This is a genomic window from Roseococcus sp. YIM B11640 (assembly GCF_049727625.1).
Taxonomy (GTDB): domain Bacteria; phylum Pseudomonadota; class Alphaproteobacteria; order Acetobacterales; family Acetobacteraceae; genus Roseococcus.
In genome coordinates this window covers 163,170-274,870 of sequence record NZ_JBBJOZ010000006.1, presented here as the reverse complement: position 1 = coordinate 274,870, position 111,701 = coordinate 163,170, and the positions used below count along the sequence as shown (strand labels likewise).

The window sequence follows — 111,701 nt, the reverse complement described above, 5'->3', positions numbered from 1 at the left end:
ATGATGGTGAGGATCGGCAGCAATCTGAACGCCGATTTCGGCCCGCCCCGCGCGCGCCCCGCGCAATCGGGCTCCGCCTTCTTCCAGCCCACCGGCGATGGCTTTGGCTGGTACGCATTCGCAGGCGTCGAGGGCCGCGCGGTGGCGCACAACATCTTCCTCGACGGCAATACCTGGCGCGACGGTCCCCGGGTGGACCGCGAGCCGCTGGTGGGCGATGCGAGCCTCGGCTTCGCCATCATGTATCGCCGCGCGCGCCTGACCGCGACCTACACGATCCGCAGCCGCGAGTTCGAAGGGCAGCGCGGCAACTCGCAATACGGATCGATCGCCGTGGCGTTCAGATTTTAGTTTCTTCGCCCTCAGACGGCAGGCGGCGGCTCCGCCGCCTCACCTTCACGCCAAGCACCGCAGCCCAATAGAACTGCCTGTCTTGGCGCGCTCGCGGCCTGAGGGAGAGCCTTAGGCCGGGGGCGCCTACACCAACACGCACCGCGCCGCCCGCCCCGGGATGGGCGACCGCAGGTCCGGCACCCGCGCCAAGCACTCGTCCCGCACCTGGGGACAGCGGGGGCTGAAGGCGCAGTTGGTGGGCGCCACATCCAGCATGGGCGGCGCACCGGGAATGGTCGTCAGCCGCTGGCCGCGCATGCCCGAATGCACCGTCGCGCCGAGCAGGCCCTGCGTGTAGGGATGCAGCGGCCCTGAGAGCAGGCCGCCGACCGGCCCCTCCTCCACCACGCGCCCCGCATACATCACCGCCACCTTGTCCGCGATCTCGCCCGCGACGCCGAGGTCGTGCGTGACGAAGATCACGCCCATGTTCAGCTTCTCCTGCAGCTCGCGCAGCAGCAGCAGGACCTGGATCTGCACGGTGGCGTCGAGCGCGGTTGTCGGCTCGTCGGCCAGCAGCAGCTTGGGACGGCAGGCCAGCGCCACTGCGATCATCGCACGCTGCCGCAAGCCGCCGGAAAGCTCGTGCGGATAGGCCGCGAGCCGCCGCTTGGCCGAGGGGATCTGCACAAGCTCCAGCAGCTCCAGCGCCCGCGCATCCGCTACGGTGCGCGAGACCTTCTCGTGCCGCTGCACCGTCTCCGCGATCTGCCGGCCGATGGTGAAGACCGGGTCCATCGCCGTCATCGGCTCCTGGAAGATCATCGCGACGTCGGTGCCGCGGAAGGCCGTGAGCTGCCCCTCGGACATCTTCGTGACGTCCTTGCCCGCCACCTCGATGCCACCGGAGACACGCGCGAATTTCGGCAAAAGCTTCATCAGCGCGCGCAGCGTGACCGACTTGCCCGAACCCGACTCACCCAGGATGCACATGACCTCGCCCGGCATGAGGTCCAGGCTCACGCCGTTCACCGCATGAACGGTCCGGTCGCGCGTGACGAAGGTGACGCCGAGGTCGCGCAGACGCACGAGGGGCGCCGACGCCTCAGGCTTCAGCATCGCGCTCATGCCGGCACCTCCAGCACCTTCGCGGGCGCTTCGTAGAGCCGGCCGGCGAGGCTGTGACCGCTCGCGGGCTCCGCCATGTGGCAGGCGACGACATGCCCGCCGCCGAGCTCCGACATCACAGGCTTCCGCTCGGCACAGACCCCTTCCGCATAGGGGCAACGCGTGCGAAAGCGGCAGCCAGAGGGCGGGTTCACCGGGTTCGGCGGGTCGCCGGTCAGGGGCGGCTTGGTGCGGCGCCTGGCCGGGTCCATCGAGGGCCGGCTGTCCAGCAGCGCGCGGGTATAGGGGTGGCCGGGCTTCTCGTAGATCGAGCCGACGGGCCCCATCTCCACCACCTCGCCCAGATACATCACCAGCACACGGTCGCTGATGTACTGCACGACGTTGAGGTCGTGGCTGATGAAGACGTAGGTCAGGCCGAACTCGGCCTTGAGGTCCACCAGCAGGTTCAGCACCTGCGCCTCGACCGACTTGTCGAGCGCGGAGACAGGCTCGTCCAGGATCACCAGCTTCGGCCGCAGCGCCAGCGCGCGGGCGATGTTGATGCGCTGCCGCTGGCCACCCGAAAGCTCGTGCGGATAGCGCCGGGCGAAATTGGCAGGGGCGAGGCCCACGGCCGCCAGCAACTCCCGCGCGCGGGTCACCGCCTCGTCGTTGGAGAGGCCATGCACCTTGGGCGCAAAGGCGATGGAATCCTCGATAGGCAGGCGGGGGTTCAGCGAGGCATAACTGTCCTGGAAGACCATCTGCACCTGGCGCCGGTAATCGCGCAGGCTGAGGCCGCTGGCCTGCTCGTTCTCGCCCACCGCCTCGCCGTCGAAGACCATGGTGCCGGCATTGGGATCCATCAGGCGCATCAGCAGGCGCGCGGTGGTGGACTTGCCGCAGCCGCTCTCGCCCACGATGCCGAGGGTCTCGCCCTTCAGCACGTCGAATTCCACGCCGTCCACGGCGCGCACCACGGCCTGCGTGCGGCCGAGCAGCCCGCCCTTGAGCGGGAAATGCTTCACGAGCCCCTTTATGCTGAGGAGCGGCTGCGCCGGCCCGCCGCGGTCTTCGATCACTTCCATCCCCCGAATTTAGCAGGGGATGCTAGCCGAGGGACGCGCGGCAGCGACAGTCCGATCGCCGGCCGGGCGGGCTTTGCCCCAATCCTGGGCAATGGGCGGCTGCTCAAGCCTGGGCGGGCGTCAGTTGCACATCGCGCTCGCGCAGCCGGCTTTCAGCCAGCTCGCCCGCCGCCTCCAGGATCGGATAGGCGACCGATGTCAGGTGGCCATGGATACGCTTGAGGTCGCGGATCATGTCCAGGTGGATGGCGCTGGTCTCTAGGGACTCGGCCCGCCCCTCGCGCAGCCGGGCGAAATGGAGCTGCGCCGCATCGCGCTCGGCGGCCCGCAGGCCGGACTTGTCGGCGAAGAGGCGGCGAGCGAGGCCCATGTCGCGCGTCACGAAGACGTTCAGGCTGAGGCGCATCGTCTCCATGATGCGGGCGTGGAAGGCGTGCAGCTCGGCCAGCCCTTCCTCCGAGAAGGCGAGGCCCAGCCGTCCGCGCTTCGCCGCCAGCTCCATCAGGCTCTTGTCCAGGATGTCGCCCACATGCTCGAGGTTCATGATGAAGCCGAGGATCTCGACGGCGCGCGCGCTCTCGCGCTCCTCCATCTCGGCGCGGGAGGCTTGGACGATGTAGAGCTTGATGGCCTCGTGCAGCCGGTCCACCCCGTCATCCGCCTGTTCGATGGCGCGGATGCGGGCCGGGTCGCCGGTCTCGATGGCGGCCCAGCTGTCGCCCAGCATCGCGCTCACCCGCTCGCCCAGGATGATGGCCTCTCGCGTCGCGCAGGCCAGCGCCTCGACAGGCGCGTCGAGGACGGAGGGGTCGAGGTGGCGCGGCGCGCCGGCATCGGCGCTGAGCTCGGCCTCCGGGATCCAGCGCTCCAGCAGGCGGCAGATGGATTCGACGAACGGCAGGCCCAGGATCGAACCGCAGATGTTGAAGCCGGTATGCGCCATGGCGACGAGCGTCGCAGGGTTGGGGAAGAGCGCGTGCAGCGCCTCGCCCACCGGCCAGGCGAAGGGGATGAGCAGCAGCGCCGTGCCGCCGCGCACGAGGAGATGCGCCCAGGCCACACGCCGGGCCGCCGGGCCCGAGTGGTTCAGCGAGAGCACAGGCGCCGCCGCGCCGCCCGCATTGGCGCCCAGTACCAGCGCCACCGCGAGCTCCGGCCCCACGAGCCCCGTTGCGGCGAGCGAGAGCGTCAGCAGTACGAAGGCCAGGCTCGAATGCAGCAGCACCGTCAGCAGGGCGCCGAGGAGGAAGGCCAGCAGCTTCTCGGCCGCCAGGGTCTCCATGATCATCGCCATGACGGGCGAGCCGCGTAGCAGCGCGATGGCGTGATCCATCTGCGACAGCGCAAGGAGGATGAGCCCGATTCCGATCACCAGCCGCGCCGTGCCCTTCCGCCGCTCGCCCGTCGCGGTGAGGAAGAGGGGCACACCGGCAGCCAGCAGCACGGACCAGAGCCACTTCACGTCCATCGAGAGGATCTGCGCGGCGAAGCTGGTGCCTAGGTCGGCGCCCAGCATAACCGCCAGGGCCGCACCATTGGAGACGAGTCCCTGTCCCGCGAACGAGCCGATGATCACCGCCACCGCCGTCGAGGATTGCAGGGCGATCGCCGCCACGACGCCGCCGCCGAAGGCGCGCATCCGCCGGCGCGAAACCGAGCCGAGTCCGCGGCGCAGCTGCGTGCCCCAGGCGCGCAACATGCCCGTTTTCACCATTCTCACGCCCCATAGCAGGAGCGCCACGCTGCCGAGCAGCAGCAGCAGAATCTCGGAGCCCATTGGCCGACCCGCCCTCGCTGCAACAAAACTGTCACAATATGGGGCCGCCCCCCTTCCCTGCCAACCCGGGCGAGGGTTTACCTTCGGCCACCACACCGCCATCTTGCGGCGGATAGGAGCACCGGCATGCGCGCGATTTTCGTGATGATCAAATGCGAGATGGGCCAGGCCTACCGCGTGGCGCGCGAGATGGCGGACACCATCCCCGAGCTGTCGGAGATGCACTCCACCTCCGGCCAGTACGACCTTCTTGGCAAGTTCTATCTGGAGCCCGACCAGGATATCGGCCTCTTTGTGGTCGAGAAGGTGCAGAGCGTGACCGGGGTGAAGGACACCTATACGCTGCAGACTTTCAACGCCTTCTCCAGCGGGCGCTGAAATTCTGCCCTAAATCGGCCATGGCTGCCGCAAAGCCACCCTACTGACGCCATCGGCGAGGGGGAGATTGCATCCTCAGAGGATGCCCCAACCCCCTCCTCAGACCCGGCGGCGGAACCGCCGGGCCGACGCTCCTGAAGAAGCTTCACCGATGCGCAAGCTGCTGCTCGCCCTCGCCCTTTCTGGCCTTCTCGGCTTCACCGCCTGCACGGACCCTTACGGCAATGTGGATCCGGTCGCGACCGGCCTGCTGGGCGTCGGCGTCCTGGCAGCGACGGGGCTTGCCATCGCCGCCTCGAACAGCGGGCCGAGCTATCGCAGCGGCGGCCGCTATTCCTACGGGCCGCGCTACGCCTCCGGATACGGCTACGGCCGAGGCTATGGCGGCGGATACCGCCGGGGCTACGGCTGGTAGGGCACCTGGTCCCAGGTCTTGAAGCCGGGACGAGAGGACATGGGCGGCGCCTTCTCCAGCGCCGTCAGGTCGGGCACCGGGCGGGCGAATTCGGCGTCGCCCGCGAAGGCCGCCTCGATCGCCGCCGCCACCCGAAGCACCAGCGCATCGCCGCCGCGCGGCCCTACGATCTGCAGGCCGAATGGGAAGCCCTTCTCGTCGCGCCCCACGGGGAAGCTCATCGCCGGATGGCCGGTGAGCGTCACGTAGTAGGCCAGGCTCAGCCAGTGGAAGTAGGTGCGGACGGGCTTGCCGTCGATCAACGCCGGATACAGCTCCAGCCAAGGGCGCGGGCTGGTGCAGATGGCGGGGCTGACCAGGATGTCGTGCTCGGCGAAGAAGCTCTGGAAACCGCGGTAGATGGCTGTCTGGCGCGAGAGCGCGTTCGCCTGGTCCTGCAGCGAGTAGCCCAGTGCCTCCTCGACGTTGGCGTGCATGTTCGGCCCGCAATCCTGCGGCCGGTTCTTCACCTTCTCGGCATGCGAGGACAGCACGCCGGTCGACCGCAGCACCTCGAAGGCCTCGTCACCGCCAGAGACATCCGGCGTTGCTTCCACGGCGCGGGCGAACATCGGGGCCAGCGCGGCGACAACCTTGCGGAAGGCCCGGCGAACGATGCTCTCGACGGGCGCCTGGCCGAAATCCTCGGTGAAGGCGAGCTTCATCGAGCCTAGATCCGCCGGCACTACCGGATAGAACAGCTCCGGCCGCTCGCGCATCTTCACGCCGGGATAGGTATAGGCCAACGGGTCGGTCGAATCGTCGCTCGCCATCGCGCCGAGCATCAGCGCGAGGTCGGCGGTGTTGCGGGCCATCGGCCCGAGCATCGGCAGCGGCGACCAGCCATGGGCGCGGCGCGAGCTCGGCACCAGGCCGGAGGACGGGCGATAGCCGATGATCCCGTTGAAAGCCGCGGGATTGCGGAGCGAGCCGCCGGTGTCCGAGCCCGAGGCCAGCGGCACCATGTTCGTCGCCAGCGCCACCGCGGATCCACCCGAGGAACCCGCCGCGTTGAACTCGGGGTTGAAGGCATTGCCCGTCGCGCCCCAGACGAGGTTGCGGCTGTTGGCGCCGAGGCCGAACTCGGGAACGTTGGTCTTGCCCACCACCACACCGCCATGGGCGCGGAGGTTGGCCACCATGTGCTCGTCCTTGTCTGGGACATGATTGGCGAAGATCGGGCTGCCCCAGGTGGTGCGGAGACCCTTGGTCTCCTCGAGGTCCTTGATGCCGATCGGCAGGCCGTGCAGCAGCGGGAGCTTGTCGCCCTTCATGGTCGCGGCGTCGGCGGCCTTGGCGGTGGCGCGGGCGGCCTCCTCGTCCATCGCGGTCATAGCGTTGACGGCGGGGTTCACCTTGGCGATGCGCGTGAGGCAGGATTCCAGCAGCTCGGTCGCGGAGAGCTTCTTCGAGCCGATGAGGCGGCGCGCCTCCACAGCGGTCAGGTCACAGGGCTCGGTCATGGCATCCTCCGGAATCGCGGGCGCCAGTGACACCCATGCGAGCCCGGACGGCAAGATGCCCCCCGGCAAAGATCCTCAGTAGACCGCGCGCCCACCCGAGCAGTCGAAGACCGCGCCCGTCGAGAAGCTGACGCCGTCCGAGGCCAGGAAAGCGGCCATTTCCGCCACCTCGGCAGCAAGGCCGAAGCGGCCCAGCGGGATCTTGGACTTCATCCAGGCGATCTGCTCGGCCGTCATCTGCTGGAAGAGCTCGGTCTCGACCGCGGCAGGGGTGATGCAGTTCACCCGCACCTCGGTATTCGCCAGTTCCTTGCCCAGCGACTTGGTGAGGCCGATGACGCCCGCCTTGGCAGCCGAATAGGCCGAGGCATTGGGGTTGCCGTCCTTGCCCGCGATGCTCGCGATGTTGACAATGCGCCCGCGGTTGCGCGCCCGCATGCCCGGCACCACGACCCGGCAGCTAAGATAGACGCCGATAAGGTCCACCTCGATCACCCGTCGCCAGGCCTCGACGGGGTAGTCCTCCAGCAGATGGTTCGGTCCGGTGATCCCGGCATTGGCGACCAGGATGTCGCAGGGGCCCAGCGCGGCCTCGGTACGGGCCAGCGCGGCTTCCAGGTTCCCGGCATCCGTGACGTCGGCCGCTTCCGCATGGGCCCCGATGCGCGTGGCGGCGGCCCGCGCCGCGGCTTCATCGCTGTCCCAGATCGCGGCACGGGCACCGTCGCGCACCAGCCTCTCGGCGATGGCGAGGCCCAGGCCCCTTGCCCCGCCCGTGACCACGGCTACCCTCCCGGCCAAACCCTGCATCCTCGCCTCCCCGTTGCCGCTTTCTTCTAGGCTCGCTGCGAGACGGCGAGCCTCTGCAAGGCGGCCGGCATGGCGGCCTCGACCTCGGCCAGCGCCGCCTTCACCCCTTCCTCCCCCGCACGTTCCAGCGTCTCCAGAGCCTTGGTCAGCTCCAGCAGCGCGAAGTTGGAAGCGAGGCCGCGCATGGCATGGGCGATCTCCCGGGCGGCGTCGAGGCGCCCGGCCAGGACGGCATCGCGCAGGAGGGGCGCCCGGGTCTCCAGTTCGTCGCGGCACAGCCCGCGCGCCAGGTCCGGCGAGGCGGCCTGCGCCGTTTCCTCCACGCCCTCAATCAGGCGGCTGCCATCAGCCAGTGGGATGATCCGGACACGCGGGTGCTGCGGCCCGCGTCGGCGCGGGCCGGTGCGTGTATCGAGATGGCGCAACAGCATCCCGAGCTGGAGGTCCCGCCGCAGCAGCCCCTCCGGCAGGCTCGCCGCGAAGGATTCGTTCCAGGCGCACAGCCGCTCGGACAGGTCGATGAGCGCAGCGGGGCACGGCCAGGCCTCGATCAGCGCGGCGTCGCGCCGTTCCACCGCGACGCGGGCGGATTGCGAAAGCCGCATTCGCGCCTCGTTGACGCTGAGCTGGGCGGCATGCCGGGCCAGGCTGGCCCGAAGCGCACCCAGCTTGTGCCGGGAGCGGTGGGCGCCGGCCATACGCTCGCGGAAGGCCATGACGAGGGCGCCGATGGCCAGCGCAGGCACGAACCAGACCCACGCCGGGATGCCGCCTGGTTGCGCGATGCCCTCGACGCCGAGGCTCCCCTCCAGCACCCAGAGGCTCGCCGTTGCGCCGCCCGGAATACCTTCCGGCTCGGGGCGGGTCGCCACCGGCTCGCCCCCCAGGCTGAACAGGCGCAGGGCCGTTCCCGGCAGCGGCACCAGGAAATCCTCGATCGCGGAGGCCGGCAGGTTCATCCAGGCCGTCGGCGCGCCGGGCCCGGCGGGCACCAGGAAGGCGAGCACGTCGTCACCATCGCGCACCATGGCGAACTGCCCCGCCGAGGCGGCGGGGGCGGCCGAACGGATTTCCGCCGGCAGGGGCCCGAGCGTGATGCCGGCCGAGGCCCGCGCGGATTGCCGGGCATCCCGCAGCCGCGCTTCGATGGTGAGCATGTCACCCTTCAGCGCCAGCGCCGCCCGCGCCGCCGACCGGCCGGCCAGCGCCAGGGCCGATTGCTCCGCCGTCCGCGACGCCTGATGCAGCAGCAGCCCACCCAGCAAGATGATGATCGCGCCCAGCCCGAGGAAAGGCCCGTGAGCCAGCACGCGCAACAGCCCGCGGTCCCTCACCGCCATCCTCGTGTCATCCCCCAAATCCCCGATTCCGCAATAAATACAGGCGCCGGGGGCGGCGCAAGCGCCGAATGGGCGCTCTCCCTTGCCGCACCGAGGGTGCGGTGCGATGGTGCGGCCGCATTTCAACTCCAAGGAGGGCCGTCCGTCCGGGCGGGCCAGAGGGCAAGCGGAATATGGCTAAAATCAAGGTGAAGACCCCCGTCGTCGAGATGGACGGTGATGAGATGACCCGGATCATCTGGGCCTTCATCAAGGACAAGCTGATCCACCCGTACCTCGACATCGACCTCAAGTACTACGACCTCGGCATCGAGTACCGCGACCAGACCGACGACCAGGTCACGGTGGACGCGGCCAATGCCACCAAGCAGTACGGCGTCGCCGTGAAGTGCGCGACCATTACGCCGGACGAGGCCCGCGTGAAGGAGTTCGGCCTCAAGAAGATGTGGAAGTCGCCCAATGGCACGATCCGCAACATCCTCGACGGCACGATCTTCCGCGAGCCCATCATCTGCAACAACGTGCCTCGCCTGGTTCCGCACTGGTCCAAGCCCATCGTGGTCGGCCGCCATGCCTATGGCGACATCTACCGCTCGGTGGAGATGAAGGTCCCAGGCGCCGGCACCGTGAAGATGACCTTCACTCCCGAGGGCGGCGCCCCGCAGGAGATCGGCGAGTTCCCGATGCCCGCCACCGGCGGCGTCGCGATGATGATCCACAACCTCAACAAGTCGATCGAGGGCTTCGCGCGCGCCAGCTTCAACTACGGCCTGCAGCGCAACTACTCGGTCTACTTCAGCCACAAGAACACCATCCTCAAGGCCTATGACGGCTCCTTCAAGGACATCTTCCGCAAGATCTACGACGAGGAATTCAAGGCCGAGTTCGAGAAGCGCGGCATCACCTACGAGGACCGCCTCATCGACGACATGGTGGCCTCGGCGCTGAAGTGGGAAGGCGGTTACATCTGGGCCTGCAAGAACTACGACGGCGACGTGCAGTCCGACATCGTGGCGCAGGGCTTCGGCTCGCTCGGCCTCATGACCTCCGTGCTGCTCTCCCCGGACGGCAAGACGGTCGAGTCCGAGGCGGCGCACGGCACGGTGACGCGCCACTACCGCGAGCACCAGAAGGGCCGCGAGACCTCGACCAACCCTATCGCGTCGATCTTCGCCTGGACGCGCGGCCTCGCCTATCGCGGCCGCTTCGACAACACGCCGGACGTCACGCACTTCGCCGAGACGCTGGAGAAGGTCTGCGTCTCGACGGTCGAGGGCGGCCAGATGACGAAGGATCTCGCGATCCTCATCGGCAAGGACCAGGCCTATCTCTCGACCCAGGCCTTCCTGGCCGCGATCGACGAGAACCTGAAGAAGGCGATGGCCTGACGCCATGGGCGTTCTGTCGGTGCTAGACTATGTGGCGCTGGCAGTCTTCTTCCTGTGCTGGGCGGGATACTCGTCGATCGTCGACAACATCCCGTCCATCCACTCCCGCTCGGTGCTCGCCGCGATGGACGAGCACCGGCGGCGCTGGATGATCGCGCTGCTCGACCGCGACAACCGCATCAGCGACATTTCGATCATCAACAACCTGATGACGAGCACCTCCTTCCTCGCGAACAATTCCATCTTCATCCTGGCCGGCCTCGTGGCGCTGCTGAGCGCGCCGGATCTCGGCCGCCGCGTGCTCGCCGCCCTGCCCTTCGCGGACCCGCCGGAGAACGACATCGGCTGGGAAGTGCGGATCTTCCTGCTCGTCTTCATCTTCGTCCGCGCCTTCTTCGAGCTGACCTGGGCGCTGCGGCAGTTCAACTACACCTCGATCGTGGTCGGGGGGCTGGGCCAGGGCGATGGCTTCATCCCGCAGGCGGAAGCGGCGGCGAAGATCGCGAACCGCGCGGCGCGTCACTTCAACACCGGGCTGCGGGCTTATTATTTCGGCCTCGCCGCGCTCGCCTGGATCCTGCATCCGGTGGCGCTCATCGTCGCCTCGATCGCCGTGCTGCGGGAGCTGCACCGGCGCGAGTTCCGCTCGACGGTGCGGGAGGTCCTCTCCCGTGGATAGCGCCACGCGGCACGTGCTGGCGCTCAGCCGGCGTGGGCTGCTGGGGGGGGCCACGGGCCTGGCCGCGCTGGCGACACTCCAGCCCTCCTGCGCGCAGGAGCGCGCGGCGGGCGACCCGTTCACCCTCGGCGTGGCCTCGGGCGATCCCTGGCCGGATGGCGTGGTACTCTGGACACGGCTCGCGACCGATCCGCTGGCCGAGGGCGGCGGCATGGGCGGCACGACCGTCGATGTCGCCTGGGAGGTCGCGGAGGACGAGCGTATGGCGCGCGTCATCCAGCGCGGCACCGCGCAGGCGCGGCCGGAGCTCGGTCATTCCGTGCACGTGGAGCTGACGGGCCTCGCCCCCGGCCGCACCTATTTCTACCGCTTCCGCACCGCCGGCCATGCGAGCCGCACAGGCCGCACCCGCACCGCACCGGCGCCGGGCACGGCGGCCGATATCCGCTTCCTCAATGCCGGCTGCCAGAACTACGAGCACGGCCACTTCACCGCCTGGCGCCACGCCGCCGCGGAGGAGGAGATCGACTTCGTCTTCCACTATGGCGACTACATCTACGAATACGCTGGGCGGCCTATCGGCGGCCGTGGCTGGGGGACCGTCATCCGCTCGCATCATGGCGGCGAGACCTTGCGGCTGGAGGACTACCGGGCCCGCTATGCGCAGTACCGGCTCGACGCGGACCTCGCGGCCGCGCATGCCGCGCATCCCTTCGTCTGCACTTATGACGACCACGAGATCGAGAACAACTGGGTCAGCCTGATCAGCCAGCGCGACGGCGGCCGCCGCTTCCCCGTGGCCACGCCGCCCGAGGTCTTCGCGCTGCGCGCCGCCGCCGCGCTCCAGGCCTGGTACGAGAACATGCCGGTTCGCGTGGCCTCCCTGCCGCGCGGGAACCAGATCACTGCCTATCGCCGCCTGCGCTTCGGCCGCAACCTGGAGCTGCACGCCCTCGACACGCGCCGTTTCCGTGACGACCAGCCCTGCGGCGACGGCACGGTTGAGCCCTGCGAGGCAGTAGCGAACCCCGCGGCGCAGGTGCTCGGCGCTACGCAGGAAGCCTGGCTGCGGGACGGAATGGGCCGCAGCCAGGCGCGCTGGCAGGTGCTCGGCCAGCAGATCTTCGTGGCCCCGCGCGAATACGCCGAGGGCAAGCGCAGCATGGATTCATGGGACGGCTACCCGGCCGCTCGCGCGCGGCTGCTCGGCATGCTGCAGGGCAAGGACGTGGTCGTGCTGACGGGCGACGTGCATCGCGCCTGGGCCAACGACCTCGCGCTCACGCCGGGCGCCGCGCCCGTCGCCGTAGAGTTCGTCGGCACCTCTATCACCAGCGAGGGCGATGGCAGCGAGGCGCAGCCCATCGCGGCCGAACTCATGTCGCGCAATCCGCATCTGCGCTTTCACAGCAACCGGCGCGGATACACGCTGCATGTCGCGCGCCCCGACCGGCTGGACGCGATCTACCGCTGCGTCACCCAGGTCAGCCAGGGCGGCGCCCCGCGCGAGGATCGTGGGCATTTCATGACGCTCGCCGGAAGGCCGGGGGTGGTTGCGGCCTGAGCTCCGGACTAGCCTTCCCTCAAGCACAGGGAGGCACGGATGGCTCGCATCGGTTTCGTCGGTCTCGGCAATATGGGTCTGCCCATGGCGCGCAATCTCGCCAAGGCGGGGCATGAGGTGCGGGGCTACGACCTCAGCGCCGCCGCCATGGACGAGGCCGCGAAGGGCGGCGTGGGCCGGGCGCAATCCGCCGCCGATGCCGCGCGCGGGGCCGACTTCGTGATCTCGATGCTGCCCGCCGGAAAGCACGTTCAGGACGCCTGGCTGGGCGGCGGCGGCATGGCCACGGCGGCCGACCCCCGGGCCGTCCTGATCGACTGCTCCACCATCGACGTCGAGACCGCCCGCGCGGTGGCAAAGGGCCGCCCCATGCTGGACGCCCCGGTCTCCGGCGGCACGATGGGCGCCGAGGCCGGCACGCTTACCTTCATGGTGGGCGGCCCCGCCGAAGCCTTCGCCAGCGCGAAGCCGATCCTGGAGGCCATGGGCCGCACCATCGTCCATTGCGGCGAGGCGGGCGCCGGGCAGGCCGCCAAGCTCTGCAACAACATGCTGCTGGCCATCTCGATGATCGGCACCTGCGAGGCCTTCGCCCTGGCCGAGAAGCTCGGCCTCAGCCATGAGGCGCTGTTCGAGGTGGCGAGCAAGTCCTCCGGCCAGTGCTGGGCGGTCACCACCTATTGCCCCGTGCCCGGTCCCGTCCCCGGCAGCCCCGCCAATCGCGACTACAGGCCCGGCTTCGCGACGGCGCTGATGCTGAAGGACCTCGGCCTCTCGCAGCAGGCGGCGGAAGCGGCGGACGCCGCCACGCCGCTCGGCGCCCACGCGCTCGCGCTCTACCAGCGCTTCGCCGAGAGCGGCCAGGGTGGGACGGACTTCTCCGGCATCATCAACATGCTCCGCGAGGAGAAGCGCGAATGATCGAGACCATCGCGATCGGCGGGCTGGAGCTCCGCTTCTTCGCGACCAGGGAGAGCACCGAGGGAGGGCTCGACGCCTTCGAGATGACGGTACAGCCCCAGGCCCGCATGCCCGTGCCGCATTATCACGAGAACTGGGACGAGCTGGTCTACGGCCTGGAAGGCACGCTCACCTTCCGCGTGGACGGGCGCGACATCGCCATCGGGCCGGGCCAAAGCGTCTTCATCCGCCGCGGCATCGTCCATGGCTTCCGCAACGATGGGGACGCGCCCGGCACCTGCCTCTGCGTGCTCACCCCCGGCATTCTCGGCCCTGGCTATTTCCGCGAGGTCGCGGCGCTGGTCGCGGCCGGCGCGCCCGATCCCGCTCGCGTGGTTGAGATCATGCGCCGCCACGGCCTCATTCCCGCACCGGGAGGGTAGCGCACCGCGCAGGGCGCGACGCATACTCCGCGCCGACCGAGAGGGGAGAACGCCATGCGCACCCGCTACCGCATCCAACGCCGTGCCCTGGGCGGACTCGCGCTCGCAGCCGTCGCAGGCGCGCGGGTACCCGTCGCGCAGACGCTCGACCGCGTCTCCTTCCACACCAACTGGCGCGCCCAGGCCGAGCAGGGCGGCTACTATCAGGCCGTCGCCGCCGGCATCTACCGTCGCCACGGCATCGAATGCGACCTGCGCCAAGGCGGCCCGCAGCTCGACCCAGTGCGGCTGATGCTGGCCGGCCGCGTGGACATGATCATGTCCAACGGCTTCCAGGCGCTGACCTATGTGCGCGAGAACGTCCCCGCGCTGACCATCGGCGCCATGATGCAGAAGGATCCGCAGGTCCTGATGACCCACGCGGGCAATGGTATCAACAGCTTCGAGGACATGCGCGGCAAGCCCATCCTCGTCGGCTCCGGCGGGCGCGTAACCTATTGGCCCTTCCTGAAGTCGCGCTTCGGCTTCACCGACGAGCAGGTGCGCCCCTACACCTTCAACCTGCAGCCCTTCCTGGCGGACCGCATGGCGATCCAGCAGGGCTTCCTCTCCTCCGAGCCGCTCTCGGCGCGGGAGGCCGGCGCCACGCCGCGTGTCTTCCTCATCGCCGATGCCGGCTACGAGAACTACCAGACCACGATCGACATCAACCGCAGCTTCATGGAGCAGAAGGCGGAGGTGGTGCAGCGCTTCGTGAACGCCAGCATCGAGGGCTGGGCGGAGTTCATGAAGGGCCAGGACATCGCCGCCGCGAACCGCCTCATCATCCGCGACAATCCGGAGATGACGGAGGACCGCATCGCCTACGCCATCCGGGTGATGAACGAGAACGGCATCGTCGTCTCGGGCGACGCCACGACGATGGGCATCGGCGCGATGACGGATGCGCGCTGGCAGCGCTTCTACGAGACGATGCGCGACGCGGGCGTCTATCCGCCCGGGCTCGACGTAAAGCGCGCCTATGACCTGCGCTTCGTGAATAAGCGGGTGGGACTCTGAGCCACTTCAGTCTGCACCGTATCTCGATGCGCTTTCCCGGTGGCGTCGAGGCCGTGCGGGATGTGAACCTCGCGGTCGCGGAGGGCGACTTCATCTCCCTTCTAGGCCCCTCGGGCTGCGGCAAGTCCACCCTGCTCCGAATGATCGCGGGGCTGCTGGAGCCCAGCAGCGGCCGCATCGAATGGGCGCGAGATTCCCGGCGTGAGCTCGGCTTCGTCTTCCAGGAACCGACCCTGATGCCCTGGGCCACGGCGTTGCGGAACGTGGCCCTGCCGCTGGAACTGGCCGGCCTCGGCCGGGCCGAGGCCGAGCGACGCGGGCGCGAATGGCTCGCCCGCGTGGAGCTCTCGGGCTTCGAGGATGCCGTCCCGCGCGAGCTTTCCGGCGGGATGCGCATGCGCGTCTCCATCGCTCGCGCACTGGTGACACGCCCGCGCCTGCTGCTGATGGACGAGCCCTTCGCGGCGCTCGACGAGATCACGCGCTTCCGCCTGAACGCGGACCTCCTGGAGCTCTGGCGGCAGGAGCGCTTCACGGCCGTCTTCGTCACGCACTCCACCTTCGAGAGCGTCTTCCTCGCCGAACGCATCCTGGTCATGACGCCCCGCCCCGGCACCATCGCGACCGAGCTGCATGTGCCCGCCGGGGATCGGGCGGCGCCGGAATTCCGCACCTCCTCCTCCTATGCCGCGCATTGCCGCTCGGTCTCGCAGGCGCTGGCAGCGGCGATGGCGGCATGAGCGCGCTGCGCATCCTGGCGCCGCTGGTCGTGGGGCTGCTGGTCCTCGGCGGCTGGGAATGGGGCGTGCGGCACTACGAGATCGCGCCCTATTTGCTTCCCGGACCGCTGCTGATTGCGCGCACCATCTGGACCGACTGGGCGACGCTCGCACCATCGCTCTGGGTCACGATGCGCATCACCTTCATGGCGCTCGGGCTCGCGGCGGGGCTCGGCCTGCTGCTCGCCATCCTCTTCGCGCAGTCGCGCGTGATCGAGATGTCGCTCTTCCCCTATGCGGTGGTGCTGCAGGTGACGCCGATCGTCGCCATCGCGCCGCTCATCATCATCTGGGCCGACAACCTGACCGTCGCGCTGCTCATCTGCGCCTGGATCGTCGCCTTCTTCCCGATCCTGTCGAACACGACGCAGGGGCTGCGCAGCGTGGACCCGAACCTGCGCGACCTCTTCCGCCTTTACGGCGCGAGCCGCTGGCAGGTGCTGCGGCGCCTGCAATTGCCGAGCGCCCTGCCCTTCTTCCTGGCGGGGCTGCGCATCTCGGGCGGGCTGTCGCTGATCGGCGCGATCGTCGCGGAATTCGTCGCCGGGACGGGCGGCGCGTCATCCGGCCTGGCCTCGCGCATCCTGGAGGCGGGCTACCAGCTCCAGATCCCGCGCATGTTCGCGGCGCTGGTACTGGTCTCGGTCTTCGGCATCCTGATCTTTGGCGCGCTGACCTTGCTGCAGCACCTGCTGCTGCGCCGCTGGCATCAGGGCTGATCGGGATCACGGCCTCCCGCCGCTCGGACCAGTAGATCATGCGCAACTCGCCGCGGCCGGTCGTGGTCAACTCCGGCGCGAGGCGGGCGGCCAACGCTTCCCCCTGGGCATCATGCGCCGCCGCAGCGGCCTCGTCCCAGAGAGACGCGCCGCGTGGGTCTTCCCAGTCGATCGCGGCCGAGCGGAAGAGCGCCCTCGCGAGCTTCCCGCCTCGGCCTCCACCTTCACCGCGGTCGCCGCGCGCGTCGTGTGGCGGGGCCAGGGCGCAGCCTTCCCTCCGGGCCATCCGCCTCGGCGATCCCCTGAGGAGGGTAAGCTAGGCGTCGAGCTCCTGATCCTCCTCCCAGGAAAGGAGGTCATGAGGGAGCCGGCTGTGGATCGGCTCCCGCGTGCGGGCATCGAAGAAGTGGCCTGCCCGACGAGAGGATCGACGGCCTCGCCCGAAGCTTCGCGAGGTGCTCCACGTCGCGCCGGATGGCCGCTTCTTGGCGCCAGTCGGGGCTCACTTCGCTGGCGTGACCTCGAAGGGCTTTTCGGCCAGGAAAGCCGCCGCCGCGCGCAGCACCAGCGAATCCGCGAGGCGTGGCCCGGCGAGCTGGAGGCCGACCGGCAGCCCCTCATGGCTGAAGCCGCAGGGCACCGAGATGGCGGGGCCGTGCGAGAGATCGAAGGGATAGGAGAACTCGGCCCAGACCAGCCAGTCCCACGCATGCTGCGGCCAGTGCGGCGGCAGTTGCCGCCCGACCTGGAAGGCCGCGACCGAGGCCGAAGGCGTCGCCAGCAAGTCGAAGCCAGCCTCGGTGAACCAGGAATTCACGGCCGCCGCATAGGCGAAGCGCCGGCCCATGGCCGCCTGCGCCATGTCCAGCGTAAAGTCGCGATAGGCATCGGTGCAGGCGACGAGGCCCGGGTCCATCAGCGCCTCGTCAGCCTTGCTCTTGCCTGTGAAGACGCGGAAGGCGCCGCCCCACATCTCGCGCTCCAGCGCCGGGCCCTCGGGGCCCCAGGGCGGCGTGACGTGCTCGACCGTGGCGCCGGCCGACTTCAGCGCGGCGAGGCTCGCCTCCACCGCCGCCGCGACATCCGGGTCCACGCGCGCGTGGCCAAGGTCCGGGCTGTAGGCGATGCGCAGGCCCTTGAGGCCCCCCTCCGGCACCTCGGCCGGGAAGACGTCGGGCAGCGAGGTGTGGTCCAGCGGATGCGGCCCGGCGATGACCGAAAACATCAGCGCGGAATCCGCCACGCTGCGCGTGATCGGGCCGGCATGGGAAAGCCCGCCATTGTTCGGCACGGGCGTGTAGGGCACGCGGCCATAGGTCGGCTTGAAGCCCACCACGCCGCAGAAATGCGCCGGCAGGCGAATGGAGCCGGCGCCGTCCGTACCGATATGCAGCGGCCCGCAGCCCGCGCCGCAGAGCGACGCCGCGCCGGAGGATGAGCCGCCCGCCGTGCGACCGTGCATCCAGGGATTATGCGTGCTGCCGGTGAGCGGGCTATCGCTGACCGCGGTCCAGCCATGCTCGGTGCTGGTGGTCTTGCCGAGGATGATGCCGCCCGCCGCGCGAAGCCGCCCGACCAGCACGGCATCGGCCGTCGCGGCCGTCGGGTCGGAGAGGCGCGATCCGCGCCGCGTCGGCAGGCCCTTCACGGCCTGCACATCCTTGATGGTGACGGGGACGCCATGCAGGGGGCCGAGTTCGGCGCCCTTCATCACGGCATCCTCGGCCGCGCGGGCGGCGGCCATGGCGCCCTCGGCATCCAGCGCCACGAAGGCGTTGAGCGAGGGATTCTTCGCCTCGATCCGGCTCAGGACGGCCTGGGTGATCTCCACTGGCGAGGCGCGCTTCGCGCGCACCATCGCCGCCATTTCGACCGCCGAGGCGGTAGCCAGATCAGGTGTCGCCATACGTTTTCTTGTAGCTCTCCGTCATGATCTCATCGAGCCTACGCCCGGGGATGAAACCCGCAAGGCCCTCCGGATAGGGAACGCCAGCGGGCATGCGCGGGCAGTCCTCGGCGGGGCCGATGGTCTGCACGACGGGGAAGCGCGTGGCGTAGATCGGCAGCGCGTAATCCTCCTCCTCGTCGCCGATCCCCTTGCTGCGGATTTTGCCGGAGGCCTGGTCGATGTTCATGCCGATGACCATCGTCGCCTTCAGCTCCTGCGCGGTGCTAGGGCGCAGCTCGGCATTGCGGCCGGGGTAGAGGCGGTCGATCATGGAATCGAGCGCGCGGGACTTCTCCTCCGGATCGTCGATGATGTGCGCGTTGCCGAAACACATGGCCGAGCGGTAGTCGACCGAATGGTTGAAGCCGCAGCGCGCGAGCACGAGGCTGTCCAGATGCGTCACCGTCACGCAAACCGGCACGCCCGGCTTCTGCGTGCGCAGCATCCGGCTCGCGGACGAGCCGTGCCAGTAGAGGTGATTGCCTTCGCGCCAGAACACGGTCGGCGTGCAGTAAGGCTGGCCGTCGATGACGTAGGAGACGTGGCAGAGCATCGCGGCGTCGAGGATCTCGTAGATCGACGCGAAGTCATGGCGGCCGCGCTCATGCAGGCGGCGGACCTTGTTGCGCTCGGTGACAGGATAGGCGGTCTCGGACATGGTCGGATCCTAGGGCGGGGTCTGGACGCGAATCTGACACGCGCATTGGACCCATGCGAGGGCCAATCCTTGCGCCAATGAACGGTCCATTTAGATTGCCCCCCATGGCCACGCCCGATCTATCCGAGCTGCTGCTTCCGGGCATCGACCGCGCCAAGGGCGCCCCGCTGCTGCGCCAGGTCTATCTGGAGCTGCGCCGCGCCATCCTGGAGGGCGCGCTGCCGCCCGGAGCGCGGCTGCCGGCCTCGCGCGCGTTGGCCCAGCGGCTGGGGGTTGCGCGCAACACCGTGGTCGCAGCCTATGAGCAGCTGCTCGCCGAGGGCTTCATCGAGGGGAGGGTCGGCGCGGGAAGCTTCGTCTCCCGCGATCTGCCGCAAGGGCTGGAGCCGCCGCCGCGCGCGCCCACCCGCCCTGCCCCGCTGCCCATCGCCATCCCCAACATGGTCCAGCCCGGCGAGAAGCCGTTCAACACGGGCCGCACCTCCTGGGACGAGGCAACCTCGCGGCTCTGGCGGCAGCTGACGCTCCGCCGTCTCCAGGCCCCGGATCCGGCCATGCTCGGCTATGGCGACCCTCGCGGCTCGGCGGAGCTGCGGGAGGCCGTGGCGCATTATCTCGGCGCCGCCCGCGCCGTGCGCTGCACGCCCGACCAAGTGGTGATCACCGCCGGCGCGCAGCAGGCCATCGACCTGGTCTGCAAGGTGGTGGTCTCCCCGGGCGATCCGGTCTGGATCGAAGATCCCTGCTATCCCGCCTTCCGCGCCGCCATGCAGGCGGCCGGCGCGCGGCTGGTGCCGGTACCGGTGGATGGGCAGGGAATGGTGGTAGCCGAGGGCCTGGCCGCCTCTCCCGCCGCGCGGCTCGCCTATGTGACCCCGTCGTCGCAATATCCACTGGGCGTCGTGCTCTCCATGGCCAGGCGAATGGAGCTGCTGTCCTGGGCTCGGCGTACCGGGAGCTGGATCGTCGAGGACGATTACGACAGCGAGTTCCGCTACGGCAGCCGGCCGCTGGCGTCACTGCAGGGCATCGATGAGGCGGGGCGCGTCATCTACATCGGCACGTTCAGCAAGGTGCTCTTTCCCGGCCTGCGCCTCGGCTACGCGGTGCTGCCGCAGGAGCTGCTGCAGCCCTTCATCTCTGCCCGGGTACTGAGCGACTGGCATCCGCCGAGCCTGCAGGAAGGCGTGGTGACGGATTTTCTCGCCGATGGCCACTTCGCCCAGCATCTACGGCGCATGCGCCAGCGCTACCGCCTCTGCCGCGACACGCTGGTCGAGGCGCTGCGGGATTCCTGCAGCCGCTTCCTCGACATCGACGCGCCGGACCAGGGCCTCAAGCTGCTCGCACGGCTGCGCCCCGGCTGGCGTGACACGGAAGTGTCCGCTCTGGCGGAGCGCGTGGGCGTGATCGCCCGGCCAGTCAGCCCGATGTTCATGTCGGGACGGCCGATCCAGGCGCTCATGCTGGGATTCTCTGGACACGAGCCGGGCGCGTTGAAGCATGCGGCCCGGCTGTTGGGCGACAGCATCGGGCGGCTGTCGCCCGAGCCGCCGGCCGAGTGATCTCGGCCGCGCTCAGGGCGCCGGCGCGCAGTTGTTGATCGCCAAGCTCCGCCGGTCGCGTGTCGCCGGCCGGTCGACGATGATCGTAACAGTGCTGGTATTGATGTCCCGTTTGGTGCCGCTGCCAAGAGGAACGTTCACCAGGGTGTAGGCCGCCACCCGCACCGGCGCGATGTAAGGCAGGGTTGCCGTGTCCGGGTGCTGGTCCCAGCCCGCGGTGGTGATGGTGACCATGCGGGCCTGTGCCGTGATGTTCTGGACCTGAACGGCGTAGTCGTAGGGCGCACTGCCCGAGGCGGAGACCGAGGTCACGTTGATGCGCCCCGCACAGGTATTATTGCTTTGGGCCTGAGCGCTGGCTACCCCCGCCATGAGGGTCACGGCTGCGGCGGCGATGGCCGGCCTGTGGAGAAATGTCATGGGTTGTCCTCCTGTCGTGGATCGCGGAGGGCCTCACGACTGCCGGGCCTCGCCGTCGACAGCTCCAGAATCCTCGCGGCTCTGCCAAACACAAGAGAAACGGCCCGATCACCGGCATCGAGAATGCCTATCGGGCAAGTAAAGCTCCGGGAATACTCGCCGAGTTGTTGAGCCCGACGCCTATACACAGCCCAAGCGAAAGGCCGAGCGACCTGCACAACTGGAGCGGTGGGAGCTCCAACCTGTCGCTTTGCCGAGACTTGGCAGGCCAGGCGATTCCGCCTGGCGTCTAGGCTCTACCGCCCAGTCATGATCCGTTCGACGAGCTGCTTCACCGTCGGGATGAAGCCGTTCGAGTAGAACGGGTCCGAGCTGAAGCGATAGGCGTTATGCCCGGCGAACATCAGGTTGTGCTCCAGGCTACCGTCATGGGCGATGTCCTGCAGCGTCTTCTGGATGCAGAAGCTCCGCGGATCGGCCTTCTTGCCGGTGCTGAAGTCGGGCTCGTGCTGGGTCCAGTTGCTGAAGCGGCACTGGCTGAGGCAGCCCATGCAGTCCACCTGGTCCTTCACGATCTCGCGCGCGTTCTCTGGGGTCACGAAGACCAGAGTGGAGTCGGGCGTGCGGAGAGCTTCGCTGTAACCCTGCTCGGTCCAGCTCACGGCATGCTCACGGTCCGTCGGCGTCAGCCAGACGGGGCGCTTGCGCGGGCCGATGCCGAACTCGGCCGTGTGCTCACCGATCGGCTCGCTGCTGTAGGCCACCTGTCGCTCACTGCGGGCCTCAAGGTCCTGCAGGAACTCGTTGCGCACGGCTGAGGAGTAGAAGCCCGTGGGCGAGAAGGGCTGCAGCAGCACGTCGCCGGCTTTCAGCGTCGTCAGGCGCTGCTTCCAGGCATCGCTGATCGGGCTTTCCTGGGTCAGCAGCGGGCGCGTGCCGAACTGAAAGGCGATGGGGCCGAGTTCCGGGTTGTCCAGCCAATCATCCCACTCCTCCAGCCACCAGACGCCACCGGCCATGATGATGGGCGTGGCGTCCAGGCCGAAGGCGCGCATCTGCTCGCGCAGCTTGCGGACGCGCTCATAGGGCGCCTCCGGCTTGCGCGGATCCTCGCTGTTGGACAGGCCGTTATGGCCGCCGGCGAGCCAGGGATCCTCGTAGACCACACCGCCCAGCCAGTCGCTGACCTTGGAATAGCTGCGCTTCCACAGCGCGCTGAAGGCGCGGGCGGAACTGACGATGGGGTAATAGTGCACGCCGAACTCGCGCGCGATCTCCGACAGGCGATAGGGCATGCCGGCGCCGCATGTGATGCCGTTGATGAGGCCCTTGGCCCCCTCCAGCACGCCGCGGATCACGCGCTCGGCGCCGCCCATCTCCCAGAGAATGTTGGCGTGGATCCGGGCGTTCTTGCCGCCCACCTCGCGGGCCTCGCGCGCCTGGGCGATGCCGCCGGCGATGCCGTAGGCCACCAGCTCCTCATGTCGGTCGCGGCGGGTCTTGCCGGAATAGATCTGCCGGATGGTCCGGCCATCGGAATCGTAGCTGTCGGCGTTGACGGCCGAGAAAGTTCCCACGCCGCCAGCGGCCGCCCAGGCGCCCGCGGTCAGGCCATTGGAGACGGCCACGCCCTTGCCGCCCTCGACGAGGGGGAGGACGTCCACGCCGCCCATGCGAATGCTGTTGATCGCCTTCACCGCAAGTCGTCCTTAGCCGTCCGTTTCCGGGTGTTCCGATATGAAACTAGCATGAAATCGCCCGGTGCATCAGCACCGGGCGCATATGGCCCCTTGCGGCCGGGATGGGAATAGGCATTCCGGCCGAGGGGGCCGGGATATCAGTCCCGGCGGGGGCGGCGGTCGCCGCGGTCGCCACGGTCGCGGCGGGGACGGTCCTCGCCCTCGCCCTCGGCGCGCGGGCGGCGCTCGCCGACCTGCTCGGTGATGTCCGCGCCCGTGGCCTGATCGACCACGCGCATGGAGAGCTTCACCTTGCCGCGGTCATCGAAGCCGATGACCTTGACCTTCACCGCATCGCCTTCCTTGACCACATCGGTAGTCTTGTTCACGCGGTCCTGCGCGAGCTCGGAGATGTGGACCAGGCCGTCCTTGGCGCCGAGGAAATTCACGAAGGCGCCGAACTCAGCGGTCTTCACCACTTTGCCGTTGTAAATCGTGCCGATCTCGGCCTCGGCCGTGATGCCCTTGATGCGGTCGATCGCGGCCTGCGTCGCCTCGGGGCTGGTCGACGCGATCTTGATCGTGCCGTCATCCTCGATGTCGATCTTCGTGCCGGTCTGCTCGACGATCTCGCGGATCACCTTGCCGCCGGTGCCGATCACTTCGCGGATCTTGTCCTTGGGGACGTTGATCACGGTGATGCGCGGCGCGGTCGCCGCCATCTCGCCGCGGGCGCCGCTGATGGCCTTGGCCATCTCGCCGAGGATGTGGACGCGGCCGTCCTTCGCCTGGGCCAGCGCCGTCTTCATGATGTCGAAGGTGATGGACGTGATCTTGATGTCCATCTGCAGCGCGGTGATGCCGGCCTCGGTGCCCGCCACCTTGAAGTCCATGTCGCCGAGGTGATCCTCGTCGCCCAGGATGTCAGAAAGCACCGCGAAACCGCGATCCTCCTTGATCAGACCCATGGCGATGCCGGCCACCGGGCGCAGCAGCGGGCAGCCGCTGTCCATCAGCGAGAGCGAGGTGCCGCAGACCGTCGCCATGGACGACGAGCCGTTGGACTCCGTGATCTCGGAGACCACGCGCATGGTGTACGGGAACTTCTCCTTCTCCGGCAGGACCGGGTGGATCGCGCGCCAGGCGAGCTTGCCATGGCCGATCTCACGACGGCCGGGCGAGCCCATGCGGCCCGTCTCGTTCACCGAGTAGGGAGGGAAGTTGTAGTGCAGCATGAAGTTCTCGCGGTACTCGCCCGCGAGAGCGTCGATGACCTGCTCGTCCTGGCCCGTGCCCAGCGTCGCGACGCAAAGCGACTGCGTCTCGCCGCGCGTGAACAGCGCGGAACCATGGGCGCGCGGCAGCACACCGACCTCGGCAAGGATCGGGCGGACCGTCTTGGTGTCGCGGCCGTCGATGCGCAGGCCGGTGTCGAGGATCGCGTTGCGGACCACGTCCGCCTCGAGCTCCTTCAGCATGCCCTTGGCGGCGGCGACATCGGCACCCTCGGCCTCCAGCGCGGCCACGATCGCCTTCTTGGCCTCGCCCACGGCCTTCTGGCGCGCGAGCTTCTCGGTGATCTTGTAAGCCTCGGCCACGGAGGCGGTGCCGAGCTCGGCGATGCGGGCCTTCAGCGCGGCAAGGGCCGGGTCGGCCTCGGCCACATTCCAGGGCTCCTTCGCGGCGACCTCGGCCAGCGCGATGATGCCCTCGATGACGGGCTGGAACGACTTGTGGCCGAACTCGACAGCGCCGAGCATCACGTCCTCGGAGAGCTCCTTCGCCTCGGATTCGACCATCAGCACGCCCTCGGCCGTGCCGGCGACAACGAGGTCGAGGTCGCTCAGCTTGCGCTGGGCGGCGGTCGGATTGAGCACGTAAGCGCCGTCGATGTAGCCGACGCGCGCGGCGCCGACCGGCCCGAAGAAGGGAATGCCCGAGAGCGTCAGCGCGGCGGAACAGCCAACGAGCGCAACGATGTCGGGATCGTTCTCGAGGTCATGGCTGAGGACGGTCGCGATGACCTGGACCTCGTTGCGGAAGCCCTCGGGGAAAAGTGGGCGGATCGGGCGGTCGATGAGGCGGGAGATCAGGGTCTCGGCCTCGGAGGGACGGCCCTCGCGCTTGAAGAAGCCGCCGGGGATCTTGCCCGCGGCGAAAGCCTTCTCCTGGTAGTTCACGGTAAGCGGGAAGAAGTCCTGGCCGGGCTTCACGCTGCGGGCACCGACCACGGTGCAGAGCACGATGGTGTCGCCGAGCCGCGCCATGACGGCGCCGTCGGCCTGGCGAGCGACCTTGCCGGTCTCCAGCGTCAGGATCTGGCCGCCCCAGGCGATGTCCTTGCGGAAATAGTTGTCGAACATGCAACGTCCTTCTTGCCCCGCATCGGGCGGGGACTTGTGAATCGCTCAGGCGGCAGGGTGACAGTTCAGCCGCGGAAAGCCCGGATGATGGAAGGGAGGCTTTCGGCGTCTCGGGCGACATGGAGGCCGGGGATCGCTCCCGCGGCAAAGCCATGTGACCGGAAACGCCGCCAGACCCGCCTGACATTCGGGATGCGGTGGCTCTGACAACCCGCCGCAAGGGCGCCGGTTGTGCCACCTCCGGGGGAGCCCGGGAGAGGCGGCGGGGTTATGGACCGGATGCGCGCCGATTGCCAGCGACAAATCCCGCCGGGCCATGCCCGGTCCCGGTGGCGGGAGGAAAAGCACGAAGGGCGCCCGTTGCAGGGCGCCCTTCGGAAATCTTAGCGGCGGAGGCCGAGGCGCGCGATCAGCGCGTCGTAACGCGGCTTCTCCTTGCGCTTCAGGTAGTCGAGCAGGCCACGGCGCTGGCCGACCAGAACCAGAAGGCCGCGGCGGCTGTGAAAGTCCTTCGCGTGGGTCTTCAGGTGCTCGGTGAGGTTGGAGATGCGCTCGGAGAGCAGCGCCACCTGGACCTCGGGGCTGCCGGTGTCGCCGGCCTTGGTCGCGTATTCGGAGATGAGCGCCGTGCGGCGCTCCGCAGTGATCGACATCGTGTGATTCCTTACGGTTGGAGAGATGAACCGGTCCGGGGCTTCAGGCGGGTGCCATCAACCGCTCCGGCCGCAGCATCCCCTCCTCGAGGCGACACAGGCCGACGAACCGCCCCCCTGCCATCACGCGGACCAACCCCCCGTCGGGGTCGGCCTCGGACGGAACCCGGCCCATCAGTTCGACAAGGCTCAGGGCCTGACCGAAACCGAGGCGGGCGGCCTCCCCTTCCACGACGGCCAGAGCCGGGATGTCGGCCAGCGCGGTCGTCAGGGGCAGAAGGAGGTCCAGCGAAGGGGGAGGCGTATCGCCTGTTACGACGATCTTGTCCAGGGGAACCGCGTGCGCTTCCGTGAAGGGGCCGACCCGCAGGCGGCGCAGGGCCACGATATGGCCGACCGCGCCGGTCGCGCGGGCGATATCCCGCGCCAGCGAGCGCATGTAGACGCCCTTGCCGGACTGGACCTCGAAGACCGCCGTGTCGGCGTCCGGGCGCTCGATCAGCTCGAAGCGGTCCACGCGGGCGGGGCGGGCCTCCAGTTCCACGGCCTGGCCGTCGCGAGCGAGGTCGTAGGCGCGCTCGCCGTTCACCTTGATGGCCGAATAGATCGGCGGAACCTGCATGATGTCGCCAATGAAGCGCGGCAGGGCGGCCCGCAGCGCCTCGTCGGAGGGACGGACATCGCTGGTCTCGGTCACCTGGCCGTCGGCGTCGTCACTGTCGCGCGCCTCGCCGAAGCTAAGGGTGAAGCGGTAGACCTTCGTGCCGTCCATCACGTAAGGCACGGTCTTGGTGGCATGACCGAAGGCGATGGGCAGCAGGCCGGTCGCCAGCGGATCCAGCGTGCCGCCATGACCGGCTTTCTGCGCGTCATAGGCGCGCTTCACCTTGTTCACGACATCGGTGCTGCCGATGCCGCTGGGCTTGTCGATGATAAGCCAGCCGTCGATCTCGCGACCACGGGGCTTCTTGCGGTATTGGCGTGCCATGTTTCGTCGAATGGAGTTGAAGCGCGCCTTCTAAGGCTTCGCGCGCGGAAGGATAGCCAAAACCGCGCCATGCGCGCGGGGGGCTGCTATTCCCCGTCGTCATCCTCGGCCGGCGGGCGCGGGGCGGAGAGGATGTCCCGACGGACGGCCGGCTGCTTCATCAGCGCGTCCATCTTCATCGCATAGTCGAGCGCGTTGTCCGGCTGGAAATGCAAGTCCGGCGCATACTTCAGCCGCACGGACTTCGCCACCTGTCCGCGCAGGAAGGCACTCGCACGCTTCAGCGCTGCGAACTGCTCGGGCGGCACGTCGCGGCCGAGGCCACTGATGAAGGCCGTCATGTGCTTCAGGTCCGGGCTCGCGCGCACCTCTGTCACCGTGATTCGCGCATTGGCGAGGTCCGGGTCGCGGAAGTCGCCCCGCTCGAAGACGGCAGCCAGGGCGTGCCGGACTTCCTCAGCGACGCGGAGCTGGCGCTGCGAGGGCATGCCGGGCGGGTTGTCGTTCTGGCGCTTGGCCATCTTTCGTCTCTTCTGAAAAGCAAAAGGCGCGGCGGGCAGCCCCGCCGCGCCCCAATGACTGCAACCGCGAAGATCAGGCGGCCGCCACAGTCTCCGTCTCGAAGCACTCGATCTGGTCGCCAACGCGGATGTCGTCGTAGTTCTTGAAGCCCATGCCGCATTCGTAGCCGTTCGTGACTTCCTTCACGTCATCCTTGAAGCGGCGGAGGGTCGAGAGCTCGCCCTCATGGATGACAATGCCATCGCGCAGCAGACGCACGCCGCAGCCGCGCTTCACCACGCCCTCGGTCACGCGGCAGCCTGCCACATTGCCCAGGCGCTTGACCTCGAAGACCTGCAGGATCTGCGCATAGCCAATGAAGTTCTCACGCTGAACCGGCGCCAGGCGCGACTTATACATCGCCTCGATGTCGTCGGAGACCTGGTAGATGATCGAGTAGTAGCGGATGTCCACGCCATCACGCTGCGCCATCTCGCGCGCCTGCGTCGTGGCGCGGACGTTGAAGGCGACGACCACGGCATTGGAGGCCTTGGCGAGCTGGATGTCGCTTTCGGTGATCTGGCCGACCGCCGAGTGCAGCACGCGCACGCGCACCTCCTCGTTGCCGAGCTTGCCGAGGGTGACGTTGATCGCCTCGGCCGAGCCCTGCACGTCCGCCTTGACGACGACCGCGACCTCCTTCTGCTCGCCCGCCTGGATGCGGGCCAGCATCTCGTTGAGCGAGCCACGGCTGGCGCCAAGCGCCGCCGCCGCCTTGTCGCGGGCGCGGCGCTGACGGAACTCGCTCACCTCGCGCGCCTTGGACTCGCTCTCGACGGCGACGAAGTTCTCGCCGGCCGAAGGCACGCCCGAGAGGCCGAGGATCTCGACCGGGAAGGACGGGCCAGCAGCCTTGATCTGCGCGCCGCGGTTGTCGACCAGCGCGCGGACGCGGCCCCATTCGGAGCCAGCGACCACGATGTCGCCCTGGTTCAGCGTGCCGTTCTGCACGAGCACCGTGGCCACGGGGCCGCGGCCGCGGTCGAGCTTGCTCTCGATCACGGTGCCCTCGCCGGCACGGTCCGGATTGGCGCGCAGGTCCAGGATCTCGGCCTGGAGGATGATGGCCTCCAGCAGCTTGTCGAGGTTCGTGCCCTTCAGCGCGGAGACCTGAATCTCCTGCGTGTCGCCACCCAGGCTTTCGACCACGATCTCGTGCTGCAGCAGCTCGTTGCGCACCCGATCGAGGTTCACGCCGGGCTTGTCGATCTTGTTCACCGCCACGATCAGCGGAACGTCGGCCGCCTTGGCATGCTTGATGGCCTCGATCGTCTGCGGCATCACGCCGTCATCGGCCGCCACCACCAGCACCACCATGTCGGTGACGCCGGCGCCGCGGGCGCGCATCGCCGTGAAGGCCTCGTGGCCCGGCGTGTCGATGAAGGTGACCTTCCCCTGGGGCGTGTCGACCTGATAGGCGCCGATGTGCTGGGTGATGCCACCCGCCTCGCGCGCCGCCACGTCGGTCTTACGCAGCGCGTCGAGCAGGCTCGTCTTGCCGTGGTCGACATGGCCCATGATGGTCACGACCGGCGGGCGGGGCTGCAGGGCCTCGTCCTCATCGACCATGCCTTCCAGGCCCAGCTCCACGTCGTCATCCGCCACGCGCTTCACGCGATGCCCGAACTCCTGCGCGACCAGCTCGGCCGTGTCGGCGTCGATGCTCTGCGTCAGAGTCGCCATCACGCCCATGCGGAACAGGGCCTTCACTACCTCGCCGCCACGGGCGGCCATGCGGTTGGCGAGCTCCTGGACCGTGATGGTCTCGGGGATGATCACGTCGCGGACGACCCGCTCCTGACCGGCGCGAAGGCGCTGCAACTCGGCCTGGCGCCGCTCGCGCTCACGGGCACGGCGGACCGAGGCCATCGAGCGGCTGCGCTCGTCCTCGCCATCCATCGCGGCGGCGACGTCGATGCGGCCGCTGGCGTCGCGGCGGCCACCGGCGAGCGGGGTCTTCTTGACGGGCGCGGGCGCCGGGCGCTTGGCGCCCCCGGGCGCGCTGAAGCCGCCCGGACGGCGCGCGGGACCGCGGCGATCGTCCTCGCCCTCGTCACGGGCGCGCGGGTTGAGCGAAAGCCGGGCGGAAGGCCCGCTCGGCGGCGCGGAGGGGCGCAGGGCCGGCCCCTGCGTCGCGCGGGCGGCCAGTGGGGTTACGCGCGGCGCGGCCGGACGCGGAGCCTCGGACGGCGCGGGGCGAGTGGCCGCGGGCGCCGGCGCGGGTTGGGGCGCAGCAGGGCGCGGAGCCTCGTCGGCCGGCGCGGCCTTAGCAGCGGCAGCGGCGGCCTCGGCGGCCTTGCGAGCCTCGATCTCGGCGGCGCGGGCGGCGGCTTCGCTCTCCTCGCGCTGGCGGGCCTCGTCTTCGGCGCGGCGTGCGGCTTCCTCGGCCGCGCTGCGGACCATCAGGGCCTGCTGCTCGCGCTGGTCGCGCTCACGCTGCGCCTCGACGCGGCGCTGCTCTTCCAGCACTCGCTGACGGGTCGCAAGCTCGGCAGCCGTGAGCGGGCGGCCGGCCGAAGGCGCCGCGCCGCGCGGCGCGGGGCCACCGGACTTGGGCGCGCCGGCAGGCGCGGCGGGCCGCGGCGCCCCAGGGCGGGCTGGAGGCGTGGGCACGCGTAGCGTACCGGGCGTCGCCGCCGGGGCCGGGGCGCGCTTCTTCACGACCTCGACCTGCACCACCTTGCTGCGGCCATGGCTGAAGCTCTGCCGGACGCTCCCGGCATCCACAGTCTTCCCCAGCTCCAAGCGGCCCGCGGGGCGGAGGCTCAACCGGCTCTTCGCCGCATCCTGATCGTTCTGGTCGCTCATTCGCCGTTCCGAAACCAATCCTTATGCCTCAGCTTTTCGCGAAACCGGCCAACCGGACCGATTCCGCCAAAAGCGAGGCCAACATCCGACCTGGTGAGACCGCGACATGCACCGCGCGATCCCGCCCGAAAACCCCGCCCAGCTCCTCGGCCGTCAGTGGGGTCAGTACCGGCAGCTCCCGGCTGCCGAGAAGCCTGCTTCGTTCCGCGGGGCTTCCATCCGAGGCCTGGATCAGAAGCGCCGCCTTGTCTTGGCGCAGCCAGTCCAGAACCGCTTCCCTCCCCGCCACTGCCTCCCCGCTACGCCGGGCAAAGGCCAGGAGGTCACGGAAACGCTGGCGTAGGCCAGAAACGACAAGCGCGCCAAGATCGCCCGGAACTCCCACGGAGCACCGCGCTGCCTTGGCGAAGGCGCCCTGCTTCAGCGCTTTCCGCAAAATCTCGTCCTGCGCCGACAACCATAGGCCTCTGCCCGGCAGGCGTCCACCCGGATCAGGCACCAGTTCACGCATGGGCCCGATCACGAAACGGAGCATCGACTCCTTTGGAAGAACCTGTCGCGTGACAATGCATCGGCGCAACGGACCGCGCTCCCGCGCGATCGCGTCATCCGGCAGATCGTCGGTAAGGGCCGGAGCGTCAGGCAGCAGGCTCTTCCCCTTCCCCGCCTTCCTCGCCGAACCAATGGGCGCGCGCGGCCATGATCACGGCGTTGGCGGTCTCCTCGTCCATCGAGTCGGCACCCAGAATCTCGATCAGCTCGTCCGAGGCCAAGTCCGCAAGATCGTCGAGCGACTTCACGCCGCCTTCGCCCAGGGCCACCAGCATGGCGGGGGTGAAGGTTCCCATGCCCGCGATGACATCGTCCACGCCGAGTTCGACGCGCTTGGCTTCCAGCTCCGCGTCCTTGGCCTCGAGGAAGGCCATGCCGCGGCGCTTCAGCTCGGCGGCGATGTTCTCGTCGAAGCCCTCGATGCCCGCGAGCTCCTCGTCCTCGACCTCGACGATCTCCTCGATGGTCGAATAGCCCTCGGTCACCAGCAGGCCGGCGATGACGTCGTCCACGTCCAGGGCCTCGACGAAGAGGCCGCTGCGCTTGCGGAAGTCCTCCTGGCGGCGCTCGGACTCGCCGGCTTCGGTCAGGATATCGATGTCGTAGCGCGTCAGCTGAGAGGCGAGGCGCACGTTCTGGCCACGGCGGCCGATGGCGAGCGAAAGCTGCTCATCCGGCACGACGACCTCGACTCGCTTGCTCTCGTCGTCGAGCACGACCTTGGAGACCTCGGCCGGCGCCATCGCGTTCACGATGAAGGTCGCGATGTCCTGGCTCCAGGGGATGATGTCGATCTTCTCGCCCTGCAACTCGGCCACGACGGCCTGCACGCGACTGCCGCGCATGCCGACGCAGGCACCGACGGGGTCGATCGACGAATCGCGGGAGATGACGGCCATCTTGGCTCGGGACCCGGGGTCACGCGCGACCGCCTTGATCTCGATGATCCCGTCGTAGATCTCCGGCACCTCCTGCGCGAACAGCTTCGCCAGGAAGCCCGGATGCGTGCGGCTGAGGAAAATCTGCGGGCCGCGCGCTTCCTCGCGGACATCGTAGATATACGCCCGCACGCGGTCGCCGTTCTTGAAGGCCTCGCGGGGGATGGTCTCGTCGCGGCGCAGAAGGGCCTCGGCCTTGCCGAGCTCGACCATCAGGTTGCCGTACTCGGTGCGCTTCACGGTGCCGTTGATGATCTCGCCGACGCGGTCCTTGTACTCGTCGAATTGCTTCTTCCGCTCCACCTCGCGCACGCGCTGCACGATCACCTGCTTGGCAGTCTGCGCGGCGATGCGGCCGAAATCGATGGGCGGCAGCGGATCGACGATGAACTCGCCGACCTGGATGCCCGGCTTCACCTTCTGCGCAATGCGCAGCGGGATCTGGGTGTCCTCGTTCTCCACCGGCTCCTGCTCGACGACCTCGGTCCAGCGCGAGAGGCGGACCTCGCCGTTCTTACGGTCGATGGTGGCGCGGATATCCTTCTCAAGGCCGTACTTTTGCTTGCCGGCCTTGCCCATGGCGAGCTCCATGGCCTCGAGCACTTCCTCGCGCTCGATCATCTTCTCGCGGGCGACCGCCTCGGCCACCTGCAGGAATTCGGGGCGCGGAATCGCTACGTCCAGAGCCATGTCTCAGTTCCCTTTAGGCGCCGCGGTGGCGGCGATGAGCTCGTCTGTCAGAACCAGTTTCGCGCGGCGCATCTGGTCGCGCGGCAGGGTGATCTCGGGGCCTTCGTCGAGGCGGAGCCGGGCATTGTCCAGGTCGGCGCCCAGCACGATGCCGCGGAAGCGCTTGCGGCCCTCGATGGGGATCAGCATCTCCACGGTCGCGACATGGCCCGCGAAGCGCTCCCAATCCTTGGCGCGGGTCAGGGGGCGGTCGATGCCCGGCGAGGAAACCTCCAGCATCCACTCGGCCTTGATCGGATCCGCCACATCGAGCACGGCGCCGACGGCGTGGCTGATCGTCTCGCAATCCTCGACCGTGAAGGCCTCGCCATCGACGCGGTCGGCCATGATCTGGACGGTCGGGCGTTCCTTGCCGCTGATCTGCACCCGGACCAACTCATAGCCCAGATGCTCGATGGTCGGGGCCACGAGGTCGGCGATTCGGGCGTCTAGCCCTTCGTGTCGCGGTCGTTCGATGGACAAAAACAAAAAAGGCGGCCCCGGAAGGCCACCCCCCTAAGAACGGAGTGTGATGAAGGCCCCCATATGATCCTTTCCGGGAACCGTTGCAAGAGTATTGACCAGGGCCGCGCCAGCTTCACCCGCGAGGGCGTAAGCATCGGGCTAGGCTGCGCAACGGCGCGGTGATCCGCCAGGAGGTGCTGGCACGCAGGGCTTCTGCCTCTTGCCGGGACATCTCCAGCCGTTGGAGGGCAGCGGCTTCCCGCTTGAGGCCCGCATCGATCTCGGCTCGGGCGGCGCTTTCGCCACGAAGCGCAGCCGCCGCAACTTCGCCGGCATACTTTTCGCGATCCGCCGAGGCCCGCTCTCTCTCCGACATAGCGGCGACCTCGGCCCGGGCCTGTGCCTCGCGGAGATCAGCAGCTTCGGCCGCGGCAAGCGCGGCAGCCTCCCGCGCAGCCGCTTCGAGGGCGGCGCCCTTGGCGGCGTCCCGGCCGGGCATGGTCTCCCGGATGGCCATCCAGGCGATCCGGTCGAGAACGTCCTCCACCGCTGCCCGGAACTCCTCCACCCAGCCCTCGCCTCCCGCCCGCATGGCCCGCCAGAGCGTCGCCTGCTCCAACTCCTGCACCGGCGGATGCCGCAGGATGGCCGGCCACCACTCCACCCCGTCCGCGACGCGCAACAGCATCTCGACCTCTGGGCTCGCCGAGAAGCGGGATCTCTTCCAGTTCGCGACGAAGTGCAAATTCGTCGGCGTCCGGAGGAAACCGGGAGGCCGCGTGTCGATCGCCAGCATCCGGCGCCACAGGATCCAGTCCGCCGCCGAGGGCACGTCCTCCGGCCAGAAGCCCGCCTGTTCCAGCGCTGCCCGGGTATGGACGATGCCGGCGGCGGGAATGGAGTTACGCTCCTGGAATTCCCTCATCTGGCCAGGCACGCGGAGGTCCGTGGCGAAGGGAACGACCACGCCGTCCGTTGAGACCCAGAGCGGGCGGCTATACGCCCAGGCGCAACCCTCCCGATCCATCAGCGCGCCCATCAGCTCCAGATGGTCGGGCAGAAGCAGGTCGTCATGCGCGGCAAAGGCGACCAGGCGCCCTTTCGCCTCACGTAGCGCCAGGTTGCGGTTCGCGTAGCCGAAGAAGGGCGCCTTCGGCAGGTCGAAGAAGCGAATCCGGGGGTCGCCGAAGCGGGCCACGACCTCACTAGTGGCGTCCGTGCAGCCATCGGCCACGACCAGCAACTCGAAATCCGGCTCGGTCTGGGCCAGCACCGATTCGATGGCGAAGCCCAACACATCCGCCCTGTTATGAGTGGGCAACAGGATCGAGAAGCGCGGCGCCTCCCCGCTCATCCTCCCGTGGTCCCCTCCGGGAAGCGATGCGGAATCAAGTGGGTATCAAGCGGCAGGCGCCATTTGTCAGGGGCCGCGTGGTCGTACTGGATGGTGGGGAAGTTCACGATCACGACATCGCTCGTGCCGATGTTGCGATCCGCGTGCCACACATCGACGGGGACGTTCACGAGGCAGCGCTCATGCTCCGAGAGGACGATCCGGCAGACCTGGCCGAAGGTAGGGCTGCCGGCCCGGGGATCGAACAGGACCAGCTCCATCTCTCCCTGCAGGATGCTGTAGCGATCCTCGTGCCGCCGATGGAGGTTCCAGCCCTTCACGACGCCGGGCCGGATCGTGAAGGTATAGGCAAAGACGAGTGGATCCGGGTGGAAGTCCCAGCGCGGGTCGAAGAGCTCGGTGACTGTGCCGCGATCATCCGTATGTGTCTTGAGGGGGCGGATCGTGAGGCCGTGGGTCAGTCGGCCGAGGGGCTTGCCCGCTGCGCTGACGGTGGCCTTGTCCTGTACAGCCTGGGCCAGCATCTCGTTGAGAAGGCTGTCGGATTTTGTTTCGGCGTCCATATGGGCTCCCTAGCCGCAACTATAACGCGAGAAAATCGGCCCAGCACATCTAAGTCTCAGGCATGCGATCGTCCGGGTGGCCCCCCACCGCCTTTCGACGCATTCTCCGCCGCCATGCACGACACCCCCCTCCCCCCGACCGACCCCGCCCTGATGACGGCGGAGGAGCTGCTCGCCCTCTATGCCCGCCGCGCGCTCTCGCCCGTGGAGGCGCTGAAGGCGGTGACGGAGCGCATCGCCCGCATGAACCCCTGGGTGAACGCCTTCGCCGCCCTCAACCCCCGCGCCATCCAGCAGGCGGGCGAGAGCGAGGCGCGCTGGATGGCGGGCCGTCCCATGGGCCCGCTTGATGGCGTGCCCGCGACCGTGAAGGATCTGCTTAACCTGGCAGGCTTCCCCACCCGCCGCGGCAGCCGCACCACGGACGCCACCCCCGCCGCCGAGGACGCGCCCTCGGTGATGGGCCTCAAGCAGGCGGGCGCCGTTATCGTGGGTAAGACCACCACGACGGAATTCGGCTGGAAGTCCCCGGGCGATTGCCCGCTGCACGGCATCACCCGCAACCCCTGGAACCGCGAACGCACGCCGGGCGGCTCCTCCTCCGGCGCGGGCGCGGCGGCGGCGGCCTGCTTCGGGCCCCTGCATATCGGCACCGATGCCGGCGGCTCGATCCGCATCCCGGCGGCCTTCTGCGGCGTGATCGGCGTGAAACCGAGCTTCGGGCGCGTGCCGCAATGGCCGCTCGGCGCCTTTGCCAATGTGGCCGTCGCCGGCCCCATGGCCCGCAGTACACGTGACGCGGCGCTGATGATGAACGCGCTCGCCCGCTTCGACCTGCGCGATCCCTTCTGCCTGCCGGACGAGAAGCGCGACTGGCGTGACGGCATGGAGGATGGCGTCGCCGGGATGCGCGTGGCGATCGTCCGCCGCATGGGTTTCGAGGCCCCGCTGGACGCCGAGGGCGAGACCGCGCTGGTCGAGGCCGCCCGCGCACTGGAGGCCGCCGGCGCCATTGTGGAGGAAGCCGAGCCCCGGCTGCCCGATATCCGCGCCATCTTCGGCCGCGTCTGGGGCGTGGCCATGGCCCGCCTCGTCGCAACCATCCCGGAGGAGAAGCGCGCCCTGTTGGACGCGGGGATCCTGGAGGTCGCCGAATCAGAGACGAAGATGAGCGCTGTCGACTTCCTCGGCGCCGACGCGCTGCGGATCGAGGCCGCGCACGCCATGGCCCGCTTCCACCAGCGCTACGACCTGATTCTCGCGCCCTGCACACCCACGGCGGCCTTCGCGGCCGACATGCCGACGCTCCACCCGCAGCAGGCGCTCTGGCGCGACTGGGCGCCCTGGACCTTCGCCTTCAACCTGACCCGCCAGCCCGCCATCTCTGTGCCGGTCGGCCTGGATGCCGAGGGTATGCCACGCGCCGTGCAGGTCGCCGCCGCGCTCTACCGCGACGATCTGTGCTTCCGCGCGGCGAGGGCCCTGGAGATCGCATTGCAGACCCCAGCGGCGCCAAGCTTGTAACCCAGACGTAAAACTGCTTCACCGCCCCGGGTTCTGCTCGGGGACAGCTTCATGCGGCTTGTGACGTTCACTCGCGCCGGTCAGGTGCGCCAGGAGGTTGGCGCGCTCGGCGAAGGCGGAGCGGTGCTCGACCTAGCCGCCGTGGAACCCGCGATGGCCGGCCAGACCATGCTGGCCCTGGCCGCCGCCGAGCCCGCCATGCTCGACAAGCTTCGCGCGGCCGTGGAGAAGGCCCCGGTGGTGGAGAAGGCGACACTCTGCGCCCCCATCCCGCGCACCCCCAAGAACATCTTCTGCGTCGGCAAGAACTATCATGAGCATGCGAAGGAATTCGCCGGCTCCGGCTTCGACGGCGGCGCAAAGGACGTGGTGCCGCCCTACCCCGTCGTATTCAGCAAACCCCACACCTCCATCATCGCGACTGGGGAGCCGATCCTGAGCGAGCTCGCCCCCGAGGGCGGCCTCGACTACGAAGGAGAGCTGGGCGTCGTGATCGGCAAAGGTGGGCGCGGCATCGCCAAGTCCGCCGCGCTGCAGCATGTCTTCGGTTACACCATCATCAACGACGTCACGGCTCGCCATCTGCAGAAGCGGCACAGCCAGTGGATCCTGGGCAAGGGGCTCGACAGCTACTGCCCGATGGGCCCCGCGATCCTGACGGCGGACGAGGTGCCGGACCCGACCAAGCTCACCCTCACCACCTGGGTGAACGGCGAGAAGCGGCAGCACGCCCCGGTCGCCGACCTGATCTTCGACATTCCCACGCTGATCGAGGCGATCAGCGCCGCCATCACGCTGGAGCCGGGCGACGTGATCGCCACCGGCACCCCGGCGGGCGTGGGCATCGGCTTCAATCCGCCGGTCTTCATGAAGGCCGGCGATGTGGTGCGGATCGAGGTGCCGGGCATCGGCACTCTGGAGAATCGGGTCGCCTGACGGCCATAAGGCAATCCCGTTGCGGGAGGATGACAAGATGCGTGGACTGAAGCCCCTGCCCATGGCCCGCCGCCGCAGCCTCAGCGCGGCGCCGGCCCGCCCGACCGACCGCCTTCCGGACGCGGCCTCGTTCTACGAGGCACCGCGCCTGCTGTCCGAGATCCACGCCGAGAAGACGGTCGTGGAGAGCGCGACGGTCAGCGAGATCGTCGTCCGCCGCGGCACTAAGGAATGAGCCCGGCGTCGCTGTCGCGGCGCCTGCTCCTTTCCTCTCCGCTCGCCGCCGCACTTCCTGCCGCCGCGCAGGATTTCCCCAGCCGCGCGGTCACCATCGTCGTCGGCTTCCCGCCGGGCGGCCAGGCGGACCTGGCCGCGCGCCCCGTGGCCTCTGCGCTCGAGCGCCTGCTGCGCCAGCCGGTGGTCGTGCAGAACCGGCCCGGCGGCGCGGGCGCCATCGGCTCGGGCTTCGTCTCGCGCGCCCCCGCCGATGGCTACACGCTGCTGATGGCGCTGTCCTCGCTGGCCGTCATCCCGGAGGCCGAGAGGCTCTTCGGCCGCCCCGCGCCCTACACGGTGGACCAGTTCGCCCCCATCGCCCTGGTGAACGCGGACCCCACCATGCTGGCGGTGCCCGCCTCGGCGCCCTGGCGTTCCATCGCGGATTTCGTGGCCGATGCGAAGGCGCGGCCGGGTGATATCCCCTACGGCTCCTCCGGCGCCTACGGCACGCTGCACGTGGCGATGGAGATGTTCGCGAGCGCCGCCGGCATCCGCCTGCTACACGTCCCCTTCCAGGGCGCGGGACCTGCCATCACCGCGCTGCTCTCGGACGACATCAAGGCTCTGGCCTCCGCGCCAGGCACGCTGACGCAGCATGTGCAGTCCGGCCGGCTGCGCGTCCTGGGCTGCTGGGGCCGCCAGCGCGCCCCTGCCTTCCCGGAAGTGCCGACCTTCATCGAAGCGGGCTACCCCGAGGTCGAGTTCTACATTTGGGCGGGGCTCCTGGCCCCCGCCGCCACCCCCGCCCCGGTCCTGGCCCGGCTCCGCGAGGGCATGCGCGCCGCCATGCAGGATGCTGATCTGCTGCGCGCCTTCGAGGCCGCGGGCTCGCCCCCACGCTATCTGGACGCGCCGGAATTCACCTCCTTCCTCTCCGAGGACAGCGCCAGGCTGGTCGCCGCCGTCCAGCGCATCGGAAAGGTGGAATAGTTCCCGCCCCGGTTGCGCGCCGGGGCCCGACATGCTGCCCTCCCCGCCTGAATTCGTTACGGGAGCGCCCCATGAACACCGAGAGCACCGAAGCCAAGATCATCGCCTGGCTCGCCACCCAGGAGCAGGCGATGCTCGATGCGCTGGAGGCCATGGTGAACACCGATGGCGGCAGCTACGACAAGGCGGGCGTGGATGCCGTCGGCCAGATCGTCAAGGATTTCTGCGAATCCCACGGCATCGCCGTCGAAACGGTCCGGGGCGAGAAGTTCGGCGACTGCCTCCGCGCCGTCCTGCCGCATGAGGGTTCGGGCGCGGTCCGCACGCGCGGCAACCAGGCCGCCAACATCGTGCTGATGGGCCATCGCGACACCGTCTTCCCCAAGGGCGAGCCGACTCGCCGGCCCTTCACCATCAAGGGTGGCCGCGCCTATGGCCCCGGCGTGGCCGACATGAAGGCCGGGCTGGTGATGAACATGTTCGTCCTCGCCGCCTTCAAGAAGTTCGGCGGCGCCCCCGGCCCCATGGTCGGCCTCTTCACGGGCGACGAGGAGATCGGCTCCCCCGAGGGCCGCGCGGTGATCGAGGAGGAGGCGCGCGGCGCGCGCGTCGTCTTCAATTCGGAGCCCGGGCGCGCCACGGGCAATGTGGTGACAGGCCGTAAGGGCGGCGTGTTCTCGATCTTCGAGATCGAAGGGAAGGCCGCGCATTCGGGCGGCAATTTCGAAGCCGGCATCTCCGCCATCGGTGAGCTGGCGCACAAGATCGTCGCCATCCATGCGCTGACGGACCTCAAGCGCGGCATCACGCTCAATGTCGGCCTGGTCTCGGGCGGGCAGAGCGTGAACACGGTCGCGCCCTCGGCCACCGGGCAGATCGACCTGCGCTACGTGAACCCGGCCGACCGCGACGAGATCATGGGCAAGATCCACGCGATCATCGAGAAGAGCTACGTGCCCGGCACCAAGGCGAAGCTGACCATCAAGGGCGAGTTCCTGCCGCTGACCCAGGACGAGGCCGCCGCCCGGCTCTTCGCCATGTACCAGGGCGCGGCGAAGGATGCCGGGCTGGACGTGAAGCCCGAATTCTCCGGTGGCTGCGCCGATAGCGGCTTCACCGCCGCGCAGGGCGCGCCGACCATCTGCTCCGTCGGCCCGGTTGGCGGCCTCGCGCACAGCCCGGAAGAGTATCTGGAGGTCGCGAGCTTCGTGCCGCGGGCCCAGGCCATGGCCCGGGCCGTGCTACGTCTGGAGAGCGCGGGGCTCTAAGGCAGCGAGCCGCGCCCGCCACGGCCAGCCGGCGCCGGTGCGCGCGGCCTAGCTCGCCTGGCCCCGGGCGTAAGCCGCGATCTCGGCCGCGACTTCGCCCATATCCTGCTGGATGCGGTCGAAATCCGGCCGCTTCACGAAGGTGTAATCATCCATGAAGATCTCCTTGATCGTCTCGATCTGGACGCTGTGAATGCCGTTCGCCGGGTCGCTATGCAGCCGCACGGATTCCGCGCCGACGAAGGGATCGTTGAAGGTCACGCTGTACCCGCGCTTCCTCAGCGATTCCGCGATCATCTCGATGAACTCGCGCGAGCTCGTGGTGCCGTGGCGGTCGCTCAGGCAGAAATCCTTGCGGCGCTGGCCCGTGTCGTGCGCGTGGGCCGGGCCGATCGAGGTCATGCAATGGCAGCTCAGGTGATAGGCGATGCCGGACGCCGCGCGGCGTTCCGCCAGCAGGCCAGAGAGCCGGTCGTGATAGGGGCGCCAGTAGTTCTCAATGCGGCGCTTCACCTCGGCCACCGTCAGACCCTCAGGATAGAGACGATGGCCGCGCGCGCGGCTGTGGATGAGCCCCATACCGATGCTCTGCGTCTTCTCCGATGGGGCGATGCGGTCCGGCCAGGGCTCGTTGAGCACCTCGGGGTCGATGTCGTGCTCGCTGCGATTGGCGTCGATGAAGTTGTTCACAAAGGTGGCATAGAGCAGCCCGCTGCCGGATTTCGGCGCCAGCGCCCAGAGCTCCTCCACGTAATGCGAAACGAGGAAATGCACGTCCGCGAAGGGCGCCGTGCTGTGGAAGCCCGGCGGATACTCGCGCCCGCTGCGGGGCACGTCGAAGATGGAGGGCGCGGGCTCGCCCTCAGGCGGCGTGTAGAGGTAGACGCCGGGTAGATATTCCATCGAGGCCGCTCCGTACTCAGGGAGCCGGAGCGTGCCTCAATGCGGCGTGGTCAGCCAGCGCGGCCTCGACCTCGGCCGCCGACTGCACGTCGCCGAAGAAGAGGTAGAAGTTGATCAGGGAGGCATTGTGCTCCGCATCCGTCATCGCGGCATTGCCGTCGGAGACCATGATGGTGCGGAAGTTCAGCATCATGGCATCCCGCGCCGTGCTCTCACAGCACACATTGGTCAGCGTGCCCGTGATCAGCACCGTGTCGATCCCCCTCGTCCGCAACCGCTCCTCCAGGTCCGAGGCGCCGCGGATGAAGCAGGAATAGCGGTACTTCGGCACGATCTCGTCGCCATCGCGGATATCCAGCGTCGGCCAGAACTCATGCCCTTTGGTGCCGGGAGAAACGGAGCGGATGCGCGCGGCGCGGCGGGCGGGGCTCGCCTGCTCCTCCAGCACGGACCATTCGCTGCGCGACTGCTCGGTCGTCGCGTTCTGGATCCAGCAGACCAGGCCCCCGGCCTGGCGGAGGCTATCGGCCAGGCGGTTGATAGTGGGCACGATTCCTGGCGCGGTCGGCACGCAGGAATGGCCGACCTCCGCATCCATGTAGCCAAGCTGCATGTCCACCACGAGGAGCGCCGTGCGCGTGGGGTCCAGCTCGGCGAAGGGATGCGGGCGGCCGCAGCGCTTGATGACGCGGTCGATCACGCTCCGCGGGATGTCGAGGAGGTGCCGCATCACGCGGGCACCGCGTCGACGGCGCCAGCGCGGATGCAGCGCACCACGCGCCCGGGCACTGGGCTGACGGGCGGCGGCATGGCCGCGTTGCAGTCGGCGATGACGCGCGAGCAACGCGGCGCGAAGCTGCAGCCGGGCGGCAGGCGCCGCATGTCGGGTGGCGCACCGGGAATGGTCTTGAGGTCCTGGTCACGCGGCTGATCATGCACGGTAGAAGCCAGCAGGCCCGCCGTGTAGGGGTGCTGCGGATGACGCAGCAGGTCTCGCACCGGGCCCGTCTCGACGACGCGCCCGGCGTACATGACGGAGACCCGGTCCGCGATCTCGGCCGCGACGCCGAGGTCATGCGTCACGAAGATCACCGACATCCCGAGCTCCTGCTGCAGGCGGCGCAGCAGGATCAGCACCTGGATCTGCACGGTGGCGTCGAGCGCCGTGGTCGGCTCGTCCGCCAGCAGCAGCTTGGGCTCGCAGGAGAGCGCGAGGGCGATCATGGCGCGTTGCCGCAACCCGCCCGACAGCTCGTGCGGGTAGGCGTCGAGCCGTCGCTGGGCGGAGGGGATGCGGACCAGCTCGAACAAGTCCAGCGCCCGTTGGCGCGCGGCCTTGCGGTCGACGCCCTTGTGCAGCGAGACGACCTCGGCGATCTGGTCCCCCACGCGGGCCACGGGATCGAAGGCCGTCATCGGCTCCTGGAAGATCATGGAGACGGTGGAGCCGCGCATGGCGCGCAGCGCCTTGTCGTCCATGGCGAGCACGTCCTGGCCCGCCACGCGGATCTTGCCGGTGATGACCGAGCGCTTGGGCGGCAGCAGGCGCATGAGCGCGCGCATGGTGACGCTCTTGCCCGAGCCGGACTCGCCCAGCATGCACATCACCTCGCCCGGCATCATGGTGAAGCTGACGCCGTTCACCGCGCGGACATTGCTCTCGCGTGTGACGAAGTTGACCGAGAGGTCCTCGACCTCGATGAGGGGCGCGGTCAATGCTGCATCCCCTGCGGCCGCACGGCCTGCGTGTGGCCCGAGGTCGGATCCTCCATATGGCAGGCCGCCGCATGCGTGTCGGCGTCGTGCTGCATCAGGACGGGCGCCTTGAGACTGCAAACCGCCTCTGCATTCGGGCAGCGCGTGTGGAAGCGGCAGCCCGAGGGCGGGTTGATCGGATTGGGCGGGTCGCCGCTGACCGGCGCCTCCTCGCGCCGGTGATCGGGGTCGAGCGCGGGGCGCGAGGCCAGGAGAGCGCGCGTATAAGGGTGCTTCGGGTTGTTGTAGAGCTGGTCCGCCGGGCCGATCTCCACGACCTCGCCGAGATACATCACCATCACCCGGTCGCTGATCCAGCGCACCACGCCGAGGTCGTGGCTGATGAAGACGTAGGTGAGGTTGAGGTCGCGCTTCAGCGCCTGGAGCAGGTTCAGCACCTGCGCCTCGATGCTCTTGTCGAGCGCCGAAACCGCCTCGTCGAGAATAATCATGCGCGGCTTCATCGCCAGCGCGCGCGCGATGTTGACGCGCTGCTTCTGGCCGCCCGAGAGCTCGTGCGGATAGCGCCCGCCGAAGAGGGCCGGATTAAGGCCCACTTTCACGAGCAGCTCCCGCGCCATGCCGATCGCCTCGGCCTCCTTCGCGCCGAAGGCGATGGGGCCGAAGGCGATGGAGTTCTGCACCGGCATACGCGGGTTCAGGGACGAGGCGCTGTCCTGGAACACCATCTGCACCTGGCGCCGCATCTCGGCGACGGTGATCCCGCGCGGCTCGCCCACCGCTTCGCCGTCGAAGATCTGCTCGCCGGCATCGGGCGGGATGAGCCGCATCAGTAGCCGCGCCACGGTGGATTTCCCGCACCCGGACTCGCCCACGATGCCCAGTGTCTCGCCCTTACGCACGGTGAAGGAGATGCCGTCCACCGCCCGCACATGCGCCTTCACCCGGCCCAGCACGCCGCCACGGATGGCGAAGTGCTTCTTGAGGCCGTTGACCGTGAGCAGGGGCTGCGCGGGGCCGCCACGGTCGCGATCGTCGTTCTCGCTCACCGCAAAGTCGGTCATGACCATGAGCTAGCTCCGCACGTCCATGGCAGAGCGCAGGCCGTCGCTCACCAGGTTCATGCTGATGGAGGTGATGAGGATGGCGATGCCAGGCATCGCCGCCACCAGCGGGTTCACATAGATCGACTGGCGCAGTGCGTTCAGCATCAGGCCCCAGTCCGGATCTGGCGGCTTCACGCCGAGGCCGAGGAAGGACAAGCCCGAGGCCAGGATGATCGCCACCGAGATCAGGCTCGACGCGTAGATCAGCACCGGACCCAGCACGTTGCCCAGCACGTGGTGCCAGAGCACGAGGCGCATGGGCGCGCCCGTCGCGCGCGCCGCATCCACGAAGTCGAGGTTGCGAACCTGCGTCGTCGCGGTTTCGGCCACGCGGCAGAGCGGCGGGATGAAGACCAGCGCGAGCGCGATCATGCCGTTCACCGCGCCGCCGCCCATGGCGCCCGAGATGGCGACCGCCAGCAGCACCGAGGGAAAGGCGTAGAACACGTCGACGACGCGCATGATGATCATGTTCACCACGCCGCCGGCATAGCCCGCGAGCACCCCGAGGCTGCCGCCCACCAGCGTCGCCACCACCACCGGCATGATGCCCATGGTGAGCGTGATGCGCCCGCCATAGAGCAGGCGGGAGAGCATGTCGCGCCCGAGTTCGTCCGTGCCGAGGATATAGCGGTCCATGTAGCCCGGCGGCTTGAGGCGCCGGATGATGCTCTCCTGGTACGGGTCGAAGGGCGCCAGCAGCGGCGCGAAAACCGCCGAGAGGATGATGAGCGCCAGCAGGGCCAGGAAGAAGAGCGTGACGTAGTCGTATCGCAGGCGATAGCCGACCGTGCCCCAGTAGCCGCGCTGCTTGGGCAGCGCGAGCTCGGCGGCATCCGGGACGGCGGCGTCGCTGACGGCGGTGGACATGTTCGGCCTTTCAGCCACGCCGGATGCGTGGATCGAGGGTGGACTGGAAGAGGTCCACGGCAAGGTTGGTGACGACGAAGATCATCGCGAGCACGAGGATCGCGCCCTGCAGGACCGGCACGTCGCGGGTCAGGATCGCCTTGCTCAGCAGGTAGCCGCTGCCTGGCCAGGAGAAGACGGTCTCCACGAGGATGGAGCCGCCCATCAGCGTGCCGAACTGCAGGCCCATGACGGCCAGCACCGGCGGCAGCGCGTTCTTGATCGCGTGGCGCAGCACGCGCCATTCCGGCAGGCCGTTGGCCCGCAGCGTCACCACGAATTCCTGATTCATCACCTCCGAGATGGCCGAGCGAGTGGTGCGGGCGATGATGCCGACGGGGATCATCGAGAGGGTGATGACTGGCAGCACCAGGTACTGCAGGTGCTCCCAGCTCGTCGGGTCGAAGGTGTCGCCGGCCGTGCCGGAAGCTGGCAGCACCATCATCTCGACCGAGAAGATGATGACCAGCACGATGCCCAGCCAATAGTTGGGCACCGAGACGCCGAGCACGGCGACGCCCGTCACCAGCCGGTCGATCCAGGTGCCGGACTTGCGGCCGGCGATGGTGCCAAGGACGAAGGCGATGGTGAAGGCGATCAGCACCGCCACTGTCGCCAGCAGCACCGTATTGCCCAGTGAGCGCTGGATCTCCTCCAGGACCGGGCGGCCATTGGCGATGGACCGGCCGAAATCGCCGTGCATCACGCGCCATAGCCATTCGAGGTACTGAAGCGGCAGGGGCCTATCGAGTCCGTAGAGCCGCTTCAGCTGTTCCACCGTTTCGGCGCTCGCGTCCGGCGGCAGCAGCGTCTGGATGGGGTCGCCCGGCGCCAGGAAGACCAGCGCGAAGCAGATCATCGAGACGCCCAGCGCGATGGGGATCGCGGCCAGGAGCCGCCGGATCACGTAGCCGAACATGCGGTCAGCGCGCCGACATCGTGATCGGCGTCAGGTCCTGGAACCAGCTCTGCGCCTGCACGAAACCACGCACGCGGGGCGACATGGCGCGGGGGTTCAGGTCATGCACCACCCAGAGCATGACGGCGTCCTCGCTCATCTTCTCATGCACGCGCGCCAGGATGGCGTTGCGCGCGGACGGGTCGAAGGTGCTGAGCGCCTGGTCGATCAGCGCGTCCATCTCAGGGCTGTTGTAGTGGCCCCAGTTGGAGCCGGCGGGCGCGGCCTGGCGGCTCCAAACGAAGCGGAACATCCCGTTGAAGGGGTCCTGCAGCGAGCGGCTGATATTGATGCCGTGCACGCCCTGGTGCCGCTGGCGCCCGTCGCGGCCGACCTGCAGCAGCGCGTTCCAGTCCATGGTCTGCAGCGTGACCTGGAAGCCCGCGGCCTCCAGCTGCGCCTTCACCAACTCGTTCATCGGCAGCGGCTGCATCTGCCCGGAACCAGAGGTCGAGATCGCCAGGGTCACGCGGCAGGGCAGGCAACCCGCCTCCTGCAGCAGCGCCCGAGCCCGCTGCGGGTTGTACTCGTAGCGGGTCGGGTTGCCGTAGTACGGCGTGCCCGGTGGCAGGTTGGCGTAGCTCTCGAGCGCCACGCCGCCCAGCATTTCCTTGAAGTCCGGGCGGTTCAGCGCGTGGTTCGCCGCGCGGCGGACCCGCACGTCGGCGAAGGGGCCATCCACGAAGTTCAGCTGGTAGGACCAGTTGTGCGGATAGGCGTTCGTGACGATCTGCATGCGCGAGGAGCGCAGGCGGGGAATGGCGTCAGGCGCCGGCGCCTCGACCCAGTCCACCTGGCCGGAGAGCAACGCGGCGGTACGCGTCGAGGCCTCGGGCATGGGCAGCAGGACCAGGCGGTCCGTCTTCGGCACGCGGGCGCGGTCCCAGTAATCAGGGTTGCGGACCAGCTCCAGGCGCTCACCGGGCACCATGCGCGAGAAGCGCCACGGGCCGGTACCCGACGGGTTGCGCGCGAAGGCGTCGGCGTCGTTGTTGACCTCGGCCGAGCGGCGCGGGCTGACCATCATGAGGAAGCTCATGTTGTAGGGCAGCAGGCTGTCGGTCTGCTTCGTGGTGATGGCGACCGTGTGCTCGTCCACCGCCTCGATGCTCTCGAAATTGCCGAGATACGGCCGGGCGAAGGCGAACTGGCGCGCATTGAACTGCGGCGCGCCCTCGCGCGTATAGCGCTCGAAGTTCCAGACCACGTCGGCCGCGGTGAAGGGCGAGCCGTCGTGGAACTTCACGCCCTGGCGCAGGCGGAAGATCCAGCGGCGGTTGTTGCTGGGATCGATCGCCCAGGATTCGGCGAGGCCCGGCTTGATGTCGGCCGCCACGTCGCTGCGCGAGAGATCCCAGCCCACCAGCGCGTCGTAAAGATTGTAGCCGACGAAACGGAAGCCCTCGAAGCCCTGGTCGGGCATGCCGGCGGTGACAGGGATGTCGCCGGCCGTCATGGCGACGCGCAGGACGGTTTCCTGGGCCCGCGCGGGTGACGCAGCGAAGGCGGCCAGGAAGGCGAGGCCGGCGGTGATGGAAGCAAGGCGTCGTGTCGTCATGGGAACTCCCGTCCAGCCCGCTGGTGCGGGGCCGGAATTGCGTGGAGTGCGCTTGCGTTCCTTAGCTGCCCCGTCGAGAGGACAGCCCCTGCCCAGGCAGGTTAGGCTTGCCGGAAAATTACCCTCAACAGGAAAGTGCTCCATTCATGCGCAATCTCGCCGAAGATCGCGCGAATACGATGAACATCAGAGCAGTTGCTTTCAATTCGAGCGGCCTAGCCGTCGGGCGGCGGCCAGCGCGCTATTGTCCAACCATCCCCAAAATCCAGGACCGGAATGCGACAAAGGCGGGGTTCTCCTCGCGACCCGGTCGGTGGATGAGGAACCAGTGGCCTTTCGGCACCGTCGCGGCGAAGGGCGACACCAATCGTCCCTGGGTCAGGGCATCGTCTACATAGGGGCTCAGCCCCATGGCGACCCCCAGACCGTCCGCCGCCGCCTGCTGTGCCTGCCCATAGAAGTCGAAAACCGGCCCGCGTGCGGCGATGCGCCCGGCCAAGCCCTGCGCCGCCAACCATTGTGACCAGTCGTCTTCGGCATGCGCCACGCGGAGCAGAGGGACGGATGCCAAGCGTCCGGGCTGGGAGAGCCGCGCCGCCATGGCAGGTCCACAGACTGGGCGCAGCTGTGCCGCGATCAGCGGCGTGGCGACGAAGCCAGGCCAATCACCGGCGCCGAGGCGAATGCCGCAGGTCCAGCCTTCGTCGAAGGCGGCCGCCGCCCCGCCGGTCCGCACGCGGACCTCGATCCCCGGAGCATGCGCGTGCCAAGCGGCTAGGCGTGGAATGAGCCAGTGGTGAGCAAAGCTCGGCCCCACGCCAACCACCAGCACCCGCTGGCCCGCGCGGGCGCGCGTGGCCTCAGTCAGGCGCTCCAGTTCGTCGAAGATCCCGCTGAGACCTATGCGATAGGACTCTCCGGCCGGGGTAAGGAGCAGCCGGTTGGGCCGCCTCTCGAAGAGCCCGATTCCCAAGCGCTGTTCCAGCAACCGCACCAGACGGCTGACAGCGGCGGGGCTGACATGCAATTCCGCCCCCGCGGCGGCGAAGCTGCCGTGCCGCGCCGCCGCCTCGAAGGCGCGGAGGCCGTTGAGGAAGGGCAGCGCGCGCGACATGCATCCTTCTCCACCCTCAGGAAAGCTGAGGCAAGGGCCTGAATATCTTCCCTGTCGCAACGTTTCGCTGGCGCGCAGATTGGCGGGCATGTCGCTACCCCTCGCTGCGCTTCTCTGCGCGATCATGATCGGGACCTCGCTGCTCTCCGGCATCTTCGGAATGGCGGGCGGGCTCATTCTCGTAGGCGTCCTGCTGGCACTCATGCCGCTGCCCGATGCCATGGCGCTCCATGCCATCACGCAGATCGGCTCCAATGGCTGGCGGGCGATCCTCTGGATCCGCTACGTCCGCTGGCGCAGCGTGGCTCCGTACCTCTGCGGCTGCGTGCTGGCGACCATCGCCTGGGCCACGGTGCAGTTCGTGCCGGACAAGCCGTGGGCGCTGCTGGGCCTCGGCATCACGCCCTTCCTGGCACGCATGCTGCCGCAGGGGATGAAGCCCAATCCGGACAGCATCGTGCAGGGGCTGGTCTATGGCAGCATCTGCATGGGACTGATGCTCATCACCGGCGTCTCCGGCCCGCTGGCGGATACCTTCTTCCTCGGGACAGGCTCCCTCGACCGGCGGCAAATCGTGGCCACTAAGGCCTTCTGCCAGGTGGTGAGCCATGCGCTGAAATTCGTCTACTTCGCCGCGCTGATCCCGGATTCCGGCAGCGTGCCTATCTGGCTCGCGGTGATGGGCGTGGCGGCCTCCATGACGGGTACGACGCTTGCGCGCCGTATCCTGGAGGCGATGAGCGAGACGGGCTTCCGCCTCTGGTCGCGGCGGATCATCACCACCATCGCCATCTTCTACCTGGCCCAGGGAGGATGGCTGCTGGTTTCCGGATGGAGCGGACCGTGAGCAATTCCGTCGTTCATTCGCTGATGCTCGATCTTGTGGAATGGCTGCGCCCCGCGCCGCGTTCCTACGAGGAGGCGATCGAGGCCTGGCGCACCTCCTGCCCCCGCCTCACGGTCTGGGAGGACGCGCTGGAGCAGGGCCTGGTGGAGGCGCGGCGCGGGCCTTCGGGTTCCCTCGTGGTCGCCGCCACGGAACGTGGCCTCGCCGCGCTCGAACGCCGTCATCACCCCGCTGAATGAGGACGATCCCGGCCGCTGCATGGCTGGCGGCGCGCGGATGGACCATCTTCTCCGCAACGGGGCCCATATGGCCCCACGGAGAATACCATGATCGACATCCGCCCCTTCGAGAGCCTCGGCCACGCGGATCACGGCTGGCTGAATGCCCGCCATCATTTCTCCTTCGCGAACTACATGGACCCCGCACGCCTGAGCTGGGGCAAGCTTCGCGTGTGGAACGATGACGAGATCGCGGCCGGCCACGGCTTCGATCCGCACCCGCACCGCGACATGGAGATCATTACCTACGTCCGCGAGGGCGCGATCACGCACCGCGACAACATGGGCAATGTCGGCCGCACGGAGGCGGGCGACGTGCAGATCATGTCGGCCGGCACGGGCGTCGTGCACAGCGAGTACAACCTCGAGCCGGACACGACGAAGATCTTCCAGATCTGGATCATGCCAGACCGCCGCGGCGCCAAGCCGAACTGGGGCGCGAAGAGCTTCCCCAAGGCCGGGCGCGAAGCACATTTCGAGGTGCTGGCTGGGGGCCGCGAGGGCGATGCCGAAACCGGCGCGCTGCCCATTAATGCCAATGCGGCGGTGATGGCGACGACCCTCTCGCCGGGGCAGGAGCTTCGCTACCCCCTAGCGGAAGGCCGTGCCGCCTATCTCGTGGCGGCGCGCGGCTCCGCCAGCGTGAACGGCGCGAAGCTCGGCGCTCGCGACGGCGCGGCCATCGCCGAGGAGCGCGAAATCGTCATCCGCGCGGATGAAGAGGCCGAGATCGTGATGGTGGAAGTGGCCGCCTGAGTAATTCCGGTGCGATCCGCCTAGGCGGATCACACCGGGCCCTCAGCGACGCGGGCCGCACTGGTCGACAATCGTGTTCCCGGATGGCTCGCGCAGTGCTGTGCGAGCATTAGCGAGGGGGAACTCCTGGCGCCAGTTCAGGTCTGGAATCTGCGCCGTGAAGGTGGGCGAGGAACTAGTCATGAGGGCCCTCGCCGCCGTCTGCACACCCGCGTCCCGATCATTGCCGTTCACCACGCCATTCAGCAGCGGCAACGGCAGGGTCTGGCCATCCACCGTCAGCTGCAGCGTGTGCCGCCCTTCGGGCGGACGGCCCGCGACCTGAACCGAAACCGAAGGGCCTTGCTGGAATTCAGCCGTCGAGCAATTGAAGGCGATGTAGGAGTCTTCGCCCGGTGCTCGGACAAGAGCCTGCAGGACACCCTGGCCGTAGCCAGTTCCCCAGCCCATCGGGACGCCCTGCGCCATCGCCGCGCCCGAAATCGCACAGACGGCGCCGAGCGCCGCGAGAGTCTTGCATGCCATTGGAATCCTCCATCCGGCTTTGTCTTTCCGGATGGAGAATGCGCAAACCCGCGCCCGGGTTGCCCGTCAGGCCCCGCGCGCGGCGGCCTTGAACTTCTCCGGCGTGAACGGAACGGAGCGCATCCGCACGCCCGTTGCGTCGAAGATGGCATTGGATACCGCAGAGGGAACGATAGCCGCCGTCGGCTCGCCCGCGCCCCAGGGGGCTTCCGCCGGGCGGTCAATGAGGTCGATCACCAGCTCCGGCACCTCGGGGAACGAGATGACGCGGTAGCTGTTCCAATCGAGGCTCGTCACCGCGCCGCGATCGAAGGTGATCTCCTCGTAGAGCGTGCGGCTCAGCGTATGGATGATGTTGCCTTCCACCTGCGTGCGCACGCCGCCGGGGTTGATCATCTGGCCGCAATCATGCGCGCAGAAGAAGCGCGTCACCTTGATCTCGCCCGTCTGGCGATTGACGCGCACCTCCGCCACGCCGGCGACGAAGGTCCGCACCAGCTCGTACTTGCAGTAGGTGACGCCGCGGCCCGTGACCCAGTCGCCCGCGATGTCGCGCTGCGGGCTCGGACGCTTCTGCCAGTTGGAGATCCGGGCCACGCGCTCCAGCACCTCGCGGCCACGCGTCTCCGTGGGCGGCAGCAGGCTCAGGCGGTAGTCGATCGGGTCCACCTTCGCCTCGGCCGCGCATTCGTCGAGGAAGCACTCGTTCGCATACGTGTTCTGCATGCGGCCGGGCGTGCGGATCCAGCTCGGCCGGAAGGGCGTCGTCTCCAGGCGCTGGCAGACGGTCTTCACGGCCGGCACGGCATAGGGCAGCGCCAGGTTGTGGACGATATTGCCGGGGCTGATGATGGACTCGCGGGGCGCATTGGCGAGTTCCGCGGCCGTGAGGTCCACATTCCCGCCCGCGCCCTTCGGGATGTAGGCCGTGCTCTCCCATCCCAGGATCTTGCCCTGCGCGTCGAGACCGGCGCTGAGGTCCACGAGATGCGGCGGGCCCTTCGGATCCCAGCCGTGCTCGTCGGCGCGCATCCACTGCACGCGCACCGGCCTGCGGACCTCCTTCGCCAGCAGCGCGGCATCGGCAGCCGCGTCCTCGTGGCCGTTGCGGCCGTAGCAGCCCGCGCCTTCCAGATAGATGCAGCGCACCTGCTCCACCGGCATGGCCAGCATCATAGCCAGCTGCTTGCGAAGGTTGTGCGTCGCCTGGCTCGCGCTCCAGGTGGTGAGGCGGCCATCCTTGAACTCGGCAACGGCGCAGGAGGGGCCCATGGAGCCATGGGTGTGGATGGCGAAGTCGTAGCTGGCGCTGAGCTTCTTCACGGCGCCCGCGACGGCACCGGCGGCGTCGCCGCGCTCCTGCGTCACCTGGGTTTGGGCGACGGGCGTCTGGCGCACATGCTCCCAGAGCTTCGTCTGGTCGGGCAGGCCCTGCCAGTTCGACCAGCGAACCTTGAGGTCGCGCGCGGCGCGGATAGCGGACCACTCGCTCTCCGCCACCACGCCCACGAAGGCGCCCTTGTGGACGACCTTCACGATGCCGGGGATGTGCGCGACGCTCGCCTCGTCCACCGACTCGGCGGTCGCGCCCATCTGCGGCGGGCGAACGGGGCGGCCATGCAGCATGCCCTCCACACGGACATCGTGAACGTAGCCGCCGTGGCCGAAGACCTTGTCGGGGATATCCACGCGCGGCACGGACTGGCCCACGATGCGGCGCTCGCCGGGCGGCTTGATGGGCGCTGCCGTATCCACCTTCAGGTCCAACCCACCGGACCGGACGAGCTCCGCATAGGTCAGTCGGCCGGAGGGGCCGACGACCACACCCTCCTCGACGCGCAGCGCCGTGGCCGGGACGCGGAGGCGCCCGGCGGCACGGTTCACGAGCTCGCGGCGCGCTGTCGCGGCGGCGGCGCGCAGGGCCACGCCGCCGTTCTGGATGGAGAGCGACCCATAGGTCGGGCCCTGGTCCGGCGTCTGGGCCGTGTCGCCCTCTACGACCGTGACGCGGGCCAGCGGCACGTCCAGCTCCTCGGCCGCGATCTGCATGAAGCCGGTGCGGACACCCGTGCCGAGGTCGACCTTGCCGATATAGACCGTGACCTTCCCCTCGCCGTCGATGGCGAGGAAGGAGGCGACCTGGTCGCCCGCGACCGGCTTCTCGGTCCAGGCCAGGGCGGCGCGCGGCGCGGCCTCGAAGCCCACGACGAGTGCACCGGCCGCCTTCAGCCAGGAACGGCGGTCCATGGTGATGGCGTTCATCTCCCTGCCCTCCCTCAACCTTGCGAGGCCGCACGCATCACGGCGGCGACCACGCGGGGATGGGTGCCGCAGCGGCAGATATTGTTCACCAGCTCCTCGCGCACCTGCGCCTCGGTGGGGCGCGGCGTCTTGGCCAGGAAGGCGGCGGATTGCATGATCATGCCGTTGGTGCAGTAGCCGCACTGCACCGCCTGCTCGGCGATGAAGGCCTGCTGCAGCTTATGGGGCGCGGCGGGGGTGCCCAGGCCCTCCAGGGTCACGATGGTCTTGCCCGCGGCGCTGGCGACCGGCAGCACGCAGCTGCGCATGGCCTCGCCATCCACATGCACCGTGCAGGCGCCGCACTGGCCCAGCCCGCAGCCGAAATGCGGCCCCGTGAGGCCGAGATCGTTGCGCAGCGCGTAGAGCAGAGGCATGTCTGGGTCGTCCGTGGCGACGGTGACCGGCCGTCCGTTGACGGTCATTGCCAAGTTCTGGCTCATGATTCCCTCCCTCCCCCGTAGGGATCGGGGGCTTGGCAGCCATTCTTGCGCCGCGGGTCACGGAACGGCAAGAATCGCGCGCAGTAGCTTGACCTTGCGGGGCTGAGGGCGCATGTCACGCTCGCCCGAGCCGGGGCTTGCCGCGGGGCGATCCCACACGCCCCCGCGCCCCCTACGGCCTCAGAAGGATCGGAATGTCTAAAGAGGATATGATTGAGTTCAGCGGCCAGGTCGTTGAACTTCTGCCCAACGCCATGTTCCGCGTGAAGCTGGACAACGAGCACATGGTCCTGGCGCACACCTCCGGGAAGATGCGCAAGAACCGCATCCGCGTGTTGGCCGGTGACCGCGTGAACGTCGAGATGACGCCCTATGACCTGACCAAGGGCCGCATCACCTTCCGCTTCAAGTGACCGCAAGCGGGGAGCGCCCGCCCCTCCTCCTGGCCTCGGCGAGCCCCCGCCGGCTCGACCTGCTGGCCCGCATCGGCGTCACGCCGGATACCGTGGCCCCCACCGACATCGACGAGACGCCACGCCGCGATGAGTTGCCGCGCCAGCTCGCCGCGCGGTTGGCCGCGAGCAAGGCGCTCGCCGCCGCCGCGGCCTCGCCCGGCGCGCTCGTGCTGGCGGCCGATACCGTCGTGGGGGTGGGCCGCCGCATCCTGGGCAAGCCGGCCGACGAGGCCGAGGCGCGCCGCTTCCTGGAGTTCCTCTCCGGGCGGCGGCATCAGGTGCATACGGGGGTCGTGCTGCAGCGGCCCGACGGGCGCGCCGGCAAGCGGCTGGTGACCACCGTCCTGGCCTTCCAGCGGCTGACTGGCCAGCAGATCTCGGCCTATGTCGAAGGCGGTGAGTGGCGAGGCAAGGCTGGCGGCTACGCCATCCAAGGCCAGGCCGAGATGTTCGTGCGGTTCCTTTCCGGCAGCCATTCCAACGTGGTGGGCCTGCCTCTCTTCGAGACGGCGCAGCTTCTCAGGGGCTGCGGCTGGCTCAGGCCGTGATGGAGATCCGCCTCTCCCGCTCGCCCGGGGAGCGGCGGGTGGCCCTGCTGCGGGACGGGCGGATGATCGGCTACCGGCTCGAGCGCCCTGCCCGCCCCGATGGGGTGGGCGATGTGGTGCGGGGGCGGATCACGGCGCTGATGCCTGCCATGTCCGGCGCCTTCGTGGCCCTGCCGGGCGGCGAGGACGGCTTCCTTCCCGAAAGCGAGCTCCCGGACCGCCGCATCCCGCCCGAGGGCACCTATCTCAACCTGAAGGTCACGCGCGCGGCCCAGAACGGCAAGGGCAAGCGCGTCTCCGCGCGCATGGCACAGGGCGAGGCCCGGCCAGGCCCGGACCAGGCGCTGCGCTGGGCCGCCGCGCATGCCGGCGCCACTATCCTGGCCGACGACGCGGCCGAGGTCGCCCGCCTGCGAGGCCTGCTGGGCGCCGAGAGGGTGCGGATCGGCAAAGCCTTCGACGACGAGCTGGAGGATGAGGCGGAGCGCCTCGCCTCGCCCGAATGGCCGCTGCCGGGGGGCGGGCGGATGATCTTCTCGCCCCTCCCGGCACTGGTCGCGGTGGATGTCGATTCGGGCGGCGCCGACCCGCGCGAGACGAACCGGGTGGCCATCGTGGAGTTCGCCCGACAGCTGCGCCTGCGGGATCTCTCGGGTGGGATCGTGCTCGACCTCGCCGGGCTGTCGGTCAAGCAGCGGGGTGCGCTGGAGGAGCCGCTGCGGGCGGCGCTGGCTCCGGACGGGCAGACACAGCTCCTGGGGCTCGGGCCGCTCGGGCTCTTCGAACTCCGGCGCGCGCGAATCCATCCGCCGTTGCATGAGGTCCTGGCCGATCGCGCGCTGGCAAGAGGATTGGCGTTGCTTCGCCGGGCTGCACGGGAATCGGCGGCAGCGCCGGCACGGCAGTTCAAGCTTTGCGCGCCCGCGCCGGTCCTGGCCGCGCTCCGCGCCATGCCGGAGGCCCTGGCGGAGTTCGCCGCCGGCGCGGGCCAGCACATCCTGCTGGAAGTATCCGATACCGATGAAATCGCCGATGCCTGAGCGCCGTTGTCCAGTCTGCGGCAAACCTGCGGCCCTGCGGGAGCCGGGCCGCCGAGGCGCCTTCCCCTTCTGTTCGGAACGCTGCCGACAGGTCGATCTCGGCCGCTGGCTGAGCGAGAGCTACGCGGTCCCCGCAGCCGACCGCGAGGATGAGGAAGAAGATCGGTAGGGGGTGGCTGGACACGCTACCACCACTCCGTTATCACGCGCCCACCCAACGGCGCCCAGGTAGCTCAGTTGGTAGAGCATGCGACTGAAAATCGCAGTGTCGGTGGTTCGATTCCGCCCCTGGGCACCATTTTGTTTTCCCTTGAGTCAGCACCCGAGAAAAGCGCGAACGGCAGCGACAAAGCGGCGGTTCGATATCCTTCATTGCGGACATATCGAAGCTGGCTGGCAAAAGTCAGTTTCAGGACCGCGTGGCGGTCCTCTAAGCGGCCCGTCTCCCATAATTTCCAAGGGCTTGCGAGGAAGCTCAAAGCGGTTCGAAGTGTCGCATCATAGCTGCGCGCCGGTCCCCTGCCCGCCGCCCGCTCTCGGAGCAGAAGCCGCTCCTCTTCGAGCTGTGCGACGCGAGTCTCATAGGCCCTAATCACACTCGGCACGCTGGCCTCGACAATCCGATCCAGGAACTGCGCGATCTGGTCTTCGACCTTCGCAAGCTGGACGCCGAAGGCTTTTCTCTCCGAGGCATACGTCGACAAGCGACGATCCCAGAGCTTTTTTAACATCGACTCGGCCAAAGCGAACAGCCTCGCGGATGGCTGAAGAGCACGCAGCAGCGTTTCGAACTCACCTTCGATCTCGTCGCGGCGGATCGACTTCCGATGACTCACGCACCCTTTGTGCTGACATGCATAATAGGCGTGGCGGCCATTGCGGCCTGTGGACCATGCGGCAGTCAGGGGTGAGCCACATTCACACAACACGAAGCCACGGAGCGGGAAATCCGCATTAAGGTTGGTCCGCTTCGGAAGGCGCGTGTTGCCGTCCAGGCGATCCTGAATATCCTTGAACGTCTCGAAGCTAATCAGCCCCTCATGAAGGCCTGGCCGAGGCGCTATCCCCCACTCTGGCGCAGCGACGCAGCCTGCATAGACCACGCGACGCATGAGGTTGCTGACCAAGTTCGGACGAACGAGCCCAGCACGATCCTTCGGAAAAAGCGGATTGTTTTGGAGGAAGCGCAGAACGTCAGCCTGGGTCCCCAACTGCCCGGAGGCGAAAAGCTGCAGGGCCTCCCGGATGATGCTGGCGACCGGCTCATGGAGTTTAAGCATCTTGCCCCGCCCTGGCATGGACACTTGGCGATAGCCAAGCGGTGCCCTGAAGGGCCAATGCCCATTCAAAAGACGCGCGCGCATGCGGTGCGCGGTCTGCTCGCCGTTCTTCTGGCGGAGAAATTGAGAGGTGGAAGCAAGCATGTGCTCCACGAGCTGCGCGTCGGAACTCTCGCCAAATTCTATCGAAGGAGACTCGAGCTTGCCGCCTGCGGACGCGATGGATGCACGAAGCTCAAGATGCGCCTCCAGCCCCCTTGCGAGACGGGACACATCATCGATTATCACCACGGTGCCGCCATTGCGGCGACGCGCTCGCAAGAAGGCCAGCATGGCCCGCATCCCTGGACGCTCGACTAGCTTTCCTGACACATCGTCATCGAAAACCTGAACGACGGCGTAGCCCTTCATGCGCGCGAACTCGCGGCAGCGGGTCTCCTGCGAGCGGAGGCCATCACCTACCCGGGTCTGCTTCAAACTTGAAACGCGGCAATAGATAACCGCTTCATGTAAATTGTCTTGTGCCATATCTGCCTACTCGTCGCCCTCGCCCTGCACCTTCTTGAAGAAGGTGCGAGCTATCGACGCGGAACTGATCGAAGTGGGTTTAGAGCCTGAGCTTATCACGGATCGGGTAATCCCCTCGCGTCGCTCGCTTGGCTCATCCCCAACTTTAGAAAGAGCTAAATCATCATTGAGAAAGGCTTGATCAGCGAAGCTTGCCATGATCCGCCACATAATGCGGATTAATTCGAGCTTCTCTGCGTCGCTTAGATCAAAATCTTTCACCTGATCCCAATATTCCTTAGGATCGAGGTCATTGTCTTTTGAGCCCGGCCCGCTTAAGGCGAGGTCCGTTTTCATCGCACGCCTCCTTTCTATTCAGTGACAAGCAGCGCCAAATTAACTATAATGAACAAAACAAGAACAAGTCAAGGAATTATTTCCTAATATTTCAGTTATCTTCGAAGCAATTGAGGATTATCGGCTGAATTCAAATGCGGAATTTAGATTTGCGATTAGACTGTTGACGGTTAGCGGGCCTGGAAGATCAGGCCAAGCGGAATATGAAAAGCTCTTGCTAGAGGATTACAAAATTGCAACCGAACGGCACTACGCCGCCTAAAAAATAAAACATTTCCTGCCGACCGCTCAGCCGCTGAATTCGCGCGAGAGAGACCCTGAAGGCAAGGCAATAGGGGACGACGGTTGTCCGTCTTGCGAACGCGTCCGACTGGGCAGCCGCATGGCCAAAGATCGAGAGAGGTGGAAGCGGTTCTGCACAAGACGGCCCAAACCATACCTGCTGGATGACGTGCAAGATGTGCGGTGTAGTACCGCAATCTTGGCAAGGGGCGGTGCCCGCCCCGTTGCATCCCCCAGCCAGGCGGCTCTTCGGGGACAAGCCCACTCATCACCTCCGCAACGTCTGGCCGTTGCATCACCAGTCAGAGAGCCTTCGAGCTCCCCGACACCCCATGACCAAGGGGCGTGCCTGCCCATTGGAACCCAGCCTCTCCCGAGAGGCCAACCCTGCGCGGTTTGGATGCCGCCACCCTTTCGCGGGTGGATCACGACCAAGGGAGACTTCGCTCTCCCTTGGAACCCTTCGAACAGCGCCAGCCCGCCTCAGAGCCCTGCGAGCTCACTGAAGCCATCTCACTTCGATAGAGTTCGAGCAGCGGCATATGGGACTTCCTACAGGCGAATCAGTTATCCTTAGCGCATGGTCGATACGCGCACACCAGAACAGCGAAGACGCATTATGCAATCCGTAAAAACGAAGAACACTGGCCCTGAGCTAGTCGTTCGTCGTGCGCTCTTCGCCGCTGGATACAGATACCGAATTCATCGCCGCGATTTGCCAGGATCCCCAGATATTGTTTTCCCTTCGCGGCGGAAAGCCATATTCGTTCATGGTTGCTTTTGGCACGGCCACAATTGCAAGAAAGGACGCCCCTCCAAGTCAAAAATTGAATACTGGGGGCCGAAGATTGAAAATAATCGGCAGAGAGATGAGAAAAATTATAAATCTCTTCTAACCATGGGCTGGGATGTTAAAGTGATATGGCAGTGCGAAATCGAAAATAACAAAAATATACTGGCCGAAATACTGGATTATGTGGATAGCCCCACAAATCCGATCGACATCTCAGAGCCGAAGGAGTAGGCTTCGTATATGACGAATCGTAAGACTGCTACCGCACCAAGGACCAAGCCTGTGGCCATCGACCTGTTCGCTGGGGCTGGAGGGATGAGCCTGGGCTTCGAACAGGCGGGGTTTGAAATTGCAGCGGCCGTTGAAATCGATCCAATCCATTGCGCCGTTCATAAGTTCAATTTTCCCAACACAGTCGTTATCCCAAACTCCGTTGCAGAGCTTTCAGGGGCTGACATTAGACGGTTAGCCGGACTCGGGGATCGAGAAATCGATTGCGTATTTGGTGGACCGCCCTGCCAGGGGTTTTCCATGATTGGCCATCGCGTGTTGGACGATCCACGAAACAGTCTAGTTATGGACTTTGTCCGGTTGGTGTCCGAGTTGGACGCCAAAACCTTTGTCTTCGAGAATGTTAAGGGGTTGACGGTTGGAAAGCAGCGCGCCTTCCTAGATGAGCTCGTTCAAGCCTTCAGCGCACGAGGATATCGCGTTCGCCTGCCCTGGCGGGTATTAGACGCTGCTTCGTATAATGTCCCGCAGCATCGGCAACGGCTTATACTTTATGGCGCGAAAGACGGCGCGGAGCTTCCAGACTACCCAGTTGCTACTACCAATCCCGCCGATGGGAAACGACATGTACCCGGCTTGCCGTTTGGACCTACTTGTTTGGATGCCATTGGCGACCTTCCGGACGCCGAACGCTTCGAGACCTTAGCAGATACCGATGCTGTCAAGACGACAGCTTTTAAGAAGCCTTCGCGCTATGCAGAAGAAATGCGATGCATGACAAACAATGCCTGGCATTACGGCGACGTACGTGAGTGGAATCCAACTATCTTGACCTCGAGCGCACGCACAGTTCACACCGCCATATCAAAGAGGCGTTTTAGCGAAACTGTGCAGGGCACCGTCGAACCTATAAGTCGTTTTTTCAAACTTTCACCGGCGGGGCTATCAAACACGCTTAGAGCTGGGACAGATGGCGCAAGAGGCGCATTTACGAGTCCACGCCCCATACATTTTGACTATTCCCGATGCATAACGGTCCGAGAGATGGCGCGGCTCCATGGCTTTCCGGATTGGTTCAGGTTCCATGCCACGAAATGGCACGGCGCACGTCAGATCGGCAACGCCGTGCCACCACCATTAGCGCGTGCCGTCGCATTCAAAGTTATTGAGGCATTAGCACTAAAACCTATCAAGTCAAATAACAGCCTTATATTAGGAGACGACTCTCTTCTGTACATGGAAATGTCTGAAGCAGCAGAACATTTCGGGGTGAAAAAACCTTCGTCGAAGCGTGACAAAAAAAGCGGGGCGAAAAAGCGTAAGCAATCCGAAATAGAGGCGGGCCGTAGAAAGCTACGTGTGGTCAATGGCTAAGAAACCTAATCGCTACGAAAAGCTCATTGAAAAGATTTTTTTCAATCATTGGAAGGAAGGTTCCAATGCATTTGAGTTTGCGCGCGATGAAATGACGAAACTTGCAGCAGAATTAAACATTGAATTACCAAAAAATTTAGGCGATATTCTCTATAGTTTTAGGCATAGGAATGCCTTGCCTGCGTCAATTATTTCCACGCAGCCCGTAGGTTTGGAATGGATTATTCTTGGGGCTGGGAGAGCGAGATATAGATTTCGACTTGCGAGGGCGACCCGGATCGTACCTAGCGAAAGCCTGATGAGCATTGCTATACCCGACGCGACTCCCGAGATGATCCGCAAGCACACCCTTGATGACGAGCAAGCACTTCTCGCCATCTTGCGATATAATCGCTTGATCGACACCTTCCTCGGCTTGACGACGTATAGCCTGCAAAATCATCTCCGGACAGCAGTAAAAGATGTAGGGCAGATCGAGATTGACGAACTATATGTGGGTCTTGATAAATATGGAAGCCATTACGTAATACCAGTCCAAGCCAAAGTAAAGAAAGATCAAATTGGCGTTGTCCAAATTTCACAAGATCTTTCTTTTGCAGAATGGCGATTTCCGAAGCTACGTTGTAGGCCAGTTGCAGCCCAATTTATGGCTGGAAATGTTGTCGCGCTTTTTGAGCTAGCACTTATCGAAGACGATCAAGCTATTGAAGTAAAAGTCGTGGAAGAGAGGCATTACAGGTTGGTTCCGGCCAAAGAGCTGGATGATCAGAAAATTAGCGTATACCGGCAATAATTATTCATGAACAAGGAAAGAAAATGGATTGTGTTGGGCGAGGACGGGCGACACGTCACAATAGGTCGAAATAGCGATCCCACAGTAGAAGAGATTGAAATCGCCAGTAAGGCATTACGCGATACCGGTATGGGCGGGTGGCTGGCAATTCAGGAAGGGAGTTACTTTTCAGCTCATCAGGTGCCGCATATTTTTATTGTGCGCGAGCTAAGTCCCACAGCTATTCCTTCCGACATTGCTATTCAACAGTTTGAAAAGGCTCGGCAAATTGCCGTCAACTTCGGCGCGCCTCAACCATGATAAGCGTCACCTTACTATCAATCTATCATGTGGTTAATTAAGAAATAAAATTCCAAAGAATGTATTGCTTTTGTCGCTTGCGTTAATATGCTTTCGCAAAAAGGAAAGCACTGCAAAATGAGCGAAATAAAGAAAGTTACACTTTATAAAATTAAGCCTGGCAATACCTTTGCTGATTATATTAAGGGAGATTTAAAAACATTCGATAATGTCAAAGATCCTGCGGGAAAGTATGAGGCATACATCAAGTACGAAAATGTATTAGGTGCGCAGAAAAATGAGGACAAGGTGCCTTGGCTGCGCTTCTTAAATGGCGGATTTCCTGCAAAGAAATATTTATTCGACACACGAAATCGCTTTCCCCGAGCCATTATGGCTTTAAAAGTCAATGCTGGTACAACCGAGCATCATTTCGCGATAATATTCGGGCAGCATGCCGATACCTTTTTAAACAAAAAAATTATCGCGCATGATTTCGGAATTAAGGTTGGAATGAATATTTGCGGACCAGACGGTTTACGCCGAATCCAGACAGCAATGCATGAGGCCGTCAGCCGACAGACAGAACGACAGGCGAGCGTAGGAGCAAGCCTGACCGTGTTTGGCATGTCAGAATCGGAATTCCTCAAAACAATTTCCGGTGACGTAGACCCAGCCTATAAAGCATTGATCGAATCTTTCCGGGGAAGAGACAATATATCAATAAAATTGCCGAAAGGATCGGCAATTAGCTGGTCCGACTTATCGGATATTTGTTTGAAATTTGAAGAGAGATATAATTCCTCCGATTACAAAGCCACTGAATTCCGCGTATACGACATTTTGCGTCACGAGAACGATCCCATCGTAATCTCCGAATTGGATAAATTGCTATGCTCAAAGATTGAGAAGAAGGATTTTTCGAAGATTCATCTTTCTCCCCCAGTATTTATGGAGGAAGACGAAGTAAGTTATGCATACAAAATTAAAAAGCCTGATGAAGATTTGGAGGTTTTTGATGATTTGTCGATTGAAGACCTAATCAATCAGCCGAGGCGACGATTAAAGGGATTAACGCAGCAAACGATTGAAAATTGGCATATTTACCGATATGACTCCGATTTGGAGGCGACGTTTCCTCTATGGGATGCTTACAGATGCATTGTGGCAGAGATAGAACTCGGAAAAAAACTGTATGTTCTTGCAAATGGACAATGGCGAGAGGTCTCTGAAGATCTATTGCAGAAAGTGGATTCTTATTTTCAAGAGAATAATCTTGTTATCGATCCCAAGTATTTACCGCAAGATATTTCAATTTACGATAGCGCCAGAAATGAAAACAGAGAAGAAGTTTACAATACTGCTGTTGCCGTAAATGATGCGTCCAGCTTTTTGTTCGATAAATCAAAAATTCTTATTGCGGGAAAGAATATTTACGAGATTTGCGATTTGATGCACCTGGACAAACATCTGGTGCATGTAAAGAAATATTCGTCTGGTGCAGCGTCGATTAGCCATCTATTCGTTCAAACAAAATTTTATTCTCATGCCTTTTCTACTGAGGAAGATACACGCAAAAGTATGATCGATTGGATCGATCAGTGCGTATTGCCAGCTAATTCGACAAAAGATAAGGTTAAATTCAAGTCGATTATTCCAGTAAAAACCAAAGATTTAGATGATAGGCAATACACTGTTATATTTTGTGTTTTGCATAGCGATGCAAAATTTGGGGTCGATGATTTACCTTTCATGTCTCGTTACGAGCTCATGTCCTGTCATAAGTATCTGACACAAGATCGGCGCTTCCAGGTTGGTGTAGCATTTCGGAAGGTGATCCTTGGAAAACCGGTGCCTTAGGGCTTCGCCCTCGGCGCGCTCCAAGGAGCCTTCCACCCAGCTTCGGGCGCTGCGCGCCCTGCCAGCAGGGTCCCTGCGAAGGCCCCTTTCCGCTTGCACACCCATTCTCGCCGAAGGGCAGAGGTTCAACCGTCGTTGAACCTCTATGGAGAGCGGTACTTATTCACCGCGCGCATGATATCGTCAGGCGACGCAAACTCGCCACGTTCCGCCGACGCGATGCCCTCGGCCACCTTGTTGAGAAAGCGCTCCTGCCAATCGAGCGAATAACCATACCGAAGCGCATCGGCTACGATTTCGGATGGCGAAAGGTTGGACCGCGCCGCGAGCGCCTCGATCCGCGACACCAATTCTTTTGGTATATCAACTTCTCCGGCCATACTCGCTAGCATGCCACTACAAGACTGATTTTAAAACGGATTTGCTCGCTGTCATTCGTCTTCGTTGCTCCGTAAGCCCCTCAATATCCCTTCGATATCATCATCGGCCATAGGAGGCTGAGCCGGGCTCCACTGACCCGGCGTTCAGGCGCGGCGCCCAGCCAGGCATAGCGATCCGGCTTCTGCCGGACATCCCGCAGCATCCCGCCCATCTCGGGCCTCTCCCAGAAGTTGGGCACATCCACTGTGAAGAATCCGAAGTCGCGGGATTCCAGCAGAGCTTGCTCCCCGCCCGTGGCCTGCCGGATGTCCTCGACCTGGAGCATAGGCCGCGACTGCTCCGAGAGATTGTTCCGGGAGCCGTTCACCTGGTTGTTAGAGACATTGAAGCCCCGGACCATGACGCTCGTCCGGCCTGAGCGATGCTCGATATCACGGAGCGTCTGGTCGTCAGGCATGCCGCGATAGAGGGTGTGGGCCACGGCTTTCTTCCAGAGGCGGACAAGCTCCTTGCCGTAGCGGGCTTCCAACTGCGCGGCGGCATTCTGGAACACGCCCAGGAAGTTCACCCCTCCCTGGCGATACAGGGTCAGGATCTCATGGAAGTTCGAGACATAGAGCTGCCCCCACTCCTCGCCCACCACCAGAGCCCGCAGCGGCCCCGTGGCATCGGCAAAGCGCTCGATAATGGCCGCCGCCATCGACCCCACAAAGTTCCGGCTCGTATGGCTGCGCGCCGAGCCAATTAGAAAAAGCGCCGTGCGCTCATGCTTCATATCCGCCGGATCAAAGCTGTTGCCATCTGTCACCAAACGCGCCGCCGCGCCCGGCTGGAATGCCTGCAAACGCTCGATGAACACGGACGTGTAGGCGTTCCACTGATCGCGAGATTCCGTCAGGCTCGCCAGCTGAAGGCACATGCCCGCGTCATCCCGCATGCGACTATCCGAGGCCCACATCAGCAGATCGTCGCGGATTTGTTCGCGTGACCTCCCAAAAAAATCCCATAGCCCACCGGGCGTGCAGGCCCAGCGCCAATCCGGATGCAGCGCCGAGATTTTGATGTAGGTGGCGAAGAAGGTCCGCACCCCCTGCCCGACCCATTGCGTGCGCGTGTCGGGATCTACCGGGACTAGATAGCTCGCCGCGTCATAGGCGGCTTCGCCCAGGATCGGATGCAGCGCGGGCCGCTCCGCAATCTCGAGAACACGCGTGTTCGGGTTATAGGTCTCGGTCGGGTAGTTATAGAGCCGACCGGGATTGATAAAGCGCATCCGGTAGCCCTGGCGTTCCAGTGTCTTCCAAGACACCCACGCGAGTTCCGCGTCCTTGATGTCGGTGATGATCTTGGTCAGATGCGAGGTACGCGGCGAGACGAGATTGACGCCTTCGAAGCGCGTCAGCTTGCCCTTCCCCGCCTGCGCGTCGATGGCGACGGGCTCCGTGCCATCGTAGATGAGCGCCCGGCCCTGCCTAAAGCCAAGCTCCAGACCACGGCGTAAGCCAGGCCTGGACACAACCCGCGCGCTCACAGGAGCCCCGACCTTGCAAGGGATTCTTCGTCATCAAGCTTGGCATTGCCCAACGATCCGCTGGGATTGGCGAGCAGCATCGCCCGCAATTGAGCCGCCGCTTGCGCTTCTGCCCGCTCCCTTGCGATGCGCGCCTTCGCGGCATCTTCCCACGCCAGACGCTGCTGCGCATGGGATTCGAACATCCACAGGAATTGGTAAAGTTCGCTGATACGCCGGAGGCTCATCTACCGTCCTCCTCATCGTCCCAGCTCGCGAAGCGGAACGGCGGCGGCGCAACAGTTGGCCTCATAGGTTCCGGCGGCAGGACCTCCATCATCGGTTCAGACACAGGCTCGGCGAAGGTCTTCTGGTTCCACTGAACATAGAGCATGCCCAGCGAGCCGAGTGTGTATCCGCCGACCAACAGGAAGCGCCACACGTCAGGGTGCAGTTCCATCCTGAACAACATCTCCGCGAAAACGGCGAACATCGGAATGATCATCGCCCCACAGAAGCCGCCAAGTACGATGGCTTGCGCATCTTCGGGCTTCAAAGTGAATTTCCCGAGTGAGAGCGGTTGATTCCAGGCGAATGCGCAAAAGATTGTAACAACGATGGCAAAGAACGCCGCAAGGGCGAAGAGTAGTGCCGCGATGAAAAGTACCACCCCGGCGACAACGGCTAAACCAATGCCGTTCGAATCATCCTGATCTCTTGATGACATGTTAACCTCCGTTGTTGGGATTTACCTTTCGAGCTTGAGGTGAAGGTCCGCGCCCCGCTCGTGGGTGGACGCGATGGCTTGAGGCCGCGTGAATTGCAGGTAACGGCCAATGTCCTTGCGGAGGCCCTGGAGCAGCTGCGCTTGCTGGCTCCGTAGCTCCTTGAATTTGGCCTGCAGGACCGCGCGCTGATCGCGCTGCTTGTCGATCAGCGTTTGCCGCTCCTGACCGTGGCGCTCGCGCGTGCGCTGCGCCTCAGCCTCATTGGCGGCCCGCACTTCCTGATATCTGCCGGTGATGCGGTGCCACAGGCCGCGAATGCCCTTTGGCAATCGGTCCTGCCGAGCCTTTGTTTCGGCCAGCCATTCGGATTGCTGACGATGCTCCAGCTTCGCTCGCGCCTGGCGGTGCAGCTGCGTCATCTCGAATTTGTATTGGCCGAGCGTCGCCGAGCGCTTCAGGAAGCGCTCGCGGCTCTCATCGACATGGCGGCACCGGAGGGTCTTCGCCCCTCCGGTGCTGCTCAAGGAAGGTGTTCCAGTCGGCCAGAATCTCGATCAATTGGTTCGAGACCTCACCGTCTAGGGGCACCATTCTATTTAATAGCTTAGACACCCACGATCAGCTCGGCATCGACTTGATGCCCGGGTACCGAGACACGAATCCGTGCCATGCCCGCGACGTAACCGGTCGGCTAGTCCTCTGAAGATTGGGGCGACCCGGCAACGCCCGTCCATCTCACCAGCCACGCGAGCTTCAGAACCATCGACACCAGTGCCGGGGTGACGCTGGCGTCAGACCAAAGGCCGAAGTTCTTCCAGCAAAGCTGACCGGCTTCGACGACGAAAATGAGTTTCGCATGGCTTCCTTCGTCATCTTGCGCGTGCCCCTTGATGTGCCGAAGGTCGCGCGCACAGATCGGGTGAGCGGATTGCGGATTAGGCGCAGTTCCACTGAGCCCCCCTCGGCTGTATTGCTGAGGATGACAGCTGGCCAGGAACGTTACGAGGCGGAAGGCGGGCCGTTAGCAGCCCACCGCTTCACGCCCGACGGAAGCTTGATCCCAAAACACAAGCCCACGGGAGCTCTCGCCCGCCAGCAATCGCTGGCGGGTGTATCGCCGGCACGCCTATCGAGGCCGGAGCTCAGCGGGAGCGCGAACCAGCGGACATGCCATTCGTTTTCCGTGGGAAGTCATCGTCAGCGTGATCCGCTGCGGCCCCTGCAGGGCCGAAAGGTCAAGCAGGGCCTGGAAGCCGACGTAGTTGAGGTCCGGATGCCCAAAATACTGCCCGACATCTCGGCGCGAAATTCTCTCGGCCGCTCCCTGCATCAGGGTGCCATCGGCCGCCTGGAAGGAAATCTGCATGTCAGTAGGCTCGATCGGCGCAGAGTCCCGCATGAAGCCCCATCCCGTGAAGCGTACCATCCGCCCGAGCGAAAGAGGCAGGTCGCCGTTCAAGATGGCCCCGTTGGCGTAGTCGAGGTAGCAGCTTCCGCCCTCAGGGGCCGCTTCGTCGGCCGGGGTTAAGGGCGTGACGAGAATTCTTGTCGCTTCCGGCTGTGGCCTGACCTTGAATTCGTACAACTCGACCGAATAGGCGGGCCGCCATCCCCGCACAAATCCGGGCCCTTCGGACAGGGCAAAGGATACAGGCCGTATACTGGTCTGAGCGGAAACCTCCGGAGCAGCCAAGGCGACGAGTTGATGCGTGTTGTCGACCACCGGGGCAATCAGAAAGCCGTCCGCTGCGATGCTCGGCAGAAGTCGCCGCGTTACTTGGCTGCCATTGCTCATGAAGAACGTGATATTGACCGAGCGGGGGCGGAAGAGGATCGCCCTGATACGGCCACGATAGGACGGCTCCAGCCGGATGCGAGCCCAAAGGGCCGCAGGCTGCTCAGGCAGCGCCACGGGTTGCCCCAACACCCCTTCCCCGCGTGAGACGATAGCGCCGATTCCATCGGAATCGTCGCTCTGCTCGGCCGCAGGCCGGCGACGAAGCACGGCCATCGAGCCATCCAGGCTCGTCACGGTGTATCGGTTGAGGAGCGGCCCCCAACTCCGCCCGTCATCCATCGAAGCGAGGCGATTATCGATCGGCTCGACCACGAAGAGGACATTGTCGGGCGCCCTCGTCCCATTGAGATGGGCCGCGTTTTGGGCGGCTAAGCTCGCGGTATAGGCGGAATAGCTTTGGATGACGGGACGCGGCTGCCAAGTCAGACCGCTCGCGAGCAGGTAAGATTGCCCAACCGAGTATATGTCCGCCGTCCCGGACAAACTAGGCAGGGAACGCTCGGCCCGGATCTGGGCCAAACGAGCCTCGTATATCCGCCTAAAGAGCTGAGGGTCCGAAAGCCGCGCGTGGAGACCGCGCCCCATGTTGGCAAAGGCCGTTTCCGCGCGAGTCAAGACGACAAATGGGGTTATCTTTTCCCGCGTATTTTCGAAGACCAGACAGACACCAAGTCCAACCAGAAAACCCAGGACTGAACCCAGGCTCGGCCGCCAGAGCAGAAAGAATGCGGAAATCAGGGCAATAGTGCCACCAGCTATGACAATATGAACATCGTGCCGCGTGAATCCAGCTTTATATCCAATAAATAACATAAAAATTGTAAATATGTAGACGATCGACTCGCGACCCATGAACAGATGGCGTACGTTGGCCAGAGCAAAAATCAAAAGGGCCGATATGAACAAGATAATTTGCCAGTGAGGCCCCTCGATCGACATCGCTTCGGTATAGCCGCGAGAAACCTCGAATCCCGACAAGATGTAATATGCTAAATCCCAAATCGACTGACCCGAAATAATCCAAAGAGAAATGGTCGATACTGCAGCAAATATCGTTAAATATGCGCAAAATTTTCCCTTTTTACTTAAAATTGAAATAGCAAATCCTAAACAATACGCCAGAAATGCCCCAACCATAAAAGATACTTTTACGAAACTTATCATTATAATGGCCAAAAGGATCGGCAAACAAAGAATTTTATATGCCCATTTCATTCTTTTATCATGAGAAATTTCGTATATTACCATTAGGTACAAAACAGATAAGGAAAAACAAACCGAATCTTTAAACGGCGAAATAAGAAGAATGGCGGGAATTATAAAAATAAGCCAACAAAAATTATTTCTCGTAAGAACAATAAGTCCCGATATCAAGGCAAACGCCAGCAATGTCGTGCCAAGAAGAGTGAGTGAATCCGTGCCCGGGTGAAAGATGTGTGTATAAACCCCCAGGTAGGGCCCAAAGGTGAACACGACATCCCGCCCGAAGGTCATTTTGCCCGCCGATGCAATGCCCAGCGCAAACGCCCACGCATCATCCAAACCAGACCCGGGGAATGCCGGGAAGAAAGGAACCAGCGCAGCCGCAATTCCCGCAAAAGCGAGTAATGCCAGGAATGAGTTCCAGAGCCGCCTCCCAGCGGGTTGAACTGCCATCGTGCTCGTCGACATACAACACCTTGATATGATAGTTCATTATTAGGATAGAACGTATCAGTTGGCCAGAGCGTCACCACGGGAGCGACGCTCGGTTCGCGCTAGGAAGCGGAACTGCGGCGCCACCGCGGCCGCCATCCGAGTGTCGCTGCAAGGCCGGCGTGATGGGCCGAGGCCCGGGACGCGCCGCGGCTGTCCCGATTGGCAGGAAAGTATCAGTGGATCGCGGCCGCATCTGAACGCGGATCAGCCCCCGGGTTACCTGTCTTAGAGGGGCATTGAAGCCCTCCCACGGGGGCCGGTCGCCACGGAGCTTCCAGCTGGATCACGGAAGCAAGCTTGACGATATCAGCTGAGGAGCCTCCGCTGCCGGGAAGTGATCGACGGAGCTCAGCATGGACGGAATGGCGAATCAGGACGCAGCCACCGGCTTCCTGCGTGAGATCTGGACAGCGCTGGAGGGCCCCGCCGAGGCAACGCAGACTGTCCGCTTCACAGGGGAAGGCGCGCTGCCTTCCAGCTTCGCGGTCACCGGCCTAGCGGCCGCCTCGATCGGCGCCGCCGGCCTTGCCGCGGCGGAACTGACTAGCGCGCTTCCCCAGGTGACGGTCGACCGCCGCCTCGCCTCGCTCTGGTTCGCCTGGACGCTCAAGCCCGACGGCTGGACGATGCCAGCCCCCTGGGACGCGGTGGCCGGCGACTACCGGACGGCTGATGGCTGGATCAAGCTGCACACCAACGCCCCGCACCACCGCGCGGCCGCGCTCTCCGTCCTCCGCGCGCCCAATGAGCGGGAGGCCGTGGCGAAGGCCGTCGCGGGCTGGCAGGCCGAGGCGCTGGAGAGCGCCATTATCGCCGCCGGCGGCTGCTCCGCCGTGATGCGCTCGCGGGCCGAGTGGGCCACCCATCCGCAGGGCATGGCGGTGGGCGCCGAGCCGCTGTTGGCCATCCAGGCGGCCGGGGACGCGCCCGCCCTGGACTGGCGCCCCTCCTCCGGCCGCCCGCTCGCGGGTCTGCGCGTGCTGGACCTGACGCGCATCCTGGCCGGCCCCATCGCGACCCGCTTCCTGGCCATGCTGGGCGCGGAGGTGCTGCGGATCGACCCGCCGGGCTGGGACGAGCCCTCCGTCATCCCCGAGGTCGCGCTGGGCAAGAACTGCGCCCGCCTGGACCTCAAGACAGAGGCCGGGCGCGAGACGCTGCGCGACCTGCTGCGCGGCGCGCATGTGATGATCCACGGCTACCGCTCGGATGCCCTGGAGAAGCTCGGCCTGGGCGCCGAGGCGCGGAGGGCGCTCAATCCTGGCCTCGTGGATGTGTGCCTGGATGCCTATGGCTGGTCCGGCCCCTGGGCGCGTCGACGCGGCTTCGACAGCCTGGTGCAAATGAGCTCCGGCATCGCGGAGGCGGGACTGCGGGCCTATGGCTCGGACAAGCCCACGCCGCTGCCCGTCCAGGCGCTGGACCACGCGACGGGCTACCTGCTGGCGGCGGCGGCCCTACGTGGGCTGACCCGGCGGCTCGCCACCGGCCGAGGATCGCTCACCCGCTGCTCGCTGGCGCGGACGGCGGCGCTGCTGGCCGCCATGCCCTCCGACGATCTCAAGGCGAGCCTCGCCCCGGCGGGGCCGGCCGACTTCCTCGATACGCTCGAAGCCACCAGCTGGGGCCGGGCGCACCGCATGCGGCCGCCTTTGGCCATCGAGGGCGTGGCCATCGGCGCCGACCGGCCCGCGATGAACCACGGCACGGCGGAGCCTCGCTGGAGCTAGGGCGGCAAGCTACTCCAGCGGCGTTCCCGGCGCCGGGCGAAGGGCGACGAGCTCGGCCTCCAGCGCCGCCACCCGGGCCTCCAGGGCCTCGGCATGGGCGCGGGCGCGGCGGGCGACCTCCATGGCCGCGTCCACATCCTCGGCCCGCGCGAGTTCCAGCTTGCGGACCACGGCTTCCACCTGGGCGCGGGCCATGACCTCCATCTCAGCCCTCAGGCCGGAGAAGAGCGAAAAGGCCCCGCCGGCCATGCCCGCGAGGTCGTCCAGGCGCTGACGCCCATCCTTGATCATCCGAGGCTCCTTGCTGCACGGCGCCGGGCGATATAACCGGCTCCCATGATTCTCGTCACCGGCGGCGCCGGCTTCATCGGATCGAACCTGGTCGCAGCGCTCACCGCCCGTGGGGAAGAAGTGGTGGTGGTGGACGAGCTTGGCGAGGGGGACAAGTGGCGAAACCTCGCCGACGCCGTCCTGGCCGGGCTGCTGCCCTTCAGCGGCATCGAAGCCGCCTTGGCCATGCACCCGCGCGCCATCTTCCACATGGGCGCCATCAGCGCGACCACGGTGACGGATGGCGACCTCGTGGCCGCCAGCAACTTCACCCTCTCGCTGCGGCTCTGGGAGTGGTGCGCGGAGCATGGCGTGCCCCTGATCTACGCCTCCTCGGCGGCGACCTATGGCGACGGCACCCTCGGCTTCGAGGATGAGGAGACGCCCGAGGGTCTGGCGCGGCTCAGGCCGCTCAACCTCTATGGCTGGTCCAAGCACCTCTTCGACCGGCGCGTGGCGCAGGTGCTCCAGCTCGGCGGCAAGCGCCCGCCGCAATGGGCCGGGCTGAAGTTCTTCAACGTCTATGGCCCGCGCGAGGGCCACAAGGGCCGCATGGCCAGCGTCGCGCTGCACAAGTACCGCGAGATCCTGGCCGGCGAGCCCGCGCGCCTCTTCGCCTCCGATCGCGAGGGCATCGCGGACGGCATGCAGTCGCGCGACTTCGTAAGCGTGGCGGATTGCGTGAACGTGATGCTCTGGCTGCTCGACCATCCCGGCGTCTCGGGCCTGTTCAACTGCGGCAGCGGGCAGGCGCGCAGCTTCCTGGACCTGACGCGCGCGGTCTTCGCCGCGCTCGGCCTGCCAGAGCGCATCGAGTTCATGCCCATGCCCCAGGACCTCAAGGGCAAGTACCAGTACTTCACCGAGGCTCCGATGGCGAAGCTGCGCCAGGCCGGATACCGCCAGCCGCCCACGCCGCTGGAACAGGGCGTCGGCGACTACGTGGCCTGGCTCCAGGCCCAGTAGCGCCGCGCGCCAGGATCGCGCAATCTCCCTGGCAAGGACCGCGCGGGCACCGCGCGGCACGGGGAGTAGAGACATGATCCGACGCCGAGGCCTGCTGGCCGCGCCACTTCTCACCGCCGCCGTGCCGGCGCTCGCGCAGCCCGCCTATCCGCAGCGCCCCATCCGCCTCGTCATCCCCTGGCCGCCGGGACAGGCGACCGACCTCGCCGCCCGCATCGTCGCCCAGCGCCTGTCCGAGACCATGGGCCAGCCCCTGGTGGCCGAGAACCGCGCGGGCGCGGGCGGGATGATCGGCACCGACCTCGCGGCCAAGTCCGCGCCCGACGGCTACACGCTGCTCGCGGGCTCCACCGGCCCGATCGTGACCGCGCCGCTCGTACAGCGTACGCCCTACGACACGACGAAGGACTTCACCTATCTCGGCATCACGGGGCTCTCGGCCTACCTGCTGGTGGTGCCGCCCAACTTCCCCGCCCGCACGGCCGGGGAGTTCGTGGCCCTCGTCCGCGCCAATCCCGGCAAGTACAGCTTCTCCTCCTCCGGCACGGGTGCCACGGCGCATGTGGTCGCCGCCTGGTTCCACGCGCTGGCGGGGCTGGACGTGGTGCACGTGCCCTTCGCAGGCAGCGGGCCGGCGCTGACGGCGGTGGCCGGCGGCCATGTCGATTTCTCGGTCGAGACGCTGGCGGCGACGGGCCCGCTCATCCGCAGCGGGCAGCTGCGCGCGCTCGGCATCTCGCTGAAGAACGGCTCGGTCCTCGCGCCGGAAGTTCCGCCACTGGCACGCCTGCCGGGCTGCCAGGATTTCGACGGCGGCGCATGGATCGGCCTCATGGCCCCGGCCAACCTGCCGCGCCCCCTCCTGGACCGGCTGGACGCGGAGATCGGCCGCGCCATGCAGCAGCCCGAGATCCGCGACCGCATGGCCGCCGCGGGGCTGGAGCCACAGCACCATGGCGCCGATGCCATGCTCGACTACGTGACCCGGCAAAGCGCGGCCTTCGGCGACGCCATCCGCCGCGCCAACATCCGCATCGAGGGATGAGCGCCATGCTGAACCGCCGCCTCTTCCTGCTGGGCAGCGCTGGGCTCCTCGCCGCCTCGCGCGCCGGGGCGGCGGGGCTCACGCTTCGCGTCATGACCTCGGGCGCCTTCACCGCGCCCTACCGGGAGCTCATCGCCCCCTATGAGGCCGCGAGCGGCAACAAGCTGGAATCGGCCTTCGGCGCCTCCATGGGCGCGGCGCCCGACGCGATTCCCCAGCGCATGTCGCGCGGCGAGCCGGCAGACATCCTCGTCATGGCGCGCTCCGCGCTGGATGAGATGGTGCGCCTCGGCCATGTGCGGCCGGGCAGCCAGGTGGACCTCGTGGAATCGCGCATCGCCATGGCGGTGCGGACCGGCACGCCGCATCCGCGCATCGGCACGGTGGAGGAGTTCCGCCAGGCCATGCTCGATGCGCGCAGCATCGGCTATTCGGCCAGCGCCAGCGGCGTGTACATCGAGACCGAGCTGTTCCGCGACCTGGGCATCGCCGACCGCGTGATGCCCAAGGCCCGCCGCGTCATGAGCGAGCGCGTGGGTTCCGTGGTCGCGCGCGGGGAGCTGGATGTCGGCTTCCAGCAGGTGAGCGAGCTGCTGCCCATCCCGGGCATCGAGATCGTCGGGCCCCTGCCCGGTCCGCTGCAGCGCGCAACGGTCTTTTCGGCCGGCATCTGCACGCGCTCCGAGAACCCGGAATCGGCGCTGGAGCTGATCCGCTTCTTCAACACGCCGGCCGCCCGCGAGGTCAGCCGGCGCGCGGGCCTCGACCCCGTCTAGCGCCCCTTGAAATTGGGCTTCCGCTTCTCGTTGAAGGAGAGGATGCCCTCGACCCGGTCCTCGGTCGAGACGAGGCGGTTATAGGCCTCGATCTCGAAGCGCAGCCCGGTCCGCAGGTCGGTCTGCATGCCGTAGTGCATGCTGCGCTTGGCCTGCCGCACCGACAGCGGCGCATTGCCCGCGATGCGCTCGGCGGTGGCGAGCGCCGCAGCGAAGAGGTCCGCCTCCGGGTGGACGGCGTTCAGCACGCCCCATTCCAGCGCCTGCTGGGCATTGAACGGCGTGCCGGTCAGGATGATCTCCTTGGCACGGCGTTCGCCCACCGCGCGCGGCAGGTTCTGCGTGCCGCCCGCGCCCGGCATGATGCCGAGGGTCACTTCCGTCAGCGCGAAGCGCGCGGTCTCGGCGCCGTAGGCGAAGTCGGAGGCCAGCAGCATCTCGAAGCCGCCCGCATAGGCATGGCCGTTGGCCGCGGCGATAACCGGCACAGGGCAATCCATCAGCGCCAGGAAGGCACGCTCGAAGATCTCGTGCTGCGCCTGCCAGTCCGCATCGGTCATGCCGTTGCGTTCCTTGAGGTCGGCGCCCGCGCAGAAGACGCGGCCGCCGGCGGCGGTGAAGATCACGCATCGCGCGCCGCGCGCATCCTCCGTCAGCGCCGTCCAGATGGAGAGCAGGTCGCGCCCCATCTGCGTGTTCATCGCATTGGCCGATCCCGGCCGGTTAAGCCGCACCACCAACACATGCGGCGCGGGCTCCTCCAGCGCCAGGGTCTCGAAGCGCGGGAACTTGTCGATCATCAGCTGACTCCTCCGTGGCCGCGATTGGAGCCCAGCCGCGCCGATCGGGGAACCCTCAGGCCGGGCATTCCAGGACGGAGCCCGACGCGGATTCCGTGATGAAGGCGCGGCCGCCATGCAGCGCCAGATTCGTCACCGTGCCGCCCGCGCAGCTCCGCCAGCAATCCAGCACCTCGCCCTGCGGGCTGAGCACGAAGACGCAGCGCAGCGAGGCATGGGCCACCAGCAGCCGGCCCTGGTCGTCGATCTTCATCCCGTCCGGGCCGCTGGTGCCGTGGAAGCTTGCGAAGCGGCCGACCTTGGCGGTGCTGCCATCGGGCAGCAGTGGCACGCGCCAGACGGAATTGTCGCGCGTCATGGCGACGAAGAGCACCTCCTCATCCGCCGAGAGCGCGAGGCCATTCGGGCTCGGTCCATTGGTGATGAGCGCGTCCAGCCGCCCATCCGCGCGCCAGCGATAAACGCGGCCCGTGGGGTCCTGCAGGCCCGTCTGGCCCTGGTCGGTGAAGTAGAGGTCGCCATTGCGCCCGAAGACAAGGTCGTTAGGGCCCTTGAAGCGCTCGCTATTGCGGCGGGTCAGCGCGGGCGTGACGGCGCCGGTCGCAAGGTCCAGCGCCAGGATGCCCTGCTTGTAGTCCGCGATGAACATGCGCCGGCCATCCGGATGCAGCGCGAGGCCGTTCGGCTCGCCATCATATTCCGCGACGAGAGTCCAGGCGTCCGGCGCATCCAGGCGGAAGATGCGCCCATGCGGGATGTCGGTGACGTGCAGCCGGCCCTGCGCATCAAAGCAAGGGCCTTCAAGGAAGCAGTCGACCGGTTCGCCGCGCTTATTGGCGCGCGACCATTCGGTGACGACGGGGCGGCGCAGCGCGGCGGGCATGGCCGCGTGCAGCGTGGTGAGCGTTTCCATGCGCGCACACTACCCCACTATCCAAAGGCGCCCACCTCCTCGCTTACGGCGGCCGAGCACGCGCGGATCAGGCCGAAGATCTCGCGCATCGGGCCGAAGATCTCGGCATGCTCGCGGGCGTAGCTGGTGCGGTTGTCGCGGGTCGCCTCCTCATGGAAGTCCAGGCCGGAGACCGGGTTGGGCGCGGCGGGGAAGACCTGCTCCAGCAGGTCCAGCGCGGGCTCCACATCCAGCGCCAGGATCCGCTGAATTACGGATTCGCGCGTGGCGCCGTGGCGCGGGCTGAACTCCGGCACGGAGACGGCCAGAAGCCAGAGCCGGTGCACGAGCGCGAGGCGGATGGCATGCGTCAGCACCAGCCGCTCCGGCATGCGGGGCAATTCCGGCCAGGCGGCGCGCAAGGCGAGGTTGTCCGCCTGGAAGCGCCGGAAGAGGCGGCGCAGCGGCGCCGAGAGCTCCAGCCCGTCCAGCGGCTTGGCCACGGCCAGCAGCGCCTCGGCCCGGCCCGGGCGCGCGGTCGCGGTTGCGCGGTCCTGCCAGCTTCCGGGATCGAGCGTGCCGACCACCGCGCGCAGCACGCCGATGTCGGAGCATTCGGCCGCGCGCACCGCCATGCCCATGGCGCGGGCGAAACGCGGCGAGTTCTCCAGCATGTCCTTGAAGGTGTCGGGATTGGCCGAGACGGCGGCCCCCAGCCCCTGCAGCGTGTTCGCGAGCCAGCCCACCTGGTGCAGGATCGCGTTGTTCGGGATGGCGCGCAGCTGGGAGGGATGCGTGATCCGCACCGGCCCGCCCATGCCGTCCGCCTGGCGGGCGGAGGGGCGAGAGCCCGTCTTCTCCAGCAGCCCCGGCCCGAAGCCGCCGAGCAGCGCGGCATAGCCCGGGTCCTCCACCATGTCCTGCACCGCGCGCCGCAGCGTGGCGAAAAAATCCGCGCCGTAGTCTGCCTCGGCGTAGATGGGGTCGTCCGTCGCGCGGGTCGGCCGGAAGGCGTGCTCGGCGATGCGCGCGATGGTGGAGCGCGCCAGCGCCTCCGTGCCGAAGTTCAGGTAACCGTCGCCCCCCTGGAAGCTCGACTCCTCCCGCACGTCGAAGCCCGCGCCGGCGAGCGCGGCCCGCGCCTGCGGCGGAAAGAGGTAGTCCAGCCGGTCCGCGAGGCTGCCCGGATGCGCGCCGCGGCCGATGCTCTCTCCATGCGTGTCGAAGAGCACGAGCTCCACGCCCGACATGTCGTATTTCCGCAGAAGCTCCGCGAGGCGCAGCTTCAGCCGCTCCACGAGGTAGGAGGCCGCGAGTTGGCCGACATAGCGGCCGCTGTCCGAATAGCCGAACTGCAGGCAGAGGCGGCCGTGATGGCGCAGATAGTCGCGGAAATGTGGGCTGCGCAGCGCCTCGTCCAGCACGCGCTCGCCGCGCTCCAGCGCGGGCGCGGTCTCGAAGAGGGGCGATATCTCGATGTGTTTGTCGATGCCGAAGTGCCGCGCGAGCCAGAGCGCGCCGAGCAGCGTGTAGCCCGTTTCCGTCTCCGCGATCAGGAAGCGGACGGGGACGGAGCCGTCCACATGCTTCACGATCTGCGCGATGCTCATCATGAGCTTGGCGGCCGAGGCCTGCTCGGCGAAGAGGCCGCCGAAATCCACCGGCTGAGGCACGGCATTGGCGAGCGCGGTGTTGACCTGCGCCAGCAGGCCGCGCCGCTGCGTGGGGTCGTCCGGCGAGAGGGTCAGCTCCAGCCGCTGGCGCAGCGCATTGTGCAGCTGGGCCGAGTTCAGCCGGAAATGCGTGTGCGAGATCGACAGCCCATGGGCCATGAAGCCCGCGCGCGCCACGGCCAGCGCCATGCGCGCGTCGTCTTCCGTCGCGGCTGCCATGGCCTCCTCGAAGAGGGGCGCCAGGGCCGAGAGGTCGGTCATCGCCTGCTCGCGCAGCGGCACCATCGCGGCGGAGAGGGCCTGGACGCTTTCGGGCGTGGGCTTGGTGGGGACCGCCGCCGCCTGCCGCGCCACCGCGTCCAGCGCCAGCGCGACCCGACCGCGCAGCGCCGCCGTCAGCTCGCCGAGCGGCGCGAGCTGCGCGGAAAGACGCTCCAGCTGCAGGCGCTTCGTCTCCAGCCGGAGGGCGAGCGTGTCCCACCAGCCGATATCGGTGCGACCATCCGTATCGTAGCCGACCCAGGAGGTGAGCACGATCGGGCGCGGGGCCAGACGGTGCCAGCGGTCCGGCCAGTTCGCGCGCGCGGCGGTGAAGAGGGATGCGGCCAGCCGGTCCAGCGCGTCGCGGCCGCGGATGATGGCGGCGTTGGCCTGGTCGAACTCGTCGCGCAGCGTGGGCGGGTTGGGGCGGTGGGGAATGCCGCGCGGCGGCGGCTCGCCGGTGGTCGCGGCTTCGGCCAGCTTGGCGCCTGTCGCGGCGGGGAGCGAGAAGGTGGGATGCGCCGTGAAGACGGCGGCGAAACGGGTGCGCTCCACCGCCTTGCGGAAGGTCGCGAAGGGGACAGGGCTGTCCAGCGGGTCAGGTCGCACGAGGCGCGAGGCGACGGCCTGCAGCGCCGTCTCGGTGTCCTGCCCCGGCTTGTGGCCCAGATAGGCCGCGAGGCGCTTCGCGCGCCCGGCCGCCGCATCGTCCGACAGATCCTGGACCAGCGCGCCGAGCTGCTCGAGGTTGGTCGCGCCGTCGTCGATCCGCCGGCTGATGGCGAGGGCGACCCGCTGGATCGGATCTCCGAAGGGATCGGTGCTGGCTTCCGACCGGGCCTGATGCAGACGGGTGAGAAGCTCGTCCAGGAGCGATGGCGGGGCGGTGACATCGTTCATGAGACGATGCTGCACCCGCGAAGAGACAAAAGGCCAGACAAATCAGCCGGACAACTAGCCCCGAATCACCGTCCGGATCGCGAAGCTGGACTGGATGCGCGCCACGCCCGGCATGCGGCTGAGCTGCTCCTTGTGGATGCGCTCGTAGTCGGCGGCGTCGCGGGCGTCCACGCGCAGCAGGTAGTCGGCGATGCCGGTCATCAGGAAGCACTCGCGTACCTCGGGGCAGCGGCGGACGGCGGCCTCGAAGCGTTTCAGATGCTCGTCCGTCTGGCGGTCGAGGGTGATCTGCACGATGACGGTGACGTGCCCGTGCTCGACCGGCTCCTCCAGCATGACGGTGTAGCCGCGGATCACGCCGCGGCTTTCCATGAGCCGCAGCCGGCGCAGGCAGGCGGAGGGCGAGAGACCCACGGCTTCCGCCAGGGCGGCATTGCTCATCCGCGCATCCATCCGCAGGTGGCGCAGCATGGCGAGGTCGATATCGTCGAGGGCGTGCATGCGCAGAAGATACGAAATATTCGCATAAAATTTCAATATTTGCCGCTCGTGCGCGTTTTCTGCGCATGAAGCGCAGCAAATGCGAGGCCCGTCATCCTAACATCACGTGCATAGGAACCCCCGGCTTCGGAGAGCCCCCCATGCGCGTCCTGGTTCTTGGCAGCGGCGTCATCGGCGTTACCAGCGCCTGGTATCTCTCCCGTGCGGGGCACGAGGTCACCGTGCTGGACCGCCAGCCGGCGCCGGGCATGGAGACCAGCTTCGCCAATGCCGGCCAGGTCTCCCCCGGCTATTCCGCCCCCTGGGCCGGCCCGGGCGTTCCCATCAAGGCGCTGAAGTGGCTGATGATGCGCCACCGGCCCTTCGTGGTGTGGCCGCAGGCCGATGGCGGGCTCTACCACTGGCTCATGCAGATGCTCGCGAACTGCACCGAGACCGCCTACACTACCAACAAGTCCCGCATGGTGCGCCTGGCGGAGTACAGCCGCGACGTGCTGCGCGACCTGCGCGCGGAGACGGGCATCCAGTACGACCAGCGCATGAAGGGTACGCTTCAGCTCTTCCGTACGCAGAAGCAGCTCGACCACGTCGGCAGCGACACCACGGTGCTCGACGCCTTCCACGTCCCTTATGAGGTGCTGGACCCCGCCGGCTGCATCGCGGCCGAACCCGCGCTGGCGCGCGTCGAGAGCAAGTTCGTGGGTGGCCTGCGCCTGCCCGGTGACGAGACGGGCGACGCGCATGTCTTCACCCAGCGTCTGGCTGCCATGGCCGCCGAGGCCGGCGTCACCTTCCGCCAGAACGTGAACATCCAGCGCCTGCTCACCGAGGGTGGCAAGGTGACGGGCGTCGTCACCGACCAGGGCACCTTCACGGTCGACCGCTACGTGGTGGCCATGGGAAGCTATACCCCGGCCCTGCTTCGCCCGCTGAAGATCGACGTGCCGGTCTACCCGGTGAAGGGCTACTCCCTGACCATGCCGGTGACGGATGAGGGTGGCGCCCCCGTCTCCACCGTCATGGACGAGACTTACAAGATCGCCATCACCCGCCTCGGCGACCGCATCCGCGTGGGCGGCACGGCGGAGCTCGCGGGCTTCTCGCTGAAGCTGCGGGCGCCGCGCCGCGAGACGCTGGAATTCTCCGTCACCGACCTCTTCCCCGATGGCGGCGACGTGCGCGAAGCAAAGTTCTGGACCGGCCTGCGGCCCATGACGCCGGACGGCACGCCCATCATCGGCGCCACGCGCTTCGACAATCTCTACCTCAACACGGGCCACGGCACGTTGGGCTGGACCATGGCCTGCGGCTCAGGCCGCGTGCTCGCGGACCTCATGACCGAGCGCAAGCCGGAGATCGAGGCCGCGGATCTCGGTCCCTCGCGCTACGCCGCCGCCGCTTAAGGCCGAGACTCCAACCATTGCCGGTGCATGCTGCGGCGCGGTGTGCGACACTCGCCGCGCATGGCTGGCCCTCCCCCCCACCGAGGCGGCAACGTCGCCTCGCTCCGATTCCTGTTGCCCTATCTGCGCCCCTACTCCTGGCGCGCGCTGGGTGCCGCGACGGCGCTGCTGCTCGCAGCCGTCATGTTGCTGCTCATCGGCAAGGGCGTGCAGCACCTGGTCGATACCGGCTTCGCGGGTTCCAGCCATGAGAGCCTGAACCACGCCGCCCTGCTGATGTTCTTGATCGTGGCGGGGCTGGCGGTCACCTCCTCCACGCGCTTCTACCTCGTCTCCTGGCTCGGCGAGCGCGTGGCGGCGGATTTGCGCAAGCGGGTCTACGACCATGTGCTGACCCTGGCGCCCAACTTCTTCGAGACGGCGCGGACGGGCGACATCCTGGCCCGCATGACAGCCGATGTCGCGCTGCTGCAATCGCTGATCGGCTCGGCCATCTCCATGGGGCTTCGCTCGGCCCTCACCGGCCTCGGCGCGCTGTTGATGCTGGTGCTGACCAGCCCCAAGCTGGCAGGCGTGGTGGTCATCGTGCTGCCCATCGTCCTCGTGCCGCTGGTCTTCTTCGGAAGGCGGGAGCGCCGGCTATCCCGCGCGGCGCAGGAGCGCGTGGGCGACCTGGCCGCCACGGCCGAGGAGACGCTGAACGGCCTACGCGTTGTGCAGGCCTTCACCCATGAGGAGCGCGAGAAGCAGCGCTACGGCGCGCAGGTCGAGGCCTCGGTCCAGGCTTCGCTGCGGCGCGTCACCTCGCGCGCCGTGCTCATCCTGGCCGTGGTGTTGCTGGGCTTCGGCGCCATCACCATGAGCTTGCTCATCGGCGGGCATGACGTGGTGGCGGGCCGCATGTCGGCCGGCGAGCTCTCGGCCTTCGTCTTCTACGCCATCCTGCTGGCCAATAACGGCGCGGCGGTGAGCGAGCTTTGGGGCGAGATCCAGCGCGCCGCCGCGGCGGCCGACAGGCTTGTGGAGCTGATCGACACCCCGCCCAGCATCACCGCCCCGGCCCTGCCGGTTAGCCTGCCGGAGCCGCCACAGGGCCGCATCGCCTTCGAGAACGTCACCTTCCACTATCCGAGCCGCGAGGATTCCGCGCTGGAAGGCTTCTCGCTGAACGTCGAGCCGGGGGAGACGGTGGCGCTGGTCGGCCCATCCGGCGGCGGGAAGACGACGGTGCTGCAACTGCTGCTGCGCTTCTACGACCCGTCATCGGGCCGGATCACCATGGATGGCGTGGACATCCGCCGCCTGGACCCCGCCGCGCTCCGCCGGCGCCTCGGCCTGGTCCCGCAGGAGCCCGTGATCTTCAGCGCCAGCGCGGCCGAGAACATCCGCTACGGCCGGCCCGATGCCAACCTCGCCGAGGTTGAGGAGGCCGCCCGCGCCGCCGCCGCGCATGACTTCATCGAGGCGCTGCCCCAGGGTTATGACAGCCCGCTCGGCGCGCGGGGCGTGATGCTCTCGGGCGGGCAGCGGCAGCGCATCGCCATCGCGCGCGCCATCCTGCGCGACGCGCCCATCCTCCTGCTCGACGAGGCGACGAGCGCGCTGGATGCGGAATCGGAGCAGGCGGTGCAGACGGCGCTGGCCCGGCTCTCGCAGGGCCGCACGACCCTGGTGGTGGCGCACCGGCTCGCTACCGTCCGCAGCGCGGACCGCATCGTGGTGATGGAGCATGGCCGCATCATCGCCGTCGGCAGCCATGACGAGCTGGTGGCGCAAGGCGGGCTTTATGCCCGCCTCGCGGAACTTCAATTCGCCTGAAGCGGATCAGGCGCCGGCGAACAGCGGCTTGCGCGACGCGCAGAACGCGTCCACCGCCGCAATATAGCGCGCGCATTCCGCCTCGCCGACCGGTAGGCTCATCGCCACCATGCCGCGCCGCGCGATGTAGATGCCCGCCGCCATGAGGTCGAGGAAGAAGAGCTCGCGCAGGCCTTCCTCGGTCGGCGTCTGGATATAGGGGCGCTCGACCGGGCCCGCGCGGAAATGCGGCTGGCACATGCTGCCGATGCCGGTGAACTGCATCGCCACGCCATGCTTCCGGCAGACCTCGTTCAGAGCGTTCCGCAGGCCCTCGCCGCGGTCGCGCAGCGCATCCGCCGCCGCGTCGTCGAAAATCTCGCCCATGGCGACCACGCCGGCCGACATGGAGAGCACGTTGTTGTTAAAGGTGCCGCCATGGGGCAGCGCCTTCGGATGCGCGGGGTCGTAGACGGACATGATGTCCTTGCGGCCGCCGAAGGCACCGAAGGACATGCCGCCCGCGATGTACTTGCCCAGCGCCGTGAGGTCCGGCGTGATGCCGTGCAGGCGCTGCAGCCCGCCCGCGCTGTGGCGGCTGGTCATCACCTCGTCGAAGGTGAGCACGATGTTGTGCGCCGTTGCCTCGTCGCGCAGCATCTGCAGGAACTCGCGGGTCGCGGGGATGCAGCCGCCGGCGCCGATCATGGGCTCGACGATGATGGCGGCGATCTCGTCCTTCTGCTCGCGGATCAGAGCGCGCGTGGCCTCGATGTCGTTATAGGGCGCGAGCGTCACCGGGAACGGCGCGTTCACCGCGCTTCCGCCGCCGGCGAAGGTCATCATGCCGCCGTGATAGGCGCCGTTCATCGCCAGCAGCCGCTGCCGCCCCGTGAAGGCTCGCGCGGCCGAGAAGGCGAAGAGGTTCGCCTCGGTGCCGCTATTGGTGAAGCGTACCAGCTCGATGGAAGGGAAGCGCGCGCAGAGGATGCCGGCCAGCACCGCCTCGCGCTCGCCGGATGCGGCGAGGTTCAGGCCACGGCCGATCGCGGCCTCGATGGCCTTGATGATGCGCGTCTCGGAATGGCCGAAGAGGCCCGCAGTGTATTCGCCGCAGAGGTCTAGGTAATCGTGCCCGTCGATGTCGTGCAGGTAGCAGCCCTGCCCCTTCTCCATCACCGTCGGGAAGGGCGTGTAGAACAACGTGGAGCGCGTGTTGCCGCCGGGCATGACGCCCCTGGCGCGCTCATAAGCAGCGGCGCTCTTGGGGCGCGCGGTGACGTAGCTTTCCCGCGCGTCGGTCAGTGCGGTTTCGAGATCGGTGTTGCGCGGGGCGGCCGCGGGGGCGTCGAGCGGTGACATGGCCATATTCCTTGTTTACTGCCAGAGCCAGGAGATCAGCAGCCCGCCCTGGGTCCAGAGCCGGTTCGGCCCGCGCTCCATGCCGAGCCCGCCGGAGCCCGCGGTGCGCTCGTAGAGCTCGCCGTAATTTCCGATCGAACGGACGACATCATAGGCGAAGCTGGCCGAGACGCCGAAGCCCGTGCCCACATTCTCCACCGTGCCGAGGAAGCGGCGGATCGCGGGGTCGGAGGCTGTGCGGCGGATCTCCTCGATATTCGAGCGCGTGATGCCGAACTCCTCGGCCTGGATCAGCGCGAAGACGGTCCAGCGCGTGAGCGCGGCCCATTCGGCGTCGCCGTTGCGAACCAGGATGCCGTGCATCTCCTTCTGGATCAGGTCCGGAAGCAGCACGAGGGAGCGCGGGTCCGGCGCCGCCAGCCGGTTAGCCGAGAGGTTGATCATGTCGTTGCTGATGGCGTCGCAGCGATCCGCGAGAAAGGCCTCCAGCACTGCCTGCTGTGTGTCGAAGGAGATGGTGCGGAAGCGGATGTTGTTGGAGCGCGCGAAGTCCTCGAGGTTGCGCTCAATGATGCTGCCCGTGGTGCCGCAGATCGTGCCGCCGTTCAGGTCGGTCGCCTTGGTGGCGCCCGTGCGGCGATGCACCAGGATCCCCTGGCCGGTGAAGAAGTGCGCGACGGTCTGAGTCAGGCCCATCGCGCTGTCACGCGCGATGGTGAGCGCCGTGGTGCGCGTCAGCATGTCGACCTCGCCCGACTGCAACGCGGTGAAGCGGTTCTGCGCGGTCGTCGCGATGAAGCGCACCTTCTCGGGGTCGCCGAAGACGGCGGCTGCGACGGCGCGGCAAATCTCCGCATCGAAGCCCTGCCAGCGGCCGTTGCTGTCCGGGATGGACATGTGCGCGACGCCGCTGGAGACGCCGCAGCGCACATGGCCGTTGCGGCGGATGCCATCGAGAGTGGCGCCCGCGAAGGCAGGGCCGGCGGCAACAAGGGCCAGGAGGCCGGCAAGAAGGGCTATAGGACGCAACGGCAGGCTCCTTCCCGGAGGGAGTGCGGCTCGAATGTGATCACAATGCTCCGCTGCATTGTGATCACATAAAGAAGCCTATCACGCCGAGATGCCGCCGCAAGGGGAGTTCGCGCTGGCTAGCGGCGCATCCTGACGCCGCGCAGTTCCAGATCCTCGTTCACGCGCATGGCGAAGTCGGCCACCGTGTCGCGCACGCCGAACATCTGCGGCTCCTGGTGAAGCGGGATCATGGGCAGGGTCTCGCGGAAGCGGGCCCAGTAGGCACGCGACAGCTCCTGCCGCTTGGCCTGGTCCGTCTCGACCGCGATTTGGCCCAGCAACTCGTTCATCCGCGCATCGGAGAACTTGCCCCAGTTGAAGGAACCCTCGCCCAGCAGCTCACGGCCGGGGTTGGTGATATCGAAATTGCCCGGGGTCCAGCCCAGCATCCAGAACTGGAACTCGTTGTTGGCGCCGCGCTGCAGGAAGCGGCCGAAGGGCACGGCGTCGAGCCGCGCCTGGATGCCCGCCCGCTGCAGCATGGCGACGACGGACTGGCAGATCGCCTCGTCGTTCACGTAGCGGTTGTTGGGGCAGCCCAGCGTGACGCGGAAGTTGCTGGCCCCCGCCTCCGCCAGCAGACGGCGCGCACCGTCCAGGTCGAAGGGCAGGCGCTCATTGGCGGCCGCATCGAAGCCGCCGACGGCGGGGGCAATGGGCAGGCCCGAGGCGGTGGTGGAGTTGCGCAGGATGACGCGGCGGATCGTCTCCATGTCGATCGCCTGGTACATGGCGCGGCGCACGCGCACGTCGCGCATCGGGTTGGGCGTGCCCGGCTGGTCGATCAGCTCCGGCCGCGTCACGTCCATGGCGAGGTAGATGGTGCGCGCCGTCGGCCCCTGCATGAGGCGGACGCCCGGCGCGTTCTGCACGCGCGGGATGTCTTGCAGCGGCACATGGTACATGAGGTCGAGCTCGCGCGAGAGCAGCGCGGCCACGCGCGTCGGCGCGCTCGACACCGGGCGGAACACGGCGCGGGTGATGCCGGTGTTGTAGTTCTCGCGGAAGTCGGGGTTGGGCACGAGTACGGTGCGCTCGTCAGCCAGGCGCTCCACCATGCGGAATGGGCCGGTGCCGTTGGTGTTGAGCTGCACGAAGGTGCTGGTGGCGCCCGGCTGGCCCGCGCGCGCGACGGCGAAGGCGTTGTTCGCGTCGATCCAGGGCTTGCTCATGATGAAAAGCAGCGTGAGGTCCTGCAGCAGCACGGGATTGGGCCCGCGCGTCTCCAGCTCCACCGTGTGGTCGTCGATGACGCGCGCGGCGGTCACGGACTGCACGACATAGGCCATGTCGTTCTGCCGCACGCGCTCGATGCTGTAGACGACGTCGGCGGCGGTGAAGGGCTCGCCGCTATGGAACCGGATGTTGCGGCGCAGGTGGAAGCGCCAGGTGTTCGGGGTCGGCGTCTCCCAGCGCTCGGCGAGCGCGGGCGCCAGCGAGCCGTCGGGCTCGCGCCGGACCAGCGGCTCATAGATGTTGCTCTTCATGGCGTTGGTGACGCCGTGGTTGTTGGCGTGAGGATCGAGGCCGAGGATGTCGTTCGCCGTGGCCCAAGTGAACGTCGTGGCCGCGGCGGGCAAGGCGCCGAGCAGACCCATGGCGAGAAGTCCGGCCCGCGACATGCGCGTGGCGGTCGAAACCCACATCCCTTTGTCTCCCCAGATGAAGTGGCGGCAACATGGCGAGGTCGCCCCCGTCCTGTCCAGCATTTGGGCTTCACAGGCGGCGCCGAGGCGGGTTGATTGGACGCCGTGGGAGGCGCGCGGATGATTCTCTTCGAAAATGCCAGGCTCTGGAATGGATTGGACGAGGCCGAGCCGGGCATGTCCGTGCTGGTGGAAGGCGAAACGATCCGCGAGGTCGGCCGCACCATCGCCAGTGCTGCGGCGCAGCACGTGGATCTTGGCGGCCGGACGCTGATGCCGGGGCTGATCGACGCGCATGTGCACCTTGTCGCCTCCAGCACCAACCTCGCCGCCAATGCGCTGCTGCCGGATGCCGTCGTCGCCTTCCGCGCCGGCAAGCTGATGCGCGAGATGCTGATGCGCGGCTTCACCACCGTGCGGGACCTGGGTGGCGCCACGCTCGGGCTGAAGCTCGCATGGGAGGAAGGCCTGATCGAGGGGCCGCGCATGTCGCTATGCGGTAAGGCGCTCTCGCAGACCGGCGGCCATGCCGATCTTCGCCCGCGCCTCGATGCCCGCGACTACGGCTTCTTCGAGAGCCGCCTCGGCTCGCTCGGCCGCATCGCGGATGGGGTGGACGCCGTGCGCCGCGCCTGCCGGGAGGAGATCCGCGCCGGGGCCGATTACATCAAGCTGATGGCGAATGGCGGCGTCGCCTCGCCCTCCGATCCCATCGCCTTCCTCGGCTATTCGGAATCCGAGCTGCGCGCCGCGGTCGAGGAAGCGTCGATGGCGCAGACCTATGTGGCCGCGCACCTTTACACGGATGACGGCATCGCGCGCGCCGTGCGTTGCGGCATCCGCAGCCTCGAGCACTGCAACCTCATTACGGTCGAGACCGCGCGCGCGGCGGCAGAGGCGGGCTGCATCGCCTGTCCCACCCTCGTCACCTACCAGGCGCTGAAGGAAGAGGGTGCGTCGCTCGGCCTCGGGCCCGAGAGCGTGGCGAAGATCGACGACGTGCGGCTCGCCGGGCTGGAATCGCTGGAGAAGATGCGCAGCGCCGGCCTCACCATGGCCTTCGGCACCGACCTGCTCGGCCCCATGCACCGCCGCCAGTCGGAGGAGTTCACCATCCGCGGCCAGGTGCTGCCGGCGGCCGAGGTGCTGCGCTCCGCGACCGTCCATGCCGCGAAGCTGCTGCGGCAGGAGGGCCGCATCGGCTGCATCGCCCCCGGCGCCTGGGCCGATATGATCGTGGTGGACGGCGACCCGCTGGCCGACCTCTCGCTCCTCACCGGGCAGGGCCGGCACCTCGCCGCCATCATGCAGGGCGGCCGCTTCGTGAAGAACGAACTGGCATGAAGCTGCTCTTCATCAACGGGCCCAACGCCAACCTCTACGGGCTCGAGCCGTCGGGCACCTATGGGCGCGAGACCTTCCCCGACATCGCAGCGCGCTGCCATTCCAAGGCGGCCTCGGTCGGCGCTGAGCTCGACTTCCGGCAGAGCCAGGACGAGGGCGAGATCATCACCTGGATCCAGCAGGCGCGCGGCACGGCGGACGGGCTGATCATCAACGCGGCCGGGCTCTCCTACACCTCCATCGCCATCCTGGACGCGCTGCTCGCCTATGGCGGCCCCGTCATCGAGGTCCACATGTCCAACATCCACCGGCGTGAGCCGTTCCGGAACAAGACCTACACGGCCAAGGCCGCGGTCGGCAGCATCTGCGGGCTGGGACCGCTGGGCTACGAACTCGCGATCCAGGCCATGGCCGGGATCTGCCGCGCATGACGGCCCTCGTCTTCTACAGCAACTTCGACGAGCCCGAGGCTTGGGAGGCCGCGCTGAAGGCCCAGATGCCCGAGCTCGACTTCCGCCGGGGCGGCGACCCCTCCGGCGTGGTAGCCGCGCTGGTATGGGCCCCGCCGCCGGGGTTCTTCGCGCCGTACAAAGACCTGCGCCTCGTGGTGAACCTGGGCGCGGGGGTGGACAGCCTGGTGCGGCGCGACGACCTGCCGCCCTTGCCCATCAGCCGGCTGAACGATGCCGGGATGGTGCAGCTCATGGCCTCCTACGTCACGCATGCGGTGACGCATTACGCCCGCGACTTCCACCTGATGGAGCGCAACCGCCTGAAGGGGGTGTGGGAGTACATCCACCCCCGCGCGCTTTCCTCGCACCGCGTCTCGGTGATGGGGCTGGGCGAACTGGGCGGTGCCGCAGCCTCCGCGCTGGCAGGCATGGGCTTCACGGTCACGGGCTGGGCGCGCAGCGCGAAATCCATCGCCGGCGTGCGCTGCCTCTCGGGCGCGGAGGGCTTCAGGACGGCGCTCGGCGAGGCCGATACGGTGGTACTGATGCTGCCGCTGACGCCGCAGACGACGGGTGTGATCGACGCGGCGGCCTTCGCCGCGATGAAGCGCGGCGTGAACCTCGTCAATGTCGGCCGTTCCCGCCTGGTGGACGAGCCGGCGCTGATCGAGGCGCTGCGCTCCGGCCAGGTCGCAGAGGCGACGCTCGACGTCTTCGACGAGGAACCCCTGCCCTACGCACATCCCTTCTGGGGGATGGAGAACGTCCGCATCACGCCGCATATCGCGAGCATCACCGTGCCCGAGAGCGCCGCCGTGGACGTGGCCGAGAGCATCCGCCGCGTGCTGCGCGGCGAGCCGCCGCTGCATCAGGTGGACGCTACGCGAGGGTACTAGCGCCTGCCGAAGCGGTGAATTCGCTCGAGAATGCCCCTTCGCGGGCAGGCCCCGCACGCGCGGACCCGGGCCGTCATGGGCCTTCCCTGCATGACCATGGGCGCGATGCCCTATCGCGCGCCATCGGCCCTTACCCCGCCAGTGCCGGGCGCGGGTTGAACATGCCGCCGCGCTCGAAGGCCTCGCGGATATATCGCGCCAGGGCCCGCACGGCGGGCCGCCCGGCCGGGCCCGGAAGGGCGGCCAGGGCCAGGCGAACGGGCGGCAGGCCCGGCTCCAGCGGCACGGAGGTGATGCGCGTGCCGTCGATGGCATAGGGGCTTTCGGGCTGCACGTTCTGGATGGTCCAGCCCAGCCCATTGCCCACCAGTCCGCGCAGCAGATCCTGGCTGCGGGAGCGGAATGCGACCTCGGGCGACAGGCCGCGGTCGCGGAACATGCCCAGAAAATAGTCACGCGAATGGGGCAGGTCGAGCAGCAGGAAAGGCTCCGATGCCAGCTCCGCCAGGGTCAGGCGGGCGGCGCGCGCCAGCCGGTGCTTGGCGGGCAGTACCGCTACCGGGGCGATTTCCGCCACGCGCGTGACCTCCAGCCCCTCGAACATGCCGAAGTCGTAGGTGAGCGCGACCTCGGTTCGGCCGGCGGAAAGCCCGGCCAGCATCTCGTCATGGTCGCCCTCCTCCACCCGCACGGTCAGACCCGGGACGTCTCGCCGGAGGCCCGCCAGCAGGGCCGGTAGGTAGCGTGGCGCCAGCGTCAGGAAGCAGCCCATCGCGACCTCGCCCGCAACCGCCTGGCCTAAGGATGCCGAGGCGTGCAGGAAGTCCTCCGCATGGCGCAGCAGCAGCCGGGCCTCGGCGACCACGCGCGCCCCGGCGGGGGTCGGCGTCACGCCCCGGGCGTGATGGCGCAGCAGCAGCGCCACGCCGAGCTCCGCCTCCAGGGCCGCCACCGCCTCCGAGATGGAAGGCTGGGAGACGTGCAGCCGCCGTGCCGCTCCCGTAACCGAGGAGGCATCGGCCACAGCCACGAGGTAGCGTAGCGACCGGAGGGAGAGGTTCGCGATCTGAATCGGAATTGCCTATGTCAAAGCCCGGAAATCAATATTTCTCCGATGCCGGTTCCTTGCGCAAGATCAAGGCAAAGGAGCCGATGATGATTCGTACGGGCAATCAATTCCGCGAGGGCATCCGCGACGGCCGCGAGGTCTGGATCGACGGCGAGCGCGTGAAGGACGTGACCACCCATCCCGCCTTCAAGCCCATCGTGGATGTGAAGGCCCGCATGTACGACCTGGCGCACGAGCCCGCGCACCAGGAGGCCCTGACCTACACCGAGGGCAACGAGCGCAATTCCGTCTACCAGCAGCCGCCCACGACGCAGGAGCACTGGCACCGCAAATGGGCCAGCATCGACCTGCTGATGAAGGATATCGGCGGCGTCGCCACCCGCCTCGGCGACGAGACGGTGGGCGAGATGTGGTCGCTGCAGGACGGGCGCGACATGCTCGCGCAGATCGACCCGCGCTTCGCCGCCAATATCGACAACCACATCCGCCGCGTGAAGGATCTCGACATCTTCCACGTCTCCGCCAACACCGACCCGAAGGGCGACCGCTCGCGGCCGGTGGAGGAGCGCGACCCGGACATGATGATCCGCGTCGTTAAGGAGACGGATGCCGGCATCATCGTGCGCGGCGCGAAGTTCGAGACAGCGTCCGCCTATGCCGACCAGGCCTATCTAAAGCCCACCGTCGGCGCTTGGACCAATGAAAAGGAAAGCATCCACGCCGTCGGCTGCATCGTGAAGATGGGCGCGCCGGGCGTGAAGCACATCTGCCGCATGCCCTTCGCCACGCGAGGTAACCCGGAGGACATCCCGCTCGCCTCGCGCTTCGACGAGGTCGAATCGCTGATGGTGCTGGATGACGTGCTCATCCCCTGGGAGGACGTGTTCTTCTACCGCCACACCATCGCGGCCCAGCAGGTGCGCGCCACGCTGCACCGCTACAGCGCCTTCCCCTATGTGCTGCGCGTGCTCTTCACCGCCGACATGATGATCGGCGCGGCGATGTGGAACGCGATGCAGACGGGCCTCGAGAAGCTGCAGGCCGTGCAGGAGAAGCTGGCCGAGCTGGTCTGCTACCGGGAGGGCATCCGCGCGCATCTCGTGGCTTCGATCGCGCTGGCCGAGAAGTCGCCCGCCGGGCTGCTCATGCCCAATCAGTCCATCCTCTACGCCGGCCGCGTGCTGGCCTGCAGCCAGCTGCCCGTGATGATGCACGCGGCGCGCGAGCTGATCGGCGGCCAGATCTGCGTGACGCCGGACCACGCGCAGTTCAGCGGCGGGGCCGGCAACTGGCTGGAGAAGTTCTACACGCTGAACCGCGAGTGGGGCGCCGAGGACCGGCGCAAGCTGCTGGCCTTCGCGCGCGACCTTCTGAACAGCGACTATGCAGGCCACCGCCTCGCCTTCGTGCAATTCGCGCAGGCGCCGCACTTCAACCACCTGGCCGCCGTCTACAAGTCCTTCGACTTCTCCGGCCCCCTGGACTTCGTGCGCAACAGCGCGAAGCTCTCGGACCGCATTCTCGGCAACACGGATACCCAGCACTGATGCCCACGCACACCCGCATCCGCCCCTTCAATACGAAGGACGCCTATCCCGAGCAGAGCCTCGACAACGATGTCTGCATGGCGGTCCGCGCCGGCAACACCGTCTATCTGCGAGGCCAGACGGCGATGGACCTGGACGGCCAGATCGTGGGCGTCGGCGACGCCGCGGCGCAGGCCGAGAACGCCATGAAATGCGCCGAGATCCTGTTGAAGGAGGCGGGCTCCGAGCTCTCGCACATCACCAAGATCGTGATCTACATCACCGACCGCGCCTATCGCGAACCGGTGTATCGTGTGGTCGGCAAGTGGCTGAAGGGCGTCTTCCCGGTCAGCACGGGCATCATCGTGAACGGCCTCGCCAAGCCGGAATACATGATGGAGATCGACATCATCGCCGAGATCCCGGCCGACAAGATCTAAGCCGCTTCGCGGCACGCCGCTTGCTTCATCGGAAACACCAACAGGGAGACTGAAGATGGTTCGGATGACGCGGCGCCAGACGGCGCTTCTCGGGGCGGGGCTTCTCGCCGCCCCGCATATCGCCAATGCCCAGGCCAACCGCCTCTCCATCTCCATCTGGGGCGGTTCCTGGCGCGACATGGTGCAGAAGCAGGTCGCGGAGAAGTTCGCGCGCGAGACGGGCGCGACGGTAGAGTTCCAGACCGGCGGCACCGTCGATCGCCTGAACCGCGCCCGCCTCTCCCGCGCACAGCCCGAGGCGGACCTGACCTTCACCACCTCGCATTTCGGCTGGCTCTACGCCAATGACGGGCTCTATGAGCAGCTCGACCTCTCGAAGATGCCGAATGCGGCGAACCTCGTGGATCAGGCGAAGATCAGCCCGTTCCATATCGGCACCTGGGCCTATGTCTACACCATCGGCTACCGCCCGGACCTGATGCCCGGCCGCACCTTCACCTCCTGGGCCGATCTCTGGGAGCCCTGGATGGCCGGCAAGCTCGCCGCGCCCGATTTCGACCCGAGCCACCTCATCGTTGTCTCCGCCATCCTCGAAGGCGCCGACGCCTCCACCTGGGAGCGCGGTCAGGCGCGGCTTCGCCGCCTGAAGCCGAGCTTCAAGGCGTTCTACACCAATGACGCGAACAGCCAGCAGCTGATCGGCAGCGGCGAGACGCCGGTGCAGGTCATCCTCTCGATGAACGCGCACCACATGAAGAACGAGGGCATCAACATCAATCTCGCCATCCCCAAGGAAGGCGCGGTGCTGGGTGTGGACACCATCGCCATCATGAAGGGCAGCCGGCGGCAGGAGCTCGCCTACCGCTTCATCAACACCTGCCTCGACCCGCAGGTGCAGGCTGCCATCGCGGCGGATAAGAAGGGCAGCCCCACGGTGTCCAACGCCCAGGTCGACCCCGCCGTGGCGGCGCTGCCCGGCGTCTTCACCACCCCCGAGCAGTGGCGCACCCAGGCGCTGGTCATCGATCACCGCCTGCGCGCCGAGAAGACCAACGAATGGCGGCGCTGGTTCCAGGAAAACATCATCGCAGGCTGATGCGGCGTCCTTTCCTCGCCCTCTTCGTCAGCCCCGCCGTGCTCGTCGCGGCGGGGTTTGTTCTCGCGATGGCAGCGGTGCTGCAATACGCGGTGCTGGCGCATGTCCCGGGTGAGCTGGAGCCCGGCGGCTTCAGCTTCTCCAACTTCCGGGAGATGACGAAGCCGCTCTATGCCGGCGTCTTCCTAGACACGGTGCGCATCTGCTTCCTGACGGCGGTGCTCTCGCTGCTCGCGGCCTATCCGCTGGCGCTGGCGCTGGTGCGCGCCCGTAACGCCTATGTGAGGTCGGCCATCCTCATCATTTCCGTCACGCCGCTCTTCCTCGGCGAGGTGATCCGCACCTATGCCTGGATCATCGTGCTGGGCACGCGCGGCTTCATCAACGGCGCGCTGATGTCGCTGGGCCTCATCGAGCGCCCGCTTTCGCTCATGTTCACCGAGACGGGCGTGCTCATCGCTCTGGTGCACGTGACGCTGCCGGTCGTGGTCATCATGCTGGCTGCGGCCATCAGCCATATCGACCGGGACCTGGAGAAGGCGGCCGCCGCGCTCGGCGCCAAGCCGCTCCGCGTGTTCCTGACGGTGACGCTGCCCCTCTCCATGCCTGGCATCGTGGCCGGCCTCACCACCGGCTTCGCCTGGACCTTCTCGGCCTTCGCCACGCCGCAGCTCATCGGTGGGGGCAAGGTGAACATGGTCTCGAACCTCGTCTATTCGCTGGGCTTCGCCTCCTTCAACTTCCCCTTCGCGGCGGCCCTCTCGGTCGCCGGGCTGGTGCTGACGGCCATCGCGCTCAGCGCGTTCAAGCTTCTGCTACGGCCACTCAACCGGGTGGGCGCGCGATGATCTCCTGGCTTTTCCGCATCCTGGTCGTGCTGCTGCTGGCCTTCGTGCTGCTGCCTGTCGTGGTCGCCTGCATGGCGGCCTTCGACGCGCGCTCGGTCATCGCTTTCCCGCCGCAGAGCTTCTCCTGGCGATGGTTCCACCGCGCGCTGACCTATGAGGACTTCCAGACCGGCTTTGCCAACAGCCTCTTCGTGGCGGCCATGGCCTCGACGCTCTCGGTCATCATCGGGAGCTGCGCGGCCTATGCGATCGACCGCTACCGCTTCTGGGGTAAGGCCACGCTGGAGGCGCTGCTGCTGGCCCCCCTTGCCATCCCCCACTTCACTATCGGCCTCGGCGCGCTGATCGTGGCCGCGCAGATCGGCCAGGCGCGCGACTGGCCGGTGGTGATCATCACGCATGTGGTGCTGTTGCTGCCCTTCGTGCTGCGCAGCCTCTACGTCTCGCTGAAGAACATCGACCCGCGGCTGGAGGCGGCGGCGCTTTCGCTGGGTGCGCGGCCGGGCCGCGTGATCTGGACGGTGACGCTGCCGGCGCTGGCGCCGGGCCTCGCGGGCGGCTGGCTCTTCGCGGCCATCCTCTCCTTCAACGAGTTCACCGCCTCGCTCTTCGTCACCGCGCAGCGCACGCAGACGCTGCCGGTCGCCATGTACAACTACGTGCGCGAATACGCCGACCCCTCCATGGCGGCGATCTCCGCGCTTTACATCCTGCTGACGACGGTGGTGCTGGTGGTGGCCAACCGCTTCCTCGGCCTCGGCCGCATTCTGGGAACCGAAGATGTCCGGCACTGAGGAGGCCCTTCGCCTCGATGGCGTGAGCAAGCGCTTCGGCCAGGTCACCGCCCTGCACGAGGCCTGGCTGCGCGTGCAGGATGGCGAGTTCCTGACGCTGCTCGGCCCCTCCGGCTGCGGCAAGACCACGCTGCTCAACCTCATCGCGGGCTTCCTGGAGGCCGATGCGGGCGAGATCTTCATCGGCGGCAGGCTCGTCACGCAGCAGCCGGTCTGGGAACGCGACCTCGGAATGGTGTTCCAGTCCTACGCGCTGTTCCCGCACATGGATGTGGCGCGCAACGTGGGCTACGGCCTGCGCGCTCGCGGCGTGGGCAAGGCGGAGGCTGCGAAGCGCGTCGAGGAGGCGCTGGCGCTGGTGCGCCTCTCCGCCATGGCCGGCCGCCGCCCGCGCGAGCTCTCGGGCGGGCAACAGCAGCGCGTGGCGCTGGCCCGCGCCCTCGTCATCCGCCCTCGCCTGCTCCTGCTGGACGAGCCCTTCTCCGCGCTCGACCGCAACTTGCGCGCGGAGATGCAGATCGAGCTCAAGGAGATCCAGCAGCGCCTGGGCGTCACCACCATCTTCGTCACGCATGACCAGGGCGAGGCCATGTCGATGTCCGACCGTGTGGCCGTGATGTCGGAAGGGCGCATTCTCCAGCTTGATACGCCGGAGGGGATCTACCGCCGGCCTTCGCACGCCTTCGTTGCGGGCTTCGTGGGCGATAGCACGGTGCTGAGCGGCCGGCTGGCCCGCCGCAACGACGAGACGGCGCTGGTGCGCGTGGCCGGGCGGGAGTTCGCCGTGCCCGCCGGGCCGCTCGCCGCGCTGGGCGAGGGCGGGACCGTCTCGGTCTATTTCCGCCCCGAGCATCTCTCGCCATCCGAGGACGGCCTCGCCGGCACGGTGGTCAGCCGCGCCTATCTCGGCGACCGGGCCGAGCTGGTGGTCGCGGTCCCGGATTCCGGGCGCATCCTGCTGCGCGTGCCGGGGGTCGAGGCGCTGCACCGGTGGCCCGCGGGCGCGCCCATCCGCATCGGATTTTCGGGAGCCGAGCCGGTCGCCTTTCCGCTATAGGGGGGCATGGTCTTCGCCCTCGGAACCGCGAAGCTGCATGCGGCGACCGTCGCCGCGACGGGCTACGCCATGGACTGGCACGCGCATGACTGCGCCATGCTCATGCTGCCGCGCCGTGGCGCGCTGCAGGTCCAGCTCGACGGCAGCGGCCGGCCCGAGCACCGGCTGATGCCCGGCGAGGCGCTGGTCGTCGCGGCCGGCGTGGGCCATCGCAGCCGCGCCGAGGACGGCGCGCACCGCCATCTCGCCCTCTACGCCCCGGCCACCGAGCTGGAGGGCTGGCTGCGCGGCCGTGCCTGGCATGCGGCGCCCGTCCCGCCCCGGCTGCTGGCGCTGCTCGCCTATCGCGACGGGCTGCCGGACACGGAGGCGCGGGCCGGCCTCGCCGACAGCCTCATCCTGGCCGAGACCGCCGCCGCCCTGCCCCCGCCCCTGGCACGCGACCATGGGAGCGTCCTGGCGCGGGCCGTCGCCGCGCACCTCGCCGCCGATCCGGCGGGGCCGCACGAGCTCGACGCCCTGGCCGCGCGCTTCGGCATCTCCCGCCGCCACCTGACGCGGCTCTTCCAGCGGCACGAGGGCGAGAGCATCGGCACGCGGATGGCGCGGCTGCGGGTCGAGGCCGCCGCCAGCCTCATCGCCGCCGGGCATGGGGTGATGCCGGCCGCTCACCAGGTGGGGCTCGCGTCGCCCTCCCATCTCGCGCGCCTCTTCAGGCGTCACATGGGCCAGGCGCCGCGCATGGCCCGATCGCGCTCGCGATAGGGCCCGATCGGGCGCGCCGGCGCCAAGAAGGCCGGGCAGGTTCCGGCCATGCCCGAGACCATCCTCCTCTCCGTCTTCCCCGCCGGCCCCGGCGGCGGCAATCCCGCCCCCATCGTGCCCGACGCGCGCGGCATGTCGGGCGAGGAGATGCGGGTGCTGGCCGCGCATCATGGCCATGAGAGCGCCTTCGTTCTGCCACCCACCGACCCGGCCGCGGCCGACCGCCGGTTCCGCTTCTTTGTGCCTGCGCACGAGATGGAGATGTGCGGCCATGCGACCCTCGGCGCAGCTTGGCTGCTGCGCCGTCGCGGCGAGGCCACCGGCGGGGTGCTGCGAGTCGAAACGCTCTCCGGGCCGGTGCGGGCGATCTTCGCCGGCGACCACGTGGAGGTGACGCAGCCGGAAGGCACGGCCACCATTCTTGATCCCGCTGGAATCCTGGCCGTGCTGGGCCTCGCCGCCGAGGACCTCGCCGATGCGCCCGTCCAGAACGCGGCGACGAGCCGCGTGAAGACGCTGGTCCCGCTGCGCTCGCTGGAACGGCTCCACGCGCTGGCGCCGGATTCCAGTGCCGTGCGCCGAATCTGCGACGCCATCGGTTCCACCGGCCTCTACCCCTATCACCTCGCGGCGGCCGACCGCGCCCATGCGCGCCAGTTCCCGCGCGCCTCGGGCTATCCGGAGGATGCGGCGACCGGCATCGCGGCCACCGCTCTGTTCACCGGGCTGCGCGCGCTGGGCGCCGCCGGCGAGACGCTGACTGTGCGTCAGGGCGAGGCCATGGGCCGCCCCTCCGAGATCCTGGTGAGCCGCGACGGGTCCGGATGCCGGCTCTCCGGCCGTGTCGAGCTGGTCGAGGAGATCTCCTGATGTTCCGGCGCGCCCTTCTCGCCGCCCTGGCGACCCCTGCCATCGCCTCCGGGCAGACTGCCTGGCCCAGCCAGCCCGTGCGCCTGATTGTCCCCTATGCGGCGGGCGGTCCGACCGACGTAGCCGCGCGCCTCGTCGCCGAGGCGCTGGCGGCCCGGCTCGGCCAGCGCGTGGTGGTCGAGAACCGGACCGGCGCGGGCACCGTCGTCGGCAGCGACGCCGCCGCCAAGGCGCGCGACGGGCACAGCTTGCTGGTCGCCACAGTGGCGCATGCGGTGAACCCGGCCCTGGTGGCCCGCCTGCCCTTCGATCCGGCCACCGACTTCCGCGGCGTCTCGCTGCTAGGGACGGTTCCGCAGGTGGTGTTGGTCAACAAGGAGCTGCCGGTCCGCGACCTCGCGGGCTTCCTGGCGCTGGCGAAGGCGCGTCCCGGCCAGCTCAGCTACGGCTCGGCCGGCCAGGGCAGCGCGCAGCATCTGGCGGCCGAGCTGATGAAGGTCGCGGCTGGGGTGGACATGGTGCACATCCCCTATCGCGGCGCGGCCCCGGCGGTGACGGACATGATCGCGGGCAACCTCGCCATGGTGATCGACAGCGCAGCCACGGCCCTGCCGCAGATCCGCTCGGGCGCCGTGCGGGCGCTGGCCGTCACCTCGCGCGAGAAACTGCCGCTCCTGCCGGAGCTCCCCACAGTCGCGGGCACTCTGCCGGGCTACGAGGCCTATACCTGGAACGCGCTGCTGGCGCCGGTCTCCACCACCGAGGCGGCGGTGGCGGCGATGAACGCCGCGCTCGCAGGACTGCTGCGCGAGGGCGCGCTGCGCGGCCGGCTGGAGGAGCTGGGCATCGCCGTCGTGGGCGACCTGCCGCCCGAGGGCGTGGACCGCTTCGTCGCGGCCGAGATGACAAAGTGGCAGGGCGTGCTTCGGCAGGCGGGAATCCGCGCCGAATAACCCAGTTACATCTCCGACCAACGGCGCAGCAGGTTGTGATAGCCGCCCGTAAGCGACAGCACGCTCGGATGCGTATCCGGCAGCTCCTGCCGCAGGCCGATGATGGCGAGGTCCATCTCATGCAGGAAGGCGCGCTGGCCGTCATCCTTCACCAGCGACTGCGTCCAGAAGAAGCTGGACCATCGGCTGCCGCGCGTGACCTCGGTGACGTGGTGCAGGCTGGTCGCGGGATAGACGACCATGCTGCCGGCCTCGAGTTTCACGCTCTGCGCGCCGTAGGTGTCCTCCACCACCAGCTCGCCGCCCTCGTACTCGCCGGGGTCCGTGAGGAAGAGCGTGGTGGAGACGTCGGCCCGCATGCGAAAGCCGTTGGCGCCGGGCACCACGCGGATGGCGTTGTCCACATGCGCCCCGAACTTCATGCCCGTGTCGTAGCGGTTGAACATGGGCGGATAGACGCGGAAGGGCAGCGCGGCCGAGGTGAACATCGGGTTGCGGCCCAGCGCGCGCAGGATGACGTTGCCGAGCTCCTTGGCCGTCGGGCTGTCCTCGGGGATCTGCAGGTTGAACTTCACCTGCGCGGATTGCTCTCCGGCGGTGGCGCGGCCATCGGCCCAGGGCGAGGCCTCCAGCACCTGGCGACAATGCGCGACCTCCTCTCGGGTAAGGACGTCGGAGATGGTGACGAGCATCGGTCTTCCCGGATGGATGCGGGGGGCCGCGCCCCCCGCCCCTTTTCTTAGTAGCTGGCCGAGAGGCTGAACAGCACCGTCCGCCCCGATGAGGGGATGACGCGGTTGGCCCAGAGCTGGTCGTAATTCAGTTCATCGGTGAGGTTGTAGGCGTTCACTGCCACGCGCCACCGGTTCTGCGCGCCGAAGCGGTGCGAGACCATGGCGTCCAGCGAGAAGTTCTCGCCGACCTGCGCCGTGTTGGTGTTGTTCAGATAGACCGAACTGCGCCACGTGAATCCACCGCCGAAGGTCACGTTGTAGGGCTGGTCGCGGAAGGCCTCGTAGGTGGACCACAGCGCGGCCGCGTGGCGCGGCACGAACTGCACCCGCCGGCCGACATTGGCCGCCGTGGAGGAGCGCGTCGTCTCGCTGTCCATGAAGGTGTAGTTGGCGTTCACCGCCCAGGCCTCGGTGATCTGGCCAGTGACGCCGACCTCCACGCCCTGGTTGCGCTGGTCGTCGCCCGACTGCGTCACGGTCCCGAGGATCGGGTCGGTGACGAAGGCGCCCTCCTTCTCGATGCGGAAGAGCGCGCCGTAGAGGCCGAGGCGGTTGTTCAGCAGGCTGAACTTGGCGCCGAGCTCGTAGACCGTGTTCCGCTCCGGATCAAGCGCCTGGTTCGCCGCGCTGAAGGAGCCGGGCTGCGTCGTGATGAAGGAGCCCGCCGGGCTCGTGGAGCGGCCGTAGGAGAAGTAGTAGCTCTGCTGCGGCGTCGGCTCCCAGATGATGGCTGCGCGCGGATCCACGAAGGTCTGGTTGGTGGAGAGCGTGGTCGTCGCCGCGCCGGCGCCATAGGTCTTGTAGTCGATGTCGTAATTGCTCACGCGCACGCCGCCGACGATGGAGAGCGTGGGCAGCAGCCACATGCGCTCCGTCAGGAAGCCGCCGATGTAGCGCTGGTCGGTCTCGCGCACGTTGGCGCCGGTCCCTGCGACGATGCCGTAGCCGTTCGAGCTGTAGCGACCCTCGTAGAGGCTGACGATCGGGCGCGCGGACGGGTTGAGGCCGTAGCCCGTGCGCTGGTCGTTCTGGAACCAGACGTCTAGGCCCGCCGTCAGCTCGTGCCGCAGCCGGCCCGTGTTGAAGCGCGCGACGGCCGTGGAGACGTTCTGCACGCCCCAGGTCTCCTGCTTGAATGGGTTGCCGGCGCCGCCCGCCTGGACCATCGGCGTGGTGCGCGGATTGCCGTCGAAAAGCGCGTTCACGCAGTTGGGCGCCGTGCCGCAGCTCACGACGGAGGTCATGAAGTCGCGGTTCACGAAGCCCACGCGCGTATCGTTATAGAGGGTCACGTAATCGTTTAGCGTGTGCTGCAGGCGGGCCGTGACACGGTCGACCGTCGTGTTGTCGCGGTCGAGGTCCCAGCCGTACCAGGTGCGGCGGTTCACGCCGTACTTCGTCACGGGCCGCGCGATGGTCTGGCCAGGCGGCGTCACGGTCGGGATGCCATAGTCGGGCGTCCGGCGGTCCTCCATGTGCATGTATTCGAGGGTAAAGGTCGTCGGCGTGCCGAGGCCCAGCGCGAAGGACGGCGCGATGCCCCAGCGGCCCGAGGAAACCTCGTTGCGGCTCACGATCTCGTTGTAGTGACCCATGATGTTGAGCCGGACCGCGGAGGTCTCGCCGACCTGGCGATTGATGTCGAAGGTGGCGCGGCCGAGAGAGCCCGTGCCCGCCTGGAGCGTGCCGCTATAGGCATTGCCCAGGAAGGGCGTGCGCGTCTGCAGGTTGATCGCACCACCGACCGTGTTCTGGCCGAAGGTGGTGCCGGAGGGGCCCTTCAGGACCGAAACACTTTCGAGGTTGAAGCTGTCGCGCGTGAAGGTGCCGAAGTCGCGCAGGCCGTCCACATAGACGTCGTTCTGCGCCGAGAAGCCGCGGATGCGGAACTGGTCGCCGTTCACGNGCGTGAAGGTGCCGAAGTCGCGCAGGCCGTCCACATAGACGTCGTTCTGCGCCGAGAAGCCGCGGATGCGGAACTGGTCGCCGTTCACGCCGCCATTGCCCTCACCGATCGAAGTGGTGATGCCGGGAACGTTGCGGAGCGCCTGCTCCACGCTCATCACGCCCTGCTGCTCCATCAGCGCGCGGGGGATAACGTTGATGGTCTGCGGCGTGTCCTGGATCGTGCCGGGCAGACGGTCGATGCCGGTGGAACGGCGCAGCGTGTTCGGCGGGTCGATGGCCTGGCCGGATACGTCCATGGTGGGGAGCGTCATGTTGCCCGAAGTGGCTTCGGCCGCAGGTGCCACGGTCTGGGCATCCGCCGCGACATGCAGCCCCGCCGAGAGCGCCATGGCCAAGCTGGCGGTGAAGGCAGCGTGGGATACGGGGCGATGCAGCGAGGCGCGGCGGGTCATGGCAAGCTCCAGTTGTTGCGAATGACTCTTATTTTCATTGTTGCAAGACGGTCAATTCAGTGAAATGAATCGTTGCGCACCCGTCAGTTTACTTTCCTGCACATGTGGCACGCCCGCCACAGCCGTTGCCCCACACATCCAGCCTCGCTAGCTTTCCCGCGACGCCGGAAGCCGCAGGAAGAGCGCCAATTTCCACATCTCCCATCCCGCCCGGCCTCATCACGCTCGCCGACTACGAAGCCGCCGCGCGGGAGCGAATGGGCGAGAACGCCTGGGCCTACATCTCCACCGGGACGGCCGACGAGCTGACTCTGCGCTCCAATCGCGAGGCCCTGGAGCGGCTTCGTCTGCAAGGCCGCGTGCTGACCGAGATGTCAGGGGCGCAGACGCGGCTGGAGCTCTTGGGCGATGCCTACGAATATCCGGTGCTGCTGGCGCCGGCGGCCTACCATCGCCTCCTGCATCCGGAGGGCGAGGTCGCGACCGCTCTCGGCGCGAGCGCCATGCGGGCGGGTATGATCGTGAGCACTCAGGCGAGCGTCCCGGTGGAGGAGATCGCGCGCCGGGCCACCGGGCCGCTGTGGTTTCAGCTTTATGTCCAACATGACAGGGCGTTCACGAAATCGCTCGTCCAGCGTGCCGCGAATGCGGGCTACAGGGCCCTGGTCCTGACCGTCGACGTGCCGGTCTCGCTCCGCAACCGCGAGCAGCGCGCGGGCTTCCGCCTGCCCCCCGGCGTCGCGGCCGTGAACCTGCGCGGCATGGTCCCTCCCCCCCCCCCGCGTGCCGAGCCGCATGAGAGCGAGGTGTTCCGCGGGCTGCTCGATGGCGCGCCGACATGGAAGGACATCGCCTGGCTGCGCTCCATCAGCCCGCTCCCGCTGCTGCTGAAAGGCATCATGTCGCCAGCGGACGCGCTGCGCGCTGTCGATGAGGGTGTGGACGGCATCATCGTGTCCAACCACGGTGGCCGCGCGCTCGACACGGCGCCCGCCGCGATCGAGGCGCTGCCGCTGATCGCCGAGGCGGTGGCGGGCCGTGTTCCGCTCCTGATGGATGGCGGCATCCGACGGGGCACGGATGTGGTGAAGGCGCTGGCGCTGGGCGCCAGGGCCGTGCTCATCGGCCGGCCGTATCTCCACGGCCTTGCCGTGGCGGGTCCCCTCGGCGTCGCGCATGTGCTCAAGATCCTGCGCACGGAGTTGGAGATCGCCATGGCGCTCACCGGCTGCGCGACGCTGCGGGACATCACCCCCGAGGTGATCTGGCGCTAGAATCCCGGCGCGCTGTCGGCATCGAGCGCGCGCGAGATGTAGGCCGCCTGCTGCGGCTGATAGCGCGTCCAAAGGCGCCGCAGCTCGGCCACCGGCTCGTCATGCCAATCGACGCGGAGATCCACCACCGGCCAGTCGTAACGGTCGGCGACCAGCAGGCCGGCGCCATGCTCGTCGTCGAACTCGCCGCCCGCTTCCAGGCCCGCCTCGAGGGCGCGCATCAGGCGTTCGGCCAGCGTCTCGCCACGGCTGGAGGCGAAGGTATCGACCATGGCCTGCGGCACACCGGTATTCGCCAGGAGGTTGCCCATGGAGACGCAGTCCGGCCCCGTCGCGACCGCCGCCTCCGCCATGGCCTTCGCGCCGGAGAAGAAGGCGACGCCGCCCATGCGGTCCACCACCGCCACCTGCCGGTGATCCAGGCCACGCGTGGAGCGTGTCAGCAGATCCACCACCGCCTGCGCGCCCAGCCCCTGGCGCAGCAGCGCGAGACCCTGCGGCCCCAGCGCGGGGTCCGAGAGGTTCTGCGTGGCCACCGCGCCCATCGGGCCGGCCCATGCGCAGCGCGCGGCCGTCGCGATGGAGGAGGAGGTGACGATGGTGCCGAAGGCGCCCGTCTCGGCGCAGCGCGCGGTCAGAGAGTAGGTCATGGCTTCAGAACCTGCCGTGCTTTCGTGCTTTCCTCCAGACCCTCCCAGCCATAGCGCATGGGCGTCATCTTCGCCGATGCCCATGTCTTGTGCTGGTCGGCGTAATGCGGGCTGCCGGGATGGCCGGAGGTGCCGTGGAACACCGTCCAGAGGCTGTTCTCCCAATCACCCACATCGAAGGCATAGCGGGACAGCGCACCATAGGCCGTGCGCGGGCCGAGCGGCGCGATGAGCCCGTTGGCCATCACGCAATCGCCATCGCCGCCGATGGGCTGCGCCACGGGATCGAGCACGGAGGCCGCCTCGGGGAACAGCGCGGATAGCGGGTGCGCTAGCTTCGGCTTGTGCACCTCGCCCCAATTCTCCGGCGGCGGGCCTTCCGCTACCTCGTCGAGCGCGGCCTGCATCAGCCCGTCCCAGCTCTCGCCGCGCAGCAGGCTTTCGTCGTCCGCGCGCAGCAGGGCGGGCAGCGTCCACCAGAGCTGTGTGAGCGGCGCCACGCCGGGCGGCGGCGCGAGGTAGGGATGCCCTGCCAGGTCGCCCAGCCCACTTGCCGCCGCGAAGCGCCGCGTCAGCGCGAGGCGGAAGGCGATATAGCGCGCGGCAGTGGCGGAGCCCGCCTCCATCCGCCCGGACCAGCCGGCGATCTCGGCCCGCAGCTTCTCGGCGGCGCCGCTGCAACCGCCGAGCGCGGCGAGCCGCTTCACGAAGTCCCCCGCCGGCTGCGACTGCACGTCGCCATGGATGGCCGCCGAGCCCGCGGGCGTGCGCGTCGTGGGATCGTCGCGCAGCAGCGCAGCCACGCGGCGGGCGCGATAGGGCGGGTGGCAATCGGTCAGCAGGTAATCGGGGTGGTCGTCGGCTGCGATGCGGTTGTTGGCGGTGACGATGACGTGCCCGTCGGGGTCATGCAGCACGGGCATTTCCTCGAAAGGGATCCAGCCCTGCCATTCATGCTCGCCGGTCCAACCCGGCATCGGCAGCCAGCCGCATTCGCGCCCGCGCTTCGGCAGCATCGCGCGCAGCAGCCAGCCGATGTGCCCCTGCGTGTCGCCGGCGACGAGGTTGTGATCGATCAGCCCCCAGCCGCGCGTCGCCTCGTAGAGCGAGCGCACGTCATCGGCCCGCACCATGCGCGGCAGGCAATCGAAGGAGAGATCCGTCTCGGCGAACTGCACGCTCTTCAGCGCGAGCGCATGGCCGCTGGCAGGCTCGCCCGCGATGACGGGGCCATGGCGCGTCTCCACGATTTCCACCTCGCGCGGCTTCTCGCCCCGGATCGCGACCGTCTCGACGCGGCGCGCCACCGGTTCCCACATGCCGCGGAACATGGCGTGCCTCGCATCGGCATCGAAGCGTTCGACATAGAGGTCGTGGATATCGGCGAAGCCGTGCGTGACGCAGTAGGCGACCTTCCCGTTATGCGCGAAATGCGGGAAGCCGGGGACGCCGGGAACAGTGAGGCCGATCACGTCGAATTCCGGGCAGGCCAGATGGCCCTGCGCGTACATGTTCGGCATCTCCAGCACGCGATGCGGATCGCCCGCCAGCAATGGCCGGCCCGTGCCGCTGAGCTCCGGTCCCACCGCCCAGTTGTTGCTGCCGCCGCCCGTCGCATCGGGGGCCGCCGCCTCCATCAGCGCGGCGATGGCGGGGGCAAGATCGCGCAGGCTCGCGCGCCAGCGATCGGCCTCGGCGCCCTGGGGCATGAGCAGGAAGTCGCGCCCGCCATCATCATAACGAAGCTTGGTGGTGTTCTGGCCCGCGACGGGCAGTGCCGCCGCGCGCCAGAGCTTGAACCAAACGGAACCCATCAGCAGGCCGAGCCGCCGCATCACCGCGATGGTGTGCCAACCCTCCCACGCCTCCGGCGTGGCGCCGAGCAGCCTGTACTCGATCGGGACCGGCGCACCCGAGGCGATGAAGGCGTTCACGCCCGCCGCATAGGCTTCGATCATCGCCTTCGCGTCGGCGCCGAGCGCCGCCGCGTCCCGCCGGCTCGCCGCCTCCACGCCCAGGCGGCGCGACAGCGCATCCGCGCCGAAGGCGGAGGCGCCGAGCCACTCCGCGCTGCGCCCCAGCGCGCGGCGCAGATTCAGCTCCATCTGGAAGAGGCGGTCCTGCGCGTGGCAGAAGCCCTGGGCGAAAAAGGCATCGTGCATCGAGCCCGCGCGGATATGCGCGACGCCCAGCTCGTCTCGCAAGATCGTCACGCCGGCCTGCAGGCCCGGGACGCGAAGCTCGCCCTCCAGCTCCGGCACGGCCTTGCGCGCGGCCTCGCGCAGCTCTTCCTGATTCATTTTTCCCCCTGGCTGGACGCCCGTGCCGCTTAGCAAATACGCTTCCGGTGGAAGCGAACAGGGGAGCCATCCCATGAGTCCGACAAAAATCACCCGCCGCGCCACGGTGGCGGGACTCGCCCTGCCCTGGATCGCCCCGGCGGCGCGCGCCGCCGGCACCGCCAACCTCGTGCTGGAGAGCGAGGTCGTGATCCTCGATCCGCACGCGACGACGGCCGCCATCACGCGCACCTTCGGCTACCACGTCTTCGACACGCTCTTCGCCATGGACGGCCAGGGCATGATCAAGCCGCAGATGGTCGCGGCGTGGGAGACGAGCTCGGACGGGCTGGTCTGGCACTTCCGCCTGCGCGACGGCCTGCTCTGGCACGACGGCACGCCCGTCACGGCGGCCGATTGCGTGGCGAGCCTGGAACGCTGGGCGCCGCGCGACGCCCAGGGCCGCATGCTCTGGGCCGCGAAGGCGGAGTTGGTGGCGACGGATGCCAGGACCTTCCGCCTGACGCTCTCTCGGCCCTTCCCGCTCGTCCTCGACGTGCTGGGCAAGCCCAATGCGCCGCTTCCGGTGATGCTGCCCGAACGGCTGGCGCGCGTGCCGGTCGAGACACGCATCCGCGAGATCATCGGCAGCGGCCCCTTCCGCTTCCGCGCGGCCGACTGGCGGCCGGGCAACTACATGATCCTGGAGCGCTTCGAGGGCTATGTCCCGCGCGAGGAGCCCGCCGATTTCCTCGCCGGCGGCAAGCGCGTGCACCTGGACGCGATCAACCTCCGCGTCATGCCCGACCAGGCGACGGGCGCCACCGCCCTCATCGCGGGCGAGATCGACTACATGCAGTACCTGCCCTTCGACCTGCTCTCGCGGCTGGAGCGCGCGCGGGGCGTCAGGCTGCTCGGGCTCGGCGGCATCCACATGTTCCAAGGCAATTTCCGTCTGAATCACGCAGCGGCCCCGATGGACGACCCCGCCATCCGCCGCGTGCTGTGGCACTGCGCGGACCAGGCCTCCGTGCTGACGGCCATCGGCGTGCCGGAGCGCTTTCGCGCGCCGCCCTGCCCCTCCTTCTTCCTCTGCGACGCGCCCTTCGACAGCCGCGCCGGGGCGGAGGCCATGGGCATCGATGTGCAGGGCGCCAAGCGCATGCTGGCCGCGACCAGATACCGCGGCGAGAAGATCATCTTCATGACGGTCGCCGGCAGCATCAGCCAGACGGCCGCGGCCGTGATGATCCAGAACATGCAGCAGGCCGGCTTCAACGTCGAAGAGCAGCAGATGGACTGGGGCACCGTGCTCGCCCGCCGCGCGCGGCGCGAGGGCTGGCATGCCTTCGCCGTCTACTCCAACGGCACGGACATGTTCTCGCCGCTCACGCATTTCTACGTGTCCAACACCTGCGCCGACTATCCAGGCTGGGATTGCGACCACGGCATCGAGCGCATGCTGGGCGAATTCGCTGCCGCCCCCACGCCCGAGGAGCGTAAGCGTATCGCGGGGGCGATCCAGGGTGCCGCCGCACAGCACGTACCCGCTGTGATGTGGGGGCAGTTCACCATTCCGGCCGGCTATCGCGACCGTCTGCGCGACCTGCCGCAGGCCGCCTATCCGATGTTCTGGGGAGCCAAGCTTTGAGTCAGGATTCCGCACTTCGCGAGCGTGCCGCCCGCGTCATTCCCGGCGGCATGTGGGGGCATCTCGACGCGAAGAAGCTGCCCGAGGGCTATCCGCAGTTCTTCACGCGCGGCCAGGGCGGCCATGTCTGGGATGCCGATGGCCGCCAGTATGTCGACCTGATGTGCAGCTGGGGGCCCATCGTCCTCGGCCACCACGACCCGGCCGTGGACGCCGCCGCGCGCCGGCAAGCCGAGATGGGTGATTGCCTGAACGGCCCCGGCCCCGTGCTGGTCGAGCTCGCCGAGCGCATGGTGGACCGCGTGCCCGCCGCCGACTGGGCCATGTTCCAGAAGAACGGCACGGACGCGACCACGACCTGCGTCACCATCGCGCGCGCGGCCACCGGGCGCGGGACCATCCTGATGGCGCGCGGCTCCTACCACGGGGCGGCGCCCTGGTGCACGCCGGTCCCGCTCGGCACCAACGAGTCCGACAAGGCACACCAGCTGCGCTTCGAGTACAACGACGTGGCGAGCCTGGAGGCGGCTGCGAACGCCGCCGGCAACGACCTCGCCGCCATCCTCGTCACCGGCTTCCGGCACGACAACATCGTGGACCAGGAGCTGCCGACGCCGGAATTCGCGGCCGCCGCCCGCGCCATCTGCGACCGCAAGGGCGCCGCGCTGATCGTCGACGACGTGCGCGCGGGCTTCCGCCTGCATGCCGGCGGCAGCTGGGAGACGGTGGGCGTTCGCCCCGACCTCTCGGCCTGGAGCAAGGCCATCGCCAATGGCCACACGCTGGCCGCCGTGACGGGGCGCGACTCGCTGCGCGACGCGGCCTCGCGGATCTTCGTTACGGGCTCCTTCTGGTGCTCCTCCGTCGCCATGGCGGCGGCTGTGGCGACGCTGGAGGAGCTGGAGAAGCGCGACGTGGTGGGGCATCTGGAGCGGCTGGGAAACCGCCTGCGCACCGGCCTCGCCGAGCGCGCGCGGCAGGCCAATGTCGGGCTGCGCCAGACCGGGCCGGTCTCGATGCCGCTCTTCCTCTTCGACGGGGATCAGGATTTCGCGATGGGCCGGGCCTTTTGCCAGGCCGCCCTGGCCGAGGGCGCCTTCCTGCACCCGCGGCACAACATGTTCCTCTGCGCCGCGCATACGGAAGCGGACATCGACGCCGTGCTGGCGGCTTCCGAGGCCGGATTCGAGGCGATCAAGGGGCTGCGGGGCTAGGTCCCGTCGGCCCGGGGCTCAGCCTCGGGCCGGAAACGCGGGCGCGAGGTCGCCCGCCAAACTTACTTCTTCTTGCGCTGCGCGGCGATGCGCGCGTCGCGCTCGGCCTTCTGCTGCGCCAGCATCATGGCTGTGCGGCGGCGCGCCTCGGCGGCGGCATTGGCGGCGGCGGCGATGGCGGCAGCCTTCTTGGCGGCGGCCGCGGCCTCCTTCTCGGCGAGAAGGGCGGCGGCCTTCTCCTCCGCGCGGCGGATGGCCTCGGCCTCCTTCGCGCGGCGCTTCTCGCCCTGCAGGCGCTGCGCCTCCAGGCGGGCCTGAACCTCCGGCGAGTCCGAAGGCGGTCGGGCCTTGAACTTCTCCAGCAGCTTCAGTCGTGCGGCCGCAGCATCGCCACGGCGTTCGTCAAAGGTGTCTCGTCGGGCAGCCATGAGCGGCTCCTAGCAAAGCTTTTCGCATTGCGCGAGATGGGGGTTCTGCATCCCACGCCTTGACTGCATGCATGTCCCGTCCGACTGAACGCCGATGCTACGGCTTCATGAAATCCGCCTCCCGCTGGATCACGCGCCCGAGGCGCTGGACCACGCGGTGGCCGAGCGGCTGGGCGCGCCGGCACTGGGCTTCACCGTCGTGCGGCGCGGCTACGACGCGCGCAACCCGCGCCGGATCGTTCTCTCCTACACGCTCGACGTAGAGGTGGCGGACGAGGCCGCCGTCCTCACCAAAGGCCCAGCCCAGGTGCGCGAGGCGCCGGACATGGCCTATCGCCCCGTGGCGACCGCACCGGAGGGGCTGACGGAACGCCCTATCGTGGTCGGCACGGGGCCCTGCGGGCTCTTCGCCGCGCTGATCCTCGCGCAGTCGGGCTTCCGCCCCATCATCCTCGACCGCGGCAAGCAGGTGCGCGAGCGGACGAAGGACACCTGGGACCTCTGGCGCCGCGGCATCCTGCATCCGGAGAGCAATGTGCAGTTCGGCGAGGGCGGCGCGGGCACCTTCTCGGACGGCAAGCTGCATTCGCAGATCCGCGACCCCTTCCATTTCGGCCGCAAGGTGCTGGAGGAATTCGTCAAAGCCGGTGCTCCGGAGGAGATCCTCTACGTCTCCAAGCCGCATATCGGCACCTTCCGGCTGGTGCAGATGGTGGAATCCATCCGCGAGACCATCGAATCGCTCGGCGGCGAGTACCGCTTCGGCTCCCGCGTGGACGACCTGATGATCCAGGGCGGCGCGCTGGCAGGCGTGGTGCTGCAGACCGGCGAGCGGATCGCGGCGCGGCATGTGGTGCTGGCCATCGGCCATTCGGCGCGTGACACCTTCGCCATGCTGCATGGCCATGGCGTGGCCATGCGGGCCAAGCCCTTCTCCATCGGCGTGCGGATCGAGCATCCGCAATCACTCATCGACCGCGACCGCTTCGGTTCCAATGCGGGCCATCCGCTTCTTGGCGCGGCCGACTACCGGCTGGTGCATCACGCCAGCAACGGGCGGGACGTCTATTCCTTCTGCATGTGCCCCGGCGGGACCGTGGTCGCCGCTGCCTCCGAGCCCAACCGGGTCGTGACCAATGGGATGAGCCAGTACTCGCGCAACGAGCGGAACGCGAATGCCGGCATCGTCGTCGGCATCACGCCCGACGACTATCCGGGCGGCCCGCTGGCCGGCATCGAGTTTCAGCGCCATTGGGAGGCCAAGGCCTTCGAGGCGGGCGGCGGCGGCTATGTCGCCCCGGCCCAGCGCGTGGGGGATTTCCTGGCGGGGCGGGCCTCCACGGCGCTGGGCGAGGTCGTCCCCTCCTACCGGCCCGGGCTGAAGCCCACCGACCTCACGGCCTGCCTGCCGGATTTCGTGGTGACCGCCCTGCGCGAGGCCCTGCCGGCCTTCGACCGCGACCTGCCCGGCTTCACGCTCGCGGATGCGGTGATGACGGGGGTGGAGACGCGCACCTCCTCGCCGCTCCGCATCGAGCGCGGCGAGGATTGCCAGAGCCTCAGCACGCCCGGCCTGTTCCCGGCCGGCGAAGGCGCGGGCTATGCGGGCGGCATCCTCTCGGCGGGTGTGGACGGGATCCGCGTGGCGGAGGCCGTGGCACTGGCGATGACGGGCGGGGGCCCGGTCCGCAGCAGCGGCCGGCATGCCGAGACGGCCACGGTCCCTTACGGCTGAGGCGGTCCGAGGCTCAGCCTCGGACCGGAAGTGAAAAATCAGCTCAGCGCGGCTGCCGGCACGACGATCGCAAACCGGTCCGCCAGCTCGGCCAGCGCGTGGCGATGGATCTCCGCACCGCTGATGCCCTTCCCCGTCACCGGGTCGGGCAGCGCGCGGGTGGCGCAGGCATCAGCCGCGATGGTGACGCGATAGCCGAGGTCCAGCGCCGCGCGCGCCGTGGAGCTCACGCACATATGCGTCTGGAAGCCCACGATCACGAGCTCCTTCCGACCCCCCAGCCTTTCGGCCAGCTCGGTCTGCGCGAAGGCATTGGGCAGCGGCTTCTCGACGACCACCTCCCCCGCCCGGGGCGCGGCGGCGGCGAGGATGGCGCCGCCCGCCGCATCGCGGTCGAAGAGGCCGCCGGCGCGGCCCTTGTGCGCCACATGGATCACCAGAGCGCCCGCCGCGCGGGCCCGCTCGAGCAGCCCCGACAGGACCTCCAGCGCCGGATCGATCCCCTCCAGCGGCAGGCGCCCCTCGCGGTACTCGCCCTGCGCGTCGATCACCACCAGCGCGGCATCGGCGAGGCGCGGCGGCGCGAGGCTGGCGCCCGCCAACTGCAGCAGGGTCTTGGGCTCGGTCATTCTGGGTTCTCCCTATGGATGGACGGAGATTGGCATCGCCCCCCGGTCCTGTCCCCTTCGCCGAACGCCGCGCACGTCATGCGGCGGGCGCATGCTCAGGCCCGGCCCCTCGCTTCGTCCCGCCGCCAGAGCTCCAGGCCGACGATGCCCACCAAGATCTCCCGTGTGCGGCGGATCAGCGCGGCGGTCAGCGCGGTGCCGGCCGGCACGCCGATCAGCGCGCCCGCCGCCACGATCCCGCCCTCCTGCACCAGCGCCGCGCCGGGCAAGAGGAAGCCCGCGCTGCGGATCACCTGGGCGAAGCTCTCCAGCACCAGCGCCTCGGCGAAGCTGATGGGGTGGCCCATGATGTTGAGCAGCAGGAACATCTCGACCGCCCCCATGCACCAGGAGCCGAGATAGCAGAGCGTCGCCTGCGCCAGCGCGCCCCGATCGGCATGCATACGCGCGAGCGAGGCCTGGAGCCGGTCGATCCAGGCCGGGTTCAGCCGGGGCCAACGGCGCGACAGCCGCTCCAGCAGGCGCCGGGCCAGCGCCAGGGCCGGGGGCCGCTGCACCAGGACTAGCCCGACCGAGGTCAGGCCCGCGAGGCCCGCGCCGATGAGGAAGCCCATCGTCCCCGCCTCGTGATCCAGCATCAGGAAGGCGCCCAGGCCGAGCAGGGTGAACAGGGCCTGCGATACCGCCTCGA

Annotated in this window: 104 protein-coding genes, 1 tRNA gene and 2 pseudogenes (2 of these 107 cut by a window edge); 52 read left to right on the top strand and 55 right to left on the bottom strand. The window is 67.5% G+C overall.

The window, feature by feature from the left end; translation table 11 throughout:
* Positions 1 to 351 carry the final stretch of a lipid A deacylase LpxR family protein gene (locus WJM96_RS21395; protein ID WP_424814583.1) on the top strand. It extends 723 nt beyond the left edge of the window, so 351 of the gene's 1,074 nt are visible here — the last part of the coding sequence; its start codon lies off the left edge, out of view; the stop codon is at positions 349 to 351.
* A 126-nt stretch (positions 352 to 477) separates the two neighbouring features.
* Here WJM96_RS21395 and WJM96_RS21390 read toward each other — a convergent pair whose 3' ends face one another.
* The 3 genes from WJM96_RS21390 to WJM96_RS21380 form a co-directional block, all read right to left on the bottom strand.
* Positions 478 to 1,461 (bottom strand): ABC transporter ATP-binding protein, encoded by a 984-nt coding sequence (locus WJM96_RS21390; protein ID WP_424814582.1) that lies wholly within the window; start codon positions 1,459 to 1,461, stop codon positions 478 to 480.
* Positions 1,458 to 2,531 (bottom strand): ABC transporter ATP-binding protein, encoded by a 1,074-nt coding sequence (locus WJM96_RS21385; protein WP_424814581.1) that lies wholly within the window; start codon positions 2,529 to 2,531, stop codon positions 1,458 to 1,460. The genes WJM96_RS21390 and WJM96_RS21385 overlap by 4 nt, the downstream gene beginning before the upstream one ends.
* Positions 2,532 to 2,634: 103 nt before the next feature.
* Complete coding sequence (locus WJM96_RS21380) at positions 2,635 to 4,308, bottom strand: Na/Pi cotransporter family protein (protein ID WP_424814580.1); 1,674 nt, start codon at positions 4,306 to 4,308, stop codon at positions 2,635 to 2,637.
* Positions 4,309 to 4,434: 126 nt separating this feature from the next.
* Between WJM96_RS21380 and WJM96_RS21375 the strand changes: the two genes are divergently transcribed.
* Positions 4,435 to 4,686 carry an Lrp/AsnC ligand binding domain-containing protein gene (locus tag WJM96_RS21375; protein WP_424814579.1) on the top strand — a complete coding sequence of 84 codons (252 nt, stop codon included), beginning with the start codon at positions 4,435 to 4,437 and terminating at the stop codon, positions 4,684 to 4,686.
* A 151-nt stretch (positions 4,687 to 4,837) separates the two neighbouring features.
* On the top strand, positions 4,838 to 5,101 hold the full coding sequence (locus tag WJM96_RS21370; protein WP_424814578.1) for a hypothetical protein: 264 nt from the start codon (positions 4,838 to 4,840) through the stop codon (positions 5,099 to 5,101).
* On the opposite strand, the gene WJM96_RS21365 is transcribed toward WJM96_RS21370, so the two are convergent.
* From WJM96_RS21365 to WJM96_RS21355, 3 genes are all read right to left on the bottom strand, one after another.
* The gene (locus WJM96_RS21365; protein WP_424814577.1) at positions 5,089 to 6,603 is read right to left on the bottom strand and encodes an amidase; all 1,515 of its coding nucleotides are present in this window, start codon (positions 6,601 to 6,603) and stop codon (positions 5,089 to 5,091) included. The genes WJM96_RS21370 and WJM96_RS21365 overlap by 13 nt on opposite strands.
* A 75-nt stretch (positions 6,604 to 6,678) precedes the next feature.
* Positions 6,679 to 7,413 (bottom strand): SDR family NAD(P)-dependent oxidoreductase, encoded by a 735-nt coding sequence (locus tag WJM96_RS21360; protein WP_424814576.1) that lies wholly within the window; start codon positions 7,411 to 7,413, stop codon positions 6,679 to 6,681.
* Between the two features lie 26 nt (positions 7,414 to 7,439).
* Positions 7,440 to 8,753 (bottom strand): Hpt domain-containing protein, encoded by a 1,314-nt coding sequence (locus WJM96_RS21355; protein WP_424814575.1) that lies wholly within the window; start codon positions 8,751 to 8,753, stop codon positions 7,440 to 7,442.
* A 173-nt stretch (positions 8,754 to 8,926) separates the two neighbouring features.
* Between WJM96_RS21355 and WJM96_RS21350 the strand changes: the two genes are divergently transcribed.
* The 8 genes and pseudogenes from WJM96_RS21350 to WJM96_RS21315 all read left to right on the top strand — a co-directional run bounded on the left by WJM96_RS21350 (position 8,927) and on the right by WJM96_RS21315 (position 16,284).
* The gene (locus tag WJM96_RS21350; RefSeq protein WP_424814574.1) at positions 8,927 to 10,141 is read left to right on the top strand and encodes an NADP-dependent isocitrate dehydrogenase; all 1,215 of its coding nucleotides are present in this window, start codon (positions 8,927 to 8,929) and stop codon (positions 10,139 to 10,141) included.
* A gap of 4 nt (positions 10,142 to 10,145) precedes the next feature.
* Complete coding sequence (locus WJM96_RS21345) at positions 10,146 to 10,820, top strand: DUF599 domain-containing protein (RefSeq protein ID WP_424814573.1); 675 nt, start codon at positions 10,146 to 10,148, stop codon at positions 10,818 to 10,820.
* A complete protein-coding gene (locus WJM96_RS21340; RefSeq protein WP_424814572.1) occupies positions 10,813 to 12,384 on the top strand; it encodes an alkaline phosphatase D family protein in 1,572 nt (523 codons plus the stop codon). Before WJM96_RS21345 ends, WJM96_RS21340 begins: the two co-directional genes overlap by 8 nt.
* Before the next feature lie 33 nt (positions 12,385 to 12,417).
* Positions 12,418 to 13,305 (top strand): annotated as a pseudogene (gene mmsB / locus WJM96_RS21335) (3-hydroxyisobutyrate dehydrogenase); the annotation flags it as partial.
* Entirely contained in the window at positions 13,302 to 13,727 is a 426-nt protein-coding gene (locus WJM96_RS21330) for a cupin domain-containing protein (RefSeq protein WP_424814571.1), read from the top strand. The pseudogene mmsB and the gene WJM96_RS21330, both read left to right, overlap by 4 nt.
* A 54-nt stretch (positions 13,728 to 13,781) precedes the next feature.
* Positions 13,782 to 14,786, top strand: coding sequence for an ABC transporter substrate-binding protein (locus WJM96_RS21325; RefSeq protein ID WP_424814570.1), 1,005 nt, complete (start codon positions 13,782 to 13,784; stop codon positions 14,784 to 14,786).
* A gap of 26 nt (positions 14,787 to 14,812) precedes the next feature.
* The gene (locus tag WJM96_RS21320) at positions 14,813 to 15,526 is read left to right on the top strand and encodes an ABC transporter ATP-binding protein (protein WP_424814569.1); all 714 of its coding nucleotides are present in this window, start codon (positions 14,813 to 14,815) and stop codon (positions 15,524 to 15,526) included.
* A complete protein-coding gene (locus WJM96_RS21315; protein ID WP_424814568.1) occupies positions 15,523 to 16,284 on the top strand; it encodes an ABC transporter permease in 762 nt (253 codons plus the stop codon). The genes WJM96_RS21320 and WJM96_RS21315 overlap by 4 nt, the downstream gene beginning before the upstream one ends.
* 502 nt (positions 16,285 to 16,786) lie before the next feature.
* Here WJM96_RS21315 and WJM96_RS21310 read toward each other — a convergent pair.
* Both WJM96_RS21310 and WJM96_RS21305 read right to left on the bottom strand, forming a co-directional pair.
* Positions 16,787 to 18,190, bottom strand: a complete 1,404-nt coding sequence (locus WJM96_RS21310; protein ID WP_424814567.1) for an amidase family protein — start codon at positions 18,188 to 18,190, stop codon at positions 16,787 to 16,789.
* Positions 18,177 to 18,890 carry a pyridoxamine 5'-phosphate oxidase family protein gene (locus WJM96_RS21305; protein WP_424814566.1) on the bottom strand — a complete coding sequence of 238 codons (714 nt, stop codon included), beginning with the start codon at positions 18,888 to 18,890 and terminating at the stop codon, positions 18,177 to 18,179. Before WJM96_RS21305 ends, WJM96_RS21310 begins: the two co-directional genes overlap by 14 nt.
* A gap of 104 nt (positions 18,891 to 18,994) precedes the next feature.
* Here WJM96_RS21305 and WJM96_RS21300 point away from each other — a divergent pair, with 104 nt between their 5' ends.
* Entirely contained in the window at positions 18,995 to 20,455 is a 1,461-nt protein-coding gene (locus tag WJM96_RS21300; protein WP_424814565.1) for a PLP-dependent aminotransferase family protein, read from the top strand.
* Positions 20,456 to 20,467: 12 nt separating this feature from the next.
* Here WJM96_RS21300 and WJM96_RS21295 read toward each other — a convergent pair whose 3' ends face one another.
* The 12 genes from WJM96_RS21295 to WJM96_RS21240 form a co-directional block, all read right to left on the bottom strand.
* Positions 20,468 to 20,875: a hypothetical protein gene (locus WJM96_RS21295; RefSeq protein WP_424814564.1), complete on the bottom strand. Its 408-nt coding sequence runs from the start codon at positions 20,873 to 20,875 to the stop codon at positions 20,468 to 20,470.
* Positions 20,876 to 21,171: 296 nt separating this feature from the next.
* Positions 21,172 to 22,572: an NAD(P)H-dependent flavin oxidoreductase gene (locus WJM96_RS21290; RefSeq protein WP_424814563.1), complete on the bottom strand. Its 1,401-nt coding sequence runs from the start codon at positions 22,570 to 22,572 to the stop codon at positions 21,172 to 21,174.
* Between the two features lie 140 nt (positions 22,573 to 22,712).
* A complete protein-coding gene (pnp, locus tag WJM96_RS21285) occupies positions 22,713 to 24,917 on the bottom strand; it encodes a polyribonucleotide nucleotidyltransferase (RefSeq protein ID WP_424814562.1) in 2,205 nt (734 codons plus the stop codon).
* Between the two features lie 383 nt (positions 24,918 to 25,300).
* Entirely contained in the window at positions 25,301 to 25,570 is a 270-nt protein-coding gene (rpsO, locus tag WJM96_RS21280) for a 30S ribosomal protein S15 (RefSeq protein ID WP_424814561.1), read from the bottom strand.
* A 43-nt stretch (positions 25,571 to 25,613) separates the two neighbouring features.
* Positions 25,614 to 26,558, bottom strand: a complete 945-nt coding sequence (gene truB / locus WJM96_RS21275; protein ID WP_424814560.1) for a tRNA pseudouridine(55) synthase TruB — start codon at positions 26,556 to 26,558, stop codon at positions 25,614 to 25,616.
* A gap of 86 nt (positions 26,559 to 26,644) precedes the next feature.
* Positions 26,645 to 27,079, bottom strand: coding sequence for a 30S ribosome-binding factor RbfA (gene rbfA / locus WJM96_RS21270; protein ID WP_424814559.1), 435 nt, complete (start codon positions 27,077 to 27,079; stop codon positions 26,645 to 26,647).
* A gap of 73 nt (positions 27,080 to 27,152) precedes the next feature.
* Positions 27,153 to 29,927 (bottom strand): translation initiation factor IF-2, encoded by a 2,775-nt coding sequence (gene infB, locus WJM96_RS21265; RefSeq protein ID WP_424814558.1) that lies wholly within the window; start codon positions 29,925 to 29,927, stop codon positions 27,153 to 27,155.
* Positions 29,928 to 29,955: 28 nt separating this feature from the next.
* Positions 29,956 to 30,543, bottom strand: coding sequence for an RNA-binding protein (locus WJM96_RS21260; protein ID WP_424814601.1), 588 nt, complete (start codon positions 30,541 to 30,543; stop codon positions 29,956 to 29,958).
* Positions 30,544 to 30,565: 22 nt separating this feature from the next.
* Positions 30,566 to 32,107: a transcription termination factor NusA gene (nusA, locus tag WJM96_RS21255; RefSeq protein ID WP_424814557.1), complete on the bottom strand. Its 1,542-nt coding sequence runs from the start codon at positions 32,105 to 32,107 to the stop codon at positions 30,566 to 30,568.
* Between the two features lie 3 nt (positions 32,108 to 32,110).
* A complete protein-coding gene (rimP, locus tag WJM96_RS21250) occupies positions 32,111 to 32,635 on the bottom strand; it encodes a ribosome maturation factor RimP (RefSeq protein ID WP_424814556.1) in 525 nt (174 codons plus the stop codon).
* A gap of 109 nt (positions 32,636 to 32,744) precedes the next feature.
* Entirely contained in the window at positions 32,745 to 33,965 is a 1,221-nt protein-coding gene (locus tag WJM96_RS21245) for a glycosyltransferase family 2 protein (protein ID WP_424814555.1), read from the bottom strand.
* Positions 33,962 to 34,528 (bottom strand): dTDP-4-dehydrorhamnose 3,5-epimerase family protein, encoded by a 567-nt coding sequence (locus tag WJM96_RS21240; protein ID WP_424814554.1) that lies wholly within the window; start codon positions 34,526 to 34,528, stop codon positions 33,962 to 33,964. Before WJM96_RS21240 ends, WJM96_RS21245 begins: the two co-directional genes overlap by 4 nt.
* 114 nt (positions 34,529 to 34,642) lie before the next feature.
* Here WJM96_RS21240 and WJM96_RS21235 point away from each other — a divergent pair, with 114 nt between their 5' ends.
* The 5 genes from WJM96_RS21235 (at position 34,643) to WJM96_RS21215 (ending at position 39,465) form a co-directional block, all read left to right on the top strand.
* Positions 34,643 to 36,052 (top strand): amidase, encoded by a 1,410-nt coding sequence (locus WJM96_RS21235; protein ID WP_424814553.1) that lies wholly within the window; start codon positions 34,643 to 34,645, stop codon positions 36,050 to 36,052.
* An 84-nt stretch (positions 36,053 to 36,136) separates the two neighbouring features.
* Positions 36,137 to 36,988, top strand: a complete 852-nt coding sequence (locus WJM96_RS21230) for a fumarylacetoacetate hydrolase family protein (RefSeq protein WP_424814552.1) — start codon at positions 36,137 to 36,139, stop codon at positions 36,986 to 36,988.
* Between the two features lie 37 nt (positions 36,989 to 37,025).
* Positions 37,026 to 37,223 (top strand): hypothetical protein, encoded by a 198-nt coding sequence (locus tag WJM96_RS21225; RefSeq protein WP_424814551.1) that lies wholly within the window; start codon positions 37,026 to 37,028, stop codon positions 37,221 to 37,223.
* Positions 37,220 to 38,197 (top strand): tripartite tricarboxylate transporter substrate binding protein, encoded by a 978-nt coding sequence (locus WJM96_RS21220; RefSeq protein WP_424814550.1) that lies wholly within the window; start codon positions 37,220 to 37,222, stop codon positions 38,195 to 38,197. The genes WJM96_RS21225 and WJM96_RS21220 overlap by 4 nt, the downstream gene beginning before the upstream one ends.
* Positions 38,198 to 38,268: 71 nt before the next feature.
* Positions 38,269 to 39,465 (top strand): M20 family metallopeptidase, encoded by a 1,197-nt coding sequence (locus WJM96_RS21215; protein WP_424814549.1) that lies wholly within the window; start codon positions 38,269 to 38,271, stop codon positions 39,463 to 39,465.
* Positions 39,466 to 39,513: 48 nt separating this feature from the next.
* Here WJM96_RS21215 and WJM96_RS21210 read toward each other — a convergent pair whose 3' ends face one another.
* The 8 genes from WJM96_RS21210 to WJM96_RS21175 form a co-directional block, all read right to left on the bottom strand.
* Positions 39,514 to 40,368 carry an N-formylglutamate amidohydrolase gene (locus WJM96_RS21210; protein WP_424814548.1) on the bottom strand — a complete coding sequence of 285 codons (855 nt, stop codon included), beginning with the start codon at positions 40,366 to 40,368 and terminating at the stop codon, positions 39,514 to 39,516.
* A 16-nt stretch (positions 40,369 to 40,384) separates the two neighbouring features.
* On the bottom strand, positions 40,385 to 41,098 hold the full coding sequence (locus WJM96_RS21205) for an isochorismatase family protein (RefSeq protein ID WP_424814600.1): 714 nt from the start codon (positions 41,096 to 41,098) through the stop codon (positions 40,385 to 40,387).
* A complete protein-coding gene (locus tag WJM96_RS21200) occupies positions 41,098 to 42,084 on the bottom strand; it encodes an ABC transporter ATP-binding protein (protein ID WP_424814547.1) in 987 nt (328 codons plus the stop codon). Before WJM96_RS21200 ends, WJM96_RS21205 begins: the two co-directional genes overlap by 1 nt.
* Positions 42,081 to 43,154 (bottom strand): ABC transporter ATP-binding protein, encoded by a 1,074-nt coding sequence (locus WJM96_RS21195; RefSeq protein ID WP_424814546.1) that lies wholly within the window; start codon positions 43,152 to 43,154, stop codon positions 42,081 to 42,083. Before WJM96_RS21195 ends, WJM96_RS21200 begins: the two co-directional genes overlap by 4 nt.
* A gap of 3 nt (positions 43,155 to 43,157) precedes the next feature.
* The gene (locus WJM96_RS21190; RefSeq protein WP_424814545.1) at positions 43,158 to 44,060 is read right to left on the bottom strand and encodes an ABC transporter permease; all 903 of its coding nucleotides are present in this window, start codon (positions 44,058 to 44,060) and stop codon (positions 43,158 to 43,160) included.
* A gap of 10 nt (positions 44,061 to 44,070) precedes the next feature.
* Complete coding sequence (locus tag WJM96_RS21185; protein WP_424814544.1) at positions 44,071 to 45,018, bottom strand: ABC transporter permease; 948 nt, start codon at positions 45,016 to 45,018, stop codon at positions 44,071 to 44,073.
* A 4-nt stretch (positions 45,019 to 45,022) separates the two neighbouring features.
* A complete protein-coding gene (locus WJM96_RS21180; protein WP_424814543.1) occupies positions 45,023 to 46,615 on the bottom strand; it encodes an ABC transporter substrate-binding protein in 1,593 nt (530 codons plus the stop codon).
* 241 nt (positions 46,616 to 46,856) lie between these two features.
* Positions 46,857 to 47,729, bottom strand: a complete 873-nt coding sequence (locus WJM96_RS21175) for a LysR substrate-binding domain-containing protein (RefSeq protein WP_424814542.1) — start codon at positions 47,727 to 47,729, stop codon at positions 46,857 to 46,859.
* Positions 47,730 to 47,817: 88 nt separating this feature from the next.
* Between WJM96_RS21175 and WJM96_RS21170 the strand changes: the two genes are divergently transcribed.
* From WJM96_RS21170 to WJM96_RS21160, 3 genes are all read left to right on the top strand, one after another.
* Positions 47,818 to 48,576 carry a TSUP family transporter gene (locus tag WJM96_RS21170; RefSeq protein WP_424814541.1) on the top strand — a complete coding sequence of 253 codons (759 nt, stop codon included), beginning with the start codon at positions 47,818 to 47,820 and terminating at the stop codon, positions 48,574 to 48,576.
* Positions 48,573 to 48,815 (top strand): hypothetical protein, encoded by a 243-nt coding sequence (locus tag WJM96_RS21165; protein WP_424814540.1) that lies wholly within the window; start codon positions 48,573 to 48,575, stop codon positions 48,813 to 48,815. The genes WJM96_RS21170 and WJM96_RS21165 overlap by 4 nt, the downstream gene beginning before the upstream one ends.
* Positions 48,816 to 48,902: 87 nt before the next feature.
* Complete coding sequence (locus tag WJM96_RS21160) at positions 48,903 to 49,610, top strand: pirin family protein (RefSeq protein ID WP_424814539.1); 708 nt, start codon at positions 48,903 to 48,905, stop codon at positions 49,608 to 49,610.
* A gap of 42 nt (positions 49,611 to 49,652) precedes the next feature.
* On the opposite strand, the gene WJM96_RS21155 is transcribed toward WJM96_RS21160, so the two are convergent.
* From WJM96_RS21155 to WJM96_RS21145, 3 genes are all read right to left on the bottom strand, one after another.
* Positions 49,653 to 50,135: a hypothetical protein gene (locus WJM96_RS21155; protein WP_424814538.1), complete on the bottom strand. Its 483-nt coding sequence runs from the start codon at positions 50,133 to 50,135 to the stop codon at positions 49,653 to 49,655.
* A gap of 66 nt (positions 50,136 to 50,201) precedes the next feature.
* Positions 50,202 to 52,397 carry a molybdopterin cofactor-binding domain-containing protein gene (locus WJM96_RS21150; protein ID WP_424814537.1) on the bottom strand — a complete coding sequence of 732 codons (2,196 nt, stop codon included), beginning with the start codon at positions 52,395 to 52,397 and terminating at the stop codon, positions 50,202 to 50,204.
* 14 nt (positions 52,398 to 52,411) lie between these two features.
* A complete protein-coding gene (locus WJM96_RS21145) occupies positions 52,412 to 52,879 on the bottom strand; it encodes a (2Fe-2S)-binding protein (protein ID WP_424814536.1) in 468 nt (155 codons plus the stop codon).
* A 194-nt stretch (positions 52,880 to 53,073) separates the two neighbouring features.
* Between WJM96_RS21145 and infA the strand changes: the two genes are divergently transcribed.
* The 5 genes from infA (at position 53,074) to WJM96_RS21120 (ending at position 55,220) form a co-directional block, all read left to right on the top strand.
* Positions 53,074 to 53,292, top strand: coding sequence for a translation initiation factor IF-1 (infA, locus tag WJM96_RS21140; protein WP_007003972.1), 219 nt, complete (start codon positions 53,074 to 53,076; stop codon positions 53,290 to 53,292).
* Positions 53,289 to 53,882, top strand: coding sequence for a Maf family protein (locus tag WJM96_RS21135; RefSeq protein ID WP_424814535.1), 594 nt, complete (start codon positions 53,289 to 53,291; stop codon positions 53,880 to 53,882). The genes infA and WJM96_RS21135 overlap by 4 nt, the downstream gene beginning before the upstream one ends.
* A complete protein-coding gene (locus tag WJM96_RS21130) occupies positions 53,882 to 54,922 on the top strand; it encodes a ribonuclease E/G (protein ID WP_424814534.1) in 1,041 nt (346 codons plus the stop codon). Before WJM96_RS21135 ends, WJM96_RS21130 begins: the two co-directional genes overlap by 1 nt.
* Positions 54,903 to 55,091 carry a DNA gyrase inhibitor YacG gene (locus WJM96_RS21125; protein ID WP_424814533.1) on the top strand — a complete coding sequence of 63 codons (189 nt, stop codon included), beginning with the start codon at positions 54,903 to 54,905 and terminating at the stop codon, positions 55,089 to 55,091. Before WJM96_RS21130 ends, WJM96_RS21125 begins: the two co-directional genes overlap by 20 nt.
* Positions 55,092 to 55,144: 53 nt before the next feature.
* Positions 55,145 to 55,220 (top strand) — tRNA-Phe (locus tag WJM96_RS21120).
* Between the two features lie 490 nt (positions 55,221 to 55,710).
* On the opposite strand, the pseudogene WJM96_RS21115 reads toward WJM96_RS21120, so the two are convergent.
* A pseudogene (locus WJM96_RS21115) lies at positions 55,711 to 56,730 on the bottom strand (recombinase family protein); the annotation flags it as partial.
* Between the two features lie 6 nt (positions 56,731 to 56,736).
* Positions 56,737 to 57,066 carry a hypothetical protein gene (locus WJM96_RS21110; RefSeq protein WP_424814532.1) on the bottom strand — a complete coding sequence of 110 codons (330 nt, stop codon included), beginning with the start codon at positions 57,064 to 57,066 and terminating at the stop codon, positions 56,737 to 56,739.
* Positions 57,067 to 57,928: 862 nt separating this feature from the next.
* On the opposite strand from WJM96_RS21110, the gene WJM96_RS21105 reads away from it, so the two are divergent.
* From WJM96_RS21105 to WJM96_RS21085, 5 genes are all read left to right on the top strand, one after another.
* Positions 57,929 to 58,372: a very short patch repair endonuclease gene (locus WJM96_RS21105; protein WP_424814531.1), complete on the top strand. Its 444-nt coding sequence runs from the start codon at positions 57,929 to 57,931 to the stop codon at positions 58,370 to 58,372.
* Between the two features lie 51 nt (positions 58,373 to 58,423).
* Positions 58,424 to 59,746, top strand: a complete 1,323-nt coding sequence (locus tag WJM96_RS21100) for a DNA cytosine methyltransferase (protein WP_424814530.1) — start codon at positions 58,424 to 58,426, stop codon at positions 59,744 to 59,746.
* Entirely contained in the window at positions 59,739 to 60,539 is an 801-nt protein-coding gene (locus WJM96_RS21095) for a hypothetical protein (RefSeq protein ID WP_424814529.1), read from the top strand. The genes WJM96_RS21100 and WJM96_RS21095 overlap by 8 nt, the downstream gene beginning before the upstream one ends.
* Before the next feature lie 6 nt (positions 60,540 to 60,545).
* A complete protein-coding gene (locus WJM96_RS21090; protein ID WP_424814528.1) occupies positions 60,546 to 60,839 on the top strand; it encodes a hypothetical protein in 294 nt (97 codons plus the stop codon).
* Between the two features lie 117 nt (positions 60,840 to 60,956).
* Positions 60,957 to 62,678: a DUF6119 family protein gene (locus tag WJM96_RS21085; RefSeq protein WP_424814527.1), complete on the top strand. Its 1,722-nt coding sequence runs from the start codon at positions 60,957 to 60,959 to the stop codon at positions 62,676 to 62,678.
* Positions 62,679 to 62,821: 143 nt separating this feature from the next.
* Here WJM96_RS21085 and WJM96_RS21080 read toward each other — a convergent pair whose 3' ends face one another.
* From WJM96_RS21080 to WJM96_RS21055, 6 genes are all read right to left on the bottom strand, one after another.
* Positions 62,822 to 63,058, bottom strand: a complete 237-nt coding sequence (locus tag WJM96_RS21080) for a hypothetical protein (RefSeq protein WP_424814526.1) — start codon at positions 63,056 to 63,058, stop codon at positions 62,822 to 62,824.
* Between the two features lie 80 nt (positions 63,059 to 63,138).
* Complete coding sequence (locus WJM96_RS21075) at positions 63,139 to 64,590, bottom strand: type IV secretory system conjugative DNA transfer family protein (protein WP_424814525.1); 1,452 nt, start codon at positions 64,588 to 64,590, stop codon at positions 63,139 to 63,141.
* Positions 64,587 to 64,817: a hypothetical protein gene (locus tag WJM96_RS21070; RefSeq protein WP_424814524.1), complete on the bottom strand. Its 231-nt coding sequence runs from the start codon at positions 64,815 to 64,817 to the stop codon at positions 64,587 to 64,589. The genes WJM96_RS21075 and WJM96_RS21070 overlap by 4 nt, the downstream gene beginning before the upstream one ends.
* On the bottom strand, positions 64,814 to 65,296 hold the full coding sequence (locus WJM96_RS21065; RefSeq protein ID WP_424814523.1) for a hypothetical protein: 483 nt from the start codon (positions 65,294 to 65,296) through the stop codon (positions 64,814 to 64,816). Before WJM96_RS21065 ends, WJM96_RS21070 begins: the two co-directional genes overlap by 4 nt.
* Before the next feature lie 21 nt (positions 65,297 to 65,317).
* Positions 65,318 to 65,821, bottom strand: a complete 504-nt coding sequence (locus tag WJM96_RS21060) for a hypothetical protein (RefSeq protein ID WP_424814522.1) — start codon at positions 65,819 to 65,821, stop codon at positions 65,318 to 65,320.
* Positions 65,822 to 66,423: 602 nt separating this feature from the next.
* Positions 66,424 to 68,766: a hypothetical protein gene (locus tag WJM96_RS21055; protein ID WP_424814521.1), complete on the bottom strand. Its 2,343-nt coding sequence runs from the start codon at positions 68,764 to 68,766 to the stop codon at positions 66,424 to 66,426.
* A gap of 380 nt (positions 68,767 to 69,146) precedes the next feature.
* Here WJM96_RS21055 and WJM96_RS21050 point away from each other — a divergent pair, with 380 nt between their 5' ends.
* Positions 69,147 to 70,523 (top strand): CoA transferase, encoded by a 1,377-nt coding sequence (locus WJM96_RS21050; RefSeq protein ID WP_424814520.1) that lies wholly within the window; start codon positions 69,147 to 69,149, stop codon positions 70,521 to 70,523.
* Between the two features lie 9 nt (positions 70,524 to 70,532).
* On the opposite strand, the gene WJM96_RS21045 is transcribed toward WJM96_RS21050, so the two are convergent.
* Entirely contained in the window at positions 70,533 to 70,814 is a 282-nt protein-coding gene (locus WJM96_RS21045; RefSeq protein ID WP_424814519.1) for an accessory factor UbiK family protein, read from the bottom strand.
* A 45-nt stretch (positions 70,815 to 70,859) separates the two neighbouring features.
* Between WJM96_RS21045 and rfaD the strand changes: the two genes are divergently transcribed.
* The 3 genes from rfaD to WJM96_RS21030 all read left to right on the top strand — a co-directional run bounded on the left by rfaD (position 70,860) and on the right by WJM96_RS21030 (position 73,640).
* Positions 70,860 to 71,819, top strand: a complete 960-nt coding sequence (gene rfaD, locus WJM96_RS21040) for an ADP-glyceromanno-heptose 6-epimerase (protein ID WP_424814518.1) — start codon at positions 70,860 to 70,862, stop codon at positions 71,817 to 71,819.
* Positions 71,820 to 71,892: 73 nt separating this feature from the next.
* A complete protein-coding gene (locus WJM96_RS21035; RefSeq protein ID WP_424814517.1) occupies positions 71,893 to 72,864 on the top strand; it encodes a Bug family tripartite tricarboxylate transporter substrate binding protein in 972 nt (323 codons plus the stop codon).
* Positions 72,865 to 72,869: 5 nt separating this feature from the next.
* A complete protein-coding gene (locus WJM96_RS21030; RefSeq protein ID WP_424814516.1) occupies positions 72,870 to 73,640 on the top strand; it encodes a molybdate ABC transporter substrate-binding protein in 771 nt (256 codons plus the stop codon).
* Here WJM96_RS21030 and WJM96_RS21025 read toward each other — a convergent pair.
* From WJM96_RS21025 to WJM96_RS21010, 4 genes are read right to left on the bottom strand one after another with little or no spacing between them, the layout of a single operon-like run.
* Positions 73,637 to 74,440, bottom strand: coding sequence for an enoyl-CoA hydratase/isomerase family protein (locus tag WJM96_RS21025; protein ID WP_424814515.1), 804 nt, complete (start codon positions 74,438 to 74,440; stop codon positions 73,637 to 73,639). The two genes, WJM96_RS21030 and WJM96_RS21025, sit on opposite strands and share 4 nt — an antisense overlap.
* Before the next feature lie 55 nt (positions 74,441 to 74,495).
* Positions 74,496 to 75,353: an SMP-30/gluconolactonase/LRE family protein gene (locus WJM96_RS21020; protein WP_424814514.1), complete on the bottom strand. Its 858-nt coding sequence runs from the start codon at positions 75,351 to 75,353 to the stop codon at positions 74,496 to 74,498.
* A gap of 17 nt (positions 75,354 to 75,370) precedes the next feature.
* Positions 75,371 to 78,166 (bottom strand): phosphoenolpyruvate carboxylase, encoded by a 2,796-nt coding sequence (locus WJM96_RS21015; RefSeq protein WP_424814513.1) that lies wholly within the window; start codon positions 78,164 to 78,166, stop codon positions 75,371 to 75,373.
* Positions 78,167 to 78,220: 54 nt separating this feature from the next.
* Positions 78,221 to 78,667 carry an Lrp/AsnC family transcriptional regulator gene (locus WJM96_RS21010; protein WP_424814512.1) on the bottom strand — a complete coding sequence of 149 codons (447 nt, stop codon included), beginning with the start codon at positions 78,665 to 78,667 and terminating at the stop codon, positions 78,221 to 78,223.
* A 140-nt stretch (positions 78,668 to 78,807) separates the two neighbouring features.
* Between WJM96_RS21010 and WJM96_RS21005 the strand changes: the two genes are divergently transcribed.
* Positions 78,808 to 80,070, top strand: a complete 1,263-nt coding sequence (locus WJM96_RS21005; protein WP_424814511.1) for a D-amino acid dehydrogenase — start codon at positions 78,808 to 78,810, stop codon at positions 80,068 to 80,070.
* 60 nt (positions 80,071 to 80,130) lie between these two features.
* Entirely contained in the window at positions 80,131 to 81,888 is a 1,758-nt protein-coding gene (locus WJM96_RS21000) for an ABC transporter transmembrane domain-containing protein (RefSeq protein WP_424814510.1), read from the top strand.
* 6 nt (positions 81,889 to 81,894) lie between these two features.
* Here WJM96_RS21000 and WJM96_RS20995 read toward each other — a convergent pair whose 3' ends face one another.
* The 3 genes from WJM96_RS20995 to WJM96_RS20985 all read right to left on the bottom strand — a co-directional run bounded on the left by WJM96_RS20995 (position 81,895) and on the right by WJM96_RS20985 (position 85,946).
* Positions 81,895 to 83,229, bottom strand: coding sequence for an aspartate aminotransferase family protein (locus WJM96_RS20995; protein WP_424814509.1), 1,335 nt, complete (start codon positions 83,227 to 83,229; stop codon positions 81,895 to 81,897).
* Positions 83,230 to 83,244: 15 nt separating this feature from the next.
* A complete protein-coding gene (locus WJM96_RS20990) occupies positions 83,245 to 84,258 on the bottom strand; it encodes an amino acid ABC transporter substrate-binding protein (RefSeq protein ID WP_424814508.1) in 1,014 nt (337 codons plus the stop codon).
* A 119-nt stretch (positions 84,259 to 84,377) separates the two neighbouring features.
* Positions 84,378 to 85,946, bottom strand: a complete 1,569-nt coding sequence (locus tag WJM96_RS20985; RefSeq protein ID WP_424814507.1) for an ABC transporter substrate-binding protein — start codon at positions 85,944 to 85,946, stop codon at positions 84,378 to 84,380.
* A 120-nt stretch (positions 85,947 to 86,066) separates the two neighbouring features.
* Between WJM96_RS20985 and WJM96_RS20980 the strand changes: the two genes are divergently transcribed.
* From WJM96_RS20980 to WJM96_RS20970, 3 genes are read left to right on the top strand one after another with little or no spacing between them, the layout of a single operon-like run.
* The gene (locus tag WJM96_RS20980; RefSeq protein ID WP_424814506.1) at positions 86,067 to 87,290 is read left to right on the top strand and encodes an amidohydrolase family protein; all 1,224 of its coding nucleotides are present in this window, start codon (positions 86,067 to 86,069) and stop codon (positions 87,288 to 87,290) included.
* Complete coding sequence (locus WJM96_RS20975; protein ID WP_424814505.1) at positions 87,287 to 87,721, top strand: type II 3-dehydroquinate dehydratase; 435 nt, start codon at positions 87,287 to 87,289, stop codon at positions 87,719 to 87,721. Before WJM96_RS20980 ends, WJM96_RS20975 begins: the two co-directional genes overlap by 4 nt.
* Complete coding sequence (locus WJM96_RS20970) at positions 87,718 to 88,638, top strand: 2-hydroxyacid dehydrogenase (protein WP_424814504.1); 921 nt, start codon at positions 87,718 to 87,720, stop codon at positions 88,636 to 88,638. The genes WJM96_RS20975 and WJM96_RS20970 overlap by 4 nt, the downstream gene beginning before the upstream one ends.
* Positions 88,639 to 88,768: 130 nt before the next feature.
* On the opposite strand, the gene WJM96_RS20965 is transcribed toward WJM96_RS20970, so the two are convergent.
* Entirely contained in the window at positions 88,769 to 89,704 is a 936-nt protein-coding gene (locus WJM96_RS20965) for a LysR family transcriptional regulator (RefSeq protein WP_424814599.1), read from the bottom strand.
* Positions 89,705 to 89,790: 86 nt separating this feature from the next.
* On the opposite strand from WJM96_RS20965, the gene WJM96_RS20960 reads away from it, so the two are divergent.
* The 9 genes from WJM96_RS20960 to WJM96_RS20920 are packed head-to-tail and all read left to right on the top strand — an operon-like array spanning position 89,791 to position 98,056.
* Complete coding sequence (locus WJM96_RS20960) at positions 89,791 to 91,254, top strand: 4-hydroxyphenylacetate 3-hydroxylase family protein (protein ID WP_424814503.1); 1,464 nt, start codon at positions 89,791 to 89,793, stop codon at positions 91,252 to 91,254.
* Positions 91,254 to 91,673 (top strand): RidA family protein, encoded by a 420-nt coding sequence (locus tag WJM96_RS20955; RefSeq protein WP_424814502.1) that lies wholly within the window; start codon positions 91,254 to 91,256, stop codon positions 91,671 to 91,673. Before WJM96_RS20960 ends, WJM96_RS20955 begins: the two co-directional genes overlap by 1 nt.
* Positions 91,674 to 91,728: 55 nt before the next feature.
* Complete coding sequence (locus WJM96_RS20950; RefSeq protein ID WP_424814501.1) at positions 91,729 to 92,769, top strand: ABC transporter substrate-binding protein; 1,041 nt, start codon at positions 91,729 to 91,731, stop codon at positions 92,767 to 92,769.
* The gene (locus WJM96_RS20945; RefSeq protein ID WP_424814500.1) at positions 92,769 to 93,617 is read left to right on the top strand and encodes an ABC transporter permease; all 849 of its coding nucleotides are present in this window, start codon (positions 92,769 to 92,771) and stop codon (positions 93,615 to 93,617) included. The genes WJM96_RS20950 and WJM96_RS20945 overlap by 1 nt, the downstream gene beginning before the upstream one ends.
* Entirely contained in the window at positions 93,614 to 94,411 is a 798-nt protein-coding gene (locus WJM96_RS20940; protein WP_424814499.1) for an ABC transporter permease, read from the top strand. Before WJM96_RS20945 ends, WJM96_RS20940 begins: the two co-directional genes overlap by 4 nt.
* A complete protein-coding gene (locus tag WJM96_RS20935; RefSeq protein WP_424814498.1) occupies positions 94,398 to 95,468 on the top strand; it encodes an ABC transporter ATP-binding protein in 1,071 nt (356 codons plus the stop codon). The genes WJM96_RS20940 and WJM96_RS20935 overlap by 14 nt, the downstream gene beginning before the upstream one ends.
* 6 nt (positions 95,469 to 95,474) lie before the next feature.
* Complete coding sequence (locus WJM96_RS20930) at positions 95,475 to 96,233, top strand: AraC family transcriptional regulator (protein WP_424814497.1); 759 nt, start codon at positions 95,475 to 95,477, stop codon at positions 96,231 to 96,233.
* A gap of 48 nt (positions 96,234 to 96,281) precedes the next feature.
* Positions 96,282 to 97,103 carry a PhzF family phenazine biosynthesis protein gene (locus WJM96_RS20925; protein ID WP_424814496.1) on the top strand — a complete coding sequence of 274 codons (822 nt, stop codon included), beginning with the start codon at positions 96,282 to 96,284 and terminating at the stop codon, positions 97,101 to 97,103.
* Positions 97,103 to 98,056: a tripartite tricarboxylate transporter substrate binding protein gene (locus tag WJM96_RS20920; RefSeq protein WP_424814495.1), complete on the top strand. Its 954-nt coding sequence runs from the start codon at positions 97,103 to 97,105 to the stop codon at positions 98,054 to 98,056. The genes WJM96_RS20925 and WJM96_RS20920 overlap by 1 nt, the downstream gene beginning before the upstream one ends.
* A 5-nt stretch (positions 98,057 to 98,061) precedes the next feature.
* On the opposite strand, the gene WJM96_RS20915 is transcribed toward WJM96_RS20920, so the two are convergent.
* On the bottom strand, positions 98,062 to 98,748 hold the full coding sequence (locus WJM96_RS20915; protein ID WP_424814494.1) for a Fe2+-dependent dioxygenase: 687 nt from the start codon (positions 98,746 to 98,748) through the stop codon (positions 98,062 to 98,064).
* A 47-nt stretch (positions 98,749 to 98,795) separates the two neighbouring features.
* On the bottom strand, positions 98,796 to 100,994 hold the full coding sequence (locus WJM96_RS20910) for a TonB-dependent receptor (protein ID WP_424814598.1): 2,199 nt from the start codon (positions 100,992 to 100,994) through the stop codon (positions 98,796 to 98,798).
* A gap of 413 nt (positions 100,995 to 101,407) precedes the next feature.
* Here WJM96_RS20910 and WJM96_RS20905 point away from each other — a divergent pair, with 413 nt between their 5' ends.
* Positions 101,408 to 102,424 carry an alpha-hydroxy acid oxidase gene (locus tag WJM96_RS20905; RefSeq protein ID WP_424814493.1) on the top strand — a complete coding sequence of 339 codons (1,017 nt, stop codon included), beginning with the start codon at positions 101,408 to 101,410 and terminating at the stop codon, positions 102,422 to 102,424.
* On the opposite strand, the gene WJM96_RS20900 is transcribed toward WJM96_RS20905, so the two are convergent.
* Positions 102,421 to 103,074: a DUF1028 domain-containing protein gene (locus WJM96_RS20900; protein ID WP_424814492.1), complete on the bottom strand. Its 654-nt coding sequence runs from the start codon at positions 103,072 to 103,074 to the stop codon at positions 102,421 to 102,423. The genes WJM96_RS20905 and WJM96_RS20900 overlap by 4 nt on opposite strands.
* Positions 103,071 to 105,374: a penicillin acylase family protein gene (locus WJM96_RS20895; RefSeq protein WP_424814491.1), complete on the bottom strand. Its 2,304-nt coding sequence runs from the start codon at positions 105,372 to 105,374 to the stop codon at positions 103,071 to 103,073. The genes WJM96_RS20900 and WJM96_RS20895 overlap by 4 nt, the downstream gene beginning before the upstream one ends.
* 73 nt (positions 105,375 to 105,447) lie before the next feature.
* Between WJM96_RS20895 and WJM96_RS20890 the strand changes: the two genes are divergently transcribed.
* On the top strand, positions 105,448 to 107,004 hold the full coding sequence (locus WJM96_RS20890; protein WP_424814490.1) for an ABC transporter substrate-binding protein: 1,557 nt from the start codon (positions 105,448 to 105,450) through the stop codon (positions 107,002 to 107,004).
* Positions 107,001 to 108,218, top strand: coding sequence for an aminotransferase class III-fold pyridoxal phosphate-dependent enzyme (locus WJM96_RS20885; RefSeq protein WP_424814489.1), 1,218 nt, complete (start codon positions 107,001 to 107,003; stop codon positions 108,216 to 108,218). Before WJM96_RS20890 ends, WJM96_RS20885 begins: the two co-directional genes overlap by 4 nt.
* A gap of 62 nt (positions 108,219 to 108,280) precedes the next feature.
* Here WJM96_RS20885 and WJM96_RS20880 read toward each other — a convergent pair whose 3' ends face one another.
* Entirely contained in the window at positions 108,281 to 108,646 is a 366-nt protein-coding gene (locus tag WJM96_RS20880; protein ID WP_424814488.1) for a DUF6481 family protein, read from the bottom strand.
* Positions 108,647 to 108,740: 94 nt separating this feature from the next.
* Here WJM96_RS20880 and WJM96_RS20875 point away from each other — a divergent pair, with 94 nt between their 5' ends.
* Positions 108,741 to 110,381: an NAD(P)/FAD-dependent oxidoreductase gene (locus WJM96_RS20875; protein ID WP_424814487.1), complete on the top strand. Its 1,641-nt coding sequence runs from the start codon at positions 108,741 to 108,743 to the stop codon at positions 110,379 to 110,381.
* 38 nt (positions 110,382 to 110,419) lie between these two features.
* Here the strand turns inward: WJM96_RS20875 and WJM96_RS20870 are convergent, their stop codons facing one another.
* Together WJM96_RS20870 and WJM96_RS20865 are read right to left on the bottom strand one after the other, a co-directional pair.
* Positions 110,420 to 111,010: a cysteine hydrolase family protein gene (locus WJM96_RS20870; protein WP_424814486.1), complete on the bottom strand. Its 591-nt coding sequence runs from the start codon at positions 111,008 to 111,010 to the stop codon at positions 110,420 to 110,422.
* Positions 111,011 to 111,105: 95 nt separating this feature from the next.
* Positions 111,106 to 111,701, bottom strand: the 3' portion of a protein-coding gene (locus WJM96_RS20865; protein ID WP_424814485.1) for a lysylphosphatidylglycerol synthase domain-containing protein. It continues 355 nt past the right edge of the window; 596 of the gene's 951 nt are visible here — the last part of the coding sequence; its start codon lies off the right edge, out of view; the stop codon is at positions 111,106 to 111,108.

What these genes read in the sequence shown, in the direction of transcription:
- WJM96_RS21390 (WP_424814582.1), bottom strand. Translation starts at nt 1,461, where the DNA reads ATGAGCGCGATGCTGAAGCCTGAGGCGTCGGCGCCCCTCGTGCGTCTG.
- WJM96_RS21385 (WP_424814581.1), bottom strand. Translation starts at nt 2,531, where the DNA reads ATGGAAGTGATCGAAGACCGCGGCGGGCCGGCGCAGCCGCTCCTCAGC.
- WJM96_RS21380 (WP_424814580.1), bottom strand. Translation starts at nt 4,308, where the DNA reads ATGGGCTCCGAGATTCTGCTGCTGCTGCTCGGCAGCGTGGCGCTCCTG.
- WJM96_RS21375 (WP_424814579.1), top strand. Translation starts at nt 4,435, where the DNA reads ATGCGCGCGATTTTCGTGATGATCAAATGCGAGATGGGCCAGGCCTAC.
- WJM96_RS21370 (WP_424814578.1), top strand. Translation starts at nt 4,838, where the DNA reads ATGCGCAAGCTGCTGCTCGCCCTCGCCCTTTCTGGCCTTCTCGGCTTC.
- WJM96_RS21365 (WP_424814577.1), bottom strand. Translation starts at nt 6,603, where the DNA reads ATGACCGAGCCCTGTGACCTGACCGCTGTGGAGGCGCGCCGCCTCATC.
- WJM96_RS21360 (WP_424814576.1), bottom strand. Translation starts at nt 7,413, where the DNA reads ATGCAGGGTTTGGCCGGGAGGGTAGCCGTGGTCACGGGCGGGGCAAGG.
- WJM96_RS21355 (WP_424814575.1), bottom strand. Translation starts at nt 8,753, where the DNA reads ATGGCGGTGAGGGACCGCGGGCTGTTGCGCGTGCTGGCTCACGGGCCT.
- WJM96_RS21350 (WP_424814574.1), top strand. Translation starts at nt 8,927, where the DNA reads ATGGCTAAAATCAAGGTGAAGACCCCCGTCGTCGAGATGGACGGTGAT.
- WJM96_RS21345 (WP_424814573.1), top strand. Translation starts at nt 10,146, where the DNA reads ATGGGCGTTCTGTCGGTGCTAGACTATGTGGCGCTGGCAGTCTTCTTC.
- WJM96_RS21330 (WP_424814571.1), top strand. Translation starts at nt 13,302, where the DNA reads ATGATCGAGACCATCGCGATCGGCGGGCTGGAGCTCCGCTTCTTCGCG.
- WJM96_RS21325 (WP_424814570.1), top strand. Translation starts at nt 13,782, where the DNA reads ATGCGCACCCGCTACCGCATCCAACGCCGTGCCCTGGGCGGACTCGCG.
- WJM96_RS21320 (WP_424814569.1), top strand. Translation starts at nt 14,813, where the DNA reads ATGCGCTTTCCCGGTGGCGTCGAGGCCGTGCGGGATGTGAACCTCGCG.
- WJM96_RS21315 (WP_424814568.1), top strand. Translation starts at nt 15,523, where the DNA reads ATGAGCGCGCTGCGCATCCTGGCGCCGCTGGTCGTGGGGCTGCTGGTC.
- WJM96_RS21310 (WP_424814567.1), bottom strand. Translation starts at nt 18,190, where the DNA reads ATGGCGACACCTGATCTGGCTACCGCCTCGGCGGTCGAAATGGCGGCG.
- WJM96_RS21305 (WP_424814566.1), bottom strand. Translation starts at nt 18,890, where the DNA reads ATGTCCGAGACCGCCTATCCTGTCACCGAGCGCAACAAGGTCCGCCGC.
- WJM96_RS21300 (WP_424814565.1), top strand. Translation starts at nt 18,995, where the DNA reads ATGGCCACGCCCGATCTATCCGAGCTGCTGCTTCCGGGCATCGACCGC.
- WJM96_RS21295 (WP_424814564.1), bottom strand. Translation starts at nt 20,875, where the DNA reads ATGACATTTCTCCACAGGCCGGCCATCGCCGCCGCAGCCGTGACCCTC.
- pnp (WP_424814562.1), bottom strand. Translation starts at nt 24,917, where the DNA reads ATGTTCGACAACTATTTCCGCAAGGACATCGCCTGGGGCGGCCAGATC.
- rpsO (WP_424814561.1), bottom strand. Translation starts at nt 25,570, where the DNA reads ATGTCGATCACTGCGGAGCGCCGCACGGCGCTCATCTCCGAATACGCG.
- truB (WP_424814560.1), bottom strand. Translation starts at nt 26,558, where the DNA reads ATGGCACGCCAATACCGCAAGAAGCCCCGTGGTCGCGAGATCGACGGC.
- rbfA (WP_424814559.1), bottom strand. Translation starts at nt 27,079, where the DNA reads ATGGCCAAGCGCCAGAACGACAACCCGCCCGGCATGCCCTCGCAGCGC.
- infB (WP_424814558.1), bottom strand. Translation starts at nt 29,927, where the DNA reads ATGAGCGACCAGAACGATCAGGATGCGGCGAAGAGCCGGTTGAGCCTC.
- nusA (WP_424814557.1), bottom strand. Translation starts at nt 32,107, where the DNA reads ATGGCTCTGGACGTAGCGATTCCGCGCCCCGAATTCCTGCAGGTGGCC.
- WJM96_RS21245 (WP_424814555.1), bottom strand. Translation starts at nt 33,965, where the DNA reads ATGAGCGGGGAGGCGCCGCGCTTCTCGATCCTGTTGCCCACTCATAAC.
- WJM96_RS21240 (WP_424814554.1), bottom strand. Translation starts at nt 34,528, where the DNA reads ATGGACGCCGAAACAAAATCCGACAGCCTTCTCAACGAGATGCTGGCC.
- WJM96_RS21235 (WP_424814553.1), top strand. Translation starts at nt 34,643, where the DNA reads ATGCACGACACCCCCCTCCCCCCGACCGACCCCGCCCTGATGACGGCG.
- WJM96_RS21225 (WP_424814551.1), top strand. Translation starts at nt 37,026, where the DNA reads ATGCGTGGACTGAAGCCCCTGCCCATGGCCCGCCGCCGCAGCCTCAGC.
- WJM96_RS21220 (WP_424814550.1), top strand. Translation starts at nt 37,220, where the DNA reads ATGAGCCCGGCGTCGCTGTCGCGGCGCCTGCTCCTTTCCTCTCCGCTC.
- WJM96_RS21215 (WP_424814549.1), top strand. Translation starts at nt 38,269, where the DNA reads ATGAACACCGAGAGCACCGAAGCCAAGATCATCGCCTGGCTCGCCACC.
- WJM96_RS21210 (WP_424814548.1), bottom strand. Translation starts at nt 40,368, where the DNA reads ATGGAATATCTACCCGGCGTCTACCTCTACACGCCGCCTGAGGGCGAG.
- WJM96_RS21205 (WP_424814600.1), bottom strand. Translation starts at nt 41,098, where the DNA reads ATGCGGCACCTCCTCGACATCCCGCGGAGCGTGATCGACCGCGTCATC.
- WJM96_RS21195 (WP_424814546.1), bottom strand. Translation starts at nt 43,154, where the DNA reads ATGGTCATGACCGACTTTGCGGTGAGCGAGAACGACGATCGCGACCGT.
- WJM96_RS21190 (WP_424814545.1), bottom strand. Translation starts at nt 44,060, where the DNA reads ATGTCCACCGCCGTCAGCGACGCCGCCGTCCCGGATGCCGCCGAGCTC.
- WJM96_RS21185 (WP_424814544.1), bottom strand. Translation starts at nt 45,018, where the DNA reads ATGTTCGGCTACGTGATCCGGCGGCTCCTGGCCGCGATCCCCATCGCG.
- WJM96_RS21180 (WP_424814543.1), bottom strand. Translation starts at nt 46,615, where the DNA reads ATGACGACACGACGCCTTGCTTCCATCACCGCCGGCCTCGCCTTCCTG.
- WJM96_RS21175 (WP_424814542.1), bottom strand. Translation starts at nt 47,729, where the DNA reads ATGTCGCGCGCGCTGCCCTTCCTCAACGGCCTCCGCGCCTTCGAGGCG.
- WJM96_RS21170 (WP_424814541.1), top strand. Translation starts at nt 47,818, where the DNA reads ATGTCGCTACCCCTCGCTGCGCTTCTCTGCGCGATCATGATCGGGACC.
- WJM96_RS21160 (WP_424814539.1), top strand. Translation starts at nt 48,903, where the DNA reads ATGATCGACATCCGCCCCTTCGAGAGCCTCGGCCACGCGGATCACGGC.
- WJM96_RS21155 (WP_424814538.1), bottom strand. Translation starts at nt 50,135, where the DNA reads ATGGCATGCAAGACTCTCGCGGCGCTCGGCGCCGTCTGTGCGATTTCG.
- WJM96_RS21150 (WP_424814537.1), bottom strand. Translation starts at nt 52,397, where the DNA reads ATGAACGCCATCACCATGGACCGCCGTTCCTGGCTGAAGGCGGCCGGT.
- WJM96_RS21145 (WP_424814536.1), bottom strand. Translation starts at nt 52,879, where the DNA reads ATGAGCCAGAACTTGGCAATGACCGTCAACGGACGGCCGGTCACCGTC.
- infA (WP_007003972.1), top strand. Translation starts at nt 53,074, where the DNA reads ATGTCTAAAGAGGATATGATTGAGTTCAGCGGCCAGGTCGTTGAACTT.
- WJM96_RS21130 (WP_424814534.1), top strand. Translation starts at nt 53,882, where the DNA reads ATGGAGATCCGCCTCTCCCGCTCGCCCGGGGAGCGGCGGGTGGCCCTG.
- WJM96_RS21125 (WP_424814533.1), top strand. Translation starts at nt 54,903, where the DNA reads ATGAAATCGCCGATGCCTGAGCGCCGTTGTCCAGTCTGCGGCAAACCT.
- WJM96_RS21110 (WP_424814532.1), bottom strand. Translation starts at nt 57,066, where the DNA reads ATGAAAACGGACCTCGCCTTAAGCGGGCCGGGCTCAAAAGACAATGAC.
- WJM96_RS21105 (WP_424814531.1), top strand. Translation starts at nt 57,929, where the DNA reads ATGGTCGATACGCGCACACCAGAACAGCGAAGACGCATTATGCAATCC.
- WJM96_RS21095 (WP_424814529.1), top strand. Translation starts at nt 59,739, where the DNA reads ATGGCTAAGAAACCTAATCGCTACGAAAAGCTCATTGAAAAGATTTTT.
- WJM96_RS21090 (WP_424814528.1), top strand. Translation starts at nt 60,546, where the DNA reads ATGAACAAGGAAAGAAAATGGATTGTGTTGGGCGAGGACGGGCGACAC.
- WJM96_RS21085 (WP_424814527.1), top strand. Translation starts at nt 60,957, where the DNA reads ATGAGCGAAATAAAGAAAGTTACACTTTATAAAATTAAGCCTGGCAAT.
- WJM96_RS21080 (WP_424814526.1), bottom strand. Translation starts at nt 63,058, where the DNA reads ATGGCCGGAGAAGTTGATATACCAAAAGAATTGGTGTCGCGGATCGAG.
- WJM96_RS21070 (WP_424814524.1), bottom strand. Translation starts at nt 64,817, where the DNA reads ATGAGCCTCCGGCGTATCAGCGAACTTTACCAATTCCTGTGGATGTTC.
- WJM96_RS21065 (WP_424814523.1), bottom strand. Translation starts at nt 65,296, where the DNA reads ATGTCATCAAGAGATCAGGATGATTCGAACGGCATTGGTTTAGCCGTT.
- WJM96_RS21055 (WP_424814521.1), bottom strand. Translation starts at nt 68,766, where the DNA reads ATGTCGACGAGCACGATGGCAGTTCAACCCGCTGGGAGGCGGCTCTGG.
- WJM96_RS21050 (WP_424814520.1), top strand. Translation starts at nt 69,147, where the DNA reads ATGGACGGAATGGCGAATCAGGACGCAGCCACCGGCTTCCTGCGTGAG.
- WJM96_RS21045 (WP_424814519.1), bottom strand. Translation starts at nt 70,814, where the DNA reads ATGATCAAGGATGGGCGTCAGCGCCTGGACGACCTCGCGGGCATGGCC.
- rfaD (WP_424814518.1), top strand. Translation starts at nt 70,860, where the DNA reads ATGATTCTCGTCACCGGCGGCGCCGGCTTCATCGGATCGAACCTGGTC.
- WJM96_RS21035 (WP_424814517.1), top strand. Translation starts at nt 71,893, where the DNA reads ATGATCCGACGCCGAGGCCTGCTGGCCGCGCCACTTCTCACCGCCGCC.
- WJM96_RS21030 (WP_424814516.1), top strand. Translation starts at nt 72,870, where the DNA reads ATGCTGAACCGCCGCCTCTTCCTGCTGGGCAGCGCTGGGCTCCTCGCC.
- WJM96_RS21025 (WP_424814515.1), bottom strand. Translation starts at nt 74,440, where the DNA reads ATGATCGACAAGTTCCCGCGCTTCGAGACCCTGGCGCTGGAGGAGCCC.
- WJM96_RS21020 (WP_424814514.1), bottom strand. Translation starts at nt 75,353, where the DNA reads ATGGAAACGCTCACCACGCTGCACGCGGCCATGCCCGCCGCGCTGCGC.
- WJM96_RS21015 (WP_424814513.1), bottom strand. Translation starts at nt 78,166, where the DNA reads ATGAACGATGTCACCGCCCCGCCATCGCTCCTGGACGAGCTTCTCACC.
- WJM96_RS21010 (WP_424814512.1), bottom strand. Translation starts at nt 78,667, where the DNA reads ATGCACGCCCTCGACGATATCGACCTCGCCATGCTGCGCCACCTGCGG.
- WJM96_RS21005 (WP_424814511.1), top strand. Translation starts at nt 78,808, where the DNA reads ATGCGCGTCCTGGTTCTTGGCAGCGGCGTCATCGGCGTTACCAGCGCC.
- WJM96_RS21000 (WP_424814510.1), top strand. Translation starts at nt 80,131, where the DNA reads ATGGCTGGCCCTCCCCCCCACCGAGGCGGCAACGTCGCCTCGCTCCGA.
- WJM96_RS20995 (WP_424814509.1), bottom strand. Translation starts at nt 83,229, where the DNA reads ATGTCACCGCTCGACGCCCCCGCGGCCGCCCCGCGCAACACCGATCTC.
- WJM96_RS20985 (WP_424814507.1), bottom strand. Translation starts at nt 85,946, where the DNA reads ATGTGGGTTTCGACCGCCACGCGCATGTCGCGGGCCGGACTTCTCGCC.
- WJM96_RS20980 (WP_424814506.1), top strand. Translation starts at nt 86,067, where the DNA reads ATGATTCTCTTCGAAAATGCCAGGCTCTGGAATGGATTGGACGAGGCC.
- WJM96_RS20975 (WP_424814505.1), top strand. Translation starts at nt 87,287, where the DNA reads ATGAAGCTGCTCTTCATCAACGGGCCCAACGCCAACCTCTACGGGCTC.
- WJM96_RS20970 (WP_424814504.1), top strand. Translation starts at nt 87,718, where the DNA reads ATGACGGCCCTCGTCTTCTACAGCAACTTCGACGAGCCCGAGGCTTGG.
- WJM96_RS20960 (WP_424814503.1), top strand. Translation starts at nt 89,791, where the DNA reads ATGATGATTCGTACGGGCAATCAATTCCGCGAGGGCATCCGCGACGGC.
- WJM96_RS20955 (WP_424814502.1), top strand. Translation starts at nt 91,254, where the DNA reads ATGCCCACGCACACCCGCATCCGCCCCTTCAATACGAAGGACGCCTAT.
- WJM96_RS20950 (WP_424814501.1), top strand. Translation starts at nt 91,729, where the DNA reads ATGGTTCGGATGACGCGGCGCCAGACGGCGCTTCTCGGGGCGGGGCTT.
- WJM96_RS20945 (WP_424814500.1), top strand. Translation starts at nt 92,769, where the DNA reads ATGCGGCGTCCTTTCCTCGCCCTCTTCGTCAGCCCCGCCGTGCTCGTC.
- WJM96_RS20940 (WP_424814499.1), top strand. Translation starts at nt 93,614, where the DNA reads ATGATCTCCTGGCTTTTCCGCATCCTGGTCGTGCTGCTGCTGGCCTTC.
- WJM96_RS20935 (WP_424814498.1), top strand. Translation starts at nt 94,398, where the DNA reads ATGTCCGGCACTGAGGAGGCCCTTCGCCTCGATGGCGTGAGCAAGCGC.
- WJM96_RS20930 (WP_424814497.1), top strand. Translation starts at nt 95,475, where the DNA reads ATGGTCTTCGCCCTCGGAACCGCGAAGCTGCATGCGGCGACCGTCGCC.
- WJM96_RS20925 (WP_424814496.1), top strand. Translation starts at nt 96,282, where the DNA reads ATGCCCGAGACCATCCTCCTCTCCGTCTTCCCCGCCGGCCCCGGCGGC.
- WJM96_RS20920 (WP_424814495.1), top strand. Translation starts at nt 97,103, where the DNA reads ATGTTCCGGCGCGCCCTTCTCGCCGCCCTGGCGACCCCTGCCATCGCC.
- WJM96_RS20915 (WP_424814494.1), bottom strand. Translation starts at nt 98,748, where the DNA reads ATGCTCGTCACCATCTCCGACGTCCTTACCCGAGAGGAGGTCGCGCAT.
- WJM96_RS20905 (WP_424814493.1), top strand. Translation starts at nt 101,408, where the DNA reads ATGGGCGAGAACGCCTGGGCCTACATCTCCACCGGGACGGCCGACGAG.
- WJM96_RS20900 (WP_424814492.1), bottom strand. Translation starts at nt 103,074, where the DNA reads ATGACCTACTCTCTGACCGCGCGCTGCGCCGAGACGGGCGCCTTCGGC.
- WJM96_RS20895 (WP_424814491.1), bottom strand. Translation starts at nt 105,374, where the DNA reads ATGAATCAGGAAGAGCTGCGCGAGGCCGCGCGCAAGGCCGTGCCGGAG.
- WJM96_RS20890 (WP_424814490.1), top strand. Translation starts at nt 105,448, where the DNA reads ATGAGTCCGACAAAAATCACCCGCCGCGCCACGGTGGCGGGACTCGCC.
- WJM96_RS20880 (WP_424814488.1), bottom strand. Translation starts at nt 108,646, where the DNA reads ATGGCTGCCCGACGAGACACCTTTGACGAACGCCGTGGCGATGCTGCG.
- WJM96_RS20875 (WP_424814487.1), top strand. Translation starts at nt 108,741, where the DNA reads ATGCTACGGCTTCATGAAATCCGCCTCCCGCTGGATCACGCGCCCGAG.
- WJM96_RS20870 (WP_424814486.1), bottom strand. Translation starts at nt 111,010, where the DNA reads ATGACCGAGCCCAAGACCCTGCTGCAGTTGGCGGGCGCCAGCCTCGCG.